This window comes from Xenorhabdus innexi (assembly GCF_002632485.1).
Classification (GTDB): Bacteria; Pseudomonadota; Gammaproteobacteria; order Enterobacterales; family Enterobacteriaceae; genus Xenorhabdus; species Xenorhabdus innexi.
The window spans coordinates 1-86,015 of sequence record NZ_NIBU01000016.1 but is presented as its reverse complement, the minus strand read 5'-3'; the positions used below and the strand labels follow the sequence as shown (position 1 = coordinate 86,015).

General features: G+C 46.3%; 64 protein-coding genes, 1 tRNA gene and 2 pseudogenes. 42 read left to right on the top strand and 25 right to left on the bottom strand.

What is annotated here, in order from left to right:
* Positions 1 to 100: 100 nt before the first annotated feature.
* Positions 101 to 841, top strand: a pseudogene (locus Xinn_RS08895) (solute carrier family 23 protein); the annotation flags it as partial.
* 95 nt (positions 842 to 936) lie between these two features.
* Here the strand turns inward: Xinn_RS08895 and Xinn_RS08890 are convergent.
* On the bottom strand, positions 937 to 2,403 hold the full coding sequence (locus Xinn_RS08890) for a glycosyltransferase family 39 protein (RefSeq protein ID WP_086954712.1): 1,467 nt from the start codon (positions 2,401 to 2,403) through the stop codon (positions 937 to 939).
* Positions 2,404 to 2,550: 147 nt separating this feature from the next.
* Between Xinn_RS08890 and yihI the strand changes: the two genes are divergently transcribed.
* Complete coding sequence (gene yihI / locus Xinn_RS08885) at positions 2,551 to 3,066, top strand: Der GTPase-activating protein YihI (protein WP_086956529.1); 516 nt, start codon at positions 2,551 to 2,553, stop codon at positions 3,064 to 3,066.
* 179 nt (positions 3,067 to 3,245) lie between these two features.
* The gene (gene hemN, locus Xinn_RS08880; RefSeq protein WP_086954711.1) at positions 3,246 to 4,619 is read left to right on the top strand and encodes an oxygen-independent coproporphyrinogen III oxidase; all 1,374 of its coding nucleotides are present in this window, start codon (positions 3,246 to 3,248) and stop codon (positions 4,617 to 4,619) included.
* A 105-nt stretch (positions 4,620 to 4,724) separates the two neighbouring features.
* Here hemN and Xinn_RS08875 read toward each other — a convergent pair whose 3' ends face one another.
* From Xinn_RS08875 to glnA, 6 genes and pseudogenes are all read right to left on the bottom strand, one after another.
* Entirely contained in the window at positions 4,725 to 5,402 is a 678-nt protein-coding gene (locus Xinn_RS08875; RefSeq protein WP_086954710.1) for a hypothetical protein, read from the bottom strand.
* 28 nt (positions 5,403 to 5,430) lie between these two features.
* Positions 5,431 to 6,456 carry an Ssp4 family T6SS effector gene (ssp4, locus tag Xinn_RS08870; protein ID WP_086954709.1) on the bottom strand — a complete coding sequence of 342 codons (1,026 nt, stop codon included), beginning with the start codon at positions 6,454 to 6,456 and terminating at the stop codon, positions 5,431 to 5,433.
* A gap of 50 nt (positions 6,457 to 6,506) precedes the next feature.
* Positions 6,507 to 6,994, bottom strand: a pseudogene (locus Xinn_RS08865) (Hcp family type VI secretion system effector).
* Between the two features lie 196 nt (positions 6,995 to 7,190).
* Positions 7,191 to 8,624, bottom strand: coding sequence for a nitrogen regulation protein NR(I) (glnG, locus tag Xinn_RS08860; RefSeq protein WP_086954708.1), 1,434 nt, complete (start codon positions 8,622 to 8,624; stop codon positions 7,191 to 7,193).
* An 8-nt stretch (positions 8,625 to 8,632) separates the two neighbouring features.
* Positions 8,633 to 9,682: a nitrogen regulation protein NR(II) gene (gene glnL / locus Xinn_RS08855; protein WP_186435648.1), complete on the bottom strand. Its 1,050-nt coding sequence runs from the start codon at positions 9,680 to 9,682 to the stop codon at positions 8,633 to 8,635.
* 193 nt (positions 9,683 to 9,875) lie between these two features.
* Positions 9,876 to 11,285 (bottom strand): glutamate--ammonia ligase, encoded by a 1,410-nt coding sequence (gene glnA / locus Xinn_RS08850; RefSeq protein ID WP_086954706.1) that lies wholly within the window; start codon positions 11,283 to 11,285, stop codon positions 9,876 to 9,878.
* Positions 11,286 to 11,856: 571 nt separating this feature from the next.
* On the opposite strand from glnA, the gene typA reads away from it, so the two are divergent.
* Positions 11,857 to 13,680 (top strand): ribosome-dependent GTPase TypA, encoded by a 1,824-nt coding sequence (gene typA / locus Xinn_RS08845; RefSeq protein WP_086954705.1) that lies wholly within the window; start codon positions 11,857 to 11,859, stop codon positions 13,678 to 13,680.
* Between the two features lie 50 nt (positions 13,681 to 13,730).
* Here the strand turns inward: typA and Xinn_RS23110 are convergent, their stop codons facing one another.
* Positions 13,731 to 13,859, bottom strand: coding sequence for a hypothetical protein (locus tag Xinn_RS23110; protein WP_280176139.1), 129 nt, complete (start codon positions 13,857 to 13,859; stop codon positions 13,731 to 13,733).
* A 61-nt stretch (positions 13,860 to 13,920) separates the two neighbouring features.
* Between Xinn_RS23110 and yihX the strand changes: the two genes are divergently transcribed.
* The 3 genes from yihX (at position 13,921) to fabY (ending at position 16,100) form a co-directional block, all read left to right on the top strand.
* The gene (gene yihX, locus Xinn_RS08840; RefSeq protein ID WP_086954704.1) at positions 13,921 to 14,538 is read left to right on the top strand and encodes a glucose-1-phosphatase; all 618 of its coding nucleotides are present in this window, start codon (positions 13,921 to 13,923) and stop codon (positions 14,536 to 14,538) included.
* Between the two features lie 127 nt (positions 14,539 to 14,665).
* Entirely contained in the window at positions 14,666 to 15,103 is a 438-nt protein-coding gene (gene dtd, locus Xinn_RS08835; protein WP_086954703.1) for a D-aminoacyl-tRNA deacylase, read from the top strand.
* Between the two features lie 79 nt (positions 15,104 to 15,182).
* Positions 15,183 to 16,100: a fatty acid biosynthesis protein FabY gene (gene fabY / locus Xinn_RS08830; protein WP_086954702.1), complete on the top strand. Its 918-nt coding sequence runs from the start codon at positions 15,183 to 15,185 to the stop codon at positions 16,098 to 16,100.
* A 55-nt stretch (positions 16,101 to 16,155) separates the two neighbouring features.
* Here fabY and Xinn_RS08825 read toward each other — a convergent pair whose 3' ends face one another.
* Positions 16,156 to 17,928, bottom strand: a complete 1,773-nt coding sequence (locus Xinn_RS08825; RefSeq protein WP_186435647.1) for an AsmA family protein — start codon at positions 17,926 to 17,928, stop codon at positions 16,156 to 16,158.
* 204 nt (positions 17,929 to 18,132) lie between these two features.
* A complete protein-coding gene (locus Xinn_RS08820) occupies positions 18,133 to 19,518 on the bottom strand; it encodes a uracil-xanthine permease family protein (protein WP_086954701.1) in 1,386 nt (461 codons plus the stop codon).
* A 239-nt stretch (positions 19,519 to 19,757) separates the two neighbouring features.
* Here Xinn_RS08820 and gltS point away from each other — a divergent pair, with 239 nt between their 5' ends.
* A complete protein-coding gene (gene gltS, locus Xinn_RS08815) occupies positions 19,758 to 20,969 on the top strand; it encodes a sodium/glutamate symporter (RefSeq protein WP_086954700.1) in 1,212 nt (403 codons plus the stop codon).
* A 104-nt stretch (positions 20,970 to 21,073) separates the two neighbouring features.
* Here the strand turns inward: gltS and recG are convergent, their stop codons facing one another.
* The 5 genes from recG to gmk form a co-directional block, all read right to left on the bottom strand.
* Positions 21,074 to 23,155 carry an ATP-dependent DNA helicase RecG gene (gene recG / locus Xinn_RS08810; protein WP_086954699.1) on the bottom strand — a complete coding sequence of 694 codons (2,082 nt, stop codon included), beginning with the start codon at positions 23,153 to 23,155 and terminating at the stop codon, positions 21,074 to 21,076.
* A 69-nt stretch (positions 23,156 to 23,224) separates the two neighbouring features.
* Entirely contained in the window at positions 23,225 to 23,932 is a 708-nt protein-coding gene (gene trmH, locus Xinn_RS08805; protein ID WP_086954698.1) for a tRNA (guanosine(18)-2'-O)-methyltransferase TrmH, read from the bottom strand.
* A 5-nt stretch (positions 23,933 to 23,937) separates the two neighbouring features.
* Positions 23,938 to 26,064: a bifunctional GTP diphosphokinase/guanosine-3',5'-bis pyrophosphate 3'-pyrophosphohydrolase gene (spoT, locus tag Xinn_RS08800; RefSeq protein ID WP_086954697.1), complete on the bottom strand. Its 2,127-nt coding sequence runs from the start codon at positions 26,062 to 26,064 to the stop codon at positions 23,938 to 23,940.
* An 18-nt stretch (positions 26,065 to 26,082) separates the two neighbouring features.
* Positions 26,083 to 26,358 carry a DNA-directed RNA polymerase subunit omega gene (gene rpoZ, locus Xinn_RS08795; protein ID WP_086954696.1) on the bottom strand — a complete coding sequence of 92 codons (276 nt, stop codon included), beginning with the start codon at positions 26,356 to 26,358 and terminating at the stop codon, positions 26,083 to 26,085.
* A 54-nt stretch (positions 26,359 to 26,412) separates the two neighbouring features.
* The gene (gmk, locus tag Xinn_RS08790; RefSeq protein ID WP_086954695.1) at positions 26,413 to 27,036 is read right to left on the bottom strand and encodes a guanylate kinase; all 624 of its coding nucleotides are present in this window, start codon (positions 27,034 to 27,036) and stop codon (positions 26,413 to 26,415) included.
* A 305-nt stretch (positions 27,037 to 27,341) separates the two neighbouring features.
* Between gmk and ligB the strand changes: the two genes are divergently transcribed.
* On the top strand, positions 27,342 to 29,060 hold the full coding sequence (ligB, locus tag Xinn_RS08785; protein ID WP_086954694.1) for an NAD-dependent DNA ligase LigB: 1,719 nt from the start codon (positions 27,342 to 27,344) through the stop codon (positions 29,058 to 29,060).
* Positions 29,061 to 29,145: 85 nt separating this feature from the next.
* Here the strand turns inward: ligB and Xinn_RS08780 are convergent, their stop codons facing one another.
* Entirely contained in the window at positions 29,146 to 29,763 is a 618-nt protein-coding gene (locus Xinn_RS08780; protein ID WP_086954693.1) for a trimeric intracellular cation channel family protein, read from the bottom strand.
* Positions 29,764 to 29,900: 137 nt separating this feature from the next.
* Between Xinn_RS08780 and Xinn_RS08775 the strand changes: the two genes are divergently transcribed.
* Positions 29,901 to 31,217: a YidR family protein gene (locus Xinn_RS08775; RefSeq protein ID WP_086954692.1), complete on the top strand. Its 1,317-nt coding sequence runs from the start codon at positions 29,901 to 29,903 to the stop codon at positions 31,215 to 31,217.
* Between the two features lie 65 nt (positions 31,218 to 31,282).
* On the opposite strand, the gene Xinn_RS08770 is transcribed toward Xinn_RS08775, so the two are convergent.
* The 3 genes from Xinn_RS08770 to Xinn_RS08760 all read right to left on the bottom strand — a co-directional run bounded on the left by Xinn_RS08770 (position 31,283) and on the right by Xinn_RS08760 (position 34,450).
* Positions 31,283 to 31,636, bottom strand: coding sequence for a YceK/YidQ family lipoprotein (locus Xinn_RS08770; protein WP_169923556.1), 354 nt, complete (start codon positions 31,634 to 31,636; stop codon positions 31,283 to 31,285).
* Between the two features lie 830 nt (positions 31,637 to 32,466).
* Positions 32,467 to 33,723: a valine--pyruvate transaminase gene (locus Xinn_RS08765; protein ID WP_086954690.1), complete on the bottom strand. Its 1,257-nt coding sequence runs from the start codon at positions 33,721 to 33,723 to the stop codon at positions 32,467 to 32,469.
* Between the two features lie 163 nt (positions 33,724 to 33,886).
* Positions 33,887 to 34,450 (bottom strand): DNA-3-methyladenine glycosylase I, encoded by a 564-nt coding sequence (locus Xinn_RS08760; protein WP_086954689.1) that lies wholly within the window; start codon positions 34,448 to 34,450, stop codon positions 33,887 to 33,889.
* Between the two features lie 195 nt (positions 34,451 to 34,645).
* On the opposite strand from Xinn_RS08760, the gene glyQ reads away from it, so the two are divergent.
* The 11 genes from glyQ (at position 34,646) to Xinn_RS22680 (ending at position 46,978) form a co-directional block, all read left to right on the top strand.
* On the top strand, positions 34,646 to 35,569 hold the full coding sequence (gene glyQ, locus Xinn_RS08755) for a glycine--tRNA ligase subunit alpha (RefSeq protein ID WP_086954688.1): 924 nt from the start codon (positions 34,646 to 34,648) through the stop codon (positions 35,567 to 35,569).
* A gap of 9 nt (positions 35,570 to 35,578) precedes the next feature.
* The gene (glyS, locus tag Xinn_RS08750; RefSeq protein ID WP_086954687.1) at positions 35,579 to 37,648 is read left to right on the top strand and encodes a glycine--tRNA ligase subunit beta; all 2,070 of its coding nucleotides are present in this window, start codon (positions 35,579 to 35,581) and stop codon (positions 37,646 to 37,648) included.
* Between the two features lie 190 nt (positions 37,649 to 37,838).
* A tRNA-Pro gene (locus Xinn_RS08745) sits at positions 37,839 to 37,915 on the top strand.
* Positions 37,916 to 38,480: 565 nt separating this feature from the next.
* Positions 38,481 to 40,091: a dipeptide ABC transporter periplasmic-binding protein DppA gene (dppA, locus tag Xinn_RS08740; protein WP_086954686.1), complete on the top strand. Its 1,611-nt coding sequence runs from the start codon at positions 38,481 to 38,483 to the stop codon at positions 40,089 to 40,091.
* Between the two features lie 145 nt (positions 40,092 to 40,236).
* Positions 40,237 to 41,256, top strand: coding sequence for a dipeptide ABC transporter permease DppB (gene dppB / locus Xinn_RS08735; RefSeq protein ID WP_086954685.1), 1,020 nt, complete (start codon positions 40,237 to 40,239; stop codon positions 41,254 to 41,256).
* A 10-nt stretch (positions 41,257 to 41,266) separates the two neighbouring features.
* Positions 41,267 to 42,169, top strand: coding sequence for a dipeptide ABC transporter permease DppC (gene dppC, locus Xinn_RS08730; RefSeq protein ID WP_086954684.1), 903 nt, complete (start codon positions 41,267 to 41,269; stop codon positions 42,167 to 42,169).
* 9 nt (positions 42,170 to 42,178) lie between these two features.
* Positions 42,179 to 43,159 carry a dipeptide ABC transporter ATP-binding protein gene (gene dppD / locus Xinn_RS08725; RefSeq protein ID WP_086954683.1) on the top strand — a complete coding sequence of 327 codons (981 nt, stop codon included), beginning with the start codon at positions 42,179 to 42,181 and terminating at the stop codon, positions 43,157 to 43,159.
* A complete protein-coding gene (gene dppF, locus Xinn_RS08720) occupies positions 43,156 to 44,154 on the top strand; it encodes a dipeptide ABC transporter ATP-binding subunit DppF (RefSeq protein WP_086954682.1) in 999 nt (332 codons plus the stop codon). The genes dppD and dppF overlap by 4 nt, the downstream gene beginning before the upstream one ends.
* A 214-nt stretch (positions 44,155 to 44,368) precedes the next feature.
* Complete coding sequence (locus tag Xinn_RS08715; protein WP_086956528.1) at positions 44,369 to 45,070, top strand: HAMP domain-containing protein; 702 nt, start codon at positions 44,369 to 44,371, stop codon at positions 45,068 to 45,070.
* A gap of 166 nt (positions 45,071 to 45,236) precedes the next feature.
* A complete protein-coding gene (locus Xinn_RS08710) occupies positions 45,237 to 46,706 on the top strand; it encodes an insulinase family protein (RefSeq protein ID WP_086954681.1) in 1,470 nt (489 codons plus the stop codon).
* Between the two features lie 134 nt (positions 46,707 to 46,840).
* Positions 46,841 to 46,978, top strand: a complete 138-nt coding sequence (locus tag Xinn_RS22680; RefSeq protein ID WP_244590171.1) for a thioredoxin domain-containing protein — start codon at positions 46,841 to 46,843, stop codon at positions 46,976 to 46,978.
* Between the two features lie 152 nt (positions 46,979 to 47,130).
* Here Xinn_RS22680 and Xinn_RS08700 read toward each other — a convergent pair whose 3' ends face one another.
* Entirely contained in the window at positions 47,131 to 47,337 is a 207-nt protein-coding gene (locus tag Xinn_RS08700; protein WP_086954680.1) for a 2-hydroxymuconate tautomerase family protein, read from the bottom strand.
* 55 nt (positions 47,338 to 47,392) lie between these two features.
* Complete coding sequence (yhjD, locus tag Xinn_RS08695) at positions 47,393 to 48,364, bottom strand: inner membrane protein YhjD (protein WP_086954679.1); 972 nt, start codon at positions 48,362 to 48,364, stop codon at positions 47,393 to 47,395.
* Between the two features lie 277 nt (positions 48,365 to 48,641).
* On the opposite strand from yhjD, the gene Xinn_RS08690 reads away from it, so the two are divergent.
* Both Xinn_RS08690 and Xinn_RS08685 read left to right on the top strand, forming a co-directional pair.
* Positions 48,642 to 48,893 (top strand): type II toxin-antitoxin system Phd/YefM family antitoxin, encoded by a 252-nt coding sequence (locus tag Xinn_RS08690; protein ID WP_086954678.1) that lies wholly within the window; start codon positions 48,642 to 48,644, stop codon positions 48,891 to 48,893.
* Complete coding sequence (locus Xinn_RS08685; RefSeq protein WP_086954677.1) at positions 48,883 to 49,164, top strand: type II toxin-antitoxin system RelE family toxin; 282 nt, start codon at positions 48,883 to 48,885, stop codon at positions 49,162 to 49,164. The genes Xinn_RS08690 and Xinn_RS08685 overlap by 11 nt, the downstream gene beginning before the upstream one ends.
* An 82-nt stretch (positions 49,165 to 49,246) precedes the next feature.
* Here the strand turns inward: Xinn_RS08685 and Xinn_RS08680 are convergent, their stop codons facing one another.
* The 3 genes from Xinn_RS08680 to Xinn_RS08670 all read right to left on the bottom strand — a co-directional run bounded on the left by Xinn_RS08680 (position 49,247) and on the right by Xinn_RS08670 (position 56,537).
* A complete protein-coding gene (locus Xinn_RS08680) occupies positions 49,247 to 53,653 on the bottom strand; it encodes a hemagglutinin repeat-containing protein (RefSeq protein ID WP_086954676.1) in 4,407 nt (1,468 codons plus the stop codon).
* A 100-nt stretch (positions 53,654 to 53,753) separates the two neighbouring features.
* Positions 53,754 to 55,427, bottom strand: coding sequence for a ShlB/FhaC/HecB family hemolysin secretion/activation protein (locus Xinn_RS08675; protein ID WP_086954675.1), 1,674 nt, complete (start codon positions 55,425 to 55,427; stop codon positions 53,754 to 53,756).
* A 591-nt stretch (positions 55,428 to 56,018) separates the two neighbouring features.
* Positions 56,019 to 56,537 (bottom strand): Hcp family type VI secretion system effector, encoded by a 519-nt coding sequence (locus Xinn_RS08670; protein ID WP_086954674.1) that lies wholly within the window; start codon positions 56,535 to 56,537, stop codon positions 56,019 to 56,021.
* Between the two features lie 922 nt (positions 56,538 to 57,459).
* Between Xinn_RS08670 and tssB the strand changes: the two genes are divergently transcribed.
* From tssB to Xinn_RS08575, 19 genes are all read left to right on the top strand, one after another.
* Positions 57,460 to 57,957, top strand: coding sequence for a type VI secretion system contractile sheath small subunit (gene tssB / locus Xinn_RS08665; protein WP_086954673.1), 498 nt, complete (start codon positions 57,460 to 57,462; stop codon positions 57,955 to 57,957).
* 19 nt (positions 57,958 to 57,976) lie between these two features.
* The gene (gene tssC, locus Xinn_RS08660; protein WP_086954672.1) at positions 57,977 to 59,455 is read left to right on the top strand and encodes a type VI secretion system contractile sheath large subunit; all 1,479 of its coding nucleotides are present in this window, start codon (positions 57,977 to 57,979) and stop codon (positions 59,453 to 59,455) included.
* Between the two features lie 2 nt (positions 59,456 to 59,457).
* Positions 59,458 to 59,898 carry a type VI secretion system baseplate subunit TssE gene (gene tssE, locus Xinn_RS08655; protein WP_086954671.1) on the top strand — a complete coding sequence of 147 codons (441 nt, stop codon included), beginning with the start codon at positions 59,458 to 59,460 and terminating at the stop codon, positions 59,896 to 59,898.
* Entirely contained in the window at positions 59,899 to 61,734 is a 1,836-nt protein-coding gene (gene tssF, locus Xinn_RS08650; protein ID WP_086954670.1) for a type VI secretion system baseplate subunit TssF, read from the top strand.
* Positions 61,698 to 62,750, top strand: a complete 1,053-nt coding sequence (tssG, locus tag Xinn_RS08645; RefSeq protein WP_086954669.1) for a type VI secretion system baseplate subunit TssG — start codon at positions 61,698 to 61,700, stop codon at positions 62,748 to 62,750. The genes tssF and tssG overlap by 37 nt, the downstream gene beginning before the upstream one ends.
* A gap of 5 nt (positions 62,751 to 62,755) precedes the next feature.
* Positions 62,756 to 64,051 carry a type VI secretion system-associated FHA domain protein TagH gene (gene tagH, locus Xinn_RS08640; RefSeq protein WP_086954668.1) on the top strand — a complete coding sequence of 432 codons (1,296 nt, stop codon included), beginning with the start codon at positions 62,756 to 62,758 and terminating at the stop codon, positions 64,049 to 64,051.
* Positions 64,035 to 64,592, top strand: a complete 558-nt coding sequence (tssJ, locus tag Xinn_RS08635; RefSeq protein ID WP_086954667.1) for a type VI secretion system lipoprotein TssJ — start codon at positions 64,035 to 64,037, stop codon at positions 64,590 to 64,592. The genes tagH and tssJ overlap by 17 nt, the downstream gene beginning before the upstream one ends.
* A 2-nt stretch (positions 64,593 to 64,594) precedes the next feature.
* Positions 64,595 to 65,947: a type VI secretion system baseplate subunit TssK gene (tssK, locus tag Xinn_RS08630; protein WP_086954666.1), complete on the top strand. Its 1,353-nt coding sequence runs from the start codon at positions 64,595 to 64,597 to the stop codon at positions 65,945 to 65,947.
* Positions 65,948 to 65,962: 15 nt separating this feature from the next.
* Entirely contained in the window at positions 65,963 to 66,754 is a 792-nt protein-coding gene (gene icmH / locus Xinn_RS08625) for a type IVB secretion system protein IcmH/DotU (RefSeq protein ID WP_086954665.1), read from the top strand.
* 9 nt (positions 66,755 to 66,763) lie between these two features.
* The gene (gene tssH, locus Xinn_RS08620) at positions 66,764 to 69,517 is read left to right on the top strand and encodes a type VI secretion system ATPase TssH (protein WP_086954664.1); all 2,754 of its coding nucleotides are present in this window, start codon (positions 66,764 to 66,766) and stop codon (positions 69,515 to 69,517) included.
* Positions 69,517 to 70,314: a Fis family transcriptional regulator gene (locus Xinn_RS08615; RefSeq protein WP_086954663.1), complete on the top strand. Its 798-nt coding sequence runs from the start codon at positions 69,517 to 69,519 to the stop codon at positions 70,312 to 70,314. The genes tssH and Xinn_RS08615 overlap by 1 nt, the downstream gene beginning before the upstream one ends.
* Positions 70,311 to 71,030, top strand: a complete 720-nt coding sequence (gene vasI / locus Xinn_RS08610) for a type VI secretion system-associated protein VasI (RefSeq protein WP_086954662.1) — start codon at positions 70,311 to 70,313, stop codon at positions 71,028 to 71,030. Before Xinn_RS08615 ends, vasI begins: the two co-directional genes overlap by 4 nt.
* 5 nt (positions 71,031 to 71,035) lie before the next feature.
* Positions 71,036 to 72,538 (top strand): type VI secretion system protein TssA, encoded by a 1,503-nt coding sequence (gene tssA, locus Xinn_RS08605; RefSeq protein WP_086954661.1) that lies wholly within the window; start codon positions 71,036 to 71,038, stop codon positions 72,536 to 72,538.
* Positions 72,535 to 76,140, top strand: coding sequence for a type VI secretion system membrane subunit TssM (gene tssM / locus Xinn_RS08600; RefSeq protein WP_086954660.1), 3,606 nt, complete (start codon positions 72,535 to 72,537; stop codon positions 76,138 to 76,140). The genes tssA and tssM overlap by 4 nt, the downstream gene beginning before the upstream one ends.
* Before the next feature lie 145 nt (positions 76,141 to 76,285).
* A complete protein-coding gene (locus Xinn_RS08595; protein WP_086954659.1) occupies positions 76,286 to 77,650 on the top strand; it encodes a VasL domain-containing protein in 1,365 nt (454 codons plus the stop codon).
* Positions 77,651 to 77,676: 26 nt separating this feature from the next.
* On the top strand, positions 77,677 to 79,779 hold the full coding sequence (locus tag Xinn_RS08590; RefSeq protein WP_086954658.1) for a type VI secretion system Vgr family protein: 2,103 nt from the start codon (positions 77,677 to 77,679) through the stop codon (positions 79,777 to 79,779).
* 144 nt (positions 79,780 to 79,923) lie between these two features.
* Positions 79,924 to 80,343 (top strand): DUF1795 domain-containing protein, encoded by a 420-nt coding sequence (locus Xinn_RS08585; protein ID WP_086954657.1) that lies wholly within the window; start codon positions 79,924 to 79,926, stop codon positions 80,341 to 80,343.
* Positions 80,344 to 80,356: 13 nt separating this feature from the next.
* Positions 80,357 to 84,994, top strand: a complete 4,638-nt coding sequence (locus Xinn_RS08580; protein WP_086954656.1) for an RHS repeat-associated core domain-containing protein — start codon at positions 80,357 to 80,359, stop codon at positions 84,992 to 84,994.
* A gap of 11 nt (positions 84,995 to 85,005) precedes the next feature.
* Positions 85,006 to 85,467, top strand: coding sequence for a hypothetical protein (locus Xinn_RS08575; RefSeq protein WP_086954655.1), 462 nt, complete (start codon positions 85,006 to 85,008; stop codon positions 85,465 to 85,467).
* Between the two features lie 157 nt (positions 85,468 to 85,624).
* On the opposite strand, the gene Xinn_RS08570 is transcribed toward Xinn_RS08575, so the two are convergent.
* Entirely contained in the window at positions 85,625 to 85,945 is a 321-nt protein-coding gene (locus Xinn_RS08570; RefSeq protein WP_086954654.1) for a SymE family type I addiction module toxin, read from the bottom strand.
* Positions 85,946 to 86,015 lie beyond the last annotated feature (70 nt).

Below are 86,015 nucleotides of genomic sequence, written 5' to 3'. Positions count from 1 at the left end.
CGTGGTTTTGATTTATTGTTTGGCGACGATTATCAGATCATAAATGAAGCCTTTTTTCTATCTAAAAATAAACGGTTATTGCTTAAGATCCTGTCTATGAGCTGCCCGTAACTTCCATGCCGCAGTATTGCTGTCCATCATCATAACGACAGGGCTTGGGTTTATGATGGGTTATGTCGAATATCAGGGTATTTTTGATGTGCCGCCCAGTATCATGAGCGTTGTCGGGCATGTTGATGTGAAAGGTGCTCTGGATATCGCATTAATCGGGGTTATTTTCTCTTTTATGCTGGTGAATCTGTTTGATTCATCCGGCACTCTGATTGGTGTGACGGATAAAGCAGGTTTAGCTGACAGTAACGGCAAATTCCCGCAAATGAAACAGGCTCTGTATGTTGACAGTATCAGTTCAGTGGCGGGTTCTTACATCGGAACGTCTTCGGTAACGGCGTTTGTTGAAAGCTCTTCTGGTGTCTCTGTTGGTGGTCGTACCGGGTTAACTGCTGTTGTCGTCGGCCTTTTATTCCTGTTGGTGATGTTTATCTCTCCACTGGCCGGTATGGTTCCGGCTTATGCTACGGCGGGTGCGCTGGTTTATGTGGGTGTTCTGATGACATCCAGCCTGACACGGGTGAAATGGGATGATCTGACGGAATCTGTTCCGGCATTTATCACGGCGGTTATGATGCCTTTCAGTTTCTCTATTACAGAAGGTATTGCACTGGGCTTCATTGCTTATTGTGTTATGAAACTGGGAACAGGGAAATGGCGGGAAATAGGCCCGTGCGTTATTGTTGTCACGCTGCTGTTTGTGCTGAAAATGGTATTTGTCGATGCCTGATTATTCCGGCTCAACAGAGTACTGACTGAGATAAAAAAGCCTGATGTGTCAGGCTTTTTTATGGAAATTATACGAAACTTATTTTCGGAAGAAGGTTATTGTTTATTTTCTGGTGCAATAAAACCAATGCAAACCACTTCTGATTCCGCGTTTGGTTGCGCCTGAAAGATAAACCCTTCCTTATGACTGATAGTTAAAGCAGGCCATGTAGCTAGTGTGGACTGAAAATGTTCCTGTGAGCAGTCTTTTCCTCTTTTCCCTACCAGTAATGCACCATATCTGACAATATCACTCTCTTTAATATGACGGTTGTAAATATTCGGAGGCTCACCGTTGCCGGTTTCCCACGGTTGTATGGTTTGGGGACGATAGTGGCTGTAGAACGTCAGCCATTGATGCAGGTATTCACCTCCAACATAGTGCAAAGGTGTTGAATATAATTGATTCCAGCGCTGATCTATCTGGCTGGAAAATATTTTTATTCCTTCAAATTTTTCTCCCGCTCCCCGGACATTTGCCAGCATCACACTGGTATAGCCGATGAGAACCACGATGGCAAACACAGCCAAACCCCGTAATGTTCCCGTTAAGGATTTATGGGGGAGAACTGTTATTGAACCTGCCAGCAGCGCGGGTGCTACTGCCATAAAAGGCTGGAGCCATTCGGTCATGCGCCCGCCCTCATTGAAGGAGAACCAGACATAAATAATCAGCAAAGGCAGCAGAATGACAATATTGATCAGTTGATTGGATTGCTGTTTTGGCCAGCCAATTTTTCCACCCAATAGATAAATAATGACACTAACGATAATAAGGGGGTAGAACACTGAAAGAAGGGCACGTGTGGTATGCAGATTAAATCCGTGCGTAATTTGCGAGTCTACCCACTTAAATGCAGCAAAGTCGTTATGTACCAGCCACCAGATATTAGGCAATACCAACATAAACCAGAGTGCGAGGGCGAGATAAAACAGAGGTTCCCGATAATGACGCCGGACTTTGGGCACAAACAGGGAAAGCAAAAAGACTGAGCCTACAATCGAGAGTGAGGAGTATTTACCCATCGTTGCCAGCCCCGTCGCTAACGCGAACGCCAGCCACCATTTCGGATGGTCATCAATGGCTTTCAGGAAGAACAAGAGTGACCATGACCATAACATCACCAACAGATAATTATCATTATAGGGAATGATATCGAAATTGATGATGCCAGACAGATTAAGCGTCAGCATAGCCAGCCATGCCAGTTCAATTTTGCCTGTTAAGCGTAAAGCCAGCTGCCAGACACCGAGCATACCGATAGCAATGGCAGCAAAATGAATGAAATACCAATAAAAACTGAGAGAAATATAGCTGATATGAATGGCGGGTAACATCACAACACCTACCAGCCACGGATTTTTCGGGGAACCCCATTCGCCGTTTATGCCCCAGTTCAGGGCTTCTACGGCATCATAAGGAACTGTCGGATCAAGGCAGTAACTTGCTAACATCCATAAAACAGCATAACTGATACACCAAAGATACAATGAAGTTCTATAAGAAATATCAAAGAAACGCATAATGGCTAAGGCTTATATTATTTGAGTTAAGGTAACCCAAAATATTAGCTGAACTTTAAAGAATAAGTGAATGACATTGGATGTTATATGTGGATTCTGTTAGATTCCGCCGAAAATATCTTGATAACACAAGTTGAGTCACACGCTATGAATCAGTTAAAGAAAAAATCCCCGGCAAGAGCCTCATCGGGTAAGCATAAAAGAAAAAGCCGCGAAGAATTGAACGCCGAAGGACGTGAGCGTAAACGTCAGAAAAAACATCGTGGTCATCCATCCGGTAATCGCCATCAGGAAAGTAACCAGAAAAAACAGTCTGGCAACAAGCAAGAGAAAGATCCTCGTATCGGGAGTAAGGTTGCGGTTCCGCTGATTGTCGGTGAAAAAGCAGTAGCTAAGTCGGTAGCTGAGCAGCCTAAAGTGATCGAAAAACCTCGTCTGTCAGCCCGGGAAGAGCTGGAAATGCTGGAAAATGATGAACGTCTGGATGATTTGCTGGCTCGTCTTGAGCAGGGTGAAAAGCTTTCTCTGGAAGATAATGTCTATGTCGATAAGATGCTTGATCGCATTGATGTCCTGATGGAAGAGCTGGGTATCGAGCTTGAAGATGATGACAGCGAAGAAGAGAAAAAAGAAGACATTATGCAGTTGCTGAAAGGTAAATAATTCCGCAAGGTAAACGGCTCTGAATGGCAAGCCGTTCATGCATAAATTATCTTGATCATCAAAGATGGTATGCCCAATGATGAACAACATATATCCACATTTTTAATATGGTATTTGTTGGGCTTATTGGGTAAACTACAGCCGCCATTTGATAGGCCGGAACAGCGGAAGAGATAAGTATGTCAGAGCAAGCCATTGTCTGGGATCTGCCTTTGATCCAAAAATACAACTATTCAGGGCCTCGTTATACTTCATATCCCACAGCGCTGGAATTTAACCAGCAGTATGATAATGCGGCATTTATACAAGCTGCGGCGCGTTACCCTGATCGTCCTCTTTCTCTCTATATTCATATCCCGTTTTGCCACAAACTTTGTTATTTCTGCGGCTGTAATAAGCTGGTTACCCGCCAGAAACATAAAGCAGATGAGTATCTGGCTGTTCTGGAACAAGAGATCATCACAAGAGCAAAATTATTTACGCAGCGGAAAGTCAGCCAGATGCACTGGGGCGGAGGAACGCCGACTTATCTCGATAAGACGCAGATCAGCCGGTTGATGTCGATGTTGCGCAGGCACTTCTGCTTTCTGCCAGATGCTGAAATTTCCATTGAAATTGATCCGCGTGAAATTGAGCTGGATGTGATTGACCACCTGCGTAATGAGGGGTTTAACCGCCTGAGTATGGGAGTGCAGGATTTCAATAAGGAAGTTCAGCATCTGGTCAATCGCGAACAGGACGAGGATTTTATCTTTGAACTGGTCAATCGTGCCCGCGAAACAGGTTTTACCTCTACCAGTATTGATTTGATTTATGGCCTGCCAAAGCAGACACCTGAAAGTTTTGCTTTTACATTACAGCGTGTATTGGCGTTATCGCCGGATCGCCTGAGTGTATTTAATTATGCCCACATGCCGAATTTGTTTGCGGCGCAACGGAAAATTAAAGAGGCTGATTTACCGAGTGCGGCACAGAAACTGGATATTTTGCAGCAAACTATCGCGACGTTGACCGGTAACGGCTACCAGTTTATTGGTATGGATCACTTTGCCCGCCCTGATGATGAACTTGCGGTTGCTCAAAGAGCAGGTGTGTTACATCGCAATTTTCAGGGATATACCACTCAAGGAGAATGTGATTTATTGGGCATCGGTGTGTCGGCGATCAGTATGCTGGGTGACAGCTATGCACAGAACCAAAAAGATCTCAAAACCTACTATGCTGAGGTTGCTGCGCAGGGGCACGCATTATGGCGTGGTTTAATACTGACGCAGGATGATTGCATCCGTCGTGATGTGATTAAGGCGCTGATTTGCAACTTCCGGTTAAATTTTGCCGATATTGAACACGCTTATGGTGTGAGTTTTACGGATTACTTCGCCGAAGATCTGCAATTATTGGCACCATTGGCGCAAGATGGGTTAGTTGAGGTCAGTGAGAAGCTGATTCGGGTATCACCAAAAGGGCGTTTGTTAATCCGGAATATTTGCATGTGTTTTGATAACTACCTGCGTAATCAAATGCGCCAGCGGCAGTTTTCTCGGGTGATATGAATATAGGGGCAGAGATGAATATGCCGATTATTTGAGCATATTCTTCTCGTGTATTCATAATAAATAATCAATCAATTTTGAAGGAAATTAATAGGTTTAACTTGGTCATTTAAATTTTATTTTTTCATCTCTTATCTTTTTGCGTTTTTTTAATTTTATTTCTCTTGAGTATTCTCTTAATTCCTTTTTATTAAATCCTTGGATTTTTTTTAACTCCTTTTTAAAATTGATGTTTTCAATTCTAATGTAGATTCTGGATAATATAAATTCAGCGTAATATTGACTGTTTAATATGATTTTAATTAATATGCAGGATAATATTATAAAAGCAAAGTAAATATAATCATGGTTATTAATAAACTTGAGGTAGAAAATTAATGAGCTGAAAAATAATATAATAGTGTTTAAATTCTTTTGTATAATTAACCCATAATAAATTCCGCCTAAAGTAAAACTAACATTTAAAAATACAATGATCATTCCTAGAATCAATGATGAAATGAAAGATACTGACTTTATTTTATCATTTGGATCGTCTATTAAAAAATCAGGTATGGTCTTAGCAAGACCAAAGAAAAAAGAGAGATGAACTAACATAATAAAAAGAAAGACAGACACTATCTTAAATCTAGCAGGTAAACAAAAATAATTTTTATAACTTTTATCATAAAAATTTATATTTTCCCATTCTGAATCAGAGCGTTTTAGTTTTTCTTCTAATCCTTTAGCTTCATTTAGAAGTTTTTTAAATCCCAAATTAAAAATAAAGTTTTTTGTTTTCATAGTATTGCTATATTAATGTATGGATTTATTAAAATCGCTCAGGAAAATAACTCGCAGGATTTTCGTAAGCAATAGAATGAATAGTACCAATAATATATTTACCTGACGTAATTATATTTTCTGGGTTGCGAATGGTTCCTGACATTCCACTGCTTATAAAACCACCTGTTGCTGCCAGAGAGTCACGCAAATGGTTTATTAATGTTTTTTGTATCGCTTCTGTAGGGTACCTTTTGATATATTTTCCTTGTGCTATCGCTGTCTTAATTGCCTTATTAGATATACCTGGATTGTTATGACGCATAATCTCTTCTGTTAGTCGTTTTCTTTCATGCCTTGGCATGTTTTTTAACCACTCTGATGCCTTGCGGGGGGAAGTTGCTTTCATTATTTTATACGTGCTATATGCCTGCTTCAGAGCTGCTGCACCAGAGGTAAGAGAAATTATATCCAGGATGGTTGAAGTAGTGACGTACCAATCTTGTGAGTCCAACCAAGCAATATGTCCTATACCTTCTTGTCCTCCCACAGTGAGATTATAAATTCTATATCCACCATTTACACATTGAACACCTGATGCAACTAAACCGGCATATGACAAAATTGCTAAAGGTGTACTTGTCCCTCCTGTAAATGGGACTGCTGCTGATGAGAAAACCACGCCCGTTCCTGATAATAACGCTCCACCACACGCCAGAGCTGTTGATCCAATCTCTACCATCAAGCTAGGTTCAGATACTGTTTTTTTTAATTCTACTTCCGGTGCAACCGTTAGCTCAGTATTATAAACAATAATATGCGTTAATTCAGAAGAGGTCTGATTTCCCCATCTTTTCGATGGCCTAACCAAATAACGCCTGAATTGCCCATCAGAATAAATAATACCCGCACCATAAAAATCACGGTGGCAATCTAATGCATCTTTAATTGCTTGAAAGTCGATATTTGCTTCTGAATTAGGTAGTGCATTAAGACTTCTTGAAGTATAAAAACTCGGTAACGTATATTCATCAAATTCATTTTGCAACTGTGAGATCAGACTATTTGAGCGCATTTTAATAACCACCCGTGATAATATGTTTGCTCTTTGATATTAATTATAATTCAATAAACAGTTTCTTCCCAAATACAATAACCTGATGTTCCTGCGATGTGATGTTGACAAACAATATCTTTATATTGGACTGCGACAACTTCTTCAGGTTGCCTATCCGCATGATCGACAGAATGTGGATATTGAACATTAACATTTAATAATTTTGCATTTCTTAACGTGACAGAGTAATAACGCTCTTGGCCTCCCGCTTGCGAAGTGCGATAAAAATCAAACATTAAATCAAGTTCTTCATTGTTTGCAACTGCCATCAATAACAATGGTGATGATTTATCCAGTGGTTTGACAAATTTAACTGGCTGATGAGCTGATGAGCAACATTTTGTGCTCTTGCAACTCCGTGATTAAATTGTAATACAAAAACTTGATCTTCATGTCCTAATTGATATTTATTACCAATGGAATCTAATGTAGAGCATCCTTGAGAAATCAGACCTTGAAGCTTACCTTTAATTGTCACATAAATGGAGTTTGCCATATTTTATCTCATAATTATCATTATTAATTCGTCCGTTATAGCAAAAAAATCATCAAAGAAAACAATCTAAATTAAGAAGTAGGCGTTTAAAATATATATAAGTTTATTATTTTTTCATAAAATAGATATTATTATTTTAATAGTTCTGATTTTAAGATATAAAGAGAAAGCTATCATTATATACTTCAGGGTATAATCACAGCCCCAATTCCTTCAGTTTCCGCGTAATTGTATTTCTGCCCCACCCAAGTAAACGGGCGGCTTCCTGTTTATGCCCATTGGTATGCGTTAATGCACAGTTAAGTAAGGTGCGTTCCAGTAACGGTAAAGCATCGGAAAGCAGATCCGTCTTACCGGCCTGCAAGGCATTTTCTGCCCATGCAGCTAATTGTTGTGACCACTCTGCTGCTGATGAACAGCCGGAAACAGGTAAATTATCAGTTTGTCCGACGGCTGTGGGTTGGTTTTCAATTAAATCAGTCGGGAGATCCTGTACCAGAATCTCTTTACTCACTGCCATCACCGTCAGCCAACGGCAGATATTCTCCAGCTGACGGACATTCCCCGACCATGACAGGTTCATCAGAGCTTTTTCAGTATCGGGATGCAGTTCTTTAGCCTCAATGCCCAGCTCTTTGGCGGTCTGTTGCAGGAAATATTGGGCGAGACGGGGAATATCTTCCACACGATCCCGCAAAGGAGGTAACTGCAAGCGAATGACATTCAGGCGATGATAAAGGTCTTCTCTGAATTTACCTTCCCTGACCCGTTGTTCAAGGTTCTGATGAGTTGCCGCAATAATACGGACATCAACCTTTACCGGTGCATAACCGCCAACCCGATAAAACTGCCCTTCCGCCAGAACCCTTAGCAGGCGGGTCTGGATATCCAGTGGCATATCGCCGATTTCATCCAGAAACAGCGATCCGCCATTGGCCTGTTCGAAACGCCCCTGACGAACCTGATTGGCGCCTGTGAAAGCCCCTTTTTCATGGCCGAATAACTCTGATTCAATTAAATCTTTTGGGATCGCCGCCATATTCAGCGCGATAAAAGGTGCAGCAGCTCTTGGGCTATGGCGATGCAGGGCATGAGCCACCAGCTCTTTTCCTGTACCGGATTCTCCATTGATTAATACGCTGATGGAAGAACGGGAAAGACGCCCGATAATCCGGTATACCTCCTGCATGGCAGGCGCTTCGCCAATTATCTCAGAAACCGATGAGGCTATTTTCGGGCTGCGGGAGGTTTGTTGTTGTTCACGCGCATGACTTAATGCCCGTTCAACCAATGCGACAGTTTCATCAATATCAAACGGCTTCGGCAGATAATCGAATGCGCCGTGCTGATAGGCGCTGACGGCTGCATCCAAATCAGAATGAGCGGTCATAATGATGACCGGAAGCTGTGGGTGATTCTGCCTGATTTGATTGAGTAAACTTAACCCATCCAGCCCCGGCATGCGGATATCTGACAGCAAAACCTCCGGGCTGCTCTGTGATAACGCCGCTAATACGGAATCTGCATTTTCAAAACTGACGCAATCCATTCCCGCACCACTCAGTGCCCGTTCAAGTACCCAGCGGATAGAACTGTCGTCATCAACGATCCAGATTTTTCCTCGTTGCATTATATCCCCTATTTCTTAATAGGCAGGTAAATGGAAAATTCCGTATGCCCCGGCCAGCTGGTAAATTCAATTTTCCCGGTATGTTGATCAATAAGATTGCGGACAATAGACAGCCCAAGCCCGGTACCGCCTTCATTCCCGCTGACCATTGGATAAAATAGCATATCCTGAATATTCGGAGGAATGCCCGGACCATCATCTTCAATATCAATCCGGGCAGCCAAACGGTAACGTTCACCGTGTAAGGTAATCTGAAATGCCGTTCGGGTGCGTAAAGTAATCGTGCCTTTCTGATCACCTAATGCCTGTAGCGCATTGCGGGTGATGTTTAGCAAAACCTGCTCAATCTGATCAGGGTAATGAGACAACTCTGGCAGACTGGGGTCATAATCTTTGACCAGCGTAATATTACCGGGCATTTCCAGTGACACCAGCTGATAAACCCGCTCGACCACATGATGGATACTCTGGCTAATCTGAGCCCCCGGATGTTGAGGCCCTAATAACCGATCGACAAGAGTACGGAGCCTGTCAGCCTGTTCAATAATGACTTGTGTATATTCCCGCAGAGAGGGGTCCGGCAATGCTTTTGCCAGCAACTGAGCCGCTCCCCGCAATCCTCCCAGAGGATTTTTGATTTCATGTGCCAGCCCCCGAACCAATTCCCGTGCAGCTATCTGCTGTGCCTGTTGTATCTGCTCTTGGCTTAAACGACGCTGACTATCCATAGGAGCGAGTTCCAGCAAAATGAACTGTTCGGAAATTGGTTGGGCACTGAGCGACATAACATGTGAGTGATTATTAACCACTAATATTACTTCGTTATCCGTAAAACCATGCCCTCGTATCAGACTGGATCGCATAAATTCCGTATCCAGCGAGATATAACTGAATAAAACCGGAAGAGGAGTGCCAAATAATTTACGTGTACTTTGTGCCAGAAGTTGCATGGCGGAATGGTTGGCATAGTGGATAATCAAATCGTTATCCAGCACTAAAACACTGTTTATCAGTGAATCAAGAATTTGTTCTGCTTGGGGAAAATCAGCCATTGCCATCCAACCTTTGCACTTTTTTGGTGCATTGTATCTTATTACATCATAAATTGAGCAACCCTCTTTATCTTCTATTTTTAAGGAAAAAATCCGAGGGAAAAGAGCCCATCCGAAGATGGGCCAAAAGTTTCACGGCAACAAAATCAATAAAGAACGGTGGTGACACATTTTAAGCATTACATACGGTAATTGAACATTACACGCTGTAATACAGTTCAAACTCCAGAGGATGTGGCGTCATGCGAACGCGCTCAATTTCACTATTAAGCACGCCGATGTAAGCATCAATAGCATCATCAGTGAAAACACCGCCTCGTGTCAGGAACTCACGGTCTGTATCCAGAGCCGCCAATGCTTCTTCCAAAGAAGAGGCCACAGTTGGGATTTCCTGTGCTTCCTCAGCTGGCAGGTCATACAGGTTTTTATCCATCGAATCGCCCGGATGTATTTTATTGATGATCCCATCAAGACCTGCCATCAGCAGAGCTGAGAACGCCAGATATGGGTTTGCGGCCGGATCAGGGAAACGGACTTCAATCCGGCGGGCTTTACTGCTGGCAACAACAGGAATACGGATAGAAGCAGAGCGGTTACGGGCTGAATAGGCCAGCATCACCGGAGCTTCAAAACCGGGTACTAGACGTTTGTATGAGTTGGTTGTGGGGTTGGTGAAGGCGTTCAGAGCGCGGGCATGTTTGATAATGCCACCGATATAATAAAGCGCCATTTCGGACAAACCGCCATATTTGTCTCCTGCGAACAGGTTAACACCGCCTTTGGACAGTGACATATGACAGTGCATGCCTGAACCGTTATCCCCTACCAGTGGCTTCGGCATAAAGGTCGCGGTTTTGCCGAAAGCGTGGGCGACATTATGTACCACGTATTTGTAAATCTGGGTTTCATCCGCTTTTTTGGTCATTGTATTGAAGCGGGTTGCGACTTCGTTCTGGCCTGCTGTAGCTACTTCATGGTGATGAGCTTCCACAACCAGCCCCATCTCTTCCATCGTCAGACACATTGCTGAACGCAGATCCTGAGAAGAATCTACCGGAGGAACAGGGAAGTAACCGCCTTTGATGCCCGGACGATGGCCTTTGTTACCCTCTTCGTAGCGAGTACCGCTATTCCAGGCCGCTTCGGTATCATCGATATGGTAGTAAGAGCCTGAGATAGAATTACCGAAACGAACATCATCGAACAAGAAGAATTCTGGTTCTGGCCCGAACAGAACAGTATCCGCGATATCACTGGAACGCAGGAAATCTTCTGCTCGTTTTGCGATGGAGCGAGGGTCACGACCATAACCCTGCATAGTACCGGGTTCAAGAATATCGCAACGAATAATCAGCGTGGTATCATCAAAGAAAGGGTCAAGCATGGCTGTAGAAGGGTCGGGCATTAACACCATGTCAGATTCATTGATACCTTTCCAGCCCTTGATAGATGAACCATCAAACATTTTACCATCTTCGAAGAAGTCTTCATCAATTTGGTGGGCAGGAATAGTGATGTGCTGTTCTTTACCTTTAGTGTCAGTAAAACGTAAGTCAATAAACTTCACCTGATGTTCTTCAATCATGGATAAAACATGTTCAACGGACATACTGAGTTCTCCTGGTTTACGTCAGCCGGATGCGTTGTCAGAAATGCACCCTTTATCTTATTATCTTAAGCAGCTAATGCTGTCTTTGTATACAGCCAACTCGTTGCGATTTTCAATGCTAAGGAATATTGCGAAAAGCGTGCCAACTTTTTTAAAAACGTTAATTCTGGTGTTTCTGCGCGTAAATGGGGAAAGTTGGAGAGAAATGATAGAAATAATGGAAGATTTTTGAGGGCTTATGCACTTTACTGGTGCATAAAGATGATGCTTTGCACTGTTATGGTGAATTCTGGGTTCGTCTGTACAATACAGATAAATTACTATAACTGTGATTCTTATCACGTTTGTTCATGGCGGCTATCACGATGGTTATTAATGCCATTTCAGGGAATGTCGTGTTTATATGCAAAAAAACAGATAAACTTCAAAAGTGATGCATCTCACATTTATTTCACTCTGTGGCTATAACGTGTAAAATAGCACCATATTTGTGTTGAATGAGGGTAGCATCGCACCCAGTATGCTGTACCCATTTAATAATTTCTTCAAATAGCTAAAACGGTAAAAATACTTGTCAATTAATAATTTAAGAAACATTGCCATTATCGCTCACGTTGACCATGGCAAAACGACGCTGGTTGATAAACTCTTACAGCAGTCCGGTACATTTGGTGAGCGTGCTGCAACAGCTGAGCGTGTGATGGATTCCAATGATCTGGAAAAAGAACGTGGTATCACCATCCTTGCAAAAAATACTGCCATTAAATGGAATGACTACCGTATCAATATCGTGGATACTCCGGGCCACGCCGACTTCGGTGGCGAAGTAGAGCGTGTGATGTCAATGGTCGACAGTGTTTTGCTGCTGGTAGATGCGATGGATGGCCCGATGCCACAGACTCGCTTCGTTACTCAGAAAGCCTTCGCTCATGGCTTGAAGCCAATCGTTGTTATCAACAAAGTTGACCGTCCGGGCGCACGTCCTGACTGGGTTGTCGATCAGGTATTTGACCTGTTTGTAAACCTGGGTGCAACTGATGAGCAGCTGGATTTCCCTATCGTTTATGCTTCTGCATTAATGGGGATCGCAGGCAACGAGCATACCGATATGGCTGAAGATATGACTCCGCTGTATCAGGCAATCGTTGAACATGTTGAGCCGCCTAAAGTTGACCTTGATGGCCCGTTCCAGATGCAGATTTCCCAGCTGGATTACAACAACTACGTTGGTGTTATCGGTATCGGCCGTATCAAACGCGGAACTGTAAAACCAAACCAGAATATCACGCTGATCGACAGCGAAGGTAAAACCCGTAACGGTAAAGTCGGTAAAGTCTTCAGCCATCTGGGTCTGGATCGTATTGAATCAGACAAAGTTGAAGCGGGTGACATCATCGCGATCACCGGTCTGGGCGACCTGAACATCTCTGATACGCTGTGTGAAGTGAATGCTGTAGAAGCTCTGCCAGCACTGGCCGTTGATGAGCCTACCGTTAGCATGTACTTCTGTGTTAACACTTCACCTTTCTGTGGTCGTGAAGGTAAATACGTAACATCCCGTCAGATCCTTGATCGTCTGAGAAAAGAACTGGTTCACAACGTGGCACTGCGTGTCGAAGAAACGGAAGATCCAGATGCTTTCCGTGTTTCCGGTCGTGGTGAATTGCACCTTTCCGTTCTGATTGAAAACATGCGTCGTGAAGGCTTCGAGCTGGGAGTTTCTCGTCCGAAAGTTATTTTCCGTGAAATTGATGGCCGTAAGCAGGAACCTTTCGAGCAGGTAACTCTGGATATCGAAGAGCAGCATCAGGGTGACGTGATGCAGGGGCTGGGTGAACGTAAAGGCGAAATGCGTGATATGTTGCCGGATGGCAAAGGTCGTGTGCGTCTGGATTATGTTATCCCAAGCCGTGGTCTGATTGGCTTCCGTACTGAATTCATGACTATGACTTCCGGTACTGGTCTGTTGTACGCAACATTCAGCCACTATGATGACATCCGTCCGGGTGAGATTGGTCGTCGCCAGAATGGTGTACTGATTTCCAACGGTCAGGGTAAAGCAGTTGCTTATGCTCTGTATGGTTTGCAGGAGCGCGGTAAGCTGTTCCTTGGCCATGGTACAGAAGTTTATGAAGGCCAGATCATTGGTATTCACTCCCGCTCCAATGACCTGACTGTAAACTGTCTGACAGGTAAAAAGCTGACCAACGTTCGTGCGTCAGGTACAGATGAAGCAACAACACTGTCTCCGCATATCAAGAAGACACTGGAGCAGGCTCTGGAGTTTATTGATGATGATGAACTGGTCGAAGTGACTCCTGAGTCAATTCGTCTGCGTAAACGTCATCTGACTGAGAATGATCGTCGTCGCGCAAGCCGCAGCAAAGACGCTTAATTTCTCCTGATAGCTTAGGGTGCTTCGGCACCCTGAGTTTCACTACTTTCTTAAAAACGAACTCTTCTCCAATCCCCCGCCAGTCCGACAGCTCCAGCCAATTTTTGATTTTCAACTATGATTGATGCTGCATGTGGATTGATTAGCAGCCCAATTTGTTTATTTTTTTGTCGTGTCACCTTTTTTCCTGGTGAAATTATGATAAAAGTACAAAACGATATGCCTCAGTCAGGAGGGACTATGCTGTATATTTTCGATATGGGTAACGTGATTATTGATATTGATTTTAGAAGAGTATTAGCTGTCTGGAGTAACCTGAGCGGGACACCACTTGCAACTTTGAGCCCCAAATTTGCTCTGGGAGAGACGGTTGAAAAGCATGAGCGCGGCCAAATTACAGATGCAGAATTTGCCGAAATGCTATGTGATGAAATGGAAGTTTCTCTTAGCTTCGAACAATTTTCTGAAGGCTGGAATGCGATTTTCGTTGGTGTCAGGCCGGAAGTCATTGAGTTGATGAATAAACTACGTGAGCAGGGGCATCGGGTTGTTGTGTTATCTAACACAAACCACATGCATTTTCAGTATTGGCCGCAACAGTATCCAGAAATTACTACGTCAGCAGATCATTTATATCTGTCTCAGGATTTGGGAATGCGTAAACCGGATCAGGACATCTTTAACTATTTATTGGAAAAAGAAAGAGTGGTAGCTGGGCAGGCGGTTTTTTTTGACGATGTACAGGAACATGTTGATGCTGCCAAAAGATTAGGTATCAATGCCATTCATGTGAGTGACAGGAATGTTATCCCTGATTACTTTAAGACACATGATTTTTCACTTCCCGCAGTAACATAATTTCTTTCATATCGTCGTTTCACCGTTTTCATGTAACATTCAACAGGCTCTCAATAGGATGGTATCTTGGCGAGCGAGACTCCATCCTTACAGGTTAATCTATTTATACGGATCATACACAATAAAAATGATTGCATTAATTCAACGTGTAACACAGGCAAAAGTGGCTGTTGATAGTCAGACTATCGGTGAAATTGAACAGGGGTTGCTGGTTTTTCTGGGAGTGGAAAAAGAAGACGACCAACAAAAAGCACAGCGCTTATGTGAGAAAGTAGTGGGATATCGGGTATTCAGTGATGAGAATGGAAAAATGAATCTGAATGTTCAGCAAGCTAATGGGAGCTTATTAGTTATCTCTCAGTTTACGCTGGCAGCGGATACTCAAAAAGGTTTAAGACCGGGCTTTTCCAGAGGTGCTGAACCCCAAAAAGCAGATGAACTTTATCGCTATTTTGTTGAACAGTGCCGTGCAACTGGTGTAAAAACAGAAATGGGGCAATTTGCTGCCGACATGAAAGTGAGTCTGACAAATGATGGACCAGTGACTTTTTGGTTACAAATATGACTTTCTGGCTACAAATATAATGTTAAAGCATCTATTCCCCCGACTACACACGACAACACGCAAAGAAGGGGCTGTTTTTATGTATCACCTCAGAATACCTCAAACCGAACAAGAGCTGGAAACTTATTACCAATTCCGTTGGGAGATGCTGCGTAAACCACTTCACCAGCCTGTTGGATCAGAAAAAGACGGTTATGATTCAATGGCTCATCATCAAATGGTGGTTGATGAGAAGGGCAGGCCGGTTGCTGTCGGGCGTTTATATATTAATGCGGATAGTGAAGGCGCTATTCGCTTTCTGGCTGTTGATCCGAATGAGCAGCAAAAAGGGCTGGGTACATTGATTGCAATGGCATTGGAATCGGTTGCCAGACAGGAAGGTGTGAAACGAATTGTTTGCAGCGCCCGTGAGGATGCGGTTGATTTCTTTAAGAAACTGGGCTTTGAAAATCGCGGGCTTATCAATGGCGCTAATTCATCTCCTATTAATCATTTTTTGATGATTAAACCCATCATGAGTCTTGATGATATTCTGCATCGTCCGGACTGGTGTGCGCAATTGCAGCAGGCATGGTACAAACACATCCCGCTGAGTGAAAAGATGGGCGTGCGTATTACTCAATATACGGGGCAGCGTTTTATCACCACCATGCCGGAAGCGGGAAACCAGAACCCTCACCATACTATTTTTGCCGGTAGCCTGTTTTCTCAATCAACATTAACCGCATGGGGGCTGATTTGGCTGCTATTGCAGGAACGTCAGTTAGGGGGAGAAATCATTCTGGTGGATGCGAATATTCGTTACCAGAAACCTATCGTTGGCCGCCCCAGTGCCGTTGCCGATCTCAACAATATGAGCGGTGACTTGGCCCGCCTTGCCCGTGGTAATAAAGCACGTGTAAAACTGGAAGTTCATGTCAGCGGTGAACAGGGACTCGGAAGTGTGTTCACCGGTACTTATATTGTCTTACCTGCTGAACGTTCAGCCGCAGCATAAGCGATTACAACCTGCTTTGCCAAAATACGCAGATCTTTCGCAGCATACTGAATCGCTACAACATAATCGTGGCACAGGTTTTGTTTTGATCTACATCCGGTTGCCCAGCCTCATCAGATTGTTTGACATCAGACTGCCCGGCTGGGCAGTTATCAGTAGAAATCACGCCCTGATTAATGGATTGCGACTCTTTATCGGCGTTCTTATCCTCAGCCGTCAGTGTGCCATTAATTGTGCTTTTAATATTATCGGCTGAAAGGTTGCCGGTGATAGCCAGTGAGAAATTACCATCGCCATGCAGATGGAGCGGTATCCAGCCCCATTGTGGAAGAACCCCCAAATTCACATTCATCCCTTTTAAGCTGAGTTGGAAGGGTTTTTGAGCTGCAAGCTGTTCAATGAAGCCGTTAAGCTGGAGTAAGCCGTCACCTGAAAAGGTGTTCAGTTTATCAATAATAACTTTGTCATCTGCGGTGTGTAGTTGTAGATAAGGCCGAAATATTTCAATTTTATTGAATGTTCCACTTGTGGCCTGTAACGAGGCCTTCCCATTCCATAAGCCCCAATGACCATTTTTCAGGATATCCAGAGTATCGACATATCCCGATAATGTGGTGAGCTGAAATGGAAAATCAGGATTGGTATCAATCAGGAGGGTATTGTTGATACTGACATTATTTAACTTCAGTGCCGAAATCCATTCAGGAGCCGGGTTTTTGATATAGTCGCGCCACTGCGATGGTAAGGAATAAATCAAACCGGTTACAGAGCTATCGTTAAGTGTTAGCTGGTGATTTTGACGATCCCATTGCGCTTTAATATTAAATAAGCCCTTTTGATAATGGGCGGTCAGATTATCAATGGTGAATAGATCACCGGAAAAGCTGAGTTGCCCTAATATATCTTTGAACTGATCTTCGTTGAAAGTCATATTCATGGCATTGAAGTCAATCAGACCATCTTCTGCCTGCCATTGCCCGTTAGCCAACCCCAGCCCTTTGATGCTGGTATTAAGATAATCGGCAGACCAGTCTTTTCCCTGTAACTTAGCATTAGTGAGATTGAGATCTTTAATGTGGATAGCAGGCAGAGAACGGGTTTTTTCTGTCAGAACAGCCAGAGTCATAGGTGACTGCCAGCGGATATCATTGATCAGGATATTATCCCAGCTCCAGCTGCCATCCGCTAATCGCTGCCCGTTTCCGGAGATGAGACCCTGTAGGAATTCAGCGCCAAAGGAATTGATAACCAGATTATTATCCTGATAGCTGCCCTTCATGACGACTTTATCAAATGACAGATCATTTATGCTGATATTACTGGCACTGAGCTGATATTGCCCTGATCCAAAAGGCATATTTTCATCAGGAGACCAAGGTGTAATGCCGCCGACAATATTTTTGCCCTGAACCTGTGACTGGGCGGTTGTTAGTTGAACATCCATATTATTAAGCTGTAAAACATCAGCTTTCAGGGCCGGGGTAAATGCAGAGCCTGACAGTATCAGTTTTCCATCTTGTAAGGTCAGCTTACGGAGATTGGCCAATTTTGTCGGGGACTGCCATTTAAAACTCAAATCTACGCTATCGGCATTGAGTGAGAAAGAACCCTGCTTATCACTGACATTCACATTCTTGAGCATTAAGGTCATCGGCTGCTGCCAACTGTGATCGATATTTTCAATATTGATCTGATAATGACTTTGCTTATTCAGCCATGTGCTGAGTTGTTTTGCTCCCCAGTGTGTTTGGGCAACAAAGTAAACAGCAATAATTGCCAGCATCAGTAATAATAGCAGTACTGCAAAGCCTTTCCTTAACCACTTCATGATCTCACCCCAGTATAATCGTCCTGAAAAAGATCCTTTTATGCCGTAAAAAGCGACATCACTCAATAGATGGTGCTGAAAAACCTTTAATTCCGTCATTTAGGGAAGAATATTGCGAAAGGTTACGCAAAATACAAAAAAAATCCCGCTATAAGAGCGGGATAACATAACAACAAGGCGAAAGCTTAGGTGAAAAACGATAGATTATTTTTCCTGAGGAAAAATCAGATTAAGCAGGATTGCTGTCAGGCCGCCAGCCGCAATACCGGAAGAAAACAGATTTCTTATCCATTCAGGGGCAAATTGTAAAATGAGAGGCTGTTGTGAAACGCCAAGCCCCATAGCCAGTGATAATGCAATAATCATGATGGCCCGGCGATTTAATGGTTCCCGTGCAACGATTCTGATACCGGATGCGGCAATCGTGCCGAACATGACAATAGTTGCGCCACCTAATACCGGCTCAGGGATATGCTGCACAAAACCGGCTACTGCCGGAAACAGCCCCAACAGGATCAGCATGGCAGCAATAAGGTAGCCAACATAACGACTGGCAACACCGGTTAGTTGGATAACACCGTTATTCTGACCAAAACAGGAATTCGGGAATGTATTAAATACGGCAGAAATCATCGAATTGACACCATTCGCCAGTACACCGCCCTTAATGCGCTTCATATATAACGGGCCGCAGACCGGCTGCTCAGAAACATCTGACGTGGCTGTAATATCTCCAATCGTTTCCAGCGATGTCACCATAAAAATCAGGATTAATGGAATTAGTAAATGCCAGTCAACCGAAAGCCCGTAATAGAGCGGGGAAGGAACAGTGATTATTGGTTTGTCTTCTGTTGTGGTTGCATGGGGTAGCATCTCCATGTACCAGGCAGCCAGATAACCGACTGTCATGGCAATCACCAGAGAAGCTACCCGTAGATAGGGATTACACTGGCGGTTCAGCAGTATGATAATGGCGAGAACAATTCCTGCCAGAAAAAGGTTTGCAGGGGCACCGAATGTGCCTTGCTGAATAGCAGAATAGCCACCACCGATAGAAGTCAGCCCAACCTGAATAAGTGACAGGCCAATAATCATAACAACAATGCCTGAAACCAAAGGGGTGATGAGTCTTTTAGCCAGATGAAGTATGCGGGAAAGAAATATCTCTGTCGTTGCGGCAAGCATCAATGTACCAAACAGAGCTGCCATCATGGTGGGCACATCAGCCCCTCCATTTTTCAGGGACAGCCCACCCATGATAAGCGGCGTGACAAAATTAAAGCTCGTACCCTGAATGGACAGTAATCCAGAGCCCATAGGCCCCCAAGAGCGGATTTGAATAAGTGATGCCAGCCCTGAGGCAAACAGGGACATACTGATGATGCGTTGAGTATCTTCTTCAGGAAGCCCGAGTGCCTGACAGATCAACATAGCCGGTGTGATAACCGCAACAAACATTGCCAGCAAATGCTGAAAAGCAGCAAATAAGGCATGTGGAAGAGAGGGTTTATCTTCCAGACGGTAAATTAATTCACTGTTTGATTTTTGAGGAAGTGCCGATGCTGAGTTTTCGCGGATTGAGGTGGCCATGAGTGTAGTTTCGAGTGAAAAAAACACATTTTATTGATCTAAATTATAAAAGCAATCGTTTGCGTAAAATTTTGTCTATGGCTTATAACCTTATTTCGTCACATTTTTAAATGTTTTAACTTGTGTTTATCAGTAATTTTTTTTCTAATCCAATCCTTACCTGCTCTTGGCGTTTTTATAGGATGATTATAACGTCGCATTAAATTAACATAATTTTAACAATTAGATGGGGTACATAAATGTATCATCTGGATATTTATGGCACGCTCGTTGCGGCCACACTTGTTTTGCTACTGGGAAGAAAACTCGTACAGTCAATTTCATTTCTTGAGAAGTACACTATTCCAGAGCCAGTCGCAGGTGGCTTACTGGTTGCTTTTGCTCTGCTGGCAGTTAAACAATCTACGGGTTGGGAAGTCAGCTTTGATTTATCCCTCAAAGACCCTCTGATGTTGGCATTTTTTGCCACAGTTGGCCTGAATGCCAATCTTGCCAGCCTGAGAGCAGGCGGAAAGCTTCTGTTAATCTTTATTGTTGCCGTCGTTGGCCTGCTGCTGGTGCAAAACACAGTGGGTATTGCACTGGCGAAAATGCTTGGCCTTGATCCGTTAATGGGGTTATTGGCAGGGTCTGTGACCCTTTCGGGAGGGCACGGAACAGGTGCTGCATGGGGTAAGGTCTTTACCGAACGCTACGGTTTTGAGAATGCGACGGAAGTTGCAATGGCCTGTGCGACATTTGGTTTAATTCTGGGCGGCCTGATTGGAGGGCCTGTTGCCCGCTTGCTGGTGAGAAATAACAAAACGCCGGGTCTGGAGAATGATGATACTGAAGTTCCATCTGCATTTGAAAAACCTTATACCGGTCGCCTGATCACACCGTTGGTAATGCTGGAAACCATCGCATTAATCTCTATCTGTTTATTAGTCGGTAACTATCTTGAGAAGATGTTGGAAAATACGCTCTTTTTGCCAACGTTTGTCTGTGTTCTGTTTACCGGAGTCATACTGAGTAATGGTTTGTCTTTGCTGGGCTTTTACCGGGTATTTGACCGGGCTGTCTCGGTACTGGGTAACGTCAGCCTGTCACTCTTCCTTGCAATGGCGCTGATGAGTCTCAAATTGTGGCAGTTAGCTTCCCTTGCTCTGCCGATGCTGGTAATCCTCGCGGTGCAGGCCGTGGTGATGGCATTGTACGCGATATTTGTTACTTACAGAGTCATGGGCAAGAATTATGATGCTGCGGTACTGTCAGCTGGTCACTGTGGCTTTGGGTTGGGTGCGACACCAACCGCGATTGCAAACATGCAGGCCATAACAGATCGCTTCGGGCCATCACATGTGGCGTTTCTGCTCGTACCGATGGTGGGGGCGTTCTTTATTGATATCGTTAACGCTGCAATCATCAAGCTTTATCTGCTATTACCTATATTCCCATCTGTAGCAGGTTAACTTAACTTAGCCTTGTGTCCTGGCTAGATATGCCGCTGGAAGATTTCAGCGGCATTTCTTTAACTTATTATTTATTAACTTATTTTTTAATTAAACATTATTGCTCAGGCGTGGCTGTACTGAGAACGATCAGCAAGCCAGCGTTCAATCAGTGCCTTCGCGTTTTCTGGATAATGCTGGTGGATATAGTGGGCAATACGCTGAACTTCAGGGAGCATTCCCTGATCCCGCAATAAATCGGCAATTCTGAATTCGACATTACCAGTCTGACGTGTGCCAAGAAGTTCACCCGGCCCCCGGATTTCTAAATCTTTTTGTGCAATGACAAAACCATCATTACTGTCCCGCAGAACTTGCAGACGGATTTTGGCAGTATTGGTCAGCGGTGTTTTATAAAGCAGAACACAATGTGAGGCTATTGCGCCACGTCCGACACGACCACGAAGCTGGTGTAACTGAGCCAGCCCTAATCGTTCGGGGTTATCAATGATCATCAGGCTGGCATTGGGAACATCAACACCAACTTCAATCACCGTGGTAGCAACTAATAATTGAAGTTCACCCTGCTTAAAAGCATCCATAATGGCTTGTTTTTCTGCGGGTTTCATCCGCCCATGAACCAGACCAATTTTCAATTCTGGCAGAGCCAGAGCCAGTTCCTCACTGGTCACCTGAGCTGCCTGTGCTTCCAGAACTTCAGAATCCTCAATCAGAGTACATACCCAATAAGCCTGACGACCTTCATCTAAGCAGGCACTTTTAACTCGCTGGATAATCTCATTCCGGCGGGTATCGGGAATGGCGACCGTTGTTACAGGTGTCCGCCCCGGAGGAAGTTCATCGATAACGGATGTGTCCAGATCGGCATAAGCTGTCATTGCCAGTGTTCGTGGAATTGGTGTGGCAGTCATGATTAACTGATGGGGATGAAAACCCTGTTCATGCCCTTTCTCCCACAGAGCCAAACGTTGATGAACACCGAAGCGATGTTGTTCATCAATAATGACTAATGCCAGCGCAGAAAATTTGACCTGCTCCTGAAACATCGCGTGCGTGCCGACGACCATACTGACCTGACCATCGGCAATGGCTTCCTGCTGTGCCAGCCGCGCTTTGCCCTTTTGTTTGCCAGCCAGCCAACCTACCCGAATGCCGAGGGGTTCCAGCCACTGCTTAAAAGTGCTGGCATGCTGTTCCGCAAGCAGCTCGGTGGGAGCCATCAACGCAACCTGTTTGCCATGTACGATGGCGCGGACTGCTGCCAGTGCTGCCACCAATGTTTTACCGGAGCCGACATCTCCCTGAATCAGTCTCATCATCGGGACATCTTTTTCCAGATCATGCTCTATTTCTTCAACTACGCGATCTTGTGCGCGTGTCGGTGAGAAGGGAAGCAGAGCCAGCAACTGCTGTTTTAATGAATTATCCGCCGTGAGTGACTGGGCATGAAAACGCTGTGCCCCTGCTCTGACAGCCAGCATACTTAAATGATGAGCCAGTAATTCTTCCAAAATCAGGCGGCGTTGAGCCGGATGCCTGCCACTTTCTAAATCTGCTAAAGAAATGTCAGGAGGGGGGCGGTGTAATGTATGCAGGGCATCAGGAAGGCTGATAATCTTGCGGCTGAACTGCTCGGGTAATAATTCATTAACTGCGCAGGTCTCAAGTAGCTCAAGCGCCTGTTCGATCAATTTACGTAGCGCGGTTTGGCGTATGCCTTCTGTTGTGGGATAGACAGGAGTTAATGTTTCCTGCAAATGAATACGCCCGGCGTTCTGTTGAATTTTATATTCCGGATGAATGATTTCAGCACCCTGAGAGCCCCTGCGTATTTCACCATAAGCGATGATATGTTTACCTTCTGCCAGACTGTTCTTCATGGAGGCAGTGAAATTGAAAAAGCGCAGGGTTAATATGCCTGTATCGTCACTGATTTGACAAATCATCATACGCCGCCGTCCAACAACGACATTGGTGCGTAATATTTCCCCGCTCACTGTCGCACAAATACCGGGCAACACTTCATTGATGGTATACAGGCGGGTTTGATCCTCATAACGGAGAGGCAAATGAAGTAGTAGATCCTGTAGATTGACCAATCCCAGTTTAGCAAGCTTTCCTACCTGACTGGCTCCAACACCACGTAAAGTTGCTAATGGGATGGCATCAAGTAATCGGCCTTTCATACTTATTCTCCATAATCCAGCTCGCCATAATTCAGTTCTCCATCAATCCTGATGCTCAGTCAGTATGATTTATTTCGCTGTCGATGCTGCTGTCGTTGCCTGCATTGCTGCCCACCAGGGCTCACTTGCTATGATTTGCCCTTGTTTATCAATGAAGGGTCGTTCCAGCCCTTTACGGTGTGAAACCGCAGCTAAAACGGGGTATCCCCCTTCAAACAGCAATTTTTGTTGGTCTTCTTCAGACAGCGTACTTTCTTTCCGCTGATACATACCGGCAAGCTGGCGTTGCCGCTGTGCTTCATACAGGATCAATGCAGAAGCAACTGAGACATTCAGCGACTGAACCATGCCAGCCATAGGAATGATAATGTCATGGTCTGCCAGCTCAATAGCCTGTTTGGAAATGCCTTTTTTTTCTTGCCCCATAATGATGCAGGTAGGTTTAGTGTAATCAATCTGACGGAAATCGACGGCTTTATCAGAAAGATTAGTCGCTAATACCTGCATTCCGGCAGTTTTAAACTGGTTGATGGCCTGTTCAACGGATGAGTGGGTTTTTACCTGAACCCAGCTGTTACTGCCTGCGGCAGAAGAGAGTTGAGTACGTAATTGTTGAGTAGGCCAGACTGCGTGGATTTGATGAATACCAACAGCATCCGCAGTTCGGATCACTGCGGATACATTATGGGGTTTGTGTACTTCTTCTAAACAAATCGTCAGGTCAGGTTGACGCATTGCCATCATCTGACAAATACGTGCATAACGTGTAGGATTCATAACCTCTAGTTTCGGTTACGGCTGACCCGTAATACATCCGGCATAATACGTATCTTACGCATGATATTTGCCAGTTGGATACGATCTTTGGCAGTCAACCTGATGAAAGCACAATAAACGCGGCCATCTTTTTCTTCGGTATTCATGCTTTGGATGTTGGAGTTTGCATCATTAATGGCGGCTGTCAGATTTGCCAGTGCACCCTGATGGTTAAACATATCAACTTTAATTTCAGCAATAAAATCGCTGTTGACATCTTTATCCCACTCAACAGGCATGAATTTTTCCGGTTCTTTCTGGTAACCACGGATATTACGGCAGGATTCGTGATGGATAACCAAACCTTTTCCCGGACTGATATGGGAAATAATCGGGTCACCCGGAATTGGGCGACAACATTTGGCAAAGGTAATCAGGATACCATCAGCACCTTTGATTGGCAGTTTACGGCTATTATTACCATTGTTATTGCCACTATTACTATTTGGTATTTTCTCCGTTGCGCCCAACAGATTATGAGCAACAACGACACTCATTGCATTACCCAAGCCGATTTCTGCCAGCAAATCATCAAGTGAGGCAAGTTTCATTCTTGCCAGCTCTCTGGCAATATTTTCTTCTGGGATATCGACTACTTTCAGGCCGTTGCCAAGTGCATGATTAAGCAGACGCCGCCCCAGACTGACTGAATCATCCCGTTTAAGGTTTTTCAATAGCTGACGGATCTTCGCGCGTGCTTTCGAGCTGACGACAAAGTTCAGCCATGCTGCATTAGGGCGGGCACTTGGTGCGGTAATAATTTCGACAGTTTGCCCGCTACTGAGTGTCTGAGACAGTGGATAAGGCTGGCGATCAACGCGAGCCCCGACACAGGCATGACCAATATCTGTATGGACTGCATAGGCAAAATCGACAGGTGTTGCTCCTGCCGGTAATTCGACGATACGTCCTTCAGGGGTAAAAACGTAGATCTCATCAGGAAATAGATCAGATTTGACGCTTTCAATAAATTCGAAAGAGCTACCGGCACTTTGCTGAAGTTCCAGCAGGCTTTGCATCCAACGCTGTGCGCGGACTTGAGCCGTCGTACCTGATTCTCCCTGCTCTTTATAAGCCCAGTGTGCAGCAACCCCCATTTCAGCCATTTGATCCATATCTTCAGTACGGATCTGTACTTCAACCGGAACTCCGTGCGGGCCGATCAGAGAAGTATGCAGGGACTGGTAACCGTTGGCTTTGGGAATAGCAATATAATCTTTTACCTTGCCGGGACGGGGTTTGTACAGACTGTGCATTTGCCCCAGAACACGGTAACAGGTATCAAGGTTGTCGACGATGACACGGAACGCGTAAATATCCATGATGGAATGAAAACGCTGTTCTTTCAGGTGCATCTTGCGATAGATAGAGTAGAGGTGTTTCTCCCGCCCATTGACGGTACATTTGATGCCAGCATCCGTTAATCTGCCCTCAATTTCTGACAGAATTTTCTGGATCATCTCTTTACGGTTGCCACGAGCGGCTTTAACCACCTCTTTAATCACCCGATAACGGTTAGGATACAGGGCTTCAAATCCCAGTTCTTCCAGCTCTGTTTTCAGGTGATGGATACCCAATCGATGGGCTAACGGACTGTAAATTTCCAGCGTTTCTCTGGCGATGCGCCGCCGTTTGTCAGGGCGCAGGGAGCCAAGGGTTCGCATGTTGTGTGTACGGTCTGCCAGCTTGATCAGAATGACACGGATATCCTGCACCATTGCCATGACCATTTTGCGGAAGTTTTCTGCCTGAGCTTCTTTCTTATCACGGAAGTTCAGTTTATCCAGCTTAGAGACACCTTCGACCAACCCGGCGACCGCTGTCCCGAATAATTGCTCGATATCCTGAAATGTCGTTGGTGTATCTTCAATGACATCATGCAGAAGTGCGGCCATCAGTGTTTCATGATCAAGACGCATTTCAGCCAGAATACAGGCAACAGCGACCGGATGAGTAATGTATGGCTCACCGCTGGAGCGGGTCTGCCCTTCATGGGCATCCCTGGCTACGATATAAGCCTGCTTCAACAGACCAATCTGATCTTCAGGCAAATATTTAAGAACAAGCTGATTCAGGCTTTCAAACAGGTACAAGGCAGACCTACCGTAAAATTAACGACGACCGTCAGCGATAGCAGAAACAGCGTTAATTTCTGCAGCTTCCTGCTCTTGCTGTTCCTGACGTTCACGAACATCAAGAATTTTATTATTAATAAGACCTTGCTCGATTTCACGCAGAGCGATAACAGTCATTTTATCGTTTTCTTCTGGAACCAGAGGGTCTTTTCCGCCTGACTGCAATTGGCGTGCTCGGCGAGCAGCGACCAACACCAGATCAAAACGGTTACCAATTTTTTCTACTGCGTCTTGAACAGTTACGCGTGCCATATGTGTGCTACTCCACAGATAAATAAGTGACCGGACATGATACTGAAACTTAGTTCAGTCTGCCAATAATTTGCTGATTAACGCATCATGTCGTTGAGCCTGCCTTTCTAAACGCAGGCGTTCTGAACGAATAACTGATTGTAAATCGGCCAGAGCGGTATTGAAATCATCATTAATGATGACGTAATCATACTCACCATAATGCTCCATTTCAGCGACAGCCTGAGACATGCGTTTAGCAATGACCTCTTCGCTGTCCTGACCGCGCCCGCGCAGGCGACGGAGTAACTCTTCCCTTGAAGGTGGAAGAATAAAAATACTACGGGCCGCAGGCATTTTCTGGCGGATTTGTTGCGCGCCCTGCCAGTCAATATCAAGAAATACGTCAACACCACTGGTGAGAGTCTCTTCGATCACTTTACGGGAAGTGCCGTAATAGTTACCGAAAACACAGGCATGTTCCAAAAATTCACCATGATCAATCATATTCTGGAATTCATCGGCTGTGACGAAAAAATAATGTTCACCATGATTTTCGCCTGGACGTGCAGGGCGGGTTGTATGTGAAACAGAAACCTGAGTGTCATACAAAGGCTGGGTGTTTAATAAAGCCTGAATAAGGCTTGATTTGCCTGCTCCACTCGGTGCAGAAACAATATATAACGTTCCTTGGCTCATGCTGATTTCTTGACTGGTTGGGTATTAATAAATGCAAGCGCGGGAATAAAAATCCCACATAGTATACACGGATACATTAATCCATGCAGCGTTACAATACATGCCTAAGAGTGATTCAACAAAATTTTTTCTTACCAAATGAAGATTAAAGCAATAGTTTGCGAAACATTTTCAGAGAAAATAAGTGGTTGCAGCAACAAGACAATAATTTTCCGAACCGCCTCGCAAACTCTCTTTTTCCATATTGGTACAGCCAAACTTATTCATTATTCTTTGCCTGCATTTAAGGAACATGTGGAGCAAGGATGCTTAATTTTCTAATTATAATATTGATGCTGTTGTGTGGAATGCCGATAGCACTTGCAGATTGCCCTGTCTGGTCAAAGGAAAAATTCCGGCTTGAAATTGAACACCTGACACCGCAGATAGCAAGATGGGAGCGACTTTATCGTCAACAGGGGGTTAGTGAAATAGATGATGAAATTTACGATCAGCTATCAGAAACTCTGACACACTGGCAGCATTGTCTCAATCAGACACAAAATAATACCTTTGTAATAGCCATTCCGGATCATGGAAAACAGGCTCATCCTGTCCAGCATACAGGGCTGCGTAAATTAAAAAGTCTGGAGGATGTCCGGAAATGGTTACAGGGGCGTTCGAAGGTTTGGTTACAACCCAAAATTGATGGAGTTGCGGTAACGCTGGTTTATCAGAAGGGGCAGCTGACTGAGTTAATCAGCCGTGGGAATGGTACAGAAGGCATGGACTGGCTTGATAAAAGCAGGTTTATACCCGGTATTCCCGAAAAGATAAAAAATGCGCCTGCACATCTGGTGTTACAGGGAGAACTTTTTTGGCAACAGGAGGGGCATCGTCAGTCGGTTGCGGGTAGTCAGGGTGCGCGTGGCAAGGTAGCCGGTCTGATGATGCGTAAGACACCTTCACCAGAACTAAACCAAATAGGGATATTTATTTGGAGCTGGCCGGATGGCCCGCCTGAGATGGCTGTTAAGCTTGAACAACTGGCTTCGATGGGTTTTCCGGCTACACAGCAATTCAGCCATCCTATTTTCAATGCCGAAGAGGCAGAAGAAAAATGGAAAATGTATTTTACCCAGCCCCTCCCTTTTGCTACGGATGGTGTTGTATTAAGGCAAGAAACCGAACCTGCTGGTCGGCAATGGCGTTCTGGTTCAAATAGTTGGGCTGTTGCATGGAAATATCCTCTACAGCAACAAATCACCACTGTACGCGATATTCAATTCAGGATAGGCCGCACAGGGAAAATCTCTGTGTTACTGGAGCTGGAAAAGGTTCAATTGGATGACCGACAGGTTAGCCGCGTTCATATTGGTTCGGTGATACGTTGGAAGCACTGGAATGTTTATCCAGGTGATAAAGTCACAATAACACTGGCAGGGCATGGTATTCCAAAACTCGATAAAGTGGTTTGGCGTATTGCCGAGCGAAAAGATATCCATCCTCCCGATGCAGAGCAATTTCATTCACTCAGCTGTTTTGTATTGAATAATGATGCATGCCAACAGCAGTTCATTGCTCGTCTGACATGGATGGGCGAAAAGTTGAAAATGAGGGGAATAGGTCAGGGTACATGGATGGCTTTAGCAGAGAGTCAAAAAATCAAGAAACTAACAGATTGGTTGGCATTAGATGCCAGACAGCTGGCTGAAATCCCGAACATCGGAGTCAAGCGTGCTGAATCAATTTTCAGTCAATTCCAGCAATCACGGTTACAGCCCGTTTCACTATGGCGTGAAGCGATAGGAATGCCTTATGCCGATAAATTCACAGATGAGAGAGCATTATTCGGAGATATTCAACGACCAGAAGTAGAAACACAAAAATATCGTACTTTATCGGTCAATGGCACTTTATCGGTGAATAGAGCTTTATCAGTTAAACAAAGGGTAAAAGTTGAGAAATTTTTGCAGCATCCTGACGTTAAAGAATTAGTGGAAGCATTAGTTTCTCAGGGCATTGAGCTGTATATAAACCCTTAACAGTAACTGAGCGTAAGAAGAGTAACACGGTAGAGCAGGATAAGAGCGCAGGAGCAAAAATTTGCTCCAAACGCTCAGATTCAGATCAGTGATCAGCACCGTCGTAATTAAAGATAGGTAATCCAAGACGATAGCGAATCGCAATGAGTCGGGCAGCCAGACCGGCAATAAGGGTTATGATAATGACGCCGTTTGGATGTAGGGGGGTATGTAATAGGGCGATATATAACCAAGCAGCAGCAAAGGAAACTCCTGCGTAAATTTCTTTCTGAAACACCAGTGGAATAGTATTACAAAACATATCGCGCAGCACGCCACCAAAAACGCCGGTAATAACAGCAGCAATGGCGGCAATAATCGGGCTGTAATCCATATCCAGAGCGATTTGAGCACCAATAATTGAAAAAACAATCAGGCCGATTGCATCCAGAATGAGAAATAAACGGCGCAGATGCTTCATCATCGGAGCAATCCAGATGGTGAAGACAGCAGCACAAGCAACAGTCACGATGTATTCCGGGTTTTTGACCCAACCAAGTGGGTAGTGGCCCAGAATGATATCACGGACGGAACCACCTCCGATGGCTGTTACAGAAGCAATAATAATCACGCCGAATACATCCATTTTTCGACGACCTGCGGCTAAAGCACCCGTCATGGCTTCAGCCGTGATACCAATGATATAAAGGACACTAAGTAGCATAAATTTAATCAGATGAAAGATAATAGAGAAGTAAAGAGTAATGCGGAAATAATAACGTCTCGATTAAAAATTTTTAGTTAAATTTGCATAAAATTAGTTTTTATTATCCGAATCCTCCGCAGATTAAGGTTGAAAAAATGATATTCAAGGAACGTCAGATTACATTTGATAACCGTAGCCATCAGATAACTAATATAAATATCTGGACTCCTGATAGCCAGTGGCTGGTTTATGATGTACGTCCTGATGCAGCATCTTTTTCTGGCCTGACGATAGAAAAAATTCATATCAGTAGCGGTCAGGCAGAAGTTATTTATCAGGCAAAAGATGAGGCACATGTTGGGGTTGTCACTGTTAGCCCACAAGAGCCGGTACGCTACGCATTTATTCATGGCCCAGAGTGCCCGGATAATCATTGGCGATATGATTTTCATCATCGCCGTGGGGTGATTGTTTCCGACAGCCAACCAAGCGTTGCTGTCAATATTGACGCACTGGATATCACGCCTCCTTATACAGCCGGAGCCTTGCGGGGCGGCACTCACGTGCATGTTTTCAGTCCTGACAGCAGCCGTTTGAGTTTTACTTATAATGACCATGTTATGCATGAGTTAGATCCTGCACTTGATTTGCGTAATGTAGCCGTAGCTGTTCCGCTAAGAGCGGTGACTTCAGCGAAAAAGCATCCGAGAGAATACGATGGCAGCTATTTTTCAGTCGTTGTTAGCCGAACCACAGCGCAACCGCATCCCGGTAGTGATGAGATCAATCGGGCATATGAAGAGGGGTGGATTGGTAAGCAGGGATATTTGAAAGAGAACGGGCAATGGCAGCGTTGGGCGCTGGCTTTTATTGGCGATACATATTCTGAAAATGGTGAAAAAATCCCTGAAATTTATCTCGTTGATCTACCTGAGAATGATGAGGATTATGCGGTTGAGGGTCGTCAGCCATTAGCCGGAACTGAAACGGAATTGCCTGCACCACCAGCGGGAGTGAAGCAAAAACGATTAACGTTTACTCATCAGAATTGTTATCCGGGAGTAGTCAATATCCCCCGGCATTGGCTAAGAACATCACCGGATGGCAGTAAAATTTGTTTCCTGATGAGAGATGACAAAGGTGTTACCCAGTTATGGTATATATCACCAAATGGAGGGGAGCCGGTTCAAGTCACAGACAATGTTCATGGCATACAATCTGCATTTAACTGGGATAGCAAGGGGCGGTTCATTACTTTCGTCTGTGATAACAGTGTCATGCTTTGTGATAGCCAGAACGGAAAAATTAAGCGGTTAACAGAACATACTGACGATGCTCCCTGTGCTGATGCTATCGTTTTTTCACCTGATGACCGATATGTCGCTTTTATGCGGGATATTAAAGGGTATCGGCAGCTATTCATCGTTGAAACAGGGTTGGAGCAGGCATCGTTGCACAATAACGATGCCTGAAAAATGATGGCGCCTAAAAAAACAGCAAAGATAAGATAACTTCAGCCTAATCGGTATTGGCAAAATCAGGGTTCATTATTATGAGTGGTGTTCTCTGATATCGATTGTGAGCTGTTTGTGTTTTCTTCCAGTTTTTCAATACGAAGTTTAGGTGATTTTTCTGTTTGATCCTGACCAGAGAAAGCATAATCAAAGGGGAGTAAGAGGGTATCTAAAAAGACTGACAATGGAAGGTCTACTACGAGTATGGGTTTCAGCAACCACCCCGTATTATCATCTTTTAACATATTAATATTGGCTTGTGCTCCAGAGTAATATCCCTGATTAGGGCCGCTGTGAGCCATGATGCTGGAGCAGCCTGTCAGCAGAAGCCACCCAACTATAGTGGAAGGTAATAGAAGCAGCTTATAGTTTTTCATCATTTCCATTCCTTGAGCTCAATGAGTTAATTGCCAGTATCCAGATGTTATATTTATGCCTGACATGATTTTTTCTGAAGCATGAATAAGCATAAAAATAACTTTTTGATACCATTTACTATAGTTAGGTAATATTCAGTTTGCTATAGCACTTATTATCAAATCGAATAATTTTTTCTTTAGCCTCCTTTAATTCCTCTCGATGATTTCATTTTGAAATAAAATCATAATGAAATTATTTTATTTAAATTTACATTTAATGGATGTCGAATTGAGTTTTGACTGAAAAGGCTCTCACTATTATTAAAAGTCATTTAACAAGGAATTAGTTCTGTTCATACTGAGAATTGCTGAATCTGGAGGCAGGTAACAGATATGATTTTCTGTCAGAATAGAAAATTGAAAACAGCGTTAAATAATTAAGCATATGTGTTTGATTCATTAAGTGTGCTTTAGATCACATAATATGCGGGAATTATCTTAATTTCACATAGTAGAGGCAATTTAAAGTGAAAAAACTCTGCTTATTCAGACCATTATATTTTTTGTTTTCTGGTTAAATATACCGAGTTCAGGGAAAGTGTATAAACAAGGATTGTTTTCCTTTCCTACTGTGTGTGAAGAATTCTTTTGGGATTCTAATAACTACTGTCCTGTTCTCAGGTAAAAAGTCCTCGTTATCATCTTACTCCCTCACCTTAAATGAGGGAGATTTTTTTATTTGTTCAATTAAATGTCTTTTCATCATAATGAGAGTCTTTTCAAATGGTAACTCCTTATCCCGCGCGCCGCACAGAATAAGGGATACACTGATCATTTTGAAATGCTACTTAAGAATCTGCTTCTTGATGAGCAATCTCAATTTCTTCGGATAAAATACGGATACCTTCTTCTATTTTCTTCAGATCAGGCACATAGTTCATGCGCATACATTGATGTGCATGAGGCCAGTTGTGCTCCAGACCGGGGAAAAAATAATGACCAGGCACCATTAATACCTTCCGTTTTTTTAAGCGCTGATAAAGAACTTCAGTAGTAATCGGCAGATTTTTAAACCAGAGCCAGAGGAATATGGCTCCTTCTGGTTTATGGATAAGGCAGCGTTCTTCTGGCAGATAGCGGCGAATGACCTCAATAACCTGCTCGACCCGTTTTTTATAGAATGGTTGGATAACATTCTGGGATAAGCGGAACAGATCATTACGGCGGATCATTTCCAGCGTCATAGCTGACCCGATGCCACCCGGAGCCAGACTAATCACACCATTCATATTACTGACAGCCTGAATAATTTTTTCATTAGCAATGATGATTCCACAGCGAGCCCCGGGCAGCCCAAGCTTGGACAGGCTCATACATAAGATAATATTCGGGTTCCACAGCGGAGTTGCCTCACTAAAAATAATACCCGGGAACGGTACACCATAGGCATTATCGATAAGCAGAGGGATTTGGTGCTTTTGAGCCAATGCATCCAAACGCAGTAACTCTTCATCCGTGACAACATTACCTGTTGGGTTAGTTGGACGGGAAACGCAGATCAGGTTGATATCTTCAGAAATATTCAGGTGGTCAAAATCAACATGATATTTAAACTGCCCGTTGGGTAATAATTCTATATTAGGTTTATTGGCAACAAATAAACCTTCATCGAGACCAGAGTCAGAATAGCCAATATATTCAGGTGCAAGAGGAAACAGAACCCGTTTTATCGAACCATTTTCATCACGTCCTGCCAATAAATTAAACAGGTAGAAAAAAGCACTTTGGCTGCCATTAGTCAGGGCAATATTCTGTGGATGAACATCCCAGCCTAGTTTTTCCTGTAATTCTTCTGCCAGTGCTGCGATTAACGTATTTTTTCCCTGTGGGCCATCGTAGTTACACAGAGTTTCAGTTAATTGTCCGTTTAGCGCCATATCTGTCAATAGTTGCTGGAAATACTCATCCATTTCAGGAATATGGGCAGGATTGCCACCACCAAGCATAATCGCTCCGGGTGTTCTCAAACCCTGATTGAGATCATTCATCAGGCGAGTAATCCCTGACTCTTGTGTGAATTTGTTTCCGAATTGAGAGAATTTCATAACGGCTGTTACGTCTTTGTTTGTATTTTGTAGGAGTAAGGTAAGAAGACACCATACCTTGCACCTTATTATATTGTCACCTACTTTTATGCACTGATTCTTAGCAATTTCGCCGTAAACCCTCGCCCGATAGGGCGGTGAGAAGTCACTTTTCCTGTACCGATCATTCTCGACATAGACAGTTTGCGATATGATCATCCACCAAGCCCGCAGCCTGCATAAAAGCATAGCAGGTTGTGCTCCCGATAAATTTAAATCCGCGTTTTTTCAGTGCCTTTGAAAGAGCGTCAGAAAGGTCAGTTTTGGCAGGTACTTCAGCCAGTGTTTCCCAGTGATTTATTTGTGGAGAACCATCGACAAACTGCCAGATAAATTCACTGAAATTTTCTCCCTGTTCGGCCATTTTCAGGTAAGCACGGGCATTATCAATAATGGCATTAATTTTTGCGCGATGACGGACGATAGCAGGGTTTTTCATTAGTCTCTCGACATCATTTTCATCCATTCTGGCGATTTTTGCGGGATTAAACTGGTGGAAACAATTTCTGTAACCTTGCCGCTTTTTCAAAATAGTGAACCACGATAAACCCGCCTGTTGCCCTTCAAGGCAAATCAATTCAAACAGTTGTTGGCTATCCTTTAATGGTTTCCCCCACTCATTGTCATGATAAGCCAGATAATCCGGGTCAGAGGTAACCCAGCCACAGCGGGTTATTTCTTTATTCATGAGTTGCACGTCTCCACAGGAATTGATGAATAATTACACCAAGTTTAGCTGGATGAATATCCATGTAAAGTGATTCGAATAAGATTTTTTTATACAGGGACAAAATTGGGGGGTGATCAGTGCTGTATATCTTACGTTCAAAGGGTATACTGACTCCTTTCGTTTAAATTCATATGTATCGCGTGCGGATTCAACATGCAAAAGTTTGATACCAAAACCTTTCAGGGAATTATCCTGACATTACAGGACTACTGGGCGCGTCAAGGCTGTACCGTTGTCCAACCATTGGATATGGAAGTCGGCGCAGGAACCTCTCACCCTATGACCTGCCTGCGTGCCTTAGGGCCTGAGCCTATTGCTGCTGCTTATGTGCAGCCATCCCGTCGTCCGACTGATGGTCGCTACGGTGAAAACCCGAACCGACTTCAGCATTACTACCAATTTCAGGTAATCATCAAACCTTCTCCAGATAATATTCAGGAACTTTATCTTGGTTCACTGAAAGAGCTGGGGCTTGATCCTACCGTTCACGATATCCGCTTTGTTGAAGATAACTGGGAAAACCCGACGCTGGGAGCTTGGGGTCTGGGCTGGGAAGTCTGGCTGAATGGTATGGAAGTGACTCAGTTCACTTATTTCCAGCAGGTTGGTGGTCTTGAGTGTAAGCCAGTTACCGGTGAAATCACTTACGGTCTGGAGCGTCTCGCTATGTATATTCAGGGCGTAGACAGCGTTTACGATCTGGTGTGGAGTGATGGCCCGCTGGGTAAAACCACTTATGGTGATATTTATCACCAGAATGAAGTTGAGCAGTCTACTTACAACTTCGAACATGCAGATGTGGATTTTCTGTTCACCTGTTTTGAGCAGTATGAAAAAGAAGCGCAGGAGTTGCTGGCACTGGAGACACCTCTCCCATTGCCTGCTTATGAACGTATTCTGAAAGCTGGTCATACGTTTAACCTGCTGGATGCCCGTAAAGCGATTTCCGTGACTGAGCGTCAGCGTTATATCCTGCGTATCCGTACTCTGACCAAAGCAGTTGCTGAAGCTTACTATGCCTCCCGCGAGGCGCTTGGCTTCCCGATGTGTAATAAAAACGGTGTAACAGAAAATTAAGAGGCCATCATGACTCAACAGACTTTCCTTGTGGAAATCGGCACAGAAGAGTTGCCACCAAAGGCGCTGCGTTCACTGGCTGAATCCTTTGCGGCCAATTTTGAAACAGAACTGAAAAACGCCAATCTGGGTCATGGTGAAGTTCGCTGGTTTGCTGCTCCCCGCCGTCTGGCGTTGAAGGTGGTAAATCTGGCGGCGGCACAGGCTGATCGTGAAGTAGAAAAACGTGGCCCGGCAATTGCTCAGGCGTTTGATGCGGAAGGGAAACCAACCAAAGCAGCAGAAGGCTGGGCGCGAGGCTGTGGGATCACCGTTGATCAGGCAGAGCGTCTGGTAACTGATAAAGGTGAATGGCTGCTGTATCGGGCACAGGTTAAAGGCCGTGAAGCCAAAGAGTTGCTGGCAGATATGGTAAGCAGCTCATTGGCTAAACTGCCTATCCCTAAACTGATGCGCTGGGGTGATAAAGAGACCCAGTTTGTTCGTCCTGTGCATACTGTCACTATGTTGTTGGGCAGCGAGCTGATTGAAGGCGAAATTCTGGGTATCAAATCTGATCGTATTATCCGTGGTCATCGTTTTATGGGTGAAGCAGAATTCACGATTGATAACGCGGAACAGTACCCAGTAATTTTGCAGGAACGTGGTCGGGTTATTGCGGATTATGAAACACGTAAGGCACTGATTAAGCGTGATGCAGAGCTGGCAGCAACCCAGATTGGCGGTGTAGCGGATCTGACGGACAGTCTGCTGGAAGAAGTGACTTCGCTGGTAGAGTGGCCTGTGGTTCTGACAGCAAAATTCGAAGAAAAATTCCTCGAAGTACCGGCAGAAGCTCTGGTGTATACCATGAAAGGCGACCAGAAATATTTTCCGGTTTACGATAACTCCGGCAAATTGATGGCGAACTTTATTTTCGTTGCCAATGTTGAATCTTCTGATCCGCAGCAGATCATCTCAGGTAATGAAAAAGTAGTACGTCCGCGTCTGGCAGATGCTGAATTCTTCTTTAAGACTGACCGTAAACAGCGTCTGGAAGATAACCTGCCGCGTCTGGAAACGGTTCTGTTCCAGAAGCAGTTGGGTACACTGCGTGATAAAACAGATCGCATTCAGGCGCTGGCTGGCTGGATTGCTGAAAAAATCGGAGCAGATGTTACTCACGCTACCCGTGCAGGTTTATTGTCCAAGTGTGACTTAATGACCAATATGGTCTTTGAGTTCACCGATACGCAGGGTGTGATGGGAATGCATTATGCCCGTCATGATGGAGAAGCTGAAGATGTGGCGCTGGCGCTGAATGAACAGTATCAGCCACGCTTTTCTGGTGATGATCTGCCATCAAACGGCGTTTCTTGCGCAGTAGCGATTGCTGATAAAATGGATACACTGGCTGGCATTTTCGGTATCGGTCAGCATCCTAAAGGGGATAAAGACCCATTTGCTTTGCGTCGTGCCGCGCTGGGTGTACTGCGTATTATTGTTGAGAAAAAATTACCTCTCGATCTCCAGACACTGGCAGAAGAAGCCGTTCGTTTGTACGGTGATAAGCTGACCAATGATAAAGTTGTGGATGATGTTGTTGAGTTTATGCTCGGCCGTTTCCGCACTTGGTATCAGGAGCAGGGATACAGCGTTGATACCATTCAGGCAGTTCTGGCTCGTCGCCCGACTCAACCGGCTGACTTTGATGCCCGTATGAAAGCGGTAACGCATTTCCGTACACTGGATGAAGCTGTTTCTCTGGCTGCGGCTAATAAACGTGTTTCCAATATTCTGGCGAAATCAGAAGAGAAGCTGAATGATGCAGTTCAGGCTTCCGTATTGAAAGCGGCGGAAGAAATTCAGTTGGCGACACATCTGGTTGTTCTGAAAGAAAAACTGGCTCCTCTGTTTGCTGAAGGTAACTATCAGGATGGATTGGTTGAATTAGCTTCCCTGCGTGAAGTTGTGGATGCATTCTTCGACAACGTGATGGTTATGGACGAAGACCTGCAAGTACGGGTAAATCGTCTGACATTGCTGAGTGAGTTGCGTGATCTGTTCCTGCGGGTTGCGGATATTTCATTGTTACAGTAAGCAGAAGCCGATAAATATTATCGGGTTGCTGACCTCAAGGCCTCGCTTAATGCGAGGCTTTTTGTTGCTGGTATATTGCACGTTTTAGACGTAACTGTACGTTATTTGGCTGCATTATAGCCAAATAACCGGTTATTTTTAAAAAGCTATTGACGATCTGCGCTACTGGCAGTAAGATGCGCTTCGTTTTCGGCGAGTAGCGCAGCTTGGTAGCGCAACTGGTTTGGGACCAGTGGGTCGGAGGTTCGAATCCTCTCTCGCCGACCAGCATTCTGAAACCCCGCTCTTTGAGCGGGGTTTTTTCGTTTGTGGAAAACAAAAAAATTAGTCGCCTATTTCTATTTTCTATCACCTATAGTCGGGCATTGATAAATCGAATCCCGTATTCCGAAAAGGTCTGACTAACTAATTCAGTTGATAGTGTATTAATCCCATCTGAATCGGATGAAATGAATAGTTTGCTTTTTCTTTATTCAGTTCGGCCTCCTGTCTTACTTACTTTTCCCATAACTCTTTATTGTCATTATTTAAGTATCCGGTCACAAATTTAAAATTATAAATCATAGTATGAAATTCTGATCACTTGTGGCTTTTGTGGTTTTTTTGACCGTATTTTCACCTGATATTATGTTTTTTGACCATAATTGTTAATATTTTTTTTCTTTTATGTTTTTATGATGTTTCATTTGTTGTCAGGGTTATATTGACGTCAGGCATGACAATTGTTTAATTGATAAGCGAAGAAAATAACACAGGCCGGGACAGTGATATTCAGGCAGGAAATTCTGGGCTTGGCTAAGGCACAATAAACATCACAAACGGAGCTTCCGTAATGACTATCTCCAAAAAGAAAAAGCCCGGTTTACTGAAATTGGGCATTGGTCTTGTTTCTTTAGCTGTAGCTGCTGGTGTGCAGGCAAAAACACTGGTCTATTGCTCAGAAGGTTCACCTGAAGGTTTTAATCCTCAATTATTTACCTCTGGTACAACTTTTGATGCCAGTGCCAGACCTATTTATAACCGTCTGGTAGATTTCAAATTAGGCACAACAGAGATTATTCCCAGCCTCTCTGATCGTTGGGAAGTGAGCGATGATGGTAAAACTTACACCTTCCATTTGCGTAAGGGTGTGAAGTGGCAGGGTAGTAAAGATTTTAAACCAACCCGCGATTTCAATGCTGATGACATTCTCTTTACCTTTATGCGCCAGAAGGATAAAAACCACCCGTACCATAAAGTTTCCGGTGGCAGCTATGAATACTTTATCGGCATGGATATGGGAAATATCATCAGTAAAATAGAAAAAGTGGACGATTATACTGTTCGCTTTGAGCTATCCCGTCCTGAAGCCCCTTTCTTAGCTAATCTGGCAATGGATTTCGCTTCGATTCTTTCCAAAGAATATGCTGATGTCATGATGAAAGCGGGTACACCGGAGAAAGTTGACCTCAACCCCGTTGGAACAGGGCCATTCCAGTTAGTGCAGTACCAGAAAGACTCCCGCATTCTCTATAAAGCGTTTAAAGATTATTGGGAAGGAGCCGCGAAAATTGACCGTCTGGTCTTCTCTATTACCCCTGACGCCTCTGTACGTTATGCAAAATTACAGAAAAATGAGTGTCAGGTCATGCCCTATCCGAATCCGGCCGATATTGCGGGTATGAAACAGAACAAAGACATCGTCCTGAAAGAACAGGCAGGGCTGAATGTCGGTTATGTTTCTTACAATGTCACCAAAAAGCCAATGGATAACCTCAAAGTTCGTCAGGCGCTGACAATGGCGGTGAACAAAGATGCCATTATTGAGGCTGTATATCAGGGAGCTGGCCAGAAAGCGAAAAATCTGATCCCACCGACCATGTGGGGCTATAACGATGATGTGAAAGATTACGCCTATGATCCCGCGAAAGCTAAAGAATTGATGAAAGAGGCCGGCTTCCCGAATGGTTTTGAAACCGATCTTTGGGCAATGCCGGTACAGCGTCCTTATAATCCGAATGCCCGCCGTATGGCAGAAATGATTCAGGCTGACTGGGCCAAAATTGGCGTGAAAGCCAAAATCGTTACTTATGAATGGGGTGAATATCTGAAACGAGCCAAAGATGGTGAACCTCAAAACGTGATGATGGGCTGGACAGGGGATAATGGTGATCCTGATAACTTCTTTGGTACGTTGTTCAGTTGTGCAGCTAAACAACAAGGCTCTAACTATTCAAAATGGTGTGATAAACAATTTGAGGACATCATTCTGCCTGCGCGTGAAGTCGCTGATGTAGCCAAACGCACTGAGCTTTATAAGCAAGCGCAAGTAGTGATGCATGAACAGGTTCCTGCATTGATTATTGCCCACTCCACGGTTTACGAACCTATTCGCAAGGAAGTGAAAGGTTACGTGGTTGATCCACTCGGCAAGCACCTCTTTTACAACGTAGATCTCAAATAATCCTGTTCCTGATTTTTTGTGATTAACCCTTCCCCCAGATTTTTCTTGGGGGAAGGGTTGTACTTCTCTGGTAGGCAAGCAGGTCTGTGTAATACATAAACAGCCTGAGAGCTGTAACGAATAATTAAAAAAGAGAATTCAGGATATGCTGCAATTTATCCTCCGACGTTTGGGGCTGGTGATCCCGACGTTTATTGGCATTACTCTGCTGACTTTCGCTTTTGTGCACATGATCCCCGGTGATCCGGTACTCATTATGGCAGGGGAGCGTGGTGTTTCGGCTGAGCGTCATGCCGAACTGATGGCAATGATGGGGCTGGATAAGCCTCTTTGGGAGCAATACCTTCATTATATCAATGGGATACTTCATGGTGATTTGGGGGTATCCCTGAAAAGCCGTATTCCGGTGTGGGATGAGTTTGTCCCCCGGTTTCAGGCCACATTGGAGTTAGGCGTCTGTGCCATGCTATTTGCAATTTCTGTCGGTATCCCTGTTGGTGTACTGGCGGCAGTCAAACGTGGCTCTGTCTTTGATCATACCGCTGTTGGCCTGTCTCTGACCGGCTACTCAATGCCCATCTTCTGGTGGGGTATTATGCTTATCATGCTGGTTTCTGTTCACTGGAACCTGACTCCTGTTTCCGGTCGCATAAGCGATAGTGTATTCCTTGATGACAGCTATCCCCTGACCGGCTTTATGCTGGTTGATACCCTGTTTTGGGGGGAAGATGGCGATTTCGTTGATGCTGTGATGCATATGATCCTGCCTGCGGTTGTATTGGGGACGATCCCACTGGCGGTCATTGTTCGTATGACCCGCTCCTCCATGCTGGAAGTATTGGGCGAAGATTATATCCGTACCGCACGGGCAAAAGGGCTGAGTCGCCTGCGAGTCATTATCATTCATGCGTTGCGTAATGCGTTACTGCCTGTAGTCACGGTAATTGGCCTGCAAGTCGGCGTTATGCTGGCGGGTGCGATTCTGACGGAAACGATTTTTTCATGGCCGGGGCTGGGGCGTTGGTTGATTGATGCTCTCCAGCGGCGGGATTATCCGGTGGTACAGGGCGGGGTATTGCTGGTAGCAACCATGATCATTCTGGTCAATTTTGTGGTTGATTTGCTTTATGGCATCGTCAACCCACGTATCCGGCATAAGAAATAAGGAGCACATGATGACTCAACTTACTGAGCAAACAGTATCAAGTGCGCCAAAAATGATGACGCCGATACAGGAATTCTGGCATTACTTTAAACGCAATAAAGGGGCGGTTATCGGCCTTGCCTACATTGTACTGATGTTGTTGATTGCGTTGTTTGCAAACGTCTTGGCGCCACATGGCCCGGCGGAACAGTTCCGTGATTCTCTGCTGTTCCCGCCGGTATGGCAGGAAGGGGGAAGCTGGAAGTTTATTCTTGGTACTGACGATGTTGGGCGAGATATCCTTTCCCGCCTGATGTATGGCGCCCGTCTTTCCTTACTGGTTGGCTGTCTGGTTGTCGTGATGTCGCTGGTGATGGGGATTATTCTGGGTCTCTTATCCGGTTATTTTGGCGGTGCTATTGATGCAGCCATCATGCGGTTGGTGGATATTATGCTGGCCTTGCCCAGCCTGCTGTTAGCACTGGTGTTGGTGGCTATCTTCGGCCCCTCTATTGTCAATGCATCACTGGCGCTGACATTTGTTGCACTGCCTCACTATATCCGTCTGACGCGGGCTGCGGTACTGGTGGAAGTGAACCGTGACTATGTGACTGCTTCTCAGGTAGCTGGTGCGGGTGCAATACGCCAGATGTTCATTAATATCCTGCCAAACTGCCTTGCCCCATTGATTGTACAGGCCTCATTAGGGTTCTCGAACGCCATTCTCGATATGGCTGCATTGGGTTTTCTGGGAATGGGAGCACAGCCGCCTACTCCTGAATGGGGAACCATGCTGTCAGATGTATTGCAGTTCGCTCAGAGTGCCTGGTGGGTTGTCACCTTTCCGGGGCTGGCGATCCTGTTGACGGTACTGGCATTTAACCTGATGGGAGACGGGTTGCGTGATGCGCTCGATCCTAAGCTCAAGCAGTAGGGGTATGGAATGGCATTGTTGAATATAGACCAATTATCGGTGCACTTCGGTGACGAAGATGCACCATTCCGCGCCGTTGACCGTATCAGCTACAGGGTTGAGCAGGGGCAGGTTGTCGGTATTGTCGGGGAATCAGGTTCTGGTAAATCCGTCAGTTCACTGGCGATTATGGGGTTGATAGATTATCCGGGCAAAGTGATGGCAGGAAAGCTGGAGTTTGATGGCTGCGATCTGACGAAAATATCTGAAAAAGAGCGCCGTCAGTTGATTGGTGCAGAGGTGTCGATGATTTTTCAGGACCCGATGACCAGCCTTAATCCCTGCTATACCGTGGGCTATCAGATTATGGAAGCGCTGAAAGTTCATCAGGGAGGCAGTCGTAAAACCCGTTATCAGCGTGCGATTGATTTGCTGACTTTGGTGGGTATCCCCGATCCTGCATCTCGTCTGGATGTTTATCCGCATCAGTTATCAGGAGGAATGAGCCAGCGTGTGATGATTGCGATGGCAATAGCCTGTCGGCCAAAATTGCTGATTGCGGATGAACCGACAACGGCGCTGGACGTTACTATTCAGGCTCAAATCATTGAACTGCTGCTTGAGTTACAACAGCGGGAAAATATGGCTCTGATCCTGATCACTCATGATTTGGCACTGGTCGCGGAAGCCGCACAACATATTATTGTGATGTATGCCGGTCAGGTAGTGGAAGCAGGGAAGGCGACGGAAATATTCAAAGCGCCGCGTCATCCCTATACACAAGCATTATTACGGGCGCTACCGGAATTTGCAGTAGACAAGGCTCGTTTGGCTTCATTGCCGGGGGTTGTTCCGGGGAAATATGATCGTCCTGTCGGATGTTTGCTCAATCCGCGCTGCCCTTATGCCACAGAGCATTGTTATCAGACTGAGCCTGAATTGAAGGTCGTTGGAGAGCGTCAGGTTAAATGTCATATGCCGCTGAATGATGATGGGAGGCCAACGATATGAGTATGGAAAAAACCGCCGTTCCTTTGCTGAAAGCTATCGGGTTAAAAAAATATTATCCGGTCAAAGCAGGGATATTTTCATCTGAGCGGATGCTTAAAGCATTGGATGGTGTCTCATTTGAACTGGAAAAAGGCAAAACATTGGCTGTTGTCGGGGAGTCTGGCTGTGGGAAATCCACGTTAGGGCGCCTGTTGACAATGATAGAAAAGCCGACAGAAGGAGAGCTGTACTATCTGGGGCAGGATTTATTGTTACCTGATAAAGAAGCGGAAAAACTCCGGCGTCAGAAAATCCAGATTGTCTTCCAGAACCCTTATGCCTCATTGAATCCACGAAAAAAAGTGGGGCAGATTCTGGAAGAACCCCTGCTTATCAATACAACACTGACATCAGCAGAACGCAGGGAAAAAGTTCTGCAAATGATGGAGAAAGTGGGGTTAAAACCTGAACATTATCAGCGCTATCCCCATATGTTTTCCGGCGGTCAGCGCCAGCGTATTGCGATTGCCCGTGGATTAATGCTGAATCCTGATGTGGTCATTGCTGATGAACCTGTTTCTGCGCTGGATGTTTCGGTGCGGGCGCAGGTTCTGAACCTGATGATGGATTTGCAGCAAGAACTGGGTCTGTCATATGTGTTTATTTCTCATGACCTCTCCGTTGTTGAACATATTGCGGATGAAGTGATGGTCATGTATTTGGGGCGTTGTGTTGAAAAGGGCGACAAACATGCGATTTTCAATAATCCGCGTCACCCTTACACTCAGGCACTCTTGTCTGCAACACCACGTTTAAACCCTGAGCTTCGTCGTGAACGTATCAAATTAACAGGAGAATTGCCCAGTCCGATGAACCCTCCTCCGGGATGTGCTTTTGCAGCCCGTTGCCGTCATGCGTTTGGGCCATGTACTCAGCTCCAGCCTGAACTGAAACAATATGGTGAACGATTGGTTGCTTGCTTTGCGGTTGAACAGAATCAAAACCCACCGACCTAATTACCATAGGCCGTAATATAACGTTAGCTGATTCATACCGAATGGACTTCGGATGATTACAGTGGTAACGATTAATCTTTTAAGGTCTGACCTCCCCCGCCACTTACGGCGGGGGCTTCATCTAAACGAGACGATAAGAATAAAAATCAAGTATACTCAGTCGCATTAATAAGGTGTGATAGCCCGTCTTTGGCTGAGTATTGGTTTGGATAAAATGAAATCGCGTGTCAAACGTTCGTTAACTATTAAACAAATGGCGGCAGTGACTGGAGTCACTTTGGTCACTCTTGCTATTTTCATTACTATCCAATTATCGCATTTGTTGCAGCAGCGAAAAGATGATTATATTAACCAACTCCATAATGCGGCAGCTCAGATTCAAACTCCTCTGACAGAGGCTTTATTAAGATCCGATCTCAACACAGCAAAAACATTACTGATCGGGCTGAAAACATCGGGCATTTTAGGGCGGGCTGAACTGATCTCAAGGGATAACTCGCGGATTATGAGTCTGGATTTTGCAACCCACCGACCGATACCAGAATTGGCAAAACGAGTGTTTGGTATCCCTGTTGAAGTGAATATTCCTTTACATATTTACGGTATTTCAACACAAGATCTGGCAGCACAAGGGCATCTCATCCTACAGGTTGATTCCAACCGTGTGTATCGCTTTGCATTAAATACACTGGCATTAATGTTAACCACTTACTTATTGCTCGCGCTTATCATTACAGTGTCGGTAAGTTGGTGCATCAATCGTATCATCATACATCCATTGCGTGATATCGCTAAGGAACTGAATGAAGAACATCCGCCAGTTCCTATGCCTAGCCCCAAAGGTCATCAGGATGATGAACTGGGTCTTCTGGTAAAAGGTTATAATCGTCAGATGAATAAGCAAAAGTCTCGATAAAATGAAACCTTACAGGGTAAATAAAGGTCTATATACAATGAATTTCAAAATGCGTAGCCAACAAAGAGGCAGCTTGAAAGACGAAGTGTATAAGAGTCTGCGATAATATCCAGAACCTTTATTAGTTCAGGCAAGGATAAAATTAAACAGGTAGGGGTAAGTGAGAATGCAAGGCAAGAAAATCGGATATCTTATTGGTGGCATCATTCTGGCTACAACTTACTTTGCTCAAGCTGAGACTTTACAGCCTGACCCTGCCTGGCAACAGGGAAAACTGGAAAATGGGTTCAGCTGGCAAATTCTGCAAACGCCACAACGCCCGAATGACAGAATACAGTTGCGTTTAATGGTGAAAACCGGATCTCTGGCAGAGAAAAACCATCAGCAAGGTTACACTTATCTCATACCAAAAGTCGTACTCTCTTCCAGTAAAGATTTATCCTCGCAAAAATTGGAAAACCTGTGGCACAACGTAGTTGACAGTAAAAACCCTTTCCCGCCAGCCATAGTTTCATATGATTTCACCCTTTATAGCCTCAGTTTGCCAAATAATCGCCCTGAATTATTGCAGGATGCACTGATATGGCTGGCTGATATTGCGGGAGGCGCTGTATTCACAGAACAGACTTTGGCTCCGGCCATGAAAACATCGGAACATCTGGTATCGACTTTGCCATCAGACATTGATGATCCTGTATGGCGTATGCGATTACAGGGTTCAACACTGATTGGCCATGATCCCGGAGCGAGCGTATCCCTTCCAGTGGATGTGAAGAAAGTAGAAAAGTTCTATCGGCAATGGTATACACCGGATGCAATGACTTTATATATTGCGGGTAATGTTGATAGTCGGGTATTACCAGAACGCCTTAATCAGGCATTTTCATCATTGGAAGGTAAGCGGCAGACTCCGGTTGCTGTTCCCATCTTACAGCCATTAAAAACAGAAACACTGGGAGTCGAAAGTGAGAAAGCCAGACAGGACAGGCTTTCTTTAGCCTGGAATCTGAATTGGCAGCCGATTAATGACTCTCAGACACTCTTTCAGCACTGGTCAAATGAACTTGCCCGTGAGGCGCTTTACCACTATTTGCAACTGAAGATGAAAGAAAAGCCAAATGAAGCCAAACTGGATTTAGACTGTCGGATTGTGTACCAACGGGCAAACTGCTACTTAAATATGAATGTTGCATCAGACAAACTGAATGATGCCACACTTTATCTGGCTTCTGCATTGGCATCACTACGTGAAAGCGGGTTGCCACAAGAGCAGTTTGATGAACTGTATACGCAGAAGCGCATTCAACTTCAGCATCTTTTTGCCGTATATGCGCGTACAGACACAGATGTACTGATTAACCAACGTCTGATTTCCCAACAGAATAATGTGATAGATATTGCTCCTGAACAATACAGCAGATTGAGACAGATATTTTTATCCTCTCTCACACCACAAGTGTTGAACAAAAAACTGAACGAGATGTTATCTCAGGAAACTTCATTCATTCTTGTGCAGCCGAAAGGGGAATCAGTTGTTGATGTGAATCAGCTCAGAGGCAGCTTTAACCAGATTATGCGTCCGGGTCCATTACCGGAAGAACCGAAGGCGGTTGAAATATCGGGAAGTGCAGGTTAATACTTAATATTCAATGCGTAATATTTAACCCATAAAGGAAAATTCTATGATTAACCTTTATACTGACAGCTCTCCTAACGGATTTAAAATAACAATTGCGTTGGAAGAGCTTGGTTCCATATGTATTAAACCATGTGCAGATTGATAAAGGTGAGAATTTATTACCGGAATTCTTACGGCTTAATCCGCATGGGCGCATTCCTGTTATATTTGACAGCGAAACAAATACGACTATTTTTGAGTCTGCGGCAATCCTTCTTTGTTTAGTATAAAAATCTAAGTGAGTGGCATGAAAGAATTGCAACCAGACCGGTAGTACAACGTGGAATTTTAATACCTGAACCGGCAACAGGGCCTTAAAATAAAAAGATCAAAAAGGGCGAGATATTCGCCCTAATCGTTTATTTCATATTTGGAAAATATCTTATTTCTTCGCAGCAGCTCGTACTTCTGTCACGCTATTGCCACCAATTCCCCAATTATCCGTTTCCACTTCATCAATGATAACAAAGGTGGTGGCCGGATTTTTGCCAAGTACATCCACCAGCAACTGGGTTGCGCCTTCAATTAATTGTTTCTTCTGTTCAGCTGTAGCCCCTTCACGGGTGATTTTGATGTTCACAAATGGCATAGATGACTCCTTTTAGTTTTTTATAGAATGCTTCTGATGAAGCTGTCTCGGTTTGTCACTCTTTTTTCTCTGCGGTGGCTATCCACGCAGCACAGAATAGGGTCAGTCGGGCAAAGAAATAGAAAAATGCCATCAGGCCAATCACTGAACCGAAGGCAGCCCCTGAAGGTGAGCTGGCAAGGCGTGGCAGCATCATTGTCATAATGGATTTAATAACTTCAAATCCGATAGCTGCCATCAGGGTTCCCTGAAACAGGGCTTTCCGTTCAGGCTGATGACGGGGCAATATCCATAATATCCATAGGAATAACAGATAATTGGCAGAAATGGAAATGAACATGCCAATGGATGTCCAGGCTGGGCGCAGCCATTCGATATCTTCTAAACCAAGGGCATGGACGATGCTTGCCTGAGCAGAACCGGCAATGGAATTCAGGGAAAGTGTGATAACTAATGCGAATAGCAGGCCGAACAGGGAGAAAACGTCGCGGATATACTGAAAATAGATTTTTTCCTTATCTTCGTGAGTGCGCTCCCAAATATCGCGGGACTGGGCGCGAATTGCCTCACGCAGGTTGCCGACCCAGTTCACGCCGGAATAAAGCGCAATTGCCAGACCTGTTAACCCGACTGTTGTCCTTTGTTTTATGGCGGTATCAACACTGTTTTTCAGTGTGTTTGCCAGTGATGGATCATTGATGCTATTAGCAATTCCATTGATCAGCCTTGTCAGCAAATCAGGATTGGAAGCCAGCACAAAACCGGCCATAGCAAAAGAAAGCATCAGGATCGGGATCAGTGACAGAAAGGAGAAGTAAGTGATGGCAGCACCAAACTGGCTTCCCATTCGGTCGTTGAAACGCTGTGCAGCCCGGATCAGGTGAGCAATAAATGGGATATGACGTATATAATTGCCAATACGGATCGTCACTGAAAGTGCTTTTTTGCCACCATCCAGCCCCTTTTGTAATGGCGTATTAATCGTTTCCTTATTGATATGCTGCCCTTTTTTTAAATCACTTGGCATTACATCCTCTTAATTTTTATCGTATTTTTGATTGCGATAGATTCAGCGATAAAAACGGTTGTCATTTTATCTCCAAGTCAGTGTTGCGAACATCAATGCTCCTAACCTTACTATAGCTCGAAAGTGGATTACAGGCTGTTTACCGACAAGCGACATTGATTATCTTCACAGGTAATCGGAATGAAGTTATTAAGAATCTTTTATTAGTGCTTTTAAAGGTGCTAATATAATTCTTTTAAAGATTCTATAAAAACATCATCGCTTTCTGGAGACTAATATGGCTTATAAAATATTAACAACAATTGCAGCCAGTATTACTGATTTAAAACGCAATCCAATGGGAACGATTGCAGAAGGAGAAGGGGGCGCAGTTGCTATCTTGAATCGTAATGAGCCAGCATTTTACTGCGTTCCACCAGAGTTATATGCTTATTATCGGGAATTGGCAGAAGATGCTGAACTCAATCGTATTGCAGATGAGCGACTAGAAGATCCTGAATTTGTGAGTGTCAGCCTCGATGACTTATAAACTTGAATTTGAGAAACGGGCGCTTAAAGAGTGGCGGAGTTTGGGGCATACAATACGGGAGCTGCTTAAAAAGAAGCTGGCTGAACGTTTGAAAAATCCTCATGTTCCGGCATCTCGACTGAGTGGACGTACCAACAGATACAAGATCAAACTTAAGTCATCAGGATATCGTTTGGTTTATGAAGTCATTGATGAAAAGTTACTGCTGCTTGTGATTGCTGTTGGTAAACGCGCTGATGACGAGGTTTATAAACTCGCCGATAGCCTATAAGACTATGACTCAGAATAACGGTAGCCATATGAAGGCTACCGTTTGTGTTAAGACTGATGAATATGATTCAGGGTGTGGTCAATTAATCCAACTGATACCCTTTAATTCCACTCTGCATGGCAGGAGTTTCTGTATTGTGGTTTTCATTTTTCACAAAAGGAATTTTACCGGAAAAGATATCTTTCTGGACTGCTCCTGTGAGGTCTGCAATGGAGTCCGGTAAGTTAACACCCATATTTCTGCCTCTGTCGTAGCCTGTTACGGCCTGATGTCCGATTTGCTGAGTATTCACAGCTACCTGCCCCTGAGAACTGTCAATCCGGCTGCCGGTCAGGTGGGTTCTGCCCGCAACATTCAGATTAACGCCGTTCGTGCCGTTCAGGGTTGATTGCTCACCAACGCTTTCCTGCTCAAGCGTGTCGTAATTGCTCTTGAGTTTTCCGTTGTAATCTTTAAAAGCAGCGGTCAGACGATCTGTCAGGCTCGGAGTTCCGGTTGCAGCGATTTCTGCTGTATTTTCCGCAGAGTTACTGTCAGCAATCGGCAATGTCGTTTTATGGTCATTATCACCTTTGACTGTTCTGCTAAATCCTAATCCTGTATCCAGACCGATATTCAGGCTGTCGGTTTTGTTTTTCCGGCTTTCAACGTTGAGATTGCCACCTATATTGCCTGTCACCTGATCCGCGTTGATGTTGGTGCCCTGAAGTGAGGTATCCCGTGCACTGGTTAATGTGACGTTACCGCCAGCAACCTGATTGTTATGGTAAGTCACTCTGTTCAGACGTTCGACGCCGAATTTTACTTCTCCACCGACATTGTATTTGTTGTCAATGATGCTGTTACCGGCTTCTCCGTTATCTGTGCCACCATCACCGCCTTCATTATTACGGACTTTGCTGGATATCCCTCCTTTACCTTTAGCGCCAAAGTTCCAGCCACTGTTATTGACCGCATCCTGAGCAGAGGCCAGTTCGATCCTGCCCCGTTGTGCGGTCAGATCGACCTGCTTGCCAGAAACGTTTGTACCTTGCAGAGTCAGGTTATTTTCAGCATTCAGGCTGACATTCTGTCCGCCTGTAATTGTGCCGGTGTGAGCGATGTTTCTATTCTGCTGGTTGGTGTTATAGCCAGCACCCGCACTACCACTGAAGTTCTTGCCATCCGGGTTGGTGCCTACAGTCAGTGAAAGTTCGCCGTTATAGCCAGTGCTGTTTTTTTCCTCATGGCTGGTGGCCTGCTCGAACTGAATATTTCCGCCAGAGTTAACGTTTGTCTGACCATTGCCGCCGTTCATGGATGTTCCCTGATAACGGGCGTTTCTGGTGACTTGAACGTTAACGCCATTTTGTGCATTGATTTCACTGGTAACAGCGTTTCTGTTGTTGGTGGATTCTGCCTGATAGCTGCCACTGCCTTTGCCATTGACAGAAAGATCACTGCCTGTGCTGGTGTAAATGCGCATACGGGCATCACCAACGGTATTAGATGAGCTGCTGTTCTGCTGATTGTAGGCGGCTTCACTGGTATGGCTGCCGACATTCAGGGACGCATTACCTTTATTTGCCTGATATTTTGTTCCCTGATCGTAAAGGTCACCATTGGTATTCACCCTGATGTCGCCTGCTTTAACGGTAGTGACGACAGCGTTTGACTGATGGTTGGCGGAGTAATTGCTTTTGCCATTCATTTCCAGTTCAAGCCCGGCATTCGGTAATCCGGTTTTTGCAATGGAAGTATCCAGTTTTCCGTCTGCTGCTGCTTTAGCGGTTTTTTCCATCGGGCGACTTGCTGCGCTGTAATCGGCTGAACCACTGATTTCACCTCCGACCTGCAAGTGTCTGGTGGAGTCAGATTCGGTATTGGCTGTTGCGACATTTCGGATACTGCCCGCATTCGCCTGATAAGTGCCCTGAACCTGATATTGAGTGCCTTGTTGTTTCAGTTCACCCTGAGCATTCAGTTCAAGATTGCCATTGATCTGAGTCTCAGTGACCACTGCGGTGGTTCGATTCTGCGAACGGCCATTGTCAGAGTAACCGCCTTCAGCACCACCACCGAATCTGTCCATACCCCCGGTAGCGAAAACACCGCCATGTACTTTCTCCTGAGAATTATCAGAGGTTGTGCGGTTTTCTACGGCTGTCAGAGCAATGTTGTTGCCTGTAATTCTGGCATCTCCCTGCGTTGTGATGACTTTACCACCCGCAATCGTGACATTTTTACCGGAGTTCACCGTAATCGTGCTGCCGTTTAACTCAGCCTGTTGCTGGGTAGTTGTGTGAGTTTTCTGGTGATCAAGAGTATGCTCAAAACCTGCACCGGCGCGATACTGCTTATCTTTCGTTTCATGAGCGTAATACTGCCAGTCAAGATTGCTTCTTTCCTGCTGATGTTCATTTTGCTCACCATAAGAAAGCACATTGATATTGCCCGAAGTATCGATATTCAGCTCACCGGCACTTTTTGCCAGACTACCAATGACATTGATATCTTTATCACTGAGTAATTTCAGATCAGCATCAGAGATTAGCTGGCTGCCGGAGCTGGTTTGCTGGTTTGTTTGTTCCTGACTGGAGTTTTTGGTGATGTTGAAGATGGTGCCTTTTCTTTCATCCACTTTCTTATAAGTATTACTGACGGCGTTATCGATGATTAAGTCACCGTTATTAGCGTCAACATAGGCACCCTGTTTTGCTTTTACTTTACTGCCGGTAATGGTGACACCCTCTATTCCGCTCAGCAGTAAATGCCCGTCTGCACTGATATCAGAGGCATGATGTGTTTCCACTTTATCAAGGCTGTCTTTATTGCTGCCACCGGCGAGACCACCCCACTTACGCTTATTTTTCTCATTCACCTGATCATCAACGAGAGACTGCACAGTCACTTTTGTCTGTTGTCCGGCTGAAATAATCATGTTTTTACCTGAATGTACTTTCGAACCGGTAATTTCAGCATTACTACCTGCGTTGATCCCCAGATCACCACCGGCCTTCAGTTCGTTGCTCACCATTCTCTGGGTTGTGTTACTTGTTGTCCAGTTGCCGGTTTGCAATCCGGCACCATCGTTCTTTTTGTAGACTTTTTCGAGTGTCTTTTCTGACTCAACCAGACCCGCCAGTTTGACATCCTGCTTAGCAGAGACGGAAATTTGGTTACCGGCAGTTAAGTTACTCCCCGATATTTCTGCATTGCCTTCGTTAGCTGTCAGATGAATATTTCCCTGCGCATCAAGAGTGCTGCCTTCATATTGATACTTTTCACTTTCCTTGGTGGCATCATGCTGCCAGAGGAATTCCCATTGGTTGTTAACATTGCGCTCAACCTGATGAAGCTGCTGACCATCCAGTTTCAGGTTAGCTCCGGTCAGTTTGATGTTATCTCCTTTGATATCCGTCGCCATGATCTGATTATCTTTGCGGGCAACCAGCGTGATATTTTTACCGGCAAGCTGAGTACGGGCTATGGATTCATTATTTTGTTCCTGAGAGGTATGAACACCGCTAAAATTACTCTGGTGATTGCCTTCTCCGGTTTTTTGTTCTGTAGATTGGCTTAGCCGCCCCTGAGACAAAATATTTTTGCCTTGCAGAGTAATATCTCCACCTTGCAGATTTGCTGCCTGTAATTTCACATCACCATGAGAATCAATATACATGTCATCAGCGGCTGTTATTTTGTTCTGTAGATTGACGCCACTGCCTTCTGCGGTATTCAGCAGGCGAATACGCCCGGCCTGCATACTGCCGAGGTAGATGCTGTCGAGTTCTCCAATACCTGCTTGTTTCGAATTCAGAATTCTGCCGTCCGCTGCAATCTGGTTATTTCCGCTTGTGATATTGAGCGTTTTTGTGGTGACAACATTTCCTCTGATATCGAGTCTGGGAGCGATAAGATTCAGGACATCATTGTGAGTCAGACCGGCATTTCTGATACTCAGCGCATTTTTATTATTGAAGTTATTGAACCCTTGCAGGATGCCATTCTCAACCAGCGGATTGCCAACAACCAGTGAAGCCTGATTGGTGTTGATAAAGCCGCAGCCATTACAGGTGATCCCGTTGGGGTTTGCCAGTATGTAGTCGGCAGCCATGCCGAAAACTTCCTGCTGACCGAGTAATAATGAAGGGTTACGGCTGATCACTTCATTCAGAATGACGCTGGCAGCCTGCCCGTTCAGATGACTATTAGCCGATAATTGTCCTGCTAATTCGGACTGCCCATTAACCAGTGAGTTATTTAACACTGCCCCCATTTGGTTGACGTTAAAATCCTGATACTGGTTATGTGATAGTCCTGAATCGGATGGAGCCACAATATTGATCACTGTGGCACCGGTTTCCGCAATGGAGACATCCGGCCGGTGAGCAGCATCACCTCCGGGCGTAATGCCAGCGGCAAAACTGGTTGAACAGGTGGCCAGAATAATCGTCATGGATGCTGCAAGTTTACCCGTAGAAGATAATCTGAATTTTTTTCTTTTCATACTATTACCTCTGTTTACTTTTTGTCGTGTGAATGTGCAGCGTCCCGGGGAGAAGATCTCCCTGATTAGCTGCGGTTAAAAATAGTTATTATTTAATTAGTTAAAATAAATAAGAAAAGCGGGTTAACAGTTGTACAGGCTCATGTTTACCCCTGTCCTGATGAGATAATGTTTTGCCGCGGTTCACCTCAATATCCGCCAGAAAATGTTGGTAGCGTAAGGCTGCCCCAACACTGAACCCTGCGTTACTTCTCCATGATGATTCCTGTCGGTTGTGGCTTTTAACCTGACCGACATCGGCTCCGACGCGAAAAGTCAGTGAACTTTCAGGTAAAGGTAGTGCGTAAGATAAGGTGTTTCTCAGATACCAGCCGTTATCTGCCGAGAGGGTATTTTTGCTGAATCCCCGCACTGCATTACGATCGGTAATATTGAGCCACTCAACGCCGGGGAGCCCGTTCGGGCTGTATTGGGTATAAAACTGGCTGTTAAGACGATATGGAACAGTAAACAGCCTGAAGTTTTGCTGTAAATTTACCGACAACCTTCCTTTGGTAAAGCGTGTATTCAGGCTGTTGATGGAAGTTTGTTCGCTAAGCCACGGTGTTCCCTGTTCAATTCCGGTGTCAAAAGTGATCAGGCCATTCGGAATAATTTGTAAATGGCTTATTCCCAGTGAAAATACGGTTAATGTCTGGTTGCCGAAGCGGGATTTTTGCTCATTGAAGTAGCTGCTGGAGTTTTTGTAAATAAATTGGCTGCTTACTGTCGAAATCTGGGACTGATTGCGGTGGAATACCCAATCCATACGCAGACCCGATTGCTGAGATTTTCCGCTCAGTTTGAGGGAGCTGATCGGCAGTTTGAGCTGGCTTTTATATTGGGAATAACTGGTGAAACCGCTGAAAGTTACGGCACCATAAGGCAATGAATAAAACAGTGTCGCCGCCCGATTATATTGGGTACTGGGTTTATCGATGGTGCTGACGCCACTGACGCTGACAAAATCTGACAGCCCGAGTGGGCTGTCGAAGCTGGTATTCAGCCTGCTTATCCATTTTCCGGTACTTTTTTGCCCGTAGTTATCAGTGAGCGCAGTGATACGCCACGGAGTGGAATGCTGATTATACAACCGGATAATAGACCCGCCACTGACTGTACCGGGCAGAATATCGAGGGTTGTTTTATTCGATTGCAGACGATTTGACTGATCCAGTCCTTGATCCAGTTGATTCAGGTTCAATGGCTGATTGTTCAGCCCCGGGAACAGCATCCGGCTGTTAACCCAGCGATCACCGCCTTCAATGGCTTCGACGAAACCTTCAACAATGCTGAGTCCTAATTCCCTATTATAATCAGGGGGAATGAATTGTACCCGGGCGGTAATGTAGCCTTTGGCAATATAGAGCTTAGTGATCTCTGTGGTCAGTTGATTAATGTGATTGCTGGTAATACACCGCTCCGGCAATGCACTGAGGGTATTCATTTCTGCTATAGAAAGCAGGGTAATACCCTGAAGGTAAACGCCGCTGATATCCAGACATGCCGGTGCTTCAGGCAGTACCGGAGAGGCGGTTTGTGATGAAAGGCTATCAGAGCGTTCGATAAATCCCCGGTAGCGACGCTGTTCAATAAGCTGGTCTATTTCCCGTGAACTATCCTGTAAGGTTCTTCTGGCTTCGTCTATCGATAGTGCAGAATCAGGTGCTTCTGGCAATGCGCTGGCCTGAAGAGAGATAGATAATAAGATAAAAACTGCCGTCCTTTTGAACATCGTAATACCCAAGTGGCCATAGTTGAGTTGGATTGCTCATACCTTTCGTTTTCCAAGTTGTTACTGAAAAACCATTAGGTATATATAGTTATTCTGGTTTATTAATTAGCCATTAAAGCATATAAATTATTTTATTTTGCTCTGATTACTGATGGCCGTTTGTTCTATTTGATTATTTATAGTTATATATTTAACTTAATTATTTACCATAACCCATTTTGGTTATGTTTTGTCGGGTGTTTTTGTATTAACTCAAATTGGGGGTGGGAATTAACTAAAATTTCAAATAATTAATGAGGGAGAGGTGAACTGATTTTTATAAAGATAGAGTGGTGAGAAGGTGACATTGGTTATTAATAAATCATGTAATTATTAATTTATATATTTTTATTTATTATAAAAATAATCACTATTTAAAAATCTTTCTTGCAGAAAAAAACAAAAAATAAAATATAAATGAGAAAAAGGGGATTTAAAGTAAATTAACAGAAAGGAGTTCATTTTTAGAATATAATTCAGCCAATGGATATTATCCATTGGCTGAGTATTTATTACTTAAAACTTATTATCTAAAATCTGATAAATAAGATATTAAGCAACAATTGGCGCACGCCAGTCGTCAGCACCAGAAGTACCTGCGGTAGTGTGTTCCCACTCAATCTTACGATAAGCCAGAGAAACACGAACCAACTGAGTGAACTCAGCTTTTGCTGGGTCCTGGCAGTGTGGCATTTTGCAGTCGATGTCAACGATAGTTGCGTCTACCAGTTTAGTAGAGAAGAAGTGCTCTTGTTTACCTTCGATAGAGGTACGGTACCACTTCAGTTCTACTGTAGGTAACATTTCACCGGAAGCCAGTGCGTTGTACATCAGAGGAACGGCTTTATTCAGTGCAACAGTAAAGCGGAATGGCTTATGTGCACGCTGACCAGAAGGCTGGCCTGACTGTGGGTCAGTCGGAACAGTAACGATGTGGTCAAATTCCTGAACCAGCATTTCGTCTTCGTGGCCCTGAACAAAGATATTACCTACTGACTCAGCGGTAAATGCGCCTGCAGTGATATGACCTTGAGTTTTTCCGTTGATGGAAATATAACATGGAGTTGGCATATGAATATCCTATAAAAATTTACCAATATAAGTGTAAGTGCTCATTCCTTGCGTGATTATTCCACTCACTAAATGAAATAAAATTAGCGATGCCGAACACTCGGAGCGAATAATAAAGCTGAAATTCTCTGATGCAAAGCTATTTGTAAATTGCAAGACAAGCTTAAATTCAATGACAAATAAAAATTTTATAATCATTGCTGTTATAAAAGATATGGCTGATTTTTTATAAACAGTAAGCTCTTTTGGCTGTATTAAATTTAATCACCGTAAATTTAATGTATTTAACTTTATGATAATTATCTATTTTTTATTTTTCATTTATTTATTTTTCATGATCATTAATAAAGTGTGACGAATGTCAAAAAAATGAATCCAAAAAAGAGTTTTATGCGGGATAATTAATCGGAATGAAATAAAAAACAGACTTTATGATAATCTTATGTCACTAATTTTTGAGATTATATTTTATTCATAACATATGAAAAATATTCCTTTTTACACAATTGATAGGTAATCGGCCTATATACACCTATAAAGAGTAAAACCAAACTTTTATCTATTTAGTAAGAGGAAAATAATTATAAATTTCCAAGAACTACAATAAAAGTATTAAAAGCCAGAATAGAGGGTATTATCAATTAGTGTTTTGGCTTTACATCAAAAAAATAAAGTGTCAAACTCGCTATTGACGATTTTTTATATCGATGTTATTTCCACGACTGGATGGAATATTTCTGTATATTTATCTATATGGTGATATATAAAAGTCTGCTTATGTCTGTAAATACAGTTGTTTTCCTACGCCTATTTTTTTAGGAAGCCCTGCTGTATTTGTTATATGGATAAACATTGTAATTATTATCTTACCAATAATGGGTTGTTAGACAGTTCATGGTTGTATTAGCCAAAGGGTTGAAATATGAGTAAAAATAGTCCTGGTAGCGTAGCTCCTAAAGAAAGAATTAATATTAAATATGTTCCTAATACAGGTGATCAGACCGCAGAAGTTGAATTGCCGCTGAATCTTCTGGTTGTCGGTGACCTGAAAGGAAAGAAAGAAGATACGCCAATTGAAGAAAGACAAACAGTTTCTGTTAATAAAAATAACTTCAATGCAGTAATGAATGAGGCGAACATCAACCTGACTTTTAACGTCCCTAATCGCCTCGATGAAAATAGTGAAGACGATTTACCAGTTAGTCTGGATATTAAATCACTAAGTGATTTCTCACCGGATAATATCGCCAAGAAAGTACCAGAGCTGAATAAACTTCTGGAACTGCGTGAAGCATTAGTTGCATTAAAAGGCCCTCTGGGAAATATCCCCGCATTTCGCGCTCGCCTGCAGTCACTGCTGGATGATGAATCCGTTCGTGAACAACTCCTGAAAGAACTTGAAATCATCAATAAAAAATAACTCGTTAAAGGAATTTTAAATGGCTCAGCACGAAGAAAACAGCACAGCACTTGCTTCTGGCGCAACCACTTCTCTGCTTGATGAAATTATGTCTCAAGCGAGAATGACTCCTGAAAATGACGGCTACTACATTGCAAAACAGGGTGTTGCCGCTTTTATCGGTAGCATTCTGGACACTGGCTCTAACGAAGAACCTATCAATAAGCTCCTCGTTGACAAAATGATTGTCGAGCTTGATAAAAAGCTGAGTGAGCAGATGGATGAAATCATGCACGCTAAGCAATTTCAGGAGCTGGAATCTTCCTGGCGTTCACTGAAAATGCTGGTCGATCGCACTGATTTCCGTGAAAACATCAAAATCAACATTATTCACGCGACTAAAGATGAATTGCTGGAAGACTTTGAGTTCTCTCCAGAGATTATTCAGTCCGGTTTCTACAAGCATGTTTACTCTGCGGGTTACGGCCAGTTCGGTGGTGAGCCTGTAGCAACCGTTATCGGTAACTATGCTTTCGAAAACACCACACCTGATATCAAACTGATGCAGTATGTCAGCTCAGTGGGTGCAATGGCTCATGCACCATTCCTTTCTTCTGTTTCACCTGAATTCTTTGGTGTTAACAAATTTACTGACCTGCCAGCGATTAAAGATCTGAAATCGGTCTTCGAAGGCCCTTCACACACCAAATGGCGTGCACTGCGTGAATCTGAAGACTCCCGTTATCTGGGTCTGACTGCACCACGTTTCCTGCTGCGTCTGCCATATTCCTCCGTTGAAAACCCAATCAAAAACTTCAACTATCAGGAAAATGTCAGCCGTGATCACGAGCACTATCTGTGGGGTAACACCGCTTATCTGCTGGCAAGCTGCCTGACAGACAGCTTTGCTAAATATCGCTGGTGCCCGAACATCATCGGCCCACAGAGTGGTGGTGCGGTGAGTGATCTGCCGGTTCATCTGTATGAAGCGATGGGTCAGGTACAGGCGAAGATCCCAACGGAAGTTCTGATCACTGACCGTCGTGAATTCGAACTGGCTGAAGAAGGCTTTATCACTCTGACCATGCGTAAGGGCAGCGATAACGCAGCATTCTTCTCTGCAAACTCCGTGCAGAAACCAAAAGTGTTCCCGAACACCCGTGAAGGAAACATCGCGGCAACTAACTACAAGCTGGGTACACAGCTGCCATACATGTTCATCATCAACCGTCTGGCTCACTACATCAAAGTGTTGCAGCGCGAGCAGATCGGTTCCTGGAAAGAGCGTCAGGATCTGGAGCGTGAACTGAACATGTGGCTGAAACAGTACATTGCTGATCAGGAAAACCCGCCAACTGACGTTCGTAGCCGTCGCCCACTGCGCGCTGCTGAAATCAAGGTGCTGGATGTTGAAGGTGATCCGGGCTGGTATCAGGTTGCGATGCAGGTTCGCCCACATTTCAAATACATGGGTGCAAGTTTCGAACTGTCGCTGGTCGGACGTTTGGATAAGGAATAATCATGGCTGCGCTGTACAGTTGGAACAGAGGCAGCTCTGCCAGTCTGTTCGAGCGCATTCAAGGGAAGGGCTCCGGCTCTTCCCGTCAGTCAAGGATGCGTGCACTACTTGATTCTATAAAGAAACATTTGAATGAAGTGCTTAATTCGCGCCCTGGTGCCTGCCAGAGTGCCATTGAACTGGGTGTCATTGACCTTAATGATGCAACCGCAACCTCAGTGGATTTCAAGCAAAGTATCGAATGGGCGATAGAAGAGTGCATCAGAAATTATGAGCCCAGAATATCAGCGGTTTCAGTCAGTGCCATCAATGATGAGTCAGATCCGTTGTTATTGAGCTTTCATATCAGTGCGGAAGTTTCCCTGGATGATATCAACGATGTTGTGGAATTCAGCATCCAGTTGGACAACAACCGACGCTACTGCCTGGAGCGAACTCAATAAATGTCATTTGAAAAATATTTCAGAGATGAGCTGAACTATTTGCGGCAACTGGGGAAAGAAGCCGCAGTTGAGCGCCCTCATCTTGCTGCTTTTCTGTCTGAACAAGGTTCTGACCCCGACGTTGAGCGTTTGCTTGAAGGTTTTGCATTTCTGACAGGCAATCTGCGGGCAAAGATTGATGATCAGTTTCCTGAACTGACTCATGGCCTGCTCAATATGCTCTGGCCTAATTACCTGCGTCCGACGCCCAGTATGACCATCATCGAATATACGCCTGATGAGAGTGTGGTGACCAAAGCGACACAGGTTAAGCGTGGCACACAGATTATGAGTAATCCGCTGGCAGCTCATGATGATATCTATTCGAATGAAAAGCAGTCGGAGGGTAAAAGGGATGATCACAGCCGATGCACGTTCACTTTATGCCGTGATGTCTGGCTTTTTCCGCTTTCTATTCAGGATATTTCCGTTAATAACAGTAATGAACAGGGAATTATCGGCCTGAATTTTGCCTCAAAAACCGAACTGAACCTGCATGAACTGGAACTGGATAAATTGCGGTTCTACCTGAGCGGTGATGACTATACCACGTCTCAGCTCTATTTCTGGCTCTGCTACTACTTCAGAAAAGCGGAATTGGTGATTGGCGATACGGTGATCCCTCTGCCGGATTTTGACTTCGTGCCTGTCGGGTTTGAGCGGGACGATGCCCTGTTGCCTTACCCCAAAAATGCCTATATGGGGTATCGCATTTTGCAGGAATATTTCTGTTTTGCCGAAAGTTTCCTGTTTTTTGACGTGAAGGGATTCCCGAAACTGCCTGAAGATCTCAAGACCAAAGATTTCAAACTGAACTTACATTTTTCTCAGGCATTGCCACCGGAAGCGAAGATCCGCCATGACACTTTTCGTCTGCACTGTACACCGGCGATTAACCTGTTTCCGATGGACAGCGAAGCGATTGAACTGAACGGCAGCCAGACGGAATACCCGCTGAAAGCCAGTTACAGCTTCCCGGATAACTACGATATTTTTTCTGTCGATGGTGTGGAAAGCTGGCTGACGGGAGAGAACGGTGAACGCAGCCGGGCACGTGTCGGCGAGCGGGTTTATACCCCGTTTGAAAGTTTCAACCATCAGATAGATAACGAAGATGAACACTCAATGCGCTATTACCGTCTGCGGGTGAAGGAGTCACCTTTCCGCAGAGGGCTGGAGCATTTCATTTCGTTTGTCCGTGGCGATGAATCAGACCTGATCAGACTCAGACTGAAAGAGAACGTTTCCGTCAGCCTGACCTGCACCAACCGTGAACTGCCGCTGGAGCTACGTGTCGGCGACATTAATTACCCTTCTATCGGCAGTCCGTCATTTGCGACATTCCGCAATATCACCCGCCCGTCAGTACCGCTTTATCCGCTGCTGGACGGAGGCCTGCACTGGTCGCTGCTGTCAAATATGTCGCTGAACTACATGTCATTGCTGGATAAGGATGCTCTGAAACAGGTTCTGCGTACTTACGATTTCCCGAGTATTCACAATCGGCAGTCCAAACGGTCATCACAGAAACGGCTTGATGCTATTGAAAAAATCGAGACAGAGCCGACGGATCGTCTGTTCCGGGGGCAACCGGTAAGGGGTTTGCGCTCCACATTGTATATCCGGCAGCAGGCATTCAGTTCAGAAGGTGAGCTTTATCTGTTCAGCACGATTTTGTCACGGTTTTTCTCACTGTATGCCAGCGTCAACGCTTTTCATATGTTGAAGGTAATCAATCTAGATAATCAGGAATGTTATGAATGGCCGGTACAGATAGGTCAACACTCGTTGATGTAATCACAGAGCAGAGTTCTGCCAAATCGCTGGGAGTGGATATCTCACGATACAACTTTTACCAGTTGGTTGAGCTGCTCAATCAGCTGGCGGTAGCGTGGGAAAAAACCGGAGAGACAGATCGGCCTGAACGTGAATCTGTCCGCTTCAAATCCAGTGCCAGCCTGGCATTCCCTACCCGTGACGTGGTTTCACTGACGCAGTCCAAACAAGGGTATTTTGAGCTGGAAGTCTCTTTTTTGGGGCTACATGGCAGCCAGTCCCCGATGCCGGGTTATTACCTGGATTCACTGGCATGGGAAGACGCTCAGGGTGAAAACCGGCTGACGGATTTTCTCAACCTGTTTAACCATCGCTTAATCACTCTCCTGCACCAGATTTGGCGGAAGTACCGTTATTACATCTGCTTTAAAAAAGGCGGGGAAGATGGCTTTTCCCAGCGCATGTTTTCTCTGGTAGGGCTAGGCAGTGATGTTAACCGCCGGATGCTGAACATCAATCACAGCAAAATGCTGGCGTATGCCGGGTTGCTGGCAAGCCCCGGTCGCTCACCGGAAGTGATATGCAGTCTGGTTTCCCACTGTTTTGACTTACAGGATGTCACCCTGCACGGCTGGCAGTTCAGGAAAGTCACCATTCCGATTGATCAGCAGAATCGTCTGGGGGGAACCAATAAAGGGCAAAAAATTGGTGATACCGAGCTGTCAGTATTAGGACAAAACTTCACCATCGGCTCATGGATCGGGGATTACAGCGGGAAATTCCTGCTTAGTATCAACAATCTGCCCCGTGATCGGTTCCTGTCATTTCTGCCGGACGGAAAAAACTATCTCCCGTTGGTGATGTTCATTTCCTTCGTCATGCGCAGTCAGTTTGCGTGGGAGTTACGTCTTGGGCTGGCGGAAAATCAGGTTGGCGGCATGGTTCTGGGGGCAAAACAGCATAACCATCTGGGCTGGACCAGCTTTCTCGGCGAGCCGGAAAAGAAACCCTCTGTCACAATTTCAGTTATGGAATAACGACTATGGAAAAACATCAACCAACCCTTTCACTGCGGGTTATCAACAGCGAACAACTGGAGAGCGGCCGCTCCGCCAGTTGCCAGTTTTCGGCACAGGGCGGTACGGTCGGAAGCAGTGAAAGCCACCTGTGGTCTGTTCAGGACAGTCAGGGCAATATTCACCCGTCACAATTCTCCATTCAGTGGCGTGACGGTGCATTCTGCCTGCAAGTACTGGCTGATGCTGTGCAGATCAATAATGCCACATTAACACCGCAATCCAGCCTGATCCGTTTACAGCAGGGCGATCAGATTAAAGTCGGCAAGCTGTCGATCAAGATCCACATCAGTTTTTCTGAGTCAGATCGGGTAGATCCGTCAACGGTATCCCCTGAATCGCTGGTTTCCAGTTACAGCAATCCGCTGGATGCCATGATGGAAGGCGTTTCGCTGCAAAAGTCGGCATTCGGCAAAGATGACAGCGTAGCGCCGACGGTGATGCACCGTTTCAGCGATGATCCGCTCAGGGTACTGGACAGTGAAAGTCTGACCACATTGAAACAGCAGGTTGACGCTGATGATACTGAGCAGCTTCTGCCGCCGGATCACGATCAATCTCCCCCGTTTGCTAACCCTATTTCTGATAACCGAGGCAGTGTTATGGATCAGGAGTTCCTTGATTTACCGGATATCGCGTCCGATCGGCATTATGAAGATATGGATGTTGACCATGTCGCTATTACTCCTTTGATGCGCGGGCTGGATACGCAGTTACCACTGCATGATACGCAGCAGGCTAACGACTTTTTGCAGGAAATGGGTAAAACCATGAAAGCGGCCATCGAAGGGCTGCTGGCTCTCCAGCGTGAACAGCACGGGCTGCGCGATAAGCAACTTCGCCCTATTGAAGATAACCCGCTGCGCCTGAATATGGATTACAACACCACGATGCAGGTGATGTTTTCTGAGCAGAAAAGTCCGGTTCACCTGTCAGCACCTGCTGCTGTCGCAGAGAGCCTGCATAACCTGCAACTGCATTATCAGGCCAATCGGGAAGCGATCTCTGCGGCACTGGATACCATGCTGGAAGCCTTTTCTCCTGAGCAATTGCTCCGCCGTTTCTCACATTACCGCCGCAGCAGTGACGTCAGGAACAAAGATGCCTCCTGGGCGTGGGAAATGTACACCAACTACTACCGTGAATTAGCTTCCAGCCGCCAGCAGGGGTTTGAAAAGCTCTTCCGTGAGGTGTACGAGCAGGCTTATGACCGCGCATTGCGTCAGGGCTTAGAGGACGCCAGTGATGAAACGTTCCGGTAATCAGCGCAGATGGCCAGTAGGGATTTTATTACTGTCAGTAATGTTACTGAACGGCTGTAGCAGTGCATGGAACGCAACCAAAAAAGTCGGTCAGGTCATCTGGGACCCTTCCACGCCGGTGGGAAGGCCGAGTGATCAGGCTTCCGTTGCCAATATCACGTTACTGGCTGAACCCAATATCAACCCCAATGAAAGTGGTGAACCGGCACCTGTTGAGATGAATCTGGTTTATCTCAGTGAGGATTCCCGTTTTCTGGCTGCCGACTATGACCAGCTTGAAAGTGACAAACTCGAAAAGGCGTTGGGGAAAAACTACATCGATCATCAGGATTACACCCTGCTGCCGGGGCAATACAAGCCGCTGGAAGTGATCACATTGGAAAAGAAAAACCGTTATATCGGTGTCATCGTCCACTATGCAGATGTCAATCAGTCTGAATGGAAAAAGATCATCCGGGTAAAAGACATGGGACGCCATTACAACATCTTGGTGCATGTCAGAAATAACGACGTCGAACTTAGAAAAGAGGAGGAGGAGTAATCATGCCAGGAAAGAATCGGGTGATTTGGCACGAAGGATTATTCATCAAGCCACAGCATTTCCAACAACAACAAAAACATAATGATTATCTGGCCCACAGCCTCGTCTCTGTACTGACAGCATACGGTCATGGTTTCAGCTCCATGAGCATCAATGATGATCTGCTCAAACTGGGGCGTATCGGTATTACTGAAGCCAGCGGCATTATGCCGGATGGTACGATATTCTCAGCACCCAGTCAGGATCTGCTGCCAAAACCGCTGGATATCGAAAACATCAATGACCTGAAAAGTAAAGATATCTATCTGGCATTACCCATGTCGAGTGACACCATTCGTGAAGTGGCTGATCGGGAAGCTGAAATTCAGAGCGCGGTACGCTATCGCGAGCTGCCGAGTGATATCCGTGACCTGCACACCAAAGGCGGTGACTCTTCCATCCTGAATCTTGCCCAGTTGACGCCGGTACTGATGCAAGGCTCTGAGGACATGAGTGCTTACACAGCGATCCCGTTGTGCCGGATTAAAGAAAAACAAAAAGATGGCACGATTGTGCTGGATAACGAATATATCCCGACCTGTCTGTCCATTTTCGTTGCGGATAAACTCAAACGCTTCATGGTAGAAATCGATGGTCTGCTGACCGAGCGTTCAAGAACGTTGGCGAAGCGCATCGGTTCGCCGGGCCAGCAGGGAATTGCGGATGTGGCTGAGTTTATGATGCTCCAGTTGCTAAACCGCGTTCAGCCTCTGTTTAATCATTACGCCAAACAAAGCGTCCTGCACCCGCTGCATCTGTATACCCAGCTGATCCAGACCTGTGGTGAACTGAGAACCTTTACCGATGCGAGCCGCCTGCCGGGCAATATTCTGGCCTATGATCACAATAACCTGACAGATACCTTTCAGGATGCCATGCATGCCATCCGTGATGCACTGAATGTTGTTCTGACTCCGCGCGCAACGTCGATAGCCCTGAAACAGAACGAAGGCGGAATCCGTGTTGCCACGCTGCACGATAACGACCTGCTGCGCAAAGCCGAATTTGTTCTGGCTATCAGCGCCAGCACACCGCAGGAGCAGTTGCGTCGTCAGTTCGTACAGCAGACCAAAGTCACTTCAATGGAACGTATCCGCGATCTGGTCAGTGTCCAGTTGCCGGGCGTACCACTGATTGCGCTGTCAGCAGCACCTCGTCAGTTGCCATATCACTCCGGCTATACCTATTTCCGTCTGGATCAGAAGAGTCCGGCATGGAAAGAGATCCAACAGGGTAATTCCATCGCATTCCACGTATCAGGGGATTTCCCTGACTTAGATATGCAGCTCTGGGCTATCAGGGGCGGTAAGGACTAGTTATGAGGATTAGGCATGAGTGATATCAATGTTGACAGTCCGTCACTGGAACGATCTGAAAAACAGACTGAAACGTTAGCGCCGCAACTAAGAACGTTTCAGCGCCAGTACCAGCTCCCGTTGCGTGGTGAAAGCCTCAACCCGATGATCGATGCAGCCACCCCGTTACTGGGGATGGTATTGCGTTTGCAGGACATGAGTGATCAGGCACTGCCAGAGAAGCTTTACCAACAGGTTGTTACTGACATTCGTGCTATTGAGCAGCTTCTGCAAACTAAGGGCTATGAACCCGGTGCGATTGTTTCATTCCGTTACGTGCTGTGTACCTTCATTGATGAAACCGCATTAGGGCACGGTTGGAACAGTCAGAATGGCTGGTTGAAGCAATCACTATTAGTCCACTTCCACAATGAAACATGGGGGGGCGAAAAAGTCTTTGTATTGCTTGAACGCCTGATGGGAGAGGCACAGCGCTACCAGCACCTGCTGGAGTTTATCTACCTTTGTCTCTGTCTTGGCTATCGCGGTCGTTACAAAGTCAGCACCCAGAAAAGTGATGACTTTGATCGCCTGTTCCGCCGTTTGCAGCAACAGCTTTACACACTGCGTGGCGATGCTCCGCCGACCACGCTGTATGTCAACGTCAACGAGCGTGATGCGCGTTATCGCCTGAGCCGCCGCCTGAAGGTCAAACATTTGTTTGCGATAAGCGTCGGTTTACTGATCGCACTTTATAGCTTTTATGCCATACGCCTCGGTGATCAGACCAAGGACATATTAGAGCAGCTAAGTAATTTATTGAGATAGGAAGTCGCTATGATTCAGATTGATCTGCCCACTCTTGTAAACCGTTTAAACCCGATGACCCGCCATGCACTGGAAGCGGCGGCGGCATCCTGCGTCAGCCAGCAACAGCCAGAGATTACTGTGGCACAACTGCTGCTTCAGATGATCGACACACCACTCAGTGACGTGCGTCTGATCCTCAATAAAGCTGAGATCGATAAAGATCTGCTGAAAGAACAACTCGATCAGGTGATGCCGCATCACCAGTCGATTGTACAGACTTACCCTAACTTCTCCCCGATGCTGGTGGAATGGTTGCAGGATAGCTGGTTGCTGGCTTCCACTGAAATGCAGCATACCGAATTGCGCAGCGGTGTACTGTTGATCGCATTACTGTTCAGCCCGCTGCGTTATCTGGCCCCGCAGTCTGCGCGCCTGCTGGCAGGTATTAATCGTGAGTTACTGCGTCAGAACTTTGCGGAGTGGACAAACGGCTCTGCCGAACAGCCGTTCAGTACCGACGATAAAGAAGGGCAGGGCGTACATCCGGCAAACAGTGACAGCCTGCTGGCCCGCTTTACCCAGAATATGACGGAGCAAGCGCGTCAGGGCAAACTCGATCCGGTACTGTGCCGTGATAACGAAATCGACCTGATGATCGACATTCTCTGCCGTCGTCGTAAAAACAACCCTATCGTGGTGGGTGAGGCCGGTGTCGGTAAAAGTGCGCTGATTGAAGGTCTGGCATTGCGCATCATCAACGATCGCGTACCGGAAAAACTGCGTAACAGTGAACTAATGACACTGGATCTGGGGGCATTGCAGGCAGGTGCGGCAGTTAAGGGTGAATTCGAAAAACGTTTTAAAGGGATTATGGCTGAAGTGATTCAGTCACCGAAACCGATCATTCTGTTTATCGATGAAGCTCATACGCTGATCGGCGCCGGTAATCAGGCAGGTGGTCTGGATATCTCCAACCTGCTGAAACCTGCGCTGGCGCGTGGTGAACTGAAAACCATCGCAGCGACCACATGGAGCGAGTACAAAAAATACTTTGAAAAAGATGCGGCACTGTCCCGTCGTTTCCAACTGGTCAAAGTGTCTGAACCGAGTGCAGAAGAAGCGACTGTCATCATGCGTGGTCTGCGTGCCATTTACGAGCAGGCGCACGGTGTTTTGATTGATGATGAAGCCCTGAAATCCTCTGCGGTATTGAGCGACCGTTATCTTTCCGGTCGTCAGCTACCGGATAAAGCGATTGATGTGCTGGATACCGCCTGCGCCCGCGTCGCCATTAACCTGACATCGCCACCGCGCCAGATCTCCTCACTGACAACCGAACTGCACCAGATGCAGATGGAAATCGACGTGCTGGAAAGAGAGCAGCGCATGGGGCTGAATGAACATGCCGAACGTCTGGAAGAGTTGCAAAACCAGCAGCAGGAAACTCAGGAAAAACTGACCGCTCTGGAAAGCGACTGGCAGCAGCAGCAGGAACTGGTGAAACAAATCATCGAACTGCGCAGCCAGCTTTTGTCTGATGATAAAGCTGTGTCTGATGATAAACAGTCTGACGATAAAGCGTCTGATAAAGAAGCCGTTCAAGGATCTGACATAGAGCAACCATCTGAGGATCAAGCTGCTGACAACTCAGAAGAGCATGATGCGTCTGAGCAGGAAGAAGTTGTCGCAGAACCGGTGGATGAGCAGTCTCTGATAGAAAAACTGGCTGAACTCAATGATCAGCTGGCTGAACTTCAGCGCAAACAGACACTGGTTTCGCCACACGTGGACAAAACCCAGATTGCGGGTGTTATTGCTGAATGGACGGGCGTTCCGCTGAACCGTCTGTCACAGAGCGAACTGTCAATCGTCACTGAGCTGCCTGTCCATCTGGGGCAGAGCATCAAAGGTCAGGACGTTGCTATCCAGTGCCTGCATAAACATCTGTTGACTGCCCGTGCTGACCTGCGCCGTCCGGGACGTCCTCTGGGGGCGTTCCTGCTGGTCGGGCCGAGTGGTGTCGGTAAAACCGAAACAGTACTGCAAATTGCCGAGCTGATGTTTGGTGGCCGCCAGTATCTCACCACCATCAATATGTCGGAGTTTCAGGAGAAACATACTGTTTCACGCCTGATCGGTTCTCCTCCGGGCTATGTGGGTTACGGCGAAGGTGGTGTGCTGACCGAAGCTATCCGGCAGAAACCTTATTCCGTCGTTCTGCTGGATGAAGTGGAAAAAGCGCATCCAGACGTACTGAACCTGTTCTATCAGGCCTTTGATAAAGGTGAACTGGCAGATGGTGAAGGGCGCATTATCGACTGTAAAAACGTCGTGTTCTTCCTGACGTCCAATCTGGGTTACCAGACGATTGTTGATTATGCCGAACAGCCTGAGCAGATCAACGATCAGCTTTATCCAGAACTGGCTGCCTTCTTCAAACCGGCATTATTGGCGCGTATGGAAGTGATCCCGTATCTGCCACTGGGCCACGAAACACTGAAAACCATCATTCAGGGCAAACTGGCACGGTTGGATAAACTGCTGACTCAGCGTTTCAACGCCGAAGTCACCATCAGCGATGACGTATCAGAAGAGATCCTGCTGCGTGCGACCCGTGCTGAAAATGGTGCCCGTATGCTTGAGTCGATTATTGATGGCGCGCTGCTACCGCCGGTTTCATTACTGCTGTTGCAGAAAATGGCCGCAGGAACCGCAATCAGAGCCATTCGTTTAACCGTAGCAGAGCATGAATTTCAGGCAGAGGTTGAGGAGGCAGAATAATGAAACAGCGGCTGAAAAGCGCGTTAGCGTTATTGGAAGATGACACTATTGAACAATTGGTTGACCACTTTTTGCTGGTGAGCCAGAACCCGCGTTTTGATGCCCTGTTGGTTTTCCTGCTTAACATCCATGAAAACAGGCTGGAATGCTGTAATTTGCCGGAACCGGATGAAATCAGCTCACGCCGGTTGTATGTGGATATTGATGACGTCAATAACCCGCTGATACAGGTAATGCGTAAGGGAACGCCCACAGTGTGGGATTCCCTGAATCACGGGGCGCGCATTGACGATATTCACTTCCGTACATTCATTGCTGAGTTACCGCATAACTGCGGTCTGTATGGTATTCCACTGTTTGACTGTAACGGACAGGCTTGCGGTGTTATTGCTATTTTTGCCGAAAATGTCAGCCATTTTACCAACAATGAAAACATGTTCGGCATTTATTGCCATGTTATGCAGCACCGGCTGAAAAAGTTGCAGGAACTCGAACAACTGCGTGGGCAGTTACGTCAAATCCGTCAGGTATTTCAGGTTCAGCGTCAAAAAGAAAAACAACTGGATGAACTGCTTGCTTCCCTGAGTGAATCGAAAAACCCAGGGGGGGCAGGCAGTATCTCCGTGGATTACAGTCACATCGATAATCTGCCAAAGGCCATAGAAGAATTTGAAAGTGCCGTGTTAGTTCAACGTCAGCGCCAGTTTGGCAACGATACCAGACTGATCGCGCAAAGTCTGGGAATAGCCCAGCGTACGTTGGTTTACAAACTGGCTAAATACGGGTGTAGATTATGAATATTGCTTTAATTATCAGTTCATTACTGGTGTCATTGGCAGGAAGTCCCAAACTTGCGGAGCTGGCAGAAGCGCAGGAAACCGCAGCGTCCGAATCACAGGGAGTGGTTTTACAACAGGAAGAACAGTTACAGAAAAATCCGTTCGGCAAAAAACAACTGGATGAGCTGCAAAAATGTCGCTTTGAGCGCTCCGCTCTTATCAGGCTGGCATGTTATGACCGGGAGTTCGATAACCTCAAGATCGGCACTGTGCCCGTTACTCTGGAGAATATGGGGCCTATGTGGCGACAGGCGATGGAGCAGGAGATGCAGCGGACAGACCATTCGACCGGCTTCATTACAACGCGGGGAGAAAACGGTACAACCCGGATAATTCTGACAACCCCTGCCGTTGGGGTTCCGCCTCCGCGTCCGGTGTTGATGCTGAGTTGTATTGACCGTATTACCCGTTTGCAAGTTGCTTTGCCTAAGCCTGCCGAATCGGGTGCGGTGACTATCACAACCAACAAAACCCTGTTCAAAACCGAGTGGTTCCTGCGGGAGCGTGGTTACTTATGGGAATCCAGCCGTGGTCTGCCGGGGATTGATGAAATCAAACGCTTAATGGGCAGCGAACATATGACCATCGCCCCGGAACAAGGCAGCCAGATAACTTTTAACATTTCTCAGTTGGAGCAGGCCGCGAAACCATTGCGCGAAGCCTGTCGTTGGTAATCGACATGGACATCAGAACACAATTTGACTGGTTCGGCTCTCTGCTGACCCCGCTGTCCGACGAACAGACAGGTAAGGCACTGGGAGACAACGACCCCTCATGGGAGTTTATCGATGGTGAGATGATTAAATTCGGCTCGCTGTCACACGGTTCGCTGAATGTTGAAGAGATCCAGCGACAGGCGCTGCAACTTTTCAGCGAAACCAGCAAGGACTTCCGGTTGATGGTGCATCTGTTGCGCACTCTGCAACATGCTGGCCAACCGGCTGAACTGCTTCTGGCGATGGAGCTGCTGACGGAGTACGTAAAAAATTACTGGGAAAAAGCATGGCCGAATAAACCCGTATTGAAGCGCCGCCTTGCACAACAGGTGATCAAACGCTTTGATTCTGCTCAGACCAGTTTTACTGAGAAATCCAGTAAAAGTCAGCGGGATGATGCGCAAGGGGTATTGGCTCATCTTGCACAGTGCTGGCATAGCAGTGAACCGGATCTTGCAAAAGAAATCGATCAACTGCGTACCCGTTATAACCGTCAGCCGGAAGCCGGAACAGCATCATCACAGCCCGCACCTGCCAAAGCTGCAACATCTCAGGCTGCGGCTGAATCACAATCCTCTCAGGGAGCTGATCAGGAAAATGCGGCTGTCCCGATGCCGGAAGTCGATGTGAACAGTTCCAGCGATAAGGCATGGAAACAGACTCTGATGACGGTTTCTGATCTGCTTTGTGAACGCTACCCGGAATCACCGGTCGGTTATTGTCTGCGTCGCCATGCCGTCTGGCACACCATCACCACAGCACCGATGGCGAGTGCAACAGGCAAGACACCGCTGGCACCGGCTTCAGCGGATCGCACAGCCGATTATCTGGCAAGGTTGCCGACAGCGGATAACAAACTGCTGGTGCAAATCGAGCAGAGTCTGGCGCTTGCCCCTTATTGGCTGGATGGACATGCCATTGCGGCTCAGGCAGCAGCACAACTGGGCTACAAAAATGTTGCTCAGTCTATTCGTCACGAACTGAATGTATTTTTAGAACGGCTACCCGTATTAAAAACCTTAAGTTTTTCCGACATGAGTCCGTTTATTTCCCCTGAGACTCTGGACTGGCTGGCACCTGAACCCTCTGCATCAACGGTCGGTGGTTCGGTATCTGCTGATCAGGAAGCAATCTGGCAATGTTTCCAGCAACAGGGGCTGGAAGCTGCCCTGAAAATGCTGGAAGAGCACCAGCAGCAGCTCACAGAGCCTCGGGATCAATTCTATGGTCAGTTGCTCAATGCTCAACTGCTTGAAGAGGCGGGCATGACAGCACTGGCACAACAGCATTACCGGAATTTGTTACACACGGGACAACACATGTTACTGACCCAATGGGAACCCAGCTTGCTGGCCAGTTTAGTTGACAAAACACTAACTGAAAAAACACTAGCTGAAAAAACAGGGACTGAAAAACTCCCTTCCCTTGATAAGGATACTGCTTCAAACAGGAGCGTTAACCTATGAAATGGCCTTCTTTGTCATCAATCGCCCAATTGAAATCGGTGCTACCGGCGGCGGGGAAATTTAAATCTATGCCGCGTCTGAAGGCAGCGATGACGCTTATTCTGGCTCTTATTCCCTGCCTGCTGCTGGTTGCAGTCTGGTGGTGGGGGCCAGACCTTAAGATCCGTGAGGACTATCCGCTGGAAAGCCTTGCCGCCCGCTGGCTGGCGACAGCTCTCATCATTATGGCCGTACTGGGCTGGATCGGTGTGAAAGCGTGGCGGCGTCTGCGTCAGCTTGAAAAGCTGAATCTTGATGTTGAATTGAAAGTGGTCGATCCGGTACGGATGGATATTGAATATCAGGATCGTTACCTTGATCACTGGAAATCCCAGCTACAGCGCCATCTGGATTCTTACAACTATTTATACGAACGTCCGTGGTACATGGTCATCGGCAGCCAGCAGAGCGGGAAAACCTCGCTGATAAAAGAAGGCTATAAGCTGTCTGAAATCGCTGCACCGGAATATTTGCGTCAGGATGGGGATATCTCCCTGTTACTGCGTTGCTGGCTGGGGGAAAAGGCCGTCATCATCGACCCGAAAGGCCGTTTGATTGACCAGCCTGTTCCGTTGAACAGTGACAAACCGCAGATCAACAGCCGCCTGTGGGAAGCCCTGCTGAACTGGCTGTCAGAAAACCGCCAGCGCCAGCCACTTAACGGCATCATTCTGACGGTGGATACCCTGCGTTTAATGACGGACAGCCGCGAACAGCGTGAGCGTTACGTGCGTGAAATCCATCATCGTTTGCAGGAAATTCGTCTGACCTTCCACAGCCAGTTACCCATCTATCTGGTGATGACCAAGATTGACCTGTTACATGGTTTCGAATCGATGTATCAGTCGCTGGATCGCAAACTGCGCGATCAGATTCTGGGTGTCACTTTCAGCCTCAACAACCGTGACGAAAAAGCGTGGCGCAGTGAGCTGGAACAGTTCTGGCAGCAGTGGATGAACAACCTGAACGGCGCCATGCCGGATATGATGCTGAATAGCGTTGATGCTAACCAGCGCAGCGCCCTGTTCAGTTTCACCCGCCAGATTCAGGGGCTGCACAGCTATATTGTGCAGATGCTGGAAGATATTCTGTATAACGATGAAAACCATCGTCCGATGCTGCGCGGGGTTTATCTGACTTCCGCCCATCAGGTCGGGCAGATGGATGATATGTTCACCCAGTCAGCTTCGGCACAGTATCACCTCGGCTCTCAGGCATTCCCGACCTGGCCTGCGGGAGACACGCTGCCATTCTTTACTCAGACGCTGTTCGAAGAAGTCCTGCTGGCAGAGCCGAATCTGGCGGCTGAAAACCGCATCTGGCTGAGTCGTAACCGCCGCCAGTTATATACCTTCTCTACCGTCAGCGCATTGGTCGTACTGGCGATGTGGGGCGGCTGGCATTACTTTTACCAGAAAAACTATCGTGCCGGAGAAGAAGTGCTGGCTGAGGCGAAAAAATTCCTCTCCGTACCCGCTCCGAAAGGGGATGACAGCTACGGTAGCCTTCAGTTACCGCTGCTGAACCCGATCCGTGACGCAACGCTGGCTTACGGTAACTATCATGAGAAGAAATCCTTCCTGACAGATATGGGGTTATATCAGGGTACGCTGGTCGGAAAGAAAGTGGAAAGTACCTACCTGAACCTGCTGGAGCAGAACTTCCTGCCATCCCTGATGCATGTGCTGCTGGATGACCTGAATAATGCACCTGCTGGCAGTGAGGAGAAACTCGAAATCCTGCGTGTGATGCGCATGATGGAAGATAAAAGCAAACGTAACGAAGGGCTGGTGGCACAGTATATGCGTGAGCGCTGGAGTAAAGCGTTCTACGGTCAGCGTGATGTACAGGATGCGCTGCTGAGTCACCTGAATTACGCGCTGGATCGTACCGACTGGAAGACAAAACGTGATGCAGGTGATCAGGAGGCGATTGATAGCTTTGCGCCGTTTGCGAAACCGATCCGACAGGCACAGCAGGAACTGAGCACACTCTCCGTTAAACAGCGTGTTTACCAGAACCTGCGTATTAAAGCTCAGGATTCTCTGGCAGCACCGATCAACCTGCGTGACCAGATTGGCCCGAGTTTTGACAGTGTATTTGTCGCCAGTAATGAAAAACGGTTGGTGATCCCGCAGTTCCTGACCCGCCACGGCCTGATGGATTACTTTGTCCAGCAGAGTGGCCAGTTGGTGGAACTGACCGAGATGGATAGCTGGGTACTGAACTTATCGAAGAACCGAGATCCGTACAAAGAGCCGGAATCGGCAACGCGTAAAGATAATTACAGTGAGCCGGATCGGGAGCGTATCGAACGTGAAATCACTGAACTGTATCTGGCAGATTACACCGCAACATGGCGGGCATCGATGAATAACCTCGAAATCCGTGATTTTGAGGATTTGCCACAGGCCATCAGCGCCATTGAGCAGGTGATTAGTGGCGAGCAGCCGATCAAACGGGCGTTACAAATCCTGAGTGATAACACCAATCCTCCGATGCTTGACAGTTCATTGAGTAATACGGAAAGAAAAGCGTTGCTGGACAAGAGGGATTACAAACTCCTGACTGACATCAGCCGGGGTTTTGCACAGGAAACCGGCGTGTTGATCGATCATGGTGATAAAGGCAGTACGCTGCAAAGTGTCTACCAGAAGCTGATGGCACTGCACCGTTATCTGCTGTCTATCCAGAACTCACCAACTCCGGGTAAATCCGCACTTCAGGCAGTTCAGATGCGTCTGGATAAGAACAACAGCGATGCGATTTTTGAAGTTCAGCAGATGGCGAAAAACCTGCCTGAGCCATTGGATCGCTGGGTCGGCGAGCTGGCGAATCAGGCGTGGCGTGTGGTCATGATGGAAGCCGTTCGTTCGCTGGAAGTGGAATGGCAGGATACGGTTGTCAAACAGTACAACACCTATCTGGCAGGCCGTTATCCGTTCAATCCGAATGCCAAAGAAGAAGTGCCGTTAAGCGAGTTTGAGCGTTTCTTCCGTCCAGACGGCACACTTGATGCCTTCTATAAACAGAGCCTGAAACCGTTTGTGGAACACAAACTGACGATGGGCACTGACGGTCGTACGCTTATCCGTCCTGATGTTCTGAAACAACTGGAAAATGCTAACCGCATCCGGGCTACTTTCTTCTCACCACAGAATGGTCTGGGCACGCAGTTTGCCATTGAACCAGTCAGCCTGACCGGCAACAAGCGCCGCGCTCTGCTGAACCTTGACGGACAACTGGTGGATTACACCCACGGTCGCAGCAATGTCGCACGTCTGATATGGCCGAACTCTATGCGTGCAGGTACAGAAAGTAAGCTGACGCTGATGCCGGACAGAAGCAATCAGGCACCACGCTCTATCAGCTATATGGGGCCGTGGGCACAATTGCGGCTGATTAACAGCGGCAAGCTGACCAACATCCAGTCGGGTGCTTTTGATGTGCGCTTCAGCGTGGATGGTGGCGAGATGACCTACCGCATTTACGTGGATGAATCGGACAACCCATTTGCCGGTGGGCTGTTCAGCCAGTTCAAACTACCGGACACACTCTATTAAGGCGCATATCCAATTGCTTTCGGGTTGCATGGGCTGCAAGGGAACGCAGCCAACAAAAAGACAGCCCGAAAGCCAACGGGACAACCCCTGATAGCAAAACCTCCCCCTGCCTTCGGGCAGGGTTTTTTTAAGGAGAAAAACAGATATGAGCGGACACTCTGAAAACCTCATCATCCGGGCTGGCGGCAGTCCGCTGAACCTGCCGGAATTCGCCGCTATCCGTGACGAAATCAACAAAACCAGCCATCCATCACAACCCGAAGTCAACTGGGGGCTGGTGGAATCCCTGTCATTGACGCTGTTTAAAACTAACGGTGTTGATTTACAGACCGCGATTTATTACACCTTAGCCAGAATGCAGTTAAATGGTCTGGCTGGGTTTACGGAAGGCTGCGAACTGCTGGCGGGGGTGATCGTCAGTGAATGGGATACCTTGTGGCCGTCACAGCCGCAGGTGCGTACTGATTTGCTGGAATGGTTCCATACCCGTACCGGCAGTGTCTTGCGTCAGTTGGATTTTGCCACCAGTGATTTGCGGATGATTTACCGTGCTGAACGGGCACTCCAACTCATTATTGACCAGTTACAGCAATCTGATTTGAAACGTCTGCCGAGAGTAGAGAACCTGTTATGGTTCTTCCAGAATGCGGCGAAAAAAGTGGAAAAACCCCGTCAGTCAGCGAAACCCGCACCTCAACCCGTGAAGATGCCACCGCTGGTTTACCTGTCTAAATCTGAATCTGAGCCGGAAACACCACCGCCTTCACCGCCACCACAGCCACAACCTGAAATTGCACCGGAAGAAGTCGAGCAGCGGGTCAGAGTACAGTTTCCCGAGCAGCCACCACAACGCGGGCTGACAGCATGGCAGGGCTTCGGTATTGGGGCACTGTTAGGGCTGTTGGTGCTGGTCGGAAGCTGGCTATTGCTCTATAAGCCGTTGCAACAGCAACTGAACGCTATAACAGAACAGCCTGCGGGAGCACGATTGGCATGGCTGTATCAGCCAACACTGGCAAACTACTCATCCCAGCTTGATCGTCTGGCAGAAACATCTCCACTGGCAACGTGGGATGCAGCACGGGTGCTGACCACAACCGCAGAGAAACAGTGGCCACAGTTAGCGGAACAAGTTAACGCGACCCGCAACTGGCAACAACAGATGACCATCCGTATTGACAGCGTACCGTTAAAGGGCAGTTGGTATACCACCCGCGATCAGCTCCAGCAACTGGCAGATAAAATTCTGTTGCAGGAGCGTACCCGTGGCAGCTTCACCCTCTCTTACCTCAAAACCGCCATTTATGACATTCAGCGCAGCCACAGCAGCGAAGTTCCGCTGGAAGAATTGCTGCGTCAACTGAATACCCATGCGGAAAACGGTGAAGCGGTTTCCCCCGTCCTGATGAAAGAAATTGATGACCGTTTTAACGCGCTGCTCGGCCGTTATGACCGTCTGCGTCATGTGGCTGAACAGCGTGATCGTGCCACCAAGCATACAAACATGTGAGTGGCTAATAACCAGGGAGACATACCATGTCAATTAAAAAGAGCATCGCTAAATTGCAGAAAGGACAGGCCCTTGTTCAAAAAGGGCAACAGGCTGCTCAGATGGCCAAGCAAGCCGCTGGCATGTTGGGAGGTAGTGGACAAAGTGGCGGGCATAGCAGCGGTCAGAGCCTCCCCGCAACTCAGGGGATCGCAGGCGGTCAGGGAATATCAGCGGGGCAGGGGTTAGCCAAGCAGGCTGCCAGTGGTCATAACGCAGCGGCTAAAGCCCTGCAAAAAGCCAGCCAGTTACTGGGGGGCGCTTCTCCCAGTGGCCTGCAATTTACCCTGACTGCGGGGGGGTTACCACCGCAGACTTTTGTTGTCACTGACTTCGCGCTGAATGAAAGTTTTTCCCAGCCGTTCAGCCTGAACGTCGGACTGGCGAGTGCTGACCCCGCTATCGACTTCCCGACCGTACTGGATCGCACCGCTACGCTGACCATTTTGCAGGATGGCATTGAACAACGCAGTATCACGGGGATCGTCTCCCGCTTTGAACAGGGTGATACCGGATTGCATCAGACCACTTACCAGATGAGCATCCGCCCTGACTTATGGCGCACAACGCTGCGACAGAACTCGCGCATTTTCCAGCAGCTGAACATCCAGGCGATTATCACCAACATCCTGAAAGAGCATAATATTCGTGATGTCATATTCAGCCTGCGCCATCCTCACCCTGAACGTGAATTCTGCGTTCAGTATCAGGAGAGTGACTTTAATTTCCTGCAACGCCTGACCGCCGAAGAGGGTATTTTCTACTTCTTTGAATGTGGTAATGGGCGCAATACGCTGGTCTTTGCCGATGATGCCGGTTCTGTACCACCGGGCATTGTGCTCCCCTATCAACCCGGTGGCGTCAGCACCATTGGTGAACCCGCTATCGGCAGCTTTACCTGTAGCGCACAGGTACGACCGGCTCAGGTACAACTGAAAGACTACACCTTCAAAAATCCGGCATGGCCTGCGGAATTCCGGGCAGAAATGAAGGAAGACACCTTACAGGAAATGTACTACGAGCATTACGACTATCCGGGACGTTTTAAAGACGAAACTCATGGAGAAGCCTTTACCCGCTACCGCCTTGAAGCCCTGCGCAACGATGCTGTGATGGGGCAAGGGAGCGGTAACGCCATCGCTATCCAGCCGGGTCGTTTATTCACTCTGTATAACCATCCACGCCTTGATCTTAACCAACCGTGGCAGGTCGTGGGAGCCAGCCATGCAGGCAGTCAGCCACAGGCACTGGAAACCGCCAGTGGTGATTCCGGCACAACCCTGCACAGTAACTTTCACTTCATCCGCCATAACCAGAGCTGGCGCCCGACACCATTGCCGAAGCCGGTAATTGACGGCCCGCAAATTGCCAAAGTCGTCGGCCCGGCCGGAGAAGAGATCTTCTGTGACCAATACGGACGCATCCGCCTCCAGTTTCCGTGGGACCGCTACGGCAAATCTAACGACCAAAGCTCCTGCTGGATCAGGGTGACTCAACCGTGGGCAGGACAAGGCTGGGGCATGTTGGCAATACCGCGTATCGGACAGGAAGTTGTTGTGGATTTCCTGCATGGCGACCCGGATCAGCCGATAGTCACCGGCCGCACCTACCACGCCAGTAACATCCCGCCGGGCGCTCTGCCGGGCAGCAAAACCCAGATGGCCTTCCGCTCCAAAACCCATAAAGGCGAAGGCTATAACGAACTGCTGTTTGAAGATGCAAAAGGCAGTGAGCTGCTTTCCATGCATGCGCAGAAAGATATGAATACGCTGGTGAAAGATAACCAGAGTTTGGTGGTGGAAAAGGGCAACCGGACACTCACCATCCAGACAGGGGATGAGTTTAAGACAGTAACAAAAGGCAATTTGACTGAAAACATTTGTCAGGCCCGCAGTACTGAGGCTAACGCGATACAAGTGACAGCAAAAGCGGCTCAGCTATATGAAGCAGGGGACAGCATCACATTAACTGTCGGTGAGGGCATGATTCAGATGACGAAAGAGGGTATTTCGATCTCATTTGGTGGCTCCAGCATGGTGCTGGATGGTAGTGGTGTTTTTGTCAACGGCAGCCAGATCACGCTGAACTAAACAGAAGAAAATCAAAACAGAACGTTATCGCAAACATGCCGATAACAGAGAATATCAGCCAGCGCTAATGTGCTGGCTGTATCGATAACTACATTGTGCAAAAACCAGATTGCAAATGATTAAAGAATGAAAAAGGAAAAGACCATGAGCGCACAACCTTACCAGATGAATGAAGGCACCCTGAATATTCCTGCTAACTGGCGTGACGAATCTATGCATGTCTTTGTTCTGCCGGATGACAGCGGGGTTAATCTGGTTATTAACCGTACACCGGTACCCATGGGAACGGATGCAGAAACCTTTTATGCGCAAACACTGACACAATTTGCGACCCATTTACCCGGTTATCAGGAACATCAGCGATTAGAAATGGAACTGAGTGGTGAACCCGCATGGCGTCTGGATTACCTGTGGCAAAGCCCGGAAGGGGAAATGCATCAGACTGTCGTATTGCAAATCCGGGGTAGCCAATTACTGGCCTTTAACCTCACTTCTCCACAGCCATTTAATGAAGGACAACGCAACGCTTTGCTGGACGTTATAACCAGCTTCCAAACTGCCTGACAGGAGGTCAGCAATGGGATTAATAGACGATATTGTTACGCGGTCCGCGCGGGTGGGAGCCATCCACGCGAGTCAGAGGGGACAGGGGCCGAAAGGCCCCGCTGCGGCACGCGAAGGTGATCCTATTCAACACAGTAGCTTTTGGGCGGCACTTGCTGGTGCTGTGACGGGAGCACTGATATCCGCCGCTATCTTTGGTGCAGCGGCTCTGCTGGTGGCAGGAACAGGTGGAGCTGCGGCTGTTGTGTTAACGGCAGCCTTAGGAACAGCGGGCACTATGGCTCTTGGCGACCTTATCCTCGGTGCCAGTTCGGCGGTGACGGACATGATAAACAGTTTCTGTTCACCGGATGGCATGCTGACGAGTGGTTCGCCAAATGTATTGGTTGAAGGTAAACCTGCGGCTCGTGCCACGGTTGATACTGCTGTATGCAGCAAGCACCCTTCTCCGGTTCCGCCTTTGATTGCTCAGGGCAGTGAAACCGTTTTCATTAATGGACAACCGGCTGCCCGTGTCGATGACAAGCTGGTCTGTGGCGCAGCGATCAAGGGTGGGGCGGGTACCGTATTTATTGGTTCTGGCCAACACGCCTATCTGGATGTACAGGAAGAATTTTCTCTACTGGAACGGGCGCTTCTGGTTGCAGTGGAGTACCTCGTTCCCCCTACGCGGGGCGGGTTGAAATTGGCGGGTAAATTGCTTACTCAACAGGGGCGAAAAGTAGTGACCCGGGCAGCGCTTAAAGAAGCCAAAGCGATGGCACGGGATGCGAAATCAATATTGGCCGGAGCCAAACAAGGGGCGAAAAAAGCGCAACAATGGGCGAAGAATGCGGCCAAAAATCCCAAGGCGCTAACCCAAAAAGCGATGGCTGGAGCTAAAGCGGGAGCGAAGAAAGCCGCAGGTAATGTCAAAGCCGGAACACAAAAGGTTCTGAAAGGGGCTAAGACTGGGGCAACCAATGCAGGGAAAAAGATCAAAGATAATTATAACGATCGGGTTGGTTGTGCTAAGAAAGCATTTCATGAAACAAAAGGTGCTAAGCGTTACTGGGAAGCAACCAAACGTTTCTTCAAAGGCGATCCTATTGATGTCACTACAGGGGCTTTATTTGACCAGCGCACTGATGTTGAATTAGGTCAGACTATAGCACTCACGTTTCTGCGCAGCTGGTCACCGGGAGAGAGTGGATTACTCGGTGAAAACTGGACAGACAGTTTCTCTGGTTGTGCCATTGTTATTGGTGATCGAGTAGAAATTCGTACCACAGAAGGCGCCTCGCTCTATTTTATTTTGATGGCGACAGATCTGAATAGTGTCAATCCAGAACATCCGCAATTTACCCTGAGTCGTGCTAATACTGGGTATGTATTGCATGAAAAGAATAATCCGGTTCGTCAGCATTTCAGCGTAGAGGTATCTGATAATAAAGAATGCCAAACTTGGAAATTAAGCTCATTAAGTGATCGTAATGGCAATGCAATAGATTTCCATTACAGTGAACAAAATCAATTAATTAAGGTCACGCATAGCGATGGGCCGGAATTAGTTCTGCTCTATCGTCAAGATGGGCTGCTAAAGGAAATTCGTCGCAGCGATAATGATCTTAATGAAGTCATGGCGCGTTATGATTATCACGATAATGGTTGGTTAGCAGAAGCAGACAGTACCCAACAATTTCATCTGTTCTATGAATACAATGAACAGGGGTTGATTAGTCATTGGTCTGATGGTGATCAGACGGCAGTGGATTATATTTATGATGAGCAAGGGCGTTGTACAGATAGTGTAGGAAGTGGGGGATATTATCCTGTCCACTTTGAGTATGAACCGGGTATCACCCGTTCAATGACTCCACAGGGCTATACGACAATCTGGCATTATAATGAAGAGCAACTGGTTACTCAGGTAGAAACTCCTTGTGGTCATATTACCCATTATGAATATGACGAATGGGGCAATTTGCGCCGCCAGATTTTGCCGGAAGGTCAAATAATAACGCTGGATTATCTGGCCGATACCGGATTAGTGACGGCATTTACTGATGCAACAGGTGCTACGTGGCAATATCGCTATGATGATTTGGATCGCCTGAGCAGCATGACTGATCCACTGGGCCGCACTTGGAAGCAGCAGTATGACGACAACGGTAATGCGGAATGCTTTATTGCCCCGGATGGCAGTAAAACCACACTGATTCGTAATGAATTCGGATTGGTTACTGCTGCTGAGGACGATGAAGGGCATAAACGAACATGGGAATATGACGAACATAAACGATTAACCAAACTGTTTGATGAAGAGAATCGCAGTCTAAAGTTGGGCTATGACAGCCATGACCGGATGCAGCGGCTGACCTCGGGAAGCGGGGCGCTATGGCTATGGGAATATGATCGTCACCATCGAGTGTCTTTAAGTGATCGCCCCAACAACAGTATTGAACGTTTTCGTCATGACCGTCATGGAAACCTGACAGACTGGACAGATGCTCGCGGAGTCAAATGGCATATCGAATATGGCCCATTTGATTTACCAATGGCACGTATCGATGGGGAAGGGAATCGCTGGCAGTATCGCTATGATCTCGACAGCCTGCAATTACTGGAAGTGGTCAATCCACAAGGAGAAAGCTACAGTTATATACTGGATGCCGACGGACGGGTTATCACTGAAACCGACTATGCAGGTACGCAGTGGCACTATGCATATGATGGAAACGGTAACTGCATTGAGAAACGGGATGCGTTGGGCAATATCACGCGGTATGAATACGATGCTGCCCAACGAATGACAGCGATGCATACTCCAGAAGGGACGACTACTTATCGTTACGATATTCTTGGTCGCTTATTGGAAGTTATTGCGCCAGAAAGTGCCCCTCTGACATTTGAGTACGATGACAAAGACCGTATCATCAAAGAAACTCAGACTCATGGGAAAATCGAGCGTGACTATCCAGACAACGCGACAGTAGAAAGAACACTTCGTAATATAGATGGTCAGTGCTGGCAGGTGAAAGCTGAGGCTAACAAGGTTGGTGAACTGCGGTTATTAAGCATCAATGGTGAGCATACGCTTGACCTTGAACGGGATGAAGACGGTCATGAATGGCATCGTCAGTCTGATAAAGGCTTTATCCTACGGCAAGAACACTCTCTGATGGGACAACTGACTGCCCAGCGTGCAGGACGTAATACCGAGTTTTTTGCATCACATGAAGTTGCTGATATTCCACAGCCGACATTGGCGGGATTAGATAGAGAATATCGATACGATGCGGCACTGAATCTGGTCGCGGCGAATGATGAACGGCAATGGCTGCGTTATGTCGTCAACGGTAATGGACAGGTAACATCTGTCAGTGAAGGCGAACGGTTGCGAGAGCATTATCAATATGATGCTTCTGGCTATCCAGCGCGTCGTTTTGATGGCGTCAACGAGGTCGACGGCGAGCGGTTGTACCAGAAAGGGCACCGGTTGCGCCAGCTCGGGCAACATCTGTTTGAGTATGACGATGCCGGGCGCATGACGGCGATGCAACTGTGGCAGGACGGCCACCGGCCGCAACTGACCAAGTTTAGGTGGAACAGCCAGAACCAGCTTATCGGCGTACAGACCCCGGGCGGCCAGCAGTGGGACTACCGCTACGACGCGTTCGGCCGGCGCACGGAAAAAGTGTGCGAACGGGCGGGCAGTCGCACCACCTACCTGTGGGACGGCGATGTGCCGGCGGAAATCCGCGAATACCGGCATAACCGGCTGTACAGCATCCGCCATCTGGTGTTCGACGGCTGGCAGTTGCTGGCGCAGCAGGTACAGTTTTTTAGCCTGAATCCGGAAAACCGGCAGGAGCTGATTGCGGGTGAAATCCAGACCCAGTACGCGGTGTGTGCCCCGACGGGCGAGCCACTGGCGCTGTTCGATGCCGCCGGGCACCGGGTCTGGCGTCAGCCGCCGCACAGCCTGTACGGGCTGCGTCTGGGCAGACTGGGGGAAAATGCGGAGCTGAACCCGGGCTTACAGTTCGCCGGTCAGTGGCTCGATGACGAGAGCGGGCTGGTCTACAATCGGTTTAGGTATTACTCGCCGGTTGCCAGTTGTTATCTGACGCCTGATCCGATAGGGTTGGCTGGAGGCGAGAAACCGTATGCCTATGTTGGAAACCCAGCCCAAGCGGTTGATCCCCTTGGATTGGCTGGATGTGAAGATCCGTGGAAGATCGTCGATCGGTTTAGGCGTTCAAAAAACAAGATGGAGCCTTTAGGGGATCGGATACCAGGGGCAATTGACAAAGATGGATTACACACTGTGGCCTTTTTCGAGATGAATGGTCGCCGGGTGTTTGGGGTGAACTCAGGGACTCTGTATAAAAAGGATAAGGCGCTGGGCAAGCAATGGAATGAAAAGATTGATTACCTAACTAAGGAAGAAAAAGGCACATCGGCCTTCCATGCGGAAGGACATGCCTTAATGCGGGCTCATAAAAAATTTGGGGGCGTCATGCCTAAAGAAATCACGATGTATGTTGACCGAGTGACTTGTAACCATTGTGAACGTTTTTTACCTGCTCTGATGAAAGAAATGGGCATTGAAAAACTAAAGTTATTCTCCAAAAATGGCACTTCAAGCGTATTACATGCAGCGAGATAGAGATTAATAAAATGAAAAAATTTGAAATTAAATATCCAGGTGATGTTCAAATTTATGACTCACCTTCAGTAGAGCGTCTTGAAAAAATTTTTTTATCGGAAGATAAATCTTTATGGAAATTACCAGCAGGGGGACGTATACAATATTCTTCTCCAGAAGGTGATGAGATTATCCTAATGTATATATATTGCTTTGATATTTCGAAAGTATCGATATCATATACTGTACATAAAAAAGAAGGTTATTTTGCTTTAGCCAATTCTGACTTGATTAATAAATTTATCGATGCCCATGATGAGAATCTGGTTCCATTAGGCAGTTGTGTTGCCTTAAATGAGGCCTATATTATTATCAGGGAATTCCTTGATGATCCGACCAAAAAGCCGTCACATATCCAGTGGATATCGAGTGATGATGTCGATTACCGAGACTTTTATAAACTACTGGGCATTGATGATGATGACGACGAATAAATTTATATTTGATGTGTGATATAACGAATAAGGTAAGTCAGCCTGTTTGAGTTATTGACCACCCGAATCAAAATAAGTGGCTTTCATTTATTATTGATATTGTTAAATCATCGGTCAGGCCGGAATTATTCCAGTGATATTCCGGCCTTTTAATTACTTACCCGGCCTTATAATCCCCAATCAGTTCCCGCATCCTCAGCTTAATTTCACTGATTTGCTCGCGCTGGCGCTGGTATTGCTGTTTGAGGCTGTTCGTCTCGGAACTCGCGGGGATCAGCACTAAACAGCCATCCATGATCTTCACCGTAACAGAGCCGCCAATTTCAAAGCCTGCCTGTTTAAGCCATTGGCCTTTAAGATGAATTGCGGGCGGTGCTTTATCCTTGTCATTTTGCGGGACGTATCCCACGGTGTAATAACGTTCTGTTTTAGCTGCTTTATTTTGAGCTCGGTTTTGCTTAGAATGCGCCTTAGCCATCATTCAACTCCTGTTTAGTTGCTTGTGGTTAGCGGTTGTGACAGGTTGCCGCCTGTCTCATCCGCGTTCA

What these genes read in the sequence shown, in the direction of transcription:
- Xinn_RS08890 (WP_086954712.1), bottom strand. Translation starts at nt 2,403, where the DNA reads ATGCGTTTCTTTGATATTTCTTATAGAACTTCATTGTATCTTTGGTGT.
- yihI (WP_086956529.1), top strand. Translation starts at nt 2,551, where the DNA reads ATGAATCAGTTAAAGAAAAAATCCCCGGCAAGAGCCTCATCGGGTAAG.
- hemN (WP_086954711.1), top strand. Translation starts at nt 3,246, where the DNA reads ATGTCAGAGCAAGCCATTGTCTGGGATCTGCCTTTGATCCAAAAATAC.
- Xinn_RS08875 (WP_086954710.1), bottom strand. Translation starts at nt 5,402, where the DNA reads ATGAAAACAAAAAACTTTATTTTTAATTTGGGATTTAAAAAACTTCTA.
- ssp4 (WP_086954709.1), bottom strand. Translation starts at nt 6,456, where the DNA reads ATGCGCTCAAATAGTCTGATCTCACAGTTGCAAAATGAATTTGATGAA.
- glnG (WP_086954708.1), bottom strand. Translation starts at nt 8,624, where the DNA reads ATGCAACGAGGAAAAATCTGGATCGTTGATGACGACAGTTCTATCCGC.
- glnL (WP_186435648.1), bottom strand. Translation starts at nt 9,682, where the DNA reads ATGGCAATGGCTGATTTTCCCCAAGCAGAACAAATTCTTGATTCACTG.
- glnA (WP_086954706.1), bottom strand. Translation starts at nt 11,285, where the DNA reads ATGTCCGTTGAACATGTTTTATCCATGATTGAAGAACATCAGGTGAAG.
- yihX (WP_086954704.1), top strand. Translation starts at nt 13,921, where the DNA reads ATGCTGTATATTTTCGATATGGGTAACGTGATTATTGATATTGATTTT.
- dtd (WP_086954703.1), top strand. Translation starts at nt 14,666, where the DNA reads ATGATTGCATTAATTCAACGTGTAACACAGGCAAAAGTGGCTGTTGAT.
- fabY (WP_086954702.1), top strand. Translation starts at nt 15,183, where the DNA reads ATGTATCACCTCAGAATACCTCAAACCGAACAAGAGCTGGAAACTTAT.
- Xinn_RS08825 (WP_186435647.1), bottom strand. Translation starts at nt 17,928, where the DNA reads ATGAAGTGGTTAAGGAAAGGCTTTGCAGTACTGCTATTATTACTGATG.
- Xinn_RS08820 (WP_086954701.1), bottom strand. Translation starts at nt 19,518, where the DNA reads ATGGCCACCTCAATCCGCGAAAACTCAGCATCGGCACTTCCTCAAAAA.
- gltS (WP_086954700.1), top strand. Translation starts at nt 19,758, where the DNA reads ATGTATCATCTGGATATTTATGGCACGCTCGTTGCGGCCACACTTGTT.
- recG (WP_086954699.1), bottom strand. Translation starts at nt 23,155, where the DNA reads ATGAAAGGCCGATTACTTGATGCCATCCCATTAGCAACTTTACGTGGT.
- trmH (WP_086954698.1), bottom strand. Translation starts at nt 23,932, where the DNA reads ATGAATCCTACACGTTATGCACGTATTTGTCAGATGATGGCAATGCGT.
- rpoZ (WP_086954696.1), bottom strand. Translation starts at nt 26,358, where the DNA reads ATGGCACGCGTAACTGTTCAAGACGCAGTAGAAAAAATTGGTAACCGT.
- gmk (WP_086954695.1), bottom strand. Translation starts at nt 27,036, where the DNA reads ATGAGCCAAGGAACGTTATATATTGTTTCTGCACCGAGTGGAGCAGGC.
- ligB (WP_086954694.1), top strand. Translation starts at nt 27,342, where the DNA reads ATGCTTAATTTTCTAATTATAATATTGATGCTGTTGTGTGGAATGCCG.
- Xinn_RS08780 (WP_086954693.1), bottom strand. Translation starts at nt 29,763, where the DNA reads ATGCTACTTAGTGTCCTTTATATCATTGGTATCACGGCTGAAGCCATG.
- Xinn_RS08775 (WP_086954692.1), top strand. Translation starts at nt 29,901, where the DNA reads ATGATATTCAAGGAACGTCAGATTACATTTGATAACCGTAGCCATCAG.
- Xinn_RS08770 (WP_169923556.1), bottom strand. Translation starts at nt 31,636, where the DNA reads ATGAAAAACTATAAGCTGCTTCTATTACCTTCCACTATAGTTGGGTGG.
- Xinn_RS08765 (WP_086954690.1), bottom strand. Translation starts at nt 33,723, where the DNA reads ATGAAATTCTCTCAATTCGGAAACAAATTCACACAAGAGTCAGGGATT.
- Xinn_RS08760 (WP_086954689.1), bottom strand. Translation starts at nt 34,450, where the DNA reads ATGAATAAAGAAATAACCCGCTGTGGCTGGGTTACCTCTGACCCGGAT.
- glyQ (WP_086954688.1), top strand. Translation starts at nt 34,646, where the DNA reads ATGCAAAAGTTTGATACCAAAACCTTTCAGGGAATTATCCTGACATTA.
- glyS (WP_086954687.1), top strand. Translation starts at nt 35,579, where the DNA reads ATGACTCAACAGACTTTCCTTGTGGAAATCGGCACAGAAGAGTTGCCA.
- dppA (WP_086954686.1), top strand. Translation starts at nt 38,481, where the DNA reads ATGACTATCTCCAAAAAGAAAAAGCCCGGTTTACTGAAATTGGGCATT.
- dppB (WP_086954685.1), top strand. Translation starts at nt 40,237, where the DNA reads ATGCTGCAATTTATCCTCCGACGTTTGGGGCTGGTGATCCCGACGTTT.
- dppC (WP_086954684.1), top strand. Translation starts at nt 41,267, where the DNA reads ATGACTCAACTTACTGAGCAAACAGTATCAAGTGCGCCAAAAATGATG.
- dppD (WP_086954683.1), top strand. Translation starts at nt 42,179, where the DNA reads ATGGCATTGTTGAATATAGACCAATTATCGGTGCACTTCGGTGACGAA.
- dppF (WP_086954682.1), top strand. Translation starts at nt 43,156, where the DNA reads ATGAGTATGGAAAAAACCGCCGTTCCTTTGCTGAAAGCTATCGGGTTA.
- Xinn_RS08715 (WP_086956528.1), top strand. Translation starts at nt 44,369, where the DNA reads ATGAAATCGCGTGTCAAACGTTCGTTAACTATTAAACAAATGGCGGCA.
- Xinn_RS08710 (WP_086954681.1), top strand. Translation starts at nt 45,237, where the DNA reads ATGCAAGGCAAGAAAATCGGATATCTTATTGGTGGCATCATTCTGGCT.
- Xinn_RS08700 (WP_086954680.1), bottom strand. Translation starts at nt 47,337, where the DNA reads ATGCCATTTGTGAACATCAAAATCACCCGTGAAGGGGCTACAGCTGAA.
- yhjD (WP_086954679.1), bottom strand. Translation starts at nt 48,364, where the DNA reads ATGCCAAGTGATTTAAAAAAAGGGCAGCATATCAATAAGGAAACGATT.
- Xinn_RS08690 (WP_086954678.1), top strand. Translation starts at nt 48,642, where the DNA reads ATGGCTTATAAAATATTAACAACAATTGCAGCCAGTATTACTGATTTA.
- Xinn_RS08685 (WP_086954677.1), top strand. Translation starts at nt 48,883, where the DNA reads ATGACTTATAAACTTGAATTTGAGAAACGGGCGCTTAAAGAGTGGCGG.
- Xinn_RS08680 (WP_086954676.1), bottom strand. Translation starts at nt 53,653, where the DNA reads ATGAAAAGAAAAAAATTCAGATTATCTTCTACGGGTAAACTTGCAGCA.
- Xinn_RS08675 (WP_086954675.1), bottom strand. Translation starts at nt 55,427, where the DNA reads ATGTTCAAAAGGACGGCAGTTTTTATCTTATTATCTATCTCTCTTCAG.
- Xinn_RS08670 (WP_086954674.1), bottom strand. Translation starts at nt 56,537, where the DNA reads ATGCCAACTCCATGTTATATTTCCATCAACGGAAAAACTCAAGGTCAT.
- tssB (WP_086954673.1), top strand. Translation starts at nt 57,460, where the DNA reads ATGAGTAAAAATAGTCCTGGTAGCGTAGCTCCTAAAGAAAGAATTAAT.
- tssC (WP_086954672.1), top strand. Translation starts at nt 57,977, where the DNA reads ATGGCTCAGCACGAAGAAAACAGCACAGCACTTGCTTCTGGCGCAACC.
- tssE (WP_086954671.1), top strand. Translation starts at nt 59,458, where the DNA reads ATGGCTGCGCTGTACAGTTGGAACAGAGGCAGCTCTGCCAGTCTGTTC.
- tssF (WP_086954670.1), top strand. Translation starts at nt 59,899, where the DNA reads ATGTCATTTGAAAAATATTTCAGAGATGAGCTGAACTATTTGCGGCAA.
- tssG (WP_086954669.1), top strand. Translation starts at nt 61,698, where the DNA reads ATGGCCGGTACAGATAGGTCAACACTCGTTGATGTAATCACAGAGCAG.
- tagH (WP_086954668.1), top strand. Translation starts at nt 62,756, where the DNA reads ATGGAAAAACATCAACCAACCCTTTCACTGCGGGTTATCAACAGCGAA.
- tssJ (WP_086954667.1), top strand. Translation starts at nt 64,035, where the DNA reads ATGAAACGTTCCGGTAATCAGCGCAGATGGCCAGTAGGGATTTTATTA.
- tssK (WP_086954666.1), top strand. Translation starts at nt 64,595, where the DNA reads ATGCCAGGAAAGAATCGGGTGATTTGGCACGAAGGATTATTCATCAAG.
- icmH (WP_086954665.1), top strand. Translation starts at nt 65,963, where the DNA reads ATGAGTGATATCAATGTTGACAGTCCGTCACTGGAACGATCTGAAAAA.
- tssH (WP_086954664.1), top strand. Translation starts at nt 66,764, where the DNA reads ATGATTCAGATTGATCTGCCCACTCTTGTAAACCGTTTAAACCCGATG.
- Xinn_RS08615 (WP_086954663.1), top strand. Translation starts at nt 69,517, where the DNA reads ATGAAACAGCGGCTGAAAAGCGCGTTAGCGTTATTGGAAGATGACACT.
- vasI (WP_086954662.1), top strand. Translation starts at nt 70,311, where the DNA reads ATGAATATTGCTTTAATTATCAGTTCATTACTGGTGTCATTGGCAGGA.
- tssA (WP_086954661.1), top strand. Translation starts at nt 71,036, where the DNA reads ATGGACATCAGAACACAATTTGACTGGTTCGGCTCTCTGCTGACCCCG.
- tssM (WP_086954660.1), top strand. Translation starts at nt 72,535, where the DNA reads ATGAAATGGCCTTCTTTGTCATCAATCGCCCAATTGAAATCGGTGCTA.
- Xinn_RS08595 (WP_086954659.1), top strand. Translation starts at nt 76,286, where the DNA reads ATGAGCGGACACTCTGAAAACCTCATCATCCGGGCTGGCGGCAGTCCG.
- Xinn_RS08590 (WP_086954658.1), top strand. Translation starts at nt 77,677, where the DNA reads ATGTCAATTAAAAAGAGCATCGCTAAATTGCAGAAAGGACAGGCCCTT.
- Xinn_RS08585 (WP_086954657.1), top strand. Translation starts at nt 79,924, where the DNA reads ATGAGCGCACAACCTTACCAGATGAATGAAGGCACCCTGAATATTCCT.
- Xinn_RS08580 (WP_086954656.1), top strand. Translation starts at nt 80,357, where the DNA reads ATGGGATTAATAGACGATATTGTTACGCGGTCCGCGCGGGTGGGAGCC.
- Xinn_RS08575 (WP_086954655.1), top strand. Translation starts at nt 85,006, where the DNA reads ATGAAAAAATTTGAAATTAAATATCCAGGTGATGTTCAAATTTATGAC.
- Xinn_RS08570 (WP_086954654.1), bottom strand. Translation starts at nt 85,945, where the DNA reads ATGGCTAAGGCGCATTCTAAGCAAAACCGAGCTCAAAATAAAGCAGCT.